89 protein-coding genes, 18 tRNA genes, 3 rRNA genes, 1 other RNA gene and 9 pseudogenes (1 of these 120 running past the window's edge) are annotated in these 115,343 nt (G+C 50.6%); 88 read left to right on the plus strand and 32 right to left on the minus strand.

Annotated elements, in window-relative coordinates; genetic code table 11:
• Positions 1-227: 227 nt before the first annotated feature.
• The 16 genes from LJ046_RS05840 (at position 228) to LJ046_RS05915 (ending at position 14,692) form a co-directional block, all read left to right on the plus strand.
• Positions 228-2,003 (plus strand): DUF2207 domain-containing protein, encoded by a 1,776-nt coding sequence (locus tag LJ046_RS05840; RefSeq protein ID WP_002877479.1) that lies wholly within the window; start codon positions 228-230, stop codon positions 2,001-2,003.
• 75 nt (positions 2,004-2,078) lie between these two features.
• Positions 2,079-3,152, plus strand: a complete 1,074-nt coding sequence (locus LJ046_RS05845; protein WP_002877477.1) for an AI-2E family transporter — start codon at positions 2,079-2,081, stop codon at positions 3,150-3,152.
• Between the two features lie 280 nt (positions 3,153-3,432).
• A complete protein-coding gene (locus LJ046_RS05850) occupies positions 3,433-4,392 on the plus strand; it encodes a beta-ketoacyl-ACP synthase III (protein ID WP_002877476.1) in 960 nt (319 codons plus the stop codon).
• Positions 4,393-4,464: 72 nt separating this feature from the next.
• Positions 4,465-4,710, plus strand: a complete 246-nt coding sequence (locus LJ046_RS05855; protein ID WP_002877474.1) for an acyl carrier protein — start codon at positions 4,465-4,467, stop codon at positions 4,708-4,710.
• Between the two features lie 12 nt (positions 4,711-4,722).
• Positions 4,723-5,667, plus strand: coding sequence for an ACP S-malonyltransferase (locus LJ046_RS05860; RefSeq protein WP_002877472.1), 945 nt, complete (start codon positions 4,723-4,725; stop codon positions 5,665-5,667).
• Positions 5,651-6,373, plus strand: a complete 723-nt coding sequence (locus tag LJ046_RS05865; protein WP_002877464.1) for a 3-oxoacyl-ACP reductase family protein — start codon at positions 5,651-5,653, stop codon at positions 6,371-6,373. Before LJ046_RS05860 ends, LJ046_RS05865 begins: the two co-directional genes overlap by 17 nt.
• Positions 6,374-6,382: 9 nt before the next feature.
• A complete protein-coding gene (gene fabF, locus LJ046_RS05870; RefSeq protein ID WP_035176455.1) occupies positions 6,383-7,603 on the plus strand; it encodes a beta-ketoacyl-ACP synthase II in 1,221 nt (406 codons plus the stop codon).
• Between the two features lie 2 nt (positions 7,604-7,605).
• Positions 7,606-8,076 (plus strand): acetyl-CoA carboxylase biotin carboxyl carrier protein, encoded by a 471-nt coding sequence (gene accB, locus LJ046_RS05875; RefSeq protein WP_002877462.1) that lies wholly within the window; start codon positions 7,606-7,608, stop codon positions 8,074-8,076.
• Position 8,077: 1 nt separating this feature from the next.
• Entirely contained in the window at positions 8,078-8,521 is a 444-nt protein-coding gene (gene fabZ, locus LJ046_RS05880) for a 3-hydroxyacyl-ACP dehydratase FabZ (protein ID WP_002877460.1), read from the plus strand.
• A complete protein-coding gene (gene accC / locus LJ046_RS05885) occupies positions 8,514-9,896 on the plus strand; it encodes an acetyl-CoA carboxylase biotin carboxylase subunit (protein WP_002877457.1) in 1,383 nt (460 codons plus the stop codon). Before fabZ ends, accC begins: the two co-directional genes overlap by 8 nt.
• Positions 9,883-10,731: an acetyl-CoA carboxylase carboxyltransferase subunit beta gene (locus tag LJ046_RS05890; RefSeq protein WP_002877456.1), complete on the plus strand. Its 849-nt coding sequence runs from the start codon at positions 9,883-9,885 to the stop codon at positions 10,729-10,731. The genes accC and LJ046_RS05890 overlap by 14 nt, the downstream gene beginning before the upstream one ends.
• Positions 10,724-11,491 carry an acetyl-CoA carboxylase carboxyltransferase subunit alpha gene (accA, locus tag LJ046_RS05895; protein ID WP_002877455.1) on the plus strand — a complete coding sequence of 256 codons (768 nt, stop codon included), beginning with the start codon at positions 10,724-10,726 and terminating at the stop codon, positions 11,489-11,491. Before LJ046_RS05890 ends, accA begins: the two co-directional genes overlap by 8 nt.
• Before the next feature lie 9 nt (positions 11,492-11,500).
• A complete protein-coding gene (gene fabI / locus LJ046_RS05900; protein ID WP_002877454.1) occupies positions 11,501-12,265 on the plus strand; it encodes an enoyl-ACP reductase FabI in 765 nt (254 codons plus the stop codon).
• A gap of 9 nt (positions 12,266-12,274) precedes the next feature.
• Entirely contained in the window at positions 12,275-12,940 is a 666-nt protein-coding gene (locus LJ046_RS05905) for a biotin--[acetyl-CoA-carboxylase] ligase (RefSeq protein ID WP_002877453.1), read from the plus strand.
• Positions 12,941-12,994: 54 nt separating this feature from the next.
• Positions 12,995-13,078 (plus strand) — tRNA-Leu (locus LJ046_RS05910).
• A 240-nt stretch (positions 13,079-13,318) separates the two neighbouring features.
• Positions 13,319-14,692 (plus strand): IS4 family transposase, encoded by a 1,374-nt coding sequence (locus LJ046_RS05915; protein WP_072557713.1) that lies wholly within the window; start codon positions 13,319-13,321, stop codon positions 14,690-14,692.
• Between the two features lie 148 nt (positions 14,693-14,840).
• Here the strand turns inward: LJ046_RS05915 and LJ046_RS05920 are convergent, their stop codons facing one another.
• Complete coding sequence (locus LJ046_RS05920; protein ID WP_002878944.1) at positions 14,841-15,461, minus strand: DUF3862 domain-containing protein; 621 nt, start codon at positions 15,459-15,461, stop codon at positions 14,841-14,843.
• Between the two features lie 158 nt (positions 15,462-15,619).
• Here LJ046_RS05920 and LJ046_RS05925 point away from each other — a divergent pair, with 158 nt between their 5' ends.
• Together LJ046_RS05925 and LJ046_RS05930 are read left to right on the plus strand one after the other, a co-directional pair.
• Positions 15,620-16,048: a hypothetical protein gene (locus tag LJ046_RS05925; protein ID WP_035176645.1), complete on the plus strand. Its 429-nt coding sequence runs from the start codon at positions 15,620-15,622 to the stop codon at positions 16,046-16,048.
• Between the two features lie 220 nt (positions 16,049-16,268).
• Positions 16,269-17,039, plus strand: coding sequence for a formate/nitrite transporter family protein (locus tag LJ046_RS05930; RefSeq protein ID WP_002878945.1), 771 nt, complete (start codon positions 16,269-16,271; stop codon positions 17,037-17,039).
• 122 nt (positions 17,040-17,161) lie between these two features.
• Here LJ046_RS05930 and LJ046_RS05935 read toward each other — a convergent pair.
• Positions 17,162-17,971 (minus strand): annotated as a pseudogene (locus tag LJ046_RS05935) (iron-containing alcohol dehydrogenase); the annotation flags it as partial.
• 370 nt (positions 17,972-18,341) lie between these two features.
• On the opposite strand from LJ046_RS05935, the gene LJ046_RS05940 reads away from it, so the two are divergent.
• The 6 genes from LJ046_RS05940 to LJ046_RS05965 all read left to right on the plus strand — a co-directional run bounded on the left by LJ046_RS05940 (position 18,342) and on the right by LJ046_RS05965 (position 24,419).
• Positions 18,342-19,905, plus strand: a 16S ribosomal RNA gene (locus LJ046_RS05940).
• Positions 19,906-20,018: 113 nt separating this feature from the next.
• A tRNA-Ile gene (locus tag LJ046_RS05945) sits at positions 20,019-20,092 on the plus strand.
• A gap of 69 nt (positions 20,093-20,161) precedes the next feature.
• Positions 20,162-20,234: transfer RNA gene (locus LJ046_RS05950), tRNA-Ala, on the plus strand.
• Between the two features lie 127 nt (positions 20,235-20,361).
• Positions 20,362-23,269 (plus strand): 23S ribosomal RNA (locus tag LJ046_RS05955).
• Positions 23,270-23,339: 70 nt separating this feature from the next.
• Positions 23,340-23,456 (plus strand): 5S ribosomal RNA (rrf, locus tag LJ046_RS05960).
• The 16S, 23S and 5S rRNA genes sit together here with 2 tRNA genes alongside, the layout of an rRNA operon.
• Before the next feature lie 87 nt (positions 23,457-23,543).
• On the plus strand, positions 23,544-24,419 hold the full coding sequence (locus tag LJ046_RS05965) for a TrmH family RNA methyltransferase (protein ID WP_002877099.1): 876 nt from the start codon (positions 23,544-23,546) through the stop codon (positions 24,417-24,419).
• Between the two features lie 36 nt (positions 24,420-24,455).
• On the opposite strand, the gene asnB is transcribed toward LJ046_RS05965, so the two are convergent.
• Positions 24,456-26,048: an asparagine synthase B gene (gene asnB / locus LJ046_RS05970; RefSeq protein ID WP_002877101.1), complete on the minus strand. Its 1,593-nt coding sequence runs from the start codon at positions 26,046-26,048 to the stop codon at positions 24,456-24,458.
• A 534-nt stretch (positions 26,049-26,582) separates the two neighbouring features.
• Between asnB and LJ046_RS05975 the strand changes: the two genes are divergently transcribed.
• From LJ046_RS05975 to LJ046_RS06060, 17 genes and pseudogenes are all read left to right on the plus strand, one after another.
• Positions 26,583-26,655: transfer RNA gene (locus LJ046_RS05975), tRNA-Asn, on the plus strand.
• 3 nt (positions 26,656-26,658) lie between these two features.
• Positions 26,659-26,732, plus strand: a tRNA-Pro gene (locus LJ046_RS05980).
• A gap of 13 nt (positions 26,733-26,745) precedes the next feature.
• Positions 26,746-26,817 (plus strand) — tRNA-Gly (locus tag LJ046_RS05985).
• Between the two features lie 30 nt (positions 26,818-26,847).
• Positions 26,848-26,921, plus strand: a tRNA-Arg gene (locus LJ046_RS05990).
• 2 nt (positions 26,922-26,923) lie between these two features.
• Positions 26,924-26,996 (plus strand) — tRNA-Val (locus tag LJ046_RS05995).
• 3 nt (positions 26,997-26,999) lie between these two features.
• A tRNA-Glu gene (locus tag LJ046_RS06000) sits at positions 27,000-27,071 on the plus strand.
• Positions 27,072-27,113: 42 nt separating this feature from the next.
• Positions 27,114-27,201, plus strand: a tRNA-Ser gene (locus LJ046_RS06005).
• A 9-nt stretch (positions 27,202-27,210) separates the two neighbouring features.
• A tRNA-Met gene (locus tag LJ046_RS06010) sits at positions 27,211-27,284 on the plus strand.
• 3 nt (positions 27,285-27,287) lie between these two features.
• Positions 27,288-27,361: transfer RNA gene (locus LJ046_RS06015), tRNA-Asp, on the plus strand.
• Between the two features lie 6 nt (positions 27,362-27,367).
• Positions 27,368-27,440: transfer RNA gene (locus LJ046_RS06020), tRNA-Phe, on the plus strand.
• 8 nt (positions 27,441-27,448) lie between these two features.
• Positions 27,449-27,530 (plus strand) — tRNA-Tyr (locus LJ046_RS06025).
• Positions 27,531-27,534: 4 nt separating this feature from the next.
• Positions 27,535-27,605 (plus strand) — tRNA-Trp (locus tag LJ046_RS06030).
• A gap of 13 nt (positions 27,606-27,618) precedes the next feature.
• A tRNA-His gene (locus tag LJ046_RS06035) sits at positions 27,619-27,691 on the plus strand.
• Positions 27,692-27,720: 29 nt separating this feature from the next.
• A tRNA-Cys gene (locus tag LJ046_RS06040) sits at positions 27,721-27,791 on the plus strand.
• Between the two features lie 28 nt (positions 27,792-27,819).
• Positions 27,820-27,904 (plus strand) — tRNA-Leu (locus LJ046_RS06045).
• Between the two features lie 357 nt (positions 27,905-28,261).
• Positions 28,262-29,881: pseudogene (locus LJ046_RS06055) on the plus strand (peptide ABC transporter substrate-binding protein).
• Positions 29,882-29,971: 90 nt separating this feature from the next.
• Positions 29,972-30,214 carry a hypothetical protein gene (locus tag LJ046_RS06060; protein WP_002878518.1) on the plus strand — a complete coding sequence of 81 codons (243 nt, stop codon included), beginning with the start codon at positions 29,972-29,974 and terminating at the stop codon, positions 30,212-30,214.
• A gap of 141 nt (positions 30,215-30,355) precedes the next feature.
• Here LJ046_RS06060 and LJ046_RS06065 read toward each other — a convergent pair whose 3' ends face one another.
• Together LJ046_RS06065 and LJ046_RS06070 are read right to left on the minus strand one after the other, a co-directional pair.
• Positions 30,356-30,784 carry an EAL domain-containing protein gene (locus LJ046_RS06065; RefSeq protein WP_231127984.1) on the minus strand — a complete coding sequence of 143 codons (429 nt, stop codon included), beginning with the start codon at positions 30,782-30,784 and terminating at the stop codon, positions 30,356-30,358.
• Between the two features lie 352 nt (positions 30,785-31,136).
• Complete coding sequence (locus LJ046_RS06070; protein WP_231127986.1) at positions 31,137-31,763, minus strand: hypothetical protein; 627 nt, start codon at positions 31,761-31,763, stop codon at positions 31,137-31,139.
• A 516-nt stretch (positions 31,764-32,279) separates the two neighbouring features.
• Here LJ046_RS06070 and LJ046_RS06075 point away from each other — a divergent pair.
• From LJ046_RS06075 to LJ046_RS06105, 7 genes are all read left to right on the plus strand, one after another.
• Positions 32,280-33,164, plus strand: a complete 885-nt coding sequence (locus LJ046_RS06075; protein ID WP_002878525.1) for a phosphate ABC transporter substrate-binding protein — start codon at positions 32,280-32,282, stop codon at positions 33,162-33,164.
• A 19-nt stretch (positions 33,165-33,183) separates the two neighbouring features.
• The gene (pstC, locus tag LJ046_RS06080; protein WP_002878526.1) at positions 33,184-34,092 is read left to right on the plus strand and encodes a phosphate ABC transporter permease subunit PstC; all 909 of its coding nucleotides are present in this window, start codon (positions 33,184-33,186) and stop codon (positions 34,090-34,092) included.
• Positions 34,093-34,094: 2 nt separating this feature from the next.
• A complete protein-coding gene (gene pstA / locus LJ046_RS06085) occupies positions 34,095-34,970 on the plus strand; it encodes a phosphate ABC transporter permease PstA (RefSeq protein WP_002878528.1) in 876 nt (291 codons plus the stop codon).
• Positions 34,970-35,728: a phosphate ABC transporter ATP-binding protein PstB gene (gene pstB, locus LJ046_RS06090; RefSeq protein WP_002878529.1), complete on the plus strand. Its 759-nt coding sequence runs from the start codon at positions 34,970-34,972 to the stop codon at positions 35,726-35,728. The genes pstA and pstB overlap by 1 nt, the downstream gene beginning before the upstream one ends.
• Positions 35,729-35,746: 18 nt before the next feature.
• Positions 35,747-36,385 carry a phosphate signaling complex protein PhoU gene (gene phoU / locus LJ046_RS06095; RefSeq protein ID WP_002878531.1) on the plus strand — a complete coding sequence of 213 codons (639 nt, stop codon included), beginning with the start codon at positions 35,747-35,749 and terminating at the stop codon, positions 36,383-36,385.
• Between the two features lie 85 nt (positions 36,386-36,470).
• Complete coding sequence (locus LJ046_RS06100) at positions 36,471-37,148, plus strand: response regulator transcription factor (RefSeq protein WP_002878532.1); 678 nt, start codon at positions 36,471-36,473, stop codon at positions 37,146-37,148.
• Positions 37,148-38,806 carry a sensor histidine kinase gene (locus LJ046_RS06105; protein WP_002878534.1) on the plus strand — a complete coding sequence of 553 codons (1,659 nt, stop codon included), beginning with the start codon at positions 37,148-37,150 and terminating at the stop codon, positions 38,804-38,806. The genes LJ046_RS06100 and LJ046_RS06105 overlap by 1 nt, the downstream gene beginning before the upstream one ends.
• A gap of 62 nt (positions 38,807-38,868) precedes the next feature.
• Here the strand turns inward: LJ046_RS06105 and LJ046_RS06110 are convergent.
• Positions 38,869-39,057, minus strand: a pseudogene (locus tag LJ046_RS06110) (linear amide C-N hydrolase); the annotation flags it as partial.
• 28 nt (positions 39,058-39,085) lie between these two features.
• Between LJ046_RS06110 and LJ046_RS06115 the strand changes: the two are divergent.
• Complete coding sequence (locus LJ046_RS06115) at positions 39,086-39,781, plus strand: ATP-binding cassette domain-containing protein (RefSeq protein ID WP_002878546.1); 696 nt, start codon at positions 39,086-39,088, stop codon at positions 39,779-39,781.
• Between the two features lie 333 nt (positions 39,782-40,114).
• On the opposite strand, the gene LJ046_RS06120 is transcribed toward LJ046_RS06115, so the two are convergent.
• Positions 40,115-40,771, minus strand: a complete 657-nt coding sequence (locus LJ046_RS06120) for an NUDIX hydrolase (protein ID WP_002878552.1) — start codon at positions 40,769-40,771, stop codon at positions 40,115-40,117.
• A gap of 54 nt (positions 40,772-40,825) precedes the next feature.
• Here LJ046_RS06120 and LJ046_RS10005 point away from each other — a divergent pair, with 54 nt between their 5' ends.
• The gene (locus LJ046_RS10005) at positions 40,826-40,990 is read left to right on the plus strand and encodes a hypothetical protein (protein WP_002878553.1); all 165 of its coding nucleotides are present in this window, start codon (positions 40,826-40,828) and stop codon (positions 40,988-40,990) included.
• Positions 40,991-41,059: 69 nt separating this feature from the next.
• On the opposite strand, the gene LJ046_RS06125 is transcribed toward LJ046_RS10005, so the two are convergent.
• The 3 genes and pseudogenes from LJ046_RS06125 to LJ046_RS10705 all read right to left on the minus strand — a co-directional run.
• Positions 41,060-41,611 carry an NUDIX hydrolase gene (locus LJ046_RS06125; protein WP_002878555.1) on the minus strand — a complete coding sequence of 184 codons (552 nt, stop codon included), beginning with the start codon at positions 41,609-41,611 and terminating at the stop codon, positions 41,060-41,062.
• Positions 41,612-41,971: 360 nt separating this feature from the next.
• Positions 41,972-42,884 (minus strand): annotated as a pseudogene (locus tag LJ046_RS06130) (YfcC family protein); the annotation flags it as partial.
• Positions 42,885-42,965: 81 nt separating this feature from the next.
• Positions 42,966-43,046, minus strand: a pseudogene (locus LJ046_RS10705) (ECF transporter S component); the annotation flags it as partial.
• A gap of 195 nt (positions 43,047-43,241) precedes the next feature.
• On the opposite strand from LJ046_RS10705, the gene LJ046_RS10395 reads away from it, so the two are divergent.
• From LJ046_RS10395 to LJ046_RS10185, 5 genes and pseudogenes are all read left to right on the plus strand, one after another.
• Positions 43,242-43,544 carry a GGDEF domain-containing protein gene (locus LJ046_RS10395; protein WP_002878563.1) on the plus strand — a complete coding sequence of 101 codons (303 nt, stop codon included), beginning with the start codon at positions 43,242-43,244 and terminating at the stop codon, positions 43,542-43,544.
• A 6-nt stretch (positions 43,545-43,550) separates the two neighbouring features.
• Positions 43,551-44,132, plus strand: coding sequence for a hypothetical protein (locus LJ046_RS06140; RefSeq protein ID WP_002878564.1), 582 nt, complete (start codon positions 43,551-43,553; stop codon positions 44,130-44,132).
• 99 nt (positions 44,133-44,231) lie between these two features.
• Positions 44,232-45,053 (plus strand): Cof-type HAD-IIB family hydrolase, encoded by an 822-nt coding sequence (locus tag LJ046_RS06145; protein ID WP_002878565.1) that lies wholly within the window; start codon positions 44,232-44,234, stop codon positions 45,051-45,053.
• Between the two features lie 120 nt (positions 45,054-45,173).
• The gene (locus LJ046_RS06150; RefSeq protein ID WP_002878567.1) at positions 45,174-45,656 is read left to right on the plus strand and encodes a MarR family winged helix-turn-helix transcriptional regulator; all 483 of its coding nucleotides are present in this window, start codon (positions 45,174-45,176) and stop codon (positions 45,654-45,656) included.
• Between the two features lie 316 nt (positions 45,657-45,972).
• Positions 45,973-46,320, plus strand: a pseudogene (locus LJ046_RS10185) (ATP-binding cassette domain-containing protein); the annotation flags it as partial.
• Between the two features lie 109 nt (positions 46,321-46,429).
• Here LJ046_RS10185 and plsY read toward each other — a convergent pair.
• The gene (plsY, locus tag LJ046_RS06165) at positions 46,430-47,071 is read right to left on the minus strand and encodes a glycerol-3-phosphate 1-O-acyltransferase PlsY (protein WP_002878570.1); all 642 of its coding nucleotides are present in this window, start codon (positions 47,069-47,071) and stop codon (positions 46,430-46,432) included.
• A gap of 92 nt (positions 47,072-47,163) precedes the next feature.
• Between plsY and parE the strand changes: the two genes are divergently transcribed.
• The 3 genes from parE to LJ046_RS06180 all read left to right on the plus strand — a co-directional run bounded on the left by parE (position 47,164) and on the right by LJ046_RS06180 (position 52,646).
• Complete coding sequence (parE, locus tag LJ046_RS06170; protein WP_133281447.1) at positions 47,164-49,098, plus strand: DNA topoisomerase IV subunit B; 1,935 nt, start codon at positions 47,164-47,166, stop codon at positions 49,096-49,098.
• A gap of 14 nt (positions 49,099-49,112) precedes the next feature.
• Positions 49,113-51,596 (plus strand): DNA topoisomerase IV subunit A, encoded by a 2,484-nt coding sequence (gene parC / locus LJ046_RS06175; protein WP_002878572.1) that lies wholly within the window; start codon positions 49,113-49,115, stop codon positions 51,594-51,596.
• A 114-nt stretch (positions 51,597-51,710) separates the two neighbouring features.
• Positions 51,711-52,646 (plus strand): manganese-dependent inorganic pyrophosphatase, encoded by a 936-nt coding sequence (locus LJ046_RS06180; RefSeq protein WP_002878586.1) that lies wholly within the window; start codon positions 51,711-51,713, stop codon positions 52,644-52,646.
• Between the two features lie 204 nt (positions 52,647-52,850).
• Here the strand turns inward: LJ046_RS06180 and fni are convergent, their stop codons facing one another.
• The 4 genes from fni to mvk all read right to left on the minus strand — a co-directional run bounded on the left by fni (position 52,851) and on the right by mvk (position 56,973).
• On the minus strand, positions 52,851-53,876 hold the full coding sequence (fni, locus tag LJ046_RS06185) for a type 2 isopentenyl-diphosphate Delta-isomerase (RefSeq protein WP_072557715.1): 1,026 nt from the start codon (positions 53,874-53,876) through the stop codon (positions 52,851-52,853).
• 10 nt (positions 53,877-53,886) lie between these two features.
• On the minus strand, positions 53,887-54,969 hold the full coding sequence (locus LJ046_RS06190; protein ID WP_002878589.1) for a phosphomevalonate kinase: 1,083 nt from the start codon (positions 54,967-54,969) through the stop codon (positions 53,887-53,889).
• Between the two features lie 77 nt (positions 54,970-55,046).
• Positions 55,047-56,006 carry a diphosphomevalonate decarboxylase gene (gene mvaD, locus LJ046_RS06195; protein WP_002878590.1) on the minus strand — a complete coding sequence of 320 codons (960 nt, stop codon included), beginning with the start codon at positions 56,004-56,006 and terminating at the stop codon, positions 55,047-55,049.
• 55 nt (positions 56,007-56,061) lie between these two features.
• The gene (gene mvk, locus LJ046_RS06200) at positions 56,062-56,973 is read right to left on the minus strand and encodes a mevalonate kinase (protein WP_002878591.1); all 912 of its coding nucleotides are present in this window, start codon (positions 56,971-56,973) and stop codon (positions 56,062-56,064) included.
• A 133-nt stretch (positions 56,974-57,106) separates the two neighbouring features.
• On the opposite strand from mvk, the gene LJ046_RS06205 reads away from it, so the two are divergent.
• The 8 genes from LJ046_RS06205 to LJ046_RS06240 all read left to right on the plus strand — a co-directional run bounded on the left by LJ046_RS06205 (position 57,107) and on the right by LJ046_RS06240 (position 71,251).
• Positions 57,107-60,646: a PD-(D/E)XK nuclease family protein gene (locus LJ046_RS06205; RefSeq protein ID WP_002878594.1), complete on the plus strand. Its 3,540-nt coding sequence runs from the start codon at positions 57,107-57,109 to the stop codon at positions 60,644-60,646.
• A gap of 26 nt (positions 60,647-60,672) precedes the next feature.
• The gene (addA, locus tag LJ046_RS06210) at positions 60,673-64,356 is read left to right on the plus strand and encodes a helicase-exonuclease AddAB subunit AddA (protein ID WP_002878595.1); all 3,684 of its coding nucleotides are present in this window, start codon (positions 60,673-60,675) and stop codon (positions 64,354-64,356) included.
• A 28-nt stretch (positions 64,357-64,384) separates the two neighbouring features.
• Positions 64,385-67,177, plus strand: a complete 2,793-nt coding sequence (locus LJ046_RS06215; RefSeq protein ID WP_035176598.1) for a helicase C-terminal domain-containing protein — start codon at positions 64,385-64,387, stop codon at positions 67,175-67,177.
• Positions 67,170-67,664 (plus strand): hypothetical protein, encoded by a 495-nt coding sequence (locus LJ046_RS06220; protein WP_002878598.1) that lies wholly within the window; start codon positions 67,170-67,172, stop codon positions 67,662-67,664. The genes LJ046_RS06215 and LJ046_RS06220 overlap by 8 nt, the downstream gene beginning before the upstream one ends.
• A gap of 61 nt (positions 67,665-67,725) precedes the next feature.
• Complete coding sequence (gene asnS / locus LJ046_RS06225) at positions 67,726-69,024, plus strand: asparagine--tRNA ligase (protein WP_002878599.1); 1,299 nt, start codon at positions 67,726-67,728, stop codon at positions 69,022-69,024.
• Positions 69,025-69,114: 90 nt separating this feature from the next.
• Positions 69,115-69,762, plus strand: coding sequence for a DnaD domain-containing protein (locus tag LJ046_RS06230; RefSeq protein WP_002878410.1), 648 nt, complete (start codon positions 69,115-69,117; stop codon positions 69,760-69,762).
• 21 nt (positions 69,763-69,783) lie between these two features.
• A complete protein-coding gene (nth, locus tag LJ046_RS06235) occupies positions 69,784-70,413 on the plus strand; it encodes an endonuclease III (protein WP_002878412.1) in 630 nt (209 codons plus the stop codon).
• A gap of 34 nt (positions 70,414-70,447) precedes the next feature.
• A complete protein-coding gene (locus tag LJ046_RS06240) occupies positions 70,448-71,251 on the plus strand; it encodes a Cof-type HAD-IIB family hydrolase (RefSeq protein WP_002878414.1) in 804 nt (267 codons plus the stop codon).
• Between the two features lie 34 nt (positions 71,252-71,285).
• On the opposite strand, the gene LJ046_RS06245 is transcribed toward LJ046_RS06240, so the two are convergent.
• The 6 genes from LJ046_RS06245 to recU form a co-directional block, all read right to left on the minus strand.
• Positions 71,286-72,194 carry an alpha/beta hydrolase gene (locus LJ046_RS06245; RefSeq protein WP_035176567.1) on the minus strand — a complete coding sequence of 303 codons (909 nt, stop codon included), beginning with the start codon at positions 72,192-72,194 and terminating at the stop codon, positions 71,286-71,288.
• A gap of 62 nt (positions 72,195-72,256) precedes the next feature.
• Positions 72,257-73,306, minus strand: coding sequence for an IS30-like element ISL7 family transposase (locus LJ046_RS06250; RefSeq protein WP_072557716.1), 1,050 nt, complete (start codon positions 73,304-73,306; stop codon positions 72,257-72,259).
• A 297-nt stretch (positions 73,307-73,603) separates the two neighbouring features.
• A complete protein-coding gene (locus LJ046_RS06255) occupies positions 73,604-74,605 on the minus strand; it encodes a D-2-hydroxyacid dehydrogenase (RefSeq protein ID WP_002876862.1) in 1,002 nt (333 codons plus the stop codon).
• Between the two features lie 48 nt (positions 74,606-74,653).
• Entirely contained in the window at positions 74,654-76,582 is a 1,929-nt protein-coding gene (locus tag LJ046_RS06260) for an alpha/beta hydrolase family protein (protein ID WP_002876861.1), read from the minus strand.
• A 146-nt stretch (positions 76,583-76,728) separates the two neighbouring features.
• A complete protein-coding gene (locus LJ046_RS06265; protein ID WP_002876860.1) occupies positions 76,729-79,041 on the minus strand; it encodes a transglycosylase domain-containing protein in 2,313 nt (770 codons plus the stop codon).
• A complete protein-coding gene (recU, locus tag LJ046_RS06270) occupies positions 79,028-79,660 on the minus strand; it encodes a Holliday junction resolvase RecU (RefSeq protein WP_002876859.1) in 633 nt (210 codons plus the stop codon). The genes LJ046_RS06265 and recU overlap by 14 nt, the downstream gene beginning before the upstream one ends.
• Positions 79,661-79,820: 160 nt before the next feature.
• On the opposite strand from recU, the gene LJ046_RS06275 reads away from it, so the two are divergent.
• The 13 genes from LJ046_RS06275 (at position 79,821) to LJ046_RS06335 (ending at position 93,334) form a co-directional block, all read left to right on the plus strand.
• On the plus strand, positions 79,821-80,381 hold the full coding sequence (locus LJ046_RS06275) for an SLOG family protein (RefSeq protein WP_002876858.1): 561 nt from the start codon (positions 79,821-79,823) through the stop codon (positions 80,379-80,381).
• Between the two features lie 75 nt (positions 80,382-80,456).
• Positions 80,457-80,921 carry a DivIVA domain-containing protein gene (locus LJ046_RS06280; RefSeq protein ID WP_002876857.1) on the plus strand — a complete coding sequence of 155 codons (465 nt, stop codon included), beginning with the start codon at positions 80,457-80,459 and terminating at the stop codon, positions 80,919-80,921.
• A 29-nt stretch (positions 80,922-80,950) separates the two neighbouring features.
• Positions 80,951-81,311, plus strand: an RNA gene (gene rnpB / locus LJ046_RS06285) — RNase P RNA component class B.
• 127 nt (positions 81,312-81,438) lie between these two features.
• Positions 81,439-82,563: a THUMP domain-containing class I SAM-dependent RNA methyltransferase gene (locus LJ046_RS06290; protein ID WP_002876856.1), complete on the plus strand. Its 1,125-nt coding sequence runs from the start codon at positions 81,439-81,441 to the stop codon at positions 82,561-82,563.
• 15 nt (positions 82,564-82,578) lie between these two features.
• On the plus strand, positions 82,579-83,805 hold the full coding sequence (locus LJ046_RS06295) for a metallophosphoesterase (RefSeq protein WP_002876854.1): 1,227 nt from the start codon (positions 82,579-82,581) through the stop codon (positions 83,803-83,805).
• A 154-nt stretch (positions 83,806-83,959) separates the two neighbouring features.
• Positions 83,960-84,316, plus strand: a complete 357-nt coding sequence (locus LJ046_RS06300; RefSeq protein ID WP_002876851.1) for a hypothetical protein — start codon at positions 83,960-83,962, stop codon at positions 84,314-84,316.
• On the plus strand, positions 84,309-85,988 hold the full coding sequence (locus tag LJ046_RS06305; RefSeq protein ID WP_002876848.1) for a formate--tetrahydrofolate ligase: 1,680 nt from the start codon (positions 84,309-84,311) through the stop codon (positions 85,986-85,988). Before LJ046_RS06300 ends, LJ046_RS06305 begins: the two co-directional genes overlap by 8 nt.
• An 11-nt stretch (positions 85,989-85,999) precedes the next feature.
• The gene (gene lspA / locus LJ046_RS06310; RefSeq protein ID WP_002876847.1) at positions 86,000-86,452 is read left to right on the plus strand and encodes a signal peptidase II; all 453 of its coding nucleotides are present in this window, start codon (positions 86,000-86,002) and stop codon (positions 86,450-86,452) included.
• A 1-nt stretch (position 86,453) separates the two neighbouring features.
• The gene (locus LJ046_RS06315; RefSeq protein WP_002876845.1) at positions 86,454-87,368 is read left to right on the plus strand and encodes an RluA family pseudouridine synthase; all 915 of its coding nucleotides are present in this window, start codon (positions 86,454-86,456) and stop codon (positions 87,366-87,368) included.
• A 1-nt stretch (position 87,369) separates the two neighbouring features.
• Complete coding sequence (locus LJ046_RS06320; protein ID WP_002876844.1) at positions 87,370-88,425, plus strand: carbamoyl phosphate synthase small subunit; 1,056 nt, start codon at positions 87,370-87,372, stop codon at positions 88,423-88,425.
• On the plus strand, positions 88,425-91,616 hold the full coding sequence (locus tag LJ046_RS06325) for a carbamoyl-phosphate synthase large subunit (protein ID WP_002876843.1): 3,192 nt from the start codon (positions 88,425-88,427) through the stop codon (positions 91,614-91,616). Before LJ046_RS06320 ends, LJ046_RS06325 begins: the two co-directional genes overlap by 1 nt.
• 93 nt (positions 91,617-91,709) lie before the next feature.
• Entirely contained in the window at positions 91,710-91,991 is a 282-nt protein-coding gene (locus tag LJ046_RS06330) for an ACT domain-containing protein (RefSeq protein ID WP_002876842.1), read from the plus strand.
• On the plus strand, positions 91,991-93,334 hold the full coding sequence (locus LJ046_RS06335) for a PFL family protein (protein ID WP_002876840.1): 1,344 nt from the start codon (positions 91,991-91,993) through the stop codon (positions 93,332-93,334). Before LJ046_RS06330 ends, LJ046_RS06335 begins: the two co-directional genes overlap by 1 nt.
• A 66-nt stretch (positions 93,335-93,400) precedes the next feature.
• Here the strand turns inward: LJ046_RS06335 and LJ046_RS06340 are convergent, their stop codons facing one another.
• Together LJ046_RS06340 and tnpA are read right to left on the minus strand one after the other, a co-directional pair.
• The gene (locus LJ046_RS06340) at positions 93,401-95,092 is read right to left on the minus strand and encodes an Rqc2 family fibronectin-binding protein (protein WP_002876831.1); all 1,692 of its coding nucleotides are present in this window, start codon (positions 95,090-95,092) and stop codon (positions 93,401-93,403) included.
• 151 nt (positions 95,093-95,243) lie between these two features.
• Positions 95,244-95,705: an IS200/IS605 family transposase gene (gene tnpA / locus LJ046_RS06345; RefSeq protein ID WP_002878426.1), complete on the minus strand. Its 462-nt coding sequence runs from the start codon at positions 95,703-95,705 to the stop codon at positions 95,244-95,246.
• Between the two features lie 66 nt (positions 95,706-95,771).
• Between tnpA and LJ046_RS06350 the strand changes: the two genes are divergently transcribed.
• The 3 genes from LJ046_RS06350 (at position 95,772) to LJ046_RS06360 (ending at position 99,537) form a co-directional block, all read left to right on the plus strand.
• Positions 95,772-97,184: an RNA-guided endonuclease InsQ/TnpB family protein gene (locus tag LJ046_RS06350; RefSeq protein WP_072557717.1), complete on the plus strand. Its 1,413-nt coding sequence runs from the start codon at positions 95,772-95,774 to the stop codon at positions 97,182-97,184.
• A 342-nt stretch (positions 97,185-97,526) separates the two neighbouring features.
• Positions 97,527-98,408 (plus strand): DegV family protein, encoded by an 882-nt coding sequence (locus LJ046_RS06355; protein ID WP_002879161.1) that lies wholly within the window; start codon positions 97,527-97,529, stop codon positions 98,406-98,408.
• Positions 98,409-98,463: 55 nt separating this feature from the next.
• Positions 98,464-99,537 carry a hypothetical protein gene (locus LJ046_RS06360; protein WP_002879162.1) on the plus strand — a complete coding sequence of 358 codons (1,074 nt, stop codon included), beginning with the start codon at positions 98,464-98,466 and terminating at the stop codon, positions 99,535-99,537.
• Between the two features lie 54 nt (positions 99,538-99,591).
• Here LJ046_RS06360 and LJ046_RS06365 read toward each other — a convergent pair whose 3' ends face one another.
• The 3 genes and pseudogenes from LJ046_RS06365 to serC all read right to left on the minus strand — a co-directional run bounded on the left by LJ046_RS06365 (position 99,592) and on the right by serC (position 102,985).
• Complete coding sequence (locus tag LJ046_RS06365; RefSeq protein WP_002879163.1) at positions 99,592-100,503, minus strand: EamA family transporter; 912 nt, start codon at positions 100,501-100,503, stop codon at positions 99,592-99,594.
• Positions 100,504-100,703: 200 nt separating this feature from the next.
• Positions 100,704-101,884, minus strand: a pseudogene (locus tag LJ046_RS06370) (3-phosphoglycerate dehydrogenase family protein).
• Positions 101,885-101,902: 18 nt separating this feature from the next.
• A complete protein-coding gene (serC, locus tag LJ046_RS06375; protein ID WP_002879167.1) occupies positions 101,903-102,985 on the minus strand; it encodes a 3-phosphoserine/phosphohydroxythreonine transaminase in 1,083 nt (360 codons plus the stop codon).
• 343 nt (positions 102,986-103,328) lie between these two features.
• Between serC and LJ046_RS06380 the strand changes: the two genes are divergently transcribed.
• Entirely contained in the window at positions 103,329-103,952 is a 624-nt protein-coding gene (locus LJ046_RS06380) for a histidine phosphatase family protein (RefSeq protein ID WP_002879168.1), read from the plus strand.
• A gap of 58 nt (positions 103,953-104,010) precedes the next feature.
• On the opposite strand, the pseudogene LJ046_RS06385 reads toward LJ046_RS06380, so the two are convergent.
• From LJ046_RS06385 to LJ046_RS06395, 3 genes and pseudogenes are all read right to left on the minus strand, one after another.
• Positions 104,011-104,352, minus strand: a pseudogene (locus LJ046_RS06385) (FtsX-like permease family protein); the annotation flags it as partial.
• Between the two features lies 1 nt (position 104,353).
• Positions 104,354-104,449 (minus strand): annotated as a pseudogene (locus LJ046_RS10400) (ABC transporter ATP-binding protein); the annotation flags it as partial.
• 96 nt (positions 104,450-104,545) lie between these two features.
• Positions 104,546-105,064: a nitroreductase family protein gene (locus tag LJ046_RS06395; RefSeq protein ID WP_002879170.1), complete on the minus strand. Its 519-nt coding sequence runs from the start codon at positions 105,062-105,064 to the stop codon at positions 104,546-104,548.
• Positions 105,065-105,467: 403 nt separating this feature from the next.
• Here LJ046_RS06395 and LJ046_RS06400 point away from each other — a divergent pair, with 403 nt between their 5' ends.
• The gene (locus LJ046_RS06400) at positions 105,468-106,478 is read left to right on the plus strand and encodes an aspartate carbamoyltransferase catalytic subunit (protein ID WP_002879171.1); all 1,011 of its coding nucleotides are present in this window, start codon (positions 105,468-105,470) and stop codon (positions 106,476-106,478) included.
• Complete coding sequence (locus LJ046_RS06405; RefSeq protein WP_002879172.1) at positions 106,478-107,761, plus strand: dihydroorotase; 1,284 nt, start codon at positions 106,478-106,480, stop codon at positions 107,759-107,761. The genes LJ046_RS06400 and LJ046_RS06405 overlap by 1 nt, the downstream gene beginning before the upstream one ends.
• A 75-nt stretch (positions 107,762-107,836) precedes the next feature.
• Here LJ046_RS06405 and LJ046_RS06410 read toward each other — a convergent pair whose 3' ends face one another.
• Positions 107,837-108,886 carry an IS30-like element ISL7 family transposase gene (locus LJ046_RS06410; RefSeq protein ID WP_002878880.1) on the minus strand — a complete coding sequence of 350 codons (1,050 nt, stop codon included), beginning with the start codon at positions 108,884-108,886 and terminating at the stop codon, positions 107,837-107,839.
• Between the two features lie 195 nt (positions 108,887-109,081).
• Positions 109,082-110,158 (minus strand): tyrosine recombinase XerS, encoded by a 1,077-nt coding sequence (gene xerS, locus LJ046_RS06415; protein ID WP_002878488.1) that lies wholly within the window; start codon positions 110,156-110,158, stop codon positions 109,082-109,084.
• A 232-nt stretch (positions 110,159-110,390) separates the two neighbouring features.
• On the opposite strand from xerS, the gene LJ046_RS06420 reads away from it, so the two are divergent.
• The 3 genes from LJ046_RS06420 (at position 110,391) to LJ046_RS06430 (ending at position 113,485) form a co-directional block, all read left to right on the plus strand.
• A complete protein-coding gene (locus tag LJ046_RS06420; protein ID WP_002878489.1) occupies positions 110,391-111,539 on the plus strand; it encodes a glycerate kinase family protein in 1,149 nt (382 codons plus the stop codon).
• A 138-nt stretch (positions 111,540-111,677) separates the two neighbouring features.
• Positions 111,678-112,883 carry a DUF2325 domain-containing protein gene (locus tag LJ046_RS06425; protein ID WP_002878491.1) on the plus strand — a complete coding sequence of 402 codons (1,206 nt, stop codon included), beginning with the start codon at positions 111,678-111,680 and terminating at the stop codon, positions 112,881-112,883.
• A gap of 23 nt (positions 112,884-112,906) precedes the next feature.
• Positions 112,907-113,485 carry a tetratricopeptide repeat protein gene (locus LJ046_RS06430; RefSeq protein ID WP_002878492.1) on the plus strand — a complete coding sequence of 193 codons (579 nt, stop codon included), beginning with the start codon at positions 112,907-112,909 and terminating at the stop codon, positions 113,483-113,485.
• Between the two features lie 551 nt (positions 113,486-114,036).
• Here LJ046_RS06430 and LJ046_RS06435 read toward each other — a convergent pair.
• A protein-coding gene (locus tag LJ046_RS06435) for an RNA-guided endonuclease InsQ/TnpB family protein (protein ID WP_072557718.1) crosses the window boundary here: on the minus strand, positions 114,037-115,343 show its 3' portion. The gene runs 106 nt beyond the window's last position; 1,307 of the gene's 1,413 nt are visible here — the last part of the coding sequence; its start codon lies off the right edge, out of view — the gene reads right to left on this strand; it ends in the stop codon at positions 114,037-114,039.

The raw sequence follows: 115,343 nt of genomic DNA on the forward strand, positions 1-115,343 counted from the left end.
TTTCCTCCCAACACAATTTGGTCGATTAGACCAGGTTAGTAAATACTGTATACCCACGCCTGGCGGCTGTAAGCATAAGAAAGGCTTGTTTTCTATCAATAAATGCTGATGTTTTCCGTGCCAAGCAATTACCGCTTGAATTATAATAATTTTAAGAAAAAATATTCTCAAATTGCGTCAGTCAGCCTAGCTTGCCTGAACAATAGAAAAATGAAAAGGAGAAAAAGATGAAACGGAAGTATCTTTGGGTCCTGGCTTTATTTTTGGCCAGCTTTTCGGCTGCTTTTTTACCGGAAAAAGTTTTTGCCGATTATGACCTGACCAAGATGGATGTCACGGCAATTGTTAATTCTGACGGGTCCTTGTCAATGACCCGGAAGATCGTCTATGACTTTGACGATTCAGCTAACGGGGTTTATTACACTCAGAACTTAGCCAGCGGACAGAAGGTTAGCGGGCAGAGCGTCGAGGTCAAGGACCTGGCCAGCGGAAAGACGGTCAAGCCGGCCTTGAACAACCAGGCGGACAGCGGCAATGTCTACCACTTCAATAAAGACGGCAATTCCTATAAGTTCAAGGTTTACCACCATGTTGACGATGGAAAGGTCCAGGTGGTTTACCGATACAAGATTTCTGGAGCAGTTGACAGCTACGAGGACGCTTCTGAACTGAATTTCAAGATTGTCGGGGACGGCTGGGATAAAGAGATTTCCAATGTCACGGCGACTGTCCGCTTCCAGGACAAAAAGCTGTCCTTCTTGAAAGGCTGGGCCCATGTCAATGCTAACGGCCATTTGACCGTTGACAAGGAAAAGGGCCTGGTTAAAGCGGAAGTAGCCACTTTGCCGGAGGCGACTTTTCTGGAGCTACACCTGCTTTTTCAAAATAGTTTAGTCAGCCAGAATAAAAAGCAGCATTCCGGAGAAATCGCGGCTAAAGTCGTGGACCAGGAAAAAGCGCTGGCTAAGGAAACTGCCGCAAAAAAGGCCCGCCACAACGTTTATGAATTGATCGGCCTGGCTCTTTTTGCTTTATCACCGCTCCTTTATCTGCCGGTCTTTATCAAGAGCAGAAAGTCGGGCAGCCCGGTCAAGACCAAGAAAGAAATTGGCCACAATTTTGAAATTCCCGCCTTCAGCCCGACCACGGCCCAGATCCTGGTGACCAAGAAAGACCCGGACGGCAAGGCTTTGGCCGGAGAAATCGCCCTCCGGGCCGGCCGGGGTGAAATTACCATTAAGGCAGGCAAGAAGGGAAAGAACTTCACTTATGCCAAGACCAGCAAGTACAAGGGCGACCTGCCACTTTTAAATATGCTTTTCAAAAAGGTCGGCAACGGGCAAAGTTTCAGCAACAAGGACTTAAAGCAATATAGCGGCAGCCAGGAGATTACTTCCAGTTACAAAAGCTGGCAGGAGGCCAGCCAAAAGTCCCTAATCAAGGAGGGCTACATTGACCAGAAATTGCAGGACCGGGAGGAGCTTTTGTCCCTCTATACTTTTGGTGTGATGTTTGTGTCAGTGGCAGCTATCGTCGTCTGCTTCTTTCTCTATGACAAATACACCTTCTGGCTCCTGCCCGCCATCCTGTGGGTGCTGGCCGCCTTTGGTCTGGCCTGCCTGCGCCTGCACCACTTCTCCGACTTGACGGAAAAGGGAGCAAGGGCAACTGAAAAGGCTTTAGGCTTTGAAGCCATGCTGGATGACATCGGCCAGTTCAAGCTGCGCGACATCGGGGAACTGACCCTGTGGGAGCAGGTCATGCCTTATGCCATTGCTTTTGGCCTGGCCAAGAAGGTCCTCAAGCAGCTGAAGCTGGAATTCCCGGAAGAGATCGCGGCCGACCCTTACTGGACCTACTACTATGCCGGTGCCAGCTACGGGGCCTTTGCCTCCAGCTTTGATGAGGCGATTTCGTCTTCAGCTGGCTCAGGCGGCAACTTCTCGGCCTCCAGCGCCTCCAGCGGCGGTTTTGGGGGCGGCAGCGGCGGCGGTGCCTTCTGATTTGTTTTTTCTGGTGAAAAAGTTTACAATAAACAAAATAATTTTTCCGGAAATTAATTAGTTGGGGAAGGCACTATGGAAGCCAGTTTATGGAACAGATTTAAAAACAACATTCACTTGCGGCGGACAACGGTCCTGGTCATGATCATTCTGGCCCTGTACTATGTGCGGGCGATGATGAACACGATCCTGCTCTCCTTTATCTTTACCTACTTGATCGTTCACCTGGTCAGGTTCGTCCAGGGGAAATTCAAGCATGTTTCTGACAAATTGATTGTCGCTTTGACCTATCTCTTGATTGTCGTCCTGCTTTACTTTGGCCTGCGCTACTATGTCCCGGTTTTGGTCAAGCAGGTGACCAAGATGACCAAGTCGGTGATCAACTATTACCAGACCAATGACGTGGGCTGGCTGATGACCCAGCTGCACAAGTATGTCTCTGAAAAAACGATTTCCAGCCAGGTCAAGAGCAGCTTAACGGCGCTGACGGCGGCCTTGAAGGGCTTCGGGTCAGTCACCATGTCCTTTGTCATGGCCCTGGTCTTGAGCTTCTTTTACACGATTGAGTTAAAAGAAATGCAGACCTTCAGCCAGTCTTTTTTGAAGTCCGACCTCTTTGGCTGGCTTTTTGAAGACATTGCCTACTTTGGCCGTAAGTTTACCAATACCTTCGGGGTAGTGCTGGAAGCCCAGTTCTTGATTGCCATCTGCAACACGGCTTTGACTATTGTCTGCCTGGCCATCATGAAGATGCCGCAGATTTTTGCCCTGGGCCTCATGGTCTTCATCTGCAGCCTGGTCCCGGTGGCTGGGGTGATCATTTCCCTGATCCCTCTGTCTCTGGTGGCTTATACGGTCGGCGGGATCCAGGACGTGATCTACATTTTGATCATGATCGCTGTCCTGCACACCCTGGAAACCTATATCTTGAATCCGAAATTCATGTCCAGCAAGACGGAATTGCCGATCTTCTACACCTTCGTTGTCCTGCTCTTTGGCGAGCACTTCTTCGGCACCTGGGGCTTGATCGTCAGTGTCCCGATCTTTACTTTCTTTTTGGATATCCTGGGGGTCAAAAACATCAATAGCAAGCAGGAGAAGCTGCAGGAGGCCAGGAAGCGGATAGAGCACAAGCGGCTGGAAAAATAGCATAAGATTTTAAAAATAATAACTTAGTCGACAGACTCGGAGCAAATGCCTCCGGGTCTTTTCTTTTTGCCAGCAAAAAAGCAAAAAAGAAAAAGCTATACATAGGCCAGGGATGCAAAAAAATAAAAGTTTTTTGCTATCTAAAATCCCTTATGAATACTAGCCTTATAAGGGTTTTGTAGACTATACAATACGTAAATAGTATTGACATTTTTTAGGCGAGGACTATACTTTGTACATGTCGATAAAATTATAGTTTTGAACAGGAAAGAGGATTGCCTTGACTTACGCCAGAATTGCAAAAAGCAGCCGTTACCTGCCCGAATTCGCGGTCAGTAATAACGACTTGAGCCAGATCATGGAGACCAGTGACGAGTGGATCAAGACCCGGACCGGGATTTCCAGCCGGCGGATCAGTCAACAGGAAAACACCTCGGACCTGGCCATCCAGGTGGCCAAGCAGCTCCTGGCTGGCGAGGATCCGGCAGGGGTTGACCTGATCATTGTCGCGACCATGTCGCCAGACGCCTACACCCCGGCCACGGCGGCCCTGGTTCAAGCAGCGGTTGGGGCGGAAAACGCGGCCTGCTTTGACCTGTCAGCTGCCTGTTCTGGTTTCGTCTATGCTTTAGACGTGGCGGAAAAAATGCTGCGGCGGCCGGGCGGGATGGCCCTGGTAATCGGGGCAGAAACCCTGTCCAAGCTGGTTGACTGGCAGGATAGAACGACGGCTGTCCTCTTCGGGGATGGCGCCGGCGGGGTCTTGATCAAAAATGACGCGCTTGAGCCGCATTTCTTGGCCAGCCAGCTGAAAAGCTACGGTCACTTGGCCAAATTCCTGTCAGCTGGCCAGACCAGCCCGCAGCCCTTTCCCGGTCCGGTAACGGGCCTGGCTCCCTTTAAGATGAACGGGCGGGAGGTTTACAAGTTTGCCACCCACAAGGTGCCCGAAGTAATCACCGCCTGTTTAGAAGAAGCAGGCGTGGGTTTAGCGGAAGTCGACCTTTTCCTTTTGCATCAGGCCAACTACCGGATCATCAAGCAGGTAGCCAGGAGGCTGGATCTGCCAGAGGAAAAGTTCCCCTGCAATATTGCCGAATACGGCAATACCTCAGCCGCCAGTGAAGCCATTCTCTTGGCCGGGCTGGTAGAAGAGGGGAAGGCACAGGCGGGCGACCTGGTCGTGTTGGCCGGCTTTGGCGGGGGCTTAACCGCGGCTGCCCAGCTGGTCAGACTATAAGAATATTGGCGTTTTAGATAAGTTAGATTTGATTTTAATTTTAGTTTTTATTTTTTAAAAAGGAGCAGACACATGTCAGAAGCAGAAATTTTCGCAACTGTAAAGAAGATCGCCGTTGAAGAACTGGACGTTGAAGAAGATCAAGTGACCATGGAAGCCAACATCAAGGATGACTTGGAAGCGGACAGCCTGGACTTGTTTGAAATCGTCAACGAACTGGAAGACGAATATGACATCGAACTGGACGCTGATGAAAACACCAAGACGGTTGCCGACGTGGTAGCTTTGGTGCAAAAGCAGCTAGCTGAAAAGGACTAACAGGACCAGACCATGAAATTCGGAATTCTCTTTGCCGGCCAAGGGGCCCAGCAGGCCGGGATGGGCCTGGATTTTCTAAGTGACCCCTTGTTTAAGGAAACAATTGACCAGGCCAGCCAGGCATGCGGCTTAGACTTGCCGGAAATCTGGAAAAACGACCGCGGCCAGCTGGATGAAACCAGGTATGTGCAGCCGGCTTTGGTGGCCTTTGAATACGGGATCTGGCAAATGCTGGTCCGGGACACTGACCTGCCAGTATGCGGTCTGGCCGGCCTCTCCTTAGGCGAATACGGGGCCCTTTTAGCCAGCGGCTGTTTAACCTGGCCGGCCGGCCTGGCCCTGGTCGCCGACCGGGGTGAATACATGCAGCTTGATTCAGAAAAGACGGCCAGCGGGATGCTCGCCCTGACCAAGCCGGATCTTCCGGGCCTGGAAGACTTTTTGCGAGCAAAGCAGGCAGCTGGCCAAGCAGTCTACCTGGCCAACTACAATTCAACTAAGCAGGTTGTTCTTGCCGGAGAAAAGCAGCTTTTGCCAGAACTGGGCCAAGAAATTGCTGACCGCAAGCTGGCCAAAAGAGCAATTCCCTTGGATGTTGCCGGAGCTTTCCACACTCCTCTTTACCAGGCAGCCAGCCGGAAAATGGGTCAGCGGCTGAAGGGTGAAGTTTTCAATGCGGGAACTTACCCAGTCATCAGCAATAGCACTTGCCAGCCTTTTGCCGAAAAAGATCTGGCCAAAATCCTGGAAGTTCAGCTGATGGTGCCAACTCACTTTGATGCTTGCGTCAAAGGCCTGCTGGACTTAGGCATGACGGCCAGCCTAGAAATCGGTCCAGGCCACGCCCTGTCAGCTTTTGCCAAGCAGGCGGACAAGAACCTAAAGACCTGGCAGGTCGGGAGTCTGGCTGAATACCAGCAGTTTGTAGAGGAGGAGCAGAATGGATTTACAAAATAAGCGGGTCCTGGTGACCGGGTCAACGCAAGGAATCGGGGCAGAAACTGCCTTGGCTTTTGCGCAAAAGGGCTGCCAGGTGCTCTTAAATGGCCGGCGGCCGGAATTGCCGGAGGAAATCGCTGACCAGCTGGAAAGAATCGGGGCAGACTACCAGTATTTTTCCGCTGACGTCAGCGACGAAGGCGCGGTCAAGCAGCTTTTTAAAGAAATTGGCGAGATTGACATCCTGGTCAACAATGCAGGCATTACCAAAGACCAGATTATGATCGGGATGAAGCTGGCTGACTTTGACCAGGTGATCAAGGTCAACTTGCGGTCAAGCTTTATGCTGACCCAGAAGGCCTTGAAGAAAATGCTGAAAAAGCGGTCCGGAGCCATCATCAATATGGCCAGCATCGTCGGCCAGCACGGCAACGCCGGCCAGGCAAACTACGCGGCTTCAAAGGCCGGCGTAATCGCCTTGACCCAGACCGCGGCTAAGGAAGCTGCCGGACGCGGCGTTCGCGTGAACGCGATCGCGCCGGGGATGATTGCCAGCCAAATGACTGCTGTCCTGCCAGATGAGGTCAAAGAGCAGGCACTTAGCCAAATTCCTTTGGCCCGCTTTGGCAAGGCAGAAGAAGTTGCCCAGGCGGCAGTCTTTTTGGCGGAAAACGACTATGTTACCGGCCAGACCCTGGTTGTTGACGGGGGAATGACCATTTAAGGAGAAGATATGCGAGTAGTAGTTACAGGCATGGGGGCAGTCAGCCCGAACGGCAATGGCTGCCAGGCTTTTGTTGAAAATACTTTAAATGGCGTGGTCGGCATCAAGCCGATCAAGAAGTTTGATGCCAGTGAGACCGGCATCAGCGTGGCCGGGGAAATCGATGATTTTGACGTCAGTCAGATTGTCGGCAAGAAAAACGGCAAGCGGATGGATCTGTATTCCCAATACGCCATCCAGGCCTGCCAGGAAGCCTACGAGATGGCTGGCTTGACTCCGGAAACAGTGAAGGCGGAAGAGCTGGGCGTGATTTTCGGCTCCGGGATCGGGGGCCTGACCACGATTGAAGAGCAGGTCATCAAGATGCATGACAAGGGGCCAAAGCGGATGTCACCTTTCTTTGTCCCGATGGCCATTGCCAACATGGCGGCGGGCAATATTTCCATCCGCTTTAATGCTAAAAATATTTCTACCTCCATTGTTACCGCCTGCGCCAGCGGGACCAACTCCATTGGGGAAGCCTACCGGCAGATCAAGGAAGGCCGGGCTGAGGTCATGATTACCGGGGCCAGCGAAGCCAGCGTCAATGAAACGGCTATTTCCGGTTTCGCGGCCTTGACCGCCCTGTCAACCAGCACTGACCCCCTCAAGGCGTCTTTGCCCTTTGACCAAAACCGGCACGGCTTCGTCTTAGGTGAAGGGGCTGGGGCCTTGATCTTGGAAAGCTTGGACCATGCCCAAAAGCGGGGGGCTAAGATTCTGGCTGAAGTAGTAGGCTACGGGGCAACCAGCGATGCCTACCATATCACCAGTCCTGATCCTAAAGGTGAAGGAGCAGCCAGAGCCATGCGGCTGGCGGTTGAAGAAGCTGGCATCAAGCCGGACCAAGTCGGCTATATCAATGCCCATGGGACGGCGACTAAGGCCAATGACAGCGGGGAAGCCAAGGCAATTAAAGAAGTCTTTGGCGACCAGGTCCTGGTTTCCTCAACCAAGGGGATGACCGGCCACCTCTTAGGGGCCGCCGGAGCGGTTGAAGCCGTCATCACCTGCGCCAGCCTGGAAAAAGGCATCTTGCCGGCCAATGTCGGCTGCTTTGCCCAGGATCCGGAATGCCCGGTCAAATTGGTAAAGGCTGGTAACCAGGAACAAGAAGTTGACTATGCTTTGAGTAATTCCTTCGGCTTTGGCGGTCACAATGCCGTGTTAGCTTTTAGAAAGTGGGCCTAATTTTGGAAATAACAGATGTTGAAAGACTGCTGGACAAGTTTGAAAAGTCCAGCATCCGGGAAATGAAGCTGAATTTGGACGGTTCAGAGCTTTTTCTGAGTAAGAACGAATACACGCAAAAGACAGAGGCAGAAGCAGGCCCGGTTTTGCCAGCCAAAAAAGCTGAAAGTCCGCTTTTGCCAAAAGAAGCAGCTGAAGCCGCGCCGGTTGTTCAAGCAGAAAAAGCTGCATCCGGTCATGCCATCAAGTCGCCCCTGGTTGGGACGATCTACCTGCAGCCGGCCGCGGACAAGCCAGCTTTTGTGAAGGTCGGCGACCAGGTCAAGGCCGGGCAGACCGTCTGCATCGTGGAAGCCATGAAGATGATGACGGAGATCAAGAGTGATGTTTCCGGCACCGTCAAGGAGGTCTGCGTGGAAAACGAAGACCTGGTTGAATGTGAGCAAACGCTCTTTTTGATTGAGGAGGCCTAGCATGACTGTATTGGATTCCAGCCAAATACAAGAAATTATCCCCCACCGCTATCCCATGCTTTTGATTGACAAGGTTATCGACCTGGTTCCCGGCGAAAGCGCCGTGGCCATCCGCAACGTGACCAATAATGAGGCGGTTTTCCAGGGACATTTCCCGGGAAATCCTGTCCTGCCCGGGGTCTTGCTCGTGGAATCCCTGGCCCAAACCGGGGCCGTGGCCCTGTTAAGCGCCGACCGCTTCAAGGGTCAGACGGCCTATTTTGGCGGTATCAAAAACGCTAAGTTCCGCCAGATAGTCAAGCCCGGCGACCAGGTCAAGCTGGAAGTGACTTTGGAAAAGGTCAAGGGCCATATCGGCCTGGGGCAGGGAATTGCCTGGGTCGACGGGAAGAAGGCCTGCACGGCGGAATTGACCTTCATGATTTCAGGTGAGAAAAATGTTTGACAAAGTTTTAGTTGCCAACCGGGGCGAAGCCGCGGTCCGGATCATACGGACCCTTAAGGAAATGGGCATCAAGTCCGTCGCTATCTACTCAGTAGCTGACCGGGACAGCCTGCATGTCCAGCTGGCCGATGAAGCGGTCTGCGTGGGCGCTAGCCGCCCCAGAGACTCCTACTTGAACATTAAAAATATCATCTCAGCGGCCACCGGGACCGGGGCCCAGGCCATCCACCCGGGCTATGGCTTTTTGTCAGAAAGCGCGGAATTTGCCAGTCTTTGCGCGGCCTGCGGTTTGACCTTTATCGGGCCAAAGGCGGAAACCATCGACCAGATGGGCAATAAGGAACACGCCCGCCAGCTGATGATCAAGCACAAGGTGCCGGTTACCCCGGGCAGCCGGGACTTTATCAAGTCACCGGAAGAAGCTAAAAGGGTTGCTGCTGAAGTCGGCTACCCGGTCTTATTGAAGGCCGCGGCCGGCGGGGGCGGGAAGGGGATCCGGCAGGTTAAAGAGCCTGGTGAAATGGCTGACGCTTTCAGCCTGGCCCAAAATGAAGCCCGGCTGGATTTTGGCAATGACCAGATGTATCTGGAAAAGGTCTTGACCAATGTCAAGCACATTGAAGTCCAGGTCATCCGAGACAGCTTTGGCAGCTGCGTCTACTTCCCGGAAAGAGACTGCAGCCTGCAGCGGCGCAAGCAAAAGGTGATCGAAGAGAGCCCTTGTGAACTGATCAGTGAAAGCGATCGGGAAAAACTGGGCCAGATTGCTGTCCGGGCCGCCGAAGCAGCTGATTATCTGAATACGGGGACGATTGAATTTTTGATGGACCAGGACCATAATTTCTACTTTATGGAAATGAACACCCGCCTGCAGGTAGAACACACGGTAACGGAAATGGTTACCGGCGTTGACCTGGTTAAGGCCCAGATCCTGGTCGCGGCCGGGGAAAAGCTGCCTTTTAAGCAGGCAGACTTAGGCTTTAAAGGCAATGCTATCGAATGCCGGATTAACGCTGAAGATTCCAGCCGGGACTTCATGCCGTCAACCGGCCAGGTCGACTACCTCTTTTTGCCAGTCGGCAACCCGGGCATGCGGATTGATTCCGCCCTTTACCAGGGCATGGTGGTTTCGCCATTTTACGATTCCATGCTGGCTAAAATCATCGCCTTGGGCAGCAGCCGGCAAGAAGCAGTTGCCCGGATGCAGCGGCTTTTAAAGGAGCTGGTGATCCGGGGGGTCAAGACCAACCAGGACTTTCACCTGGCTATTCTGGCTGATTCGGAATTTAAGCAGGGGACTTTCACCAATACTTATTTAGAGAGGGAATTTTTGCCCCGCTGGAAGGAGCAGGTAGACAAGCATGAGACTGTTTAAAAAAAGAAACACGATCTCTGAGCGGCATGTTAAGGCTAATAAAAGGGCGGAAAACCTGGTGCCGAGCGGTTTGATGCAGCGGTGCCCGAATTGCGGGCTGGAATTTTTCGCCAGCCGCCTGGACAAGTACAAGACCTGCCCGGACTGCGATTACGGCTTCCGCTTGACCGCCAGGGAACGCCTGGCCTGGCTCTGCGAGGAAAGCGAGGAGTGGTTTAAGGATATTCAGCCCAGTGACCCCCTCCATTTTCCCAATTATGAGGCGAAAGTTGCCGCTGGAAAGAAAAAGACTGGCTTAAATGAAGCGGTTTGGACCGGCCTGGCCAAAATTGGCGGGCAGGAGACAGCCCTGGCCATCATGGATCCCTTTTTTATCATGGGTTCTTTAGGCCAGATGACCGGGGAAAAGCTGACCCGGCTCATTGAGGCAGCTACTGAAAAACGGCTGCCGGTCGTGGTCTTTACAGCCAGCGGCGGGGCCCGGATGCAGGAAGGGATCTACTCTTTGATGCAGATGGCTAAAGTGGTCAACGCGGTTAACCGGCATAAGGCAGCCGGTCTCTTATACCTGGTTGTTTTGACCGACCCGACTACCGGCGGGGTGACGGCCAGCTTTGCCAGTGAAGGTGACATTACTCTGGCTGAAGCTCACGCCATGGTGGCCTTTGCCGGCCGCCGGGTGATTGAGCAGACCATCCATGAGCAGCTGCCAAAAGATGCCCAGCGGGCAGAAAAGGTCTTAAAGCACGGCTTTATCGACCGGATCGTTTTGCGGCAGGAGGAAAAAGAGACCCTGGCCTGGCTGTTAAAGTACGGAGGGATGCAGGATGACTGATGCTATGGAAACGGTCCGGGCCGCCCGGGCCAGTGATAAATTGTCGGCTCACTATCTGCGGGCGCACTTGTTCAGCGACTTTGTGGAGCTGCATGGGGACCGGCAGGGGGCAGATGACCCGGCCATCGTTGGGGGGATCGGCCTGTTTGCCGGTCAGCCAGTGACCGTGATCACCACCAGCCGGGGAAATAAGCTGGAAGAGCGCCTGGCCAAGCACTTTGGCCAGCCGGAACCAGCCGGCTACCGGAAGGCGGCTCGCTTGGTCAAAGACGCGGCCCGCTTTAAGCGGCCGGTTCTCCTTTTTATCGATACGGCCGGGGCCTTTCCCGGTAAAGAGGCCGAATATGCCGGCCAGGGGCAGGCGATTGCCCAGTGCTTGACGGATATTGGCCAGGCCCAAACGCCAATTATCAGCGTGATTTTCGGTGAAGGCGGCTCTGGCGGGGCCCTGGCTTTGGCTTGCGGGGATGAGCTTTGGATGATGGAAAATTCCATGTATTCAGTCCTGTCTCCGGAGGGTTTTGCCTCCATCCTGTGGAAGGACGCCAGCCGGGCGGCTGAAGCAGCAGAGCTTTTGGGCTTGACGCCGGAATCCCTGCTCAAGGGGCAGGTGATCGAAGGCGTGATCAAGCAAGAAGGCAGCAAGTCTGCCCAGTGCCGGGAAATTGCCCGGGTTTTGGAAGAAGAATTAGCAAAATTGCAAAAGCTGCCGGTCAGCAGTCTGCTTAACCGGCGCTATGAACGTTTCAGAAAGTTTTAGGTGAAGAAGATGGCAGGAATTTTAGCTGGAAAAAAGTTTTTGGTAATGGGCGTGGCCAACAAGCGGTCCATTGCCTGGGGCTGCGCTGAGCAAATCAAGGCCCAGGGCGGGGAAGTGGTCTACAGTTACCAAAATGACCGCCTGGAAAAGAGCCTGCTCAAGCTGGGCCTGGCGGAAGAAGAAATGGTTGAATGTGATGTGGCCAGCGATGAGAGCATTGACGCGGCTTTTGACCAAGTGAAGGAAAAGTTCGGCCAGATCGACGGCCTGGTTCACGCGGTAGCTTTTGCCCCGAAAAATGAACTGGAAGGGTCCATCCTCAATTCCAGCCGGGAAGGCTACTTGACTGCCCAAAATATTTCCAGCTACTCCTTGATCGCCGTGGCTAAGGCTGCCCAGGAAAAGGAACTTTTGGCCCCTAAGGCCTCAATCGTTACCTTGACCTTCATCGGGTCGGAAAGAGCCATCGCCAATTACAACACAATGGGGATTGCCAAGGCGGCTTTGGAAAGTTCTGTCCGCTACCTGGCCCGGGATCTGGGCAAGACTGGCAGCCGGGTCAACGCGATTTCTGCCGGGGCCATGAAGACTTTGGCCGTGACGGGGATTGGCGGACACAAGGATCTCTTGGAGCAGTCCCGGTCCTTGACGGTTGATGGGGTCAATGTCAGCCTGGAAGAACTGGGTAACTGCTGCGCCTTCCTGCTCAGTGACCTGTCAACCGGCCTGACTGGCGATATCATCTACGTTGACAAGGGTGTTCACCTCTCCTAGGAGGCCGCGATGGAGATTTACTGCTACCTGGTCCTGCCTTCAACGCAAGATCTGGCTAAAAAACTGCTGGAAAAGAGAAAGCCGCCTTTTGCCGTTAGTGCTTTAGAGCAGACGCAGGGCTACGGCAAGCAGGGGCGGGCCTTTTATTCACCGAAAAATGGCCTTTACCTGTCAGTTTGCCTGGAAAAGCAAGAGAACCCCTTGCTGACCTTGGCGGTTGGGACAGCGGTAGCTGACTTCCTGCGGGCCAGGTACGGCTTAGAGATTGGCCTCAAGTGGGCCAATGATCTCTTTTATCAAGGGAAAAAAGTTGCCGGCATCTTGACCGAGCAGGTGGCAGGCGGGATAGTAGTTGGCCTGGGCCTCAATTTAGGCGCGGAACTTCCAGCCAGCCTGCCCCAAGCTACCCGCTTGCTGGAAGCGGGGGATTTTGATCCGCTTTTGGCAGATGATTTGGCCTGTGTGATCTGCCGGGCTGCCAGCTGGCAGGATTGCCTGCCCCGCTACCGGGAATTGAGCATCTTGACTGGCAGGAGGGTTACTTTGAAAATTGCTGGGCGGAACATCTCCGGCACTTGCGCCGGCTTTGATGAGCAGGGCCGGCTTTTGCTGGAAAAAGGCGGGAAGATCAGTGCCTGGTCCAGCGGGGAAGTAATTAAGACAAGTTTTTTGTAAAAAGCCCTTCCCTTTTCCGAAAACTTTTGCTATTATAAACATTGTCATCGGAAAGCCCACTTGGCGGAATTGGCAGACGCGCAGCGTTCAGGTCGCTGTTCTGGCAACAGAGTGAAGGTTCGACTCCTTTAGTGGGCATGACGCGAGCAAACAGAAATGCTTGCTTTTTTGTTTTATTTTTTATTTTCTATCTCCAGCTTATTTTTCAGGTCAAAAAAGAGCTCCCGGAATCCCAATGTCATTAAGTTAAGACATTGACTCTGAACGGAGAATGTCTTAGAACACTCATCAGAATTTGATGAGTGTTTTTTTGCTTAATTTTTAAAACCGCTTTACGCTATCTTCGATTAGAAATTTTATCAAAGGTGGCGTATTCTCATGACTAAGAAACATCAAGTCTTTAGACAGCTTGATTCTGTAACGGATAAGGCTGCCGAATACATCAATTACTTTGCTTATCACCCAAGTAAAGACTTCACGCGTAAAAGAAAACTGGATGCTAAGACATTCATTAAGACCACTCTTGGCATGCAAGGAAACTGCTTAAATAAGGAGCTAGCTGACGCATTTCCTAAGTTCTCTGAGCGAATGACCGCATCGGCTTACGAACAGCAGAAAGCTAAGGTTAACCCTAGATTGTTCAAGGTAATTCTGTATGAGTTCAATTCAACTCTGAAACAGCCTGCTTTGTATCGTGGCTATCGACTGCTGGCAATCGATGGTAGTGACTTTGCTTTGCCATATGATAAGCATTCACCATTTCTATGCAATATTCAAACAAGAAAAACACCTTCGGCCGATAATAAATTAACGACCAAAGGTGCTTGCTTGATTCATGCCAATATCCTTTACGATATCGCAAATTGTTGTTACCTAGACTGCTTATTGCAATCACGAAAGGGTATGGATGAACGCAGTGCGGCTGTGCACATGCTTCAGAACTTAAGACTTCAGCACCGCTATATCGTACTGATGGATCGTGGCTATGAATCCTTCAATCTTTTCGAGCATGGAAATCGACTGCCTGACTGCAACTATGTTGTTCGCCTCAGAACTAAAGATAAAGGTGCTATTCGGGAAATCAGTGCTCTTCCCGACCAAGAATGTGATCTTGAGATGACGTTTAACATCACCAATAGCGCCAAGCAAAAGAAGCTTCACCCGGAGTATCACAAAATCAATGCCCCAAATCGTCGCTATAAGGACAAATATTCACCCAAGTACCGTACAGCGCACTGGGATTTTGAAAGTTTTTGTCCGGTCCACTGCAGAATCGTTAAGCTTAAGATCAACGACCCACAATCGGGAAGCACCAAGTGGGAAGTACTAGCTACTAATCTAAGCTCGAACGACTTCCCGCTTAGTGAAATGAAAAAACTGTATCATCTGCGCTGGGATATTGAAAGCTCATTTCGCAAGCTAAAGTATGATCTCGGTGCAGTATGTTTTCATTCGAAAAAACCAGCATTTCAAGAAATCGAGTTGTACTCTCAACTGATTATGTTTAACGTGGTCAACAGAATCATATCCCTTTGCCGGGTAGCTGATGCTCACAGGAAATGGCCTCATGAGATAGACTTTAAAGAGGCGGTCAACATAGTTCACCGCTATTATACAACGTCCATGAAAGATGATCCAAAGCAGATGATTGAAGAAATAGAAGCGTATCATCATCCAGTCCGAAAAGGCCGAAAATATCCAAGACCTTTACGGTTTCAAGGTTCTGTTAGTTTAAACTATCGAATTTCGTAAAAAGACAGTCAATTGACTGCTTATTTGTCATGCCCCAAAAACAGAAAAGACACCTATCTAACATAGATAAGTGTCTCAAAACGGCTCCCTGTTCAAAGTAAATGCCTTAACTTAATGACATTGCCCGGAATCCGGGAGCTCTTTTGCTTTAGTTAAAGTTCTGGGCTTTTTTGGCGACCAGCTTGTTCTTCTGGAAGGTAACGTAGAAGTTGGCCTGGCCGTCGCTCTTCAAGCCGCTGGTGTAGAGCCAGAGGACCACGTCAGAATTGGAATAGTCAGATTCTGAGTAGCCGTTGGGCTTGCCGACAATGGCTTCGACTTCCTCTTGGGTCATCCCCTTTTTGAGGGACTTGTAGTCTTTGGGTGTAATTTGCTTGGACCGGTTGACGACCAGGCCGGAAATCTGCTTGGCGATAGCCACCCCGTTGGCGAATTCAACGGCCAGGTTGGCGCCGGCACTGCCGTTTTGGACCCCTTCCCAAGTGTAGATGGTGGCTTTGAGCTTGCTGGTTTTGGCCTTGCTCTTGGCGTCAGCTTCCCGGCCCAGGAGGTCAGTTACCTGGCTGGGAGTAGATCCGGTCTTTTCAACGACCTTGATCTTCTTGTAATTAGTGAGATTGATCTTGTTGCTGGTCTGCTTGACGACATTGGAGCTGGAAATTGAGCTCGCGGCCTTCTTGGCGCTTTCGCTGTCAGTCATGGCCTTTTTGCTGGAGCAGGCAGTCAGAGCCAGGGCCGCAAAAGCAATCAAGAGAACTTTCTTTTTCATGACATCCTCCATTTTTTTCGTTCTAGAATTTTCATCCCTTTTATTTTAGGCATTAAGAGCGGTCTTGTCCACGCCGGCAAGTAATTCTTAAAAGACCTTTTTGATAACTCGAAGGAAATAAATACCTGACCAGCCAAAAGGGGGCTAAGCAAAGGTCAGTGGCTTTAATCTTCGCTGGTTTAACCGACAGCCAGGAAAGCAATGAAAAGATCCTGGGCTACCTCAAAAAAGCTGGCCTTTCTGCATCTTTCGCCCTGCCAGCCGCCCGGGTCCGGGAAAACGACGTGCTGATCAAAGACCTGGTGAAAAGCCGCCAGCAGCTGATCGGAAGCGGCATCTTAGTAACAGAAGGGAGCCGGCTTGACGGCATTGCCCCTGAAAAGGCCCTGATCAAGGCCAAAAGCTCTGCCAGCGGCAGATCAAGGAGCAAGCAGCCGGCGGGGTGGCCCTGGAGAGTGCTTTCGGCGGCTTTCAGCGCAATATCGCTGATGACGTTTATGATGGAGCCTTCAAAGACCTTGTCATCACCAGCACGGCTGGGAACTGGTCTCATACCACTGGAAGCATTTTTGGAACAAGGTCATTGACTGGTTCATTAATAATCTGTAACAAGCTCAATCCCGCATGACTGCTGGGTTTGAGCTTTTTTCTTTGGTACTTTGTTTTGCTTATATTCCTACTGATAATATTTTCGACTGTGAAAATATTTGATTTATATCAAGAAAAGCGTTTACATAGTCCGAAGGAAAGCATATAATAATTTACAGGAATTAGGTGCTTTCATGCAAAAGAATAAGAGGTAACATAATGTATAAGGAATCATTTGCCGCGGCTGCTAGCGCGGCGCAAAAGAAATTTAACCTGCTGAAGACTAATCCAGCCGGCTATGTCGTGCTTTCCATTTTGGCAGGGATGTATATCGGTTTCGGGATCTTGCTGGCCTTCATGGTTGGGGGACAATTAGGAACTAACCCGGCCGCCAACTTGATCAAGGGGCTGATCTTCGGGGTTGCCTTGAGCCTGGTGGTCATTCCCGGAGCTGAACTTTTTACTGGCAACAACTTCGTGATGAGTGCGGGCCTTTTGGAAAAGAAGGTCAAGCTGGGCCAAGCGGGTCTTCTCTGGCTGGTTTGCTGGCTGGGCAACTTGCTGGGGGCTGGAATCTTGGCTTGGATGTTTGTCAAGTCCGGCCTGGATCTGCCGGTTACGGCAACTGTCTTCACCAAGGCGGCGGCTGCTAAGATCGCCCCGCCAGCTGGCCAGCTTTTCTTGCGGGGCATTCTCTGTAACATCTTGGTCTGCCTGGCTGTTTGGTCAGGCTTCCAGACCAAGAGCGACTCAGCTAAGCTGATCATGATCTTCTGGTGCCTTTTGGCCTTCTTCTCAACTGGCTTTGAGCACAGCGTGGCCAACATGACGACCTTCATCGTTGCCTTGCTGAATCCAGTGCAAGGGGCAGGCGCCGTTTCAGCCGGCGGCATGTTCTACAACCTGCTCTGGGTAACCCTGGGCAACATGGCCGGCGGTATTGTCTTTGTAGCCTTGCCATACTGGCTGGCTGCCAAGGACAAGCAATAATTAACTGAAAACTCCTTTCACAAAAAACAAGTCCTGCTTGATAAACTCAAACAGGACTTGTTTTGCTTTATTGGTGGATTACAGATGACTAAAATTTTAGGAAAAATCCAGGGAAGGTATTTTTAATACATGCTGAGCAAGAGCTGCTTGATTTCAGCCATGCTTGGCTGGCGCGGGTTTTGCACCGTGCACTGGTCATCGTAGACCCGGTCGATCATGGCTGGCAAGGCGGCGTCAAAGGCTCCCTTGCTGACCCCGTTGGCTGAAAGGGAGGGTTCAATATCGCAGGCCTTCATCAGTTCCCGGATCCGCTTGCAAAGAGAAGTAACCAGTTCCGCGTCACTCTTACCTGGCAGGCCTAAGCTGCGGGCGATATCAGCATAGTCTTTTTGGGCCCGGTAAACTTCATATCTTGGATAAGGCGTCCGCTTGACATTGCCACTGGCACCGTTGAACTTGATGACCGGCAGCATGGCAATTGAAATGCAGAGGCCGTGCGGGAAGCCGAAGGCCCCGCCCAGCTTGTGGGCAATGGAGTGGTTGAGGCCCAAGAAGGCGTTGGCAAAAGCCATCCCGGCCAAGGTTGCCGCGTAGTGCATGTTTTCCCGGGCTTTTTCTCCTTCATAAGTCGGGTGCTGCGGGTCGTACTTGTAAGAGGCTTCCAGGTTGCTCATGATCAGCTGGATGGCCTTGAGTGACCATGGCCGGGTGAAGTCACTGGCTGCAACAGAGACGTAGCTTTCCAAAGAGTGGGAGAGGCAGTCGAAGCCGGAGAAGGCCACGGTATGCTTTGGCACAGTCATGACGAAGGCCGGGTCAACGATTGCGACTTGCGGAGTCAGTTCGTAGTCAGTCAACGGGTACTTGACATGCTGCTTGTCATCGATGATGACGGCGTAAGGGGTGACTTCTGACCCAGTAGCTGAGTTAGACCCGGGAAAGGTGAGTGGCGAAAAACAGAGTAGGGATGAATTGCAAAAAGCTAGCAAATGAAAGCTAAGAAAAATTAGAAGAAAATTGAAAATAAAGATTGACGAAAACGAAAAAGCTAGTATACTAATATTTGTTGCCGCGTGAGACAAGCAAGTCTCGCGGAGGCAAAAAGAAAATATCAAAAACTTGTTGACAAGAATCAAACAAGAGAGTAAAATATAAAACGTTGCGTCACTAAGACGCAAGTTGGTACTTTGAAAACTGAACAAAGTTTCGCAGTGTGCGGGTCAAACATTGTTTGATCCAAACAAATAAGCGAAGTCAATTCACAAGCAAATAATCTGGAGCAGATTAAAAAAGCTCAATTTTCAAATTGAGAGTTTGATCCTGGCTCAGGACGAACGCTGGCGGCGTGCCTAATACATGCAAGTCGAGCGAGCTGAATTCAAAGATCCCTTCGGGGTGATTTGTTGGACGCTAGCGGCGGATGGGTGAGTAACACGTGGGCAATCTGCCCTAAAGACTGGGATACCACTTGGAAACAGGTGCTAATACCGGATAACAACATGAATCGCATGATTCAAGTTTGAAAGGCGGCGTAAGCTGTCACTTTAGGATGAGCCCGCGGCGCATTAGCTAGTTGGTGGGGTAAAGGCCTACCAAGGCAATGATGCGTAGCCGAGTTGAGAGACTGATCGGCCACATTGGGACTGAGACACGGCCCAAACTCCTACGGGAGGCAGCAGTAGGGAATCTTCCACAATGGACGCAAGTCTGATGGAGCAACGCCGCGTGAGTGAAGAAGGTCTTCGGATCGTAAAGCTCTGTTGTTGGTGAAGAAGGATAGAGGCAGTAACTGGTCTTTATTTGACGGTAATCAACCAGAAAGTCACGGCTAACTACGTGCCAGCAGCCGCGGTAATACGTAGGTGGCAAGCGTTGTCCGGATTTATTGGGCGTAAAGCGAGCGCAGGCGGAATGATAAGTCTGATGTGAAAGCCCACGGCTCAACCGTGGAACTGCATCGGAAACTGTCATTCTTGAGTGCAGAAGAGGAGAGTGGAACTCCATGTGTAGCGGTGGAATGCGTAGATATATGGAAGAACACCAGTGGCGAAGGCGGCTCTCTGGTCTGCAACTGACGCTGAGGCTCGAAAGCATGGGTAGCGAACAGGATTAGATACCCTGGTAGTCCATGCCGTAAACGATGAGCGCTAGGTGTTGGGGACTTTCCGGTCCTCAGTGCCGCAGCAAACGCGTTAAGCGCTCCGCCTGGGGAGTACGACCGCAAGGTTGAAACTCAAAGGAATTGACGGGGGCCCGCACAAGCGGTGGAGCATGTGGTTTAATTCGAAGCAACGCGAAGAACCTTACCAGGTCTTGACATCCTGCGCTACACCTAGAGATAGGTGGTTCCCTTCGGGGACGCAGAGACAGGTGGTGCATGGCTGTCGTCAGCTCGTGTCGTGAGATGTTGGGTTAAGTCCCGCAACGAGCGCAACCCTTGTCTTTAGTTGCCATCATTAAGTTGGGCACTCTAAAGAGACTGCCGGTGACAAACCGGAGGAAGGTGGGGATGACGTCAAGTCATCATGCCCCTTATGACCTGGGCTACACACGTGCTACAATGGGCAGTACAACGAGAAGCGAACCCGCGAGGGTAAGCGGATCTCTTAAAGCTGCTCTCAGTTCGGACTGCAGGCTGCAACTCGCCTGCACGAAGCTGGAATCGCTAGTAATCGCGGATCAGCACGCCGCGGTGAATACGTTCCCGGGCCTTGTACACACCGCCCGTCACACCATGGAAGTCTGCAATGCCCAAAGTCGGTGAGATAACCTTTATAGGAGTCAGCCGCCTAAGGCAGGGCAGATGACTGGGGTGAAGTCGTAACAAGGTAGCCGTAGGAGAACCTGCGGCTGGATCACCTCCTTTCTAAGGAAAACGGATGGATGGAGAGCAGAAATGCTAAAAGAAATCCATCAGTTACGGAAGCACACTGCAAAAGAAACTTTGTTCAGTTTTGAGAGTACCAACAATAAGTACTTGGGCCTGTAGCTCAGCTGGTTAGAGCGCACGCTTGATAAGCGTGAGGTCGATGGTTCAAGTCCATCCAGGCCCATTGAAATGCAAAGAAATCTCTTTACATTTCGGGCAAGATGGAGTAACATCTTAAAAGTTGATATTTTACGGGGGCATAGCTCAGCTGGGAGAGCACCTGCTTTGCAAGCAGGAGGTCATCGGTTCGATCCCGTTTGCCTCCATTGGCCGGAAGGCCAAGTTTGTACGTTGAAAACTGAATATCTTAATTCCAAGAAAAAACCGAGAATCATTGAGAACAATGAAAACATTGCAAAGCGACCGAGAGAGTTCGAAAGAACAAACTTGCAAGGTCAAGTGAAGAAGGGCGCACGGTGAATGCCTTGGCACTGGAAGCCGATGAAGGACGCGACTAACCGCGAAAGTCTTCGGGGAGCCGTAAGTAGGCTTTGATCCGGAGGTCTCCGAATGGGGGAACCCAGCATGTGCAGACATGCTATCCTTAAGTGAATACATAGCTTAAGGAAGGAACACGCAGCGAACTGAAACATCTAAGTAGCTGCAGGAAGAGAAAGAAATATCGATTTCCCAAGTAGCGGCGAGCGAACAGGAAAGAGCCCAAACCGGCAGATTTATCTGCCGGGGTTGTAGGACTGAAACATGGCACTTCAGAGGATAGCAGAAGCGTTTGGGAAAACGCGCCAGAGAGGGTGAGAGCCCCGTAAGCGAAATCCAAAGAAGGCCTATCAGTATCCTGAGTAGGGCGGGACACGTGAAATCCCGTTTGAATCCGCGAGGACCATCTCGCAAGGCTAAATACTAACCAGTGACCGATAGTGAACCAGTACCGTGAGGGAAAGGTGAAAAGAACCCCGGGAGGGGAGTGAAAGAGAACCTGAAACCGTGTGCCTACAAGTAGTCAGAGCCCGTTAACGGGTGATGGCGTGCCTTTTGTAGAATGAACCGGCGAGTTGCGTTAGTCAGCAAGGTTAAGTCAGAAAAGACGGAGCCGCAGCGAAAGCGAGTCTGAAGAGGGCGAGCAGTTGGCTGACGCAGACCCGAAACCAAGTGACCTACCCATGACCAGGTTGAAGGCGCGGTAAAACGCGCTGGAGGACCGAACCCACGTAAGTTGAAAATTGCGGGGATGAGTTGTGGGTAGCGGTGAAATTCCAAACGAACTTGGAGATAGCTGGTTCTCTCCGAAATAGCTTTAGGGCTAGCCTCGCAAAGAGGATGCTGGAGGTAGAGCTCTGTTTGGACTAGGGGCCCGTCAAGGGTTACTGAATTCAGATAAACTACGAATTCCAGACATTTATGTGCGGGAGTCAGACTGCGAGTGATAAGATCCGTAGTCGAAAGGGAAACAGCCCAGATCACCAGTTAAGGTCCCAAAATTCATGCTAAGTGGAAAAGGATGTGGAGTTGCGCAGACAACTAGGACGTTGGCTCAGAAGCAGCCATCATTCAAAGAGTGCGTAATAGCTCACTAGTCGAGTGACGCCGCGCCGAAAATTTACCGGGGCTAAGCATGATACCGAAACTGTGGATGTGCATTTATGCACGTGGTAGGAGAGCGTTCTAGCGGCGGTGAAGCATGACCGAGAGGACATGTGGAGCTTCTAGAAGTGAGAATGCCGGTATGAGTAACGAAAGACAGGTGAGAATCCTGTCCGCCGCAAGACTAAGGTTTCCTGGGGCAGGCTCGTCCGCCCAGGGTAAGTCGGGACCTAAGGCGAGGCCGAGAGGCGTAGTCGATGGACAACAGGTTGAAATTCCTGTACTGCACCGAATCATTATGAGCGATGGAGGGACGCAGGAGGCTAGCAGCGCGTGGTGCTGGATACCACGTTCAAGCGTCAAGTCTGAGAGCGAGTCAAATGCTTGCTTTCATAAGGACAAGGCGTGATGAGGAGCGAAATTAAAGTAGCGAAGGCTGCGACGTCACACTGCCGAGAAAAGCTTCTAGCCAGAAACGGTGCACCCGTACCGCAAACCGACACAGGTAGTCGAGGAGAGTATCCTCAGGTGAGCGAGAGAACTCTCGTTAAGGAACTCGGCAAAATGGCCCCGTAACTTCGGGAGAAGGGGCGCTGGTCGCAAGATCAGCCGCAGTGAAAAGGCCCAAGCAACTGTTTATCAAAAACACAGGCATCTGCAAAATCGTAAGATGAAGTATAGGTGCTGACACCTGCCCGGTGCTGGAAGGTTAAGAGGAGAGCTTAGCGCAAGCGAAGGTTTGAATTGAAGCCCCAGTAAACGGCGGCCGTAACTATAACGGTCCTAAGGTAGCGAAATTCCTTGTCGGGTAAGTTCCGACCTGCACGAAAGGTGTAATGATTTGGGCACTGTCTCAACGAGAGACTCGGTGAAATTATAATACCCGTGAAGATGCGGGTTACCCGCGACAGGACGGAAAGACCCCATGGAGCTTTACTGCAGTTTAATATTGGGTATCTGTCAAGCATGTACAGGATAGGTAGGAGCCGGAGAAGATAGGACGCCAGTCTTATCAGAGGCGCTGTTGGGATACTACCCTTGCTTGACGGATGCTCTAACTCAGGCCTGTGATCCAGGCCGAGGACAGTGTTTGACGGGCAGTTTGACTGGGGCGGTCGCCTCCTAAAGTGTAACGGAGGCGCCCAAAGGTTCCCTCAGAATGGTTGGAAATCATTCGCAGAGTGTAAAGGCAAAAGGGAGCTTGACTGCGAGAGAGACAACTCGAGCAGGTACGAAAGTAGGGCTTAGTGATCTGGTGGTACCGCATGGAAGGGCCATCACTCAACGGATAAAAGCTACCCTGGGGATAACAGGCTTATCTCCCCCAAGAGTTCACATCGACGGGGAGGTTTGGCACCTCGATGTCGGCTCGTCGCATCCTGGGGCTGAAGTCGGTCCCAAGGGTTGGGCTGTTCGCCCATTAAAGCGGCACGCGAGCTGGGTTCAGAACGTCGTGAGACAGTTCGGTCCCTATCCGTCGTGGGCGCAGGAAATTTGAGAGGAGCTGTCCTTAGTACGAGAGGACCGGGATGGACGCACCGCTGGTGTACCAGTTGTCTTGCCAAAGGCATCGCTGGGTAGCTATGTGCGGACGGGATAAGCGCTGAAAGCATCTAAGTGCGAAGCCCCCCTCAAGATGAGATTTCCCATTTCTTCAAGAAAGTAAGACACCTCAGAGACGATGAGGTAGATAGGCCGGGAGTGGAAGAGCCGTGAGGCTTGGAGCGGACCGGTACTAATCAGTCGAGGACTTGACCAAAAGAGCAAAGCAATGAGGTTTTGACTTGGAAGAGATATTCAGTTTTGAGCGTGCAAGCTCAAGCAAAGAGTGCGGTGGCAATGGCAAGAAGGATACACCTGTTCCCATGCCGAACACAGTAGTTAAGCTTCTTAACGCCGAAAGTAGTTGGTGGGAAACTGCCTGCGAGGATAGGAAGCTGCCGCGCGAATCAAGAGCCAGACGGAAGTCTGGCTCTTTTTGTTTACTATAATAAAATAGGTAAGAGTCTAGAGAATAAGAAAGATATAAAGACATGGACAGAATTGACAGAGAAAACAATCTGATCAGAATTAACGCTTTCGATGATCCCAGACTAAAGCTGTTTACTGATTACAATGAAGCTCAGCTCTTTCATTACTATGAGCCAGAAGCCGGTATTTTCATCGCTGAGAGTCCGAAAGTAATCGAGCGGGCAATTAGGGCCGGCTATGAGCCAATCGCCATGCTGGTGGAGGAAAAGGCCTTAGAACGTGATTTAGCGGACTTTGACCGGGAGCTGGCTGCTAACCACGATCGCTTGCTTGATTTTCCGATCTTTGTCGCTCAGTCTGACCTTTTGCGCCAGCTGCCAGGCTATAATCTGCTTCGGGGCGCCATTTGTGCCTTTCGAAGAAAAAAGCGGCCAAGTCTGCGTGAATTTGCGGCTGCCTTGCCCAAGCATGCCAGAGTCGGGGTCTTAGAGAGCGTCGTCAATCCAACCAATGTTGGCGCTATTTTCCGCTCAGCCGCGGCCTTAGGCATGGACGGGGTCTTGATTACAACCGACTCCAGTGATCCCTTATACCGGAGAAGCGGCCGAGTCAGCATGGGGACGGTTTTCCAGGTGCCTTGGACTTATCTGGATCAAAAACTTTGGCGGGAAAAAGGCGTGGCCAGCCTGCAGAAATTGGGCTTTAAGACCGCGGCCATGGCTTTAAGGGACAACACGGTTGACATCGACGACCCGGTCTTAAAAGAAGCAGACCGTCTGGCTGTCATTTTAGGTTCTGAAGGACCAGGCCTGTTGCCGCAAACGATCGCGGAGAGCGACTATACGATCAAGATACCGATGGCTGAAGGAGTGGACTCCTTGAATGTTGCCGCCGCTAGCGCTTTAGCCTTTTGGGAAGTCAAAAAAGGACTGGATTAAGTTCCGGTCCTTTTAATTTTGTATTTTCTTTTTTACTTATTCACCGCTAGACCCGTAGTTGCTCAATACCCGGGCACTTGGGTCGGTGACGCTTTCCAGGCTCTTCCAGCTTCTGTTTGGCATCCAGTAGTCCTTGATCCAGTCAGCCTTGCCAGGGTAGAATTCTTCAAAAATATCCCGGTAAAGAAGTGATTCCTTGGTAAATGGCGTCCGGTATGGGTACTTTTCGCCTGCTTTAGCCAGGTCTTCATCGCTGTACTTGCTTTCAGCGTATTCCTTAAGGTCATCAACCATGGAGTGGCCCACGGCGTCGCTGAAGGCTGCTTTTTCCCGCATAAGGATGTCGCGGGGCAGCCAGTCGCCTTCTTCAAAGGCCTTCCGGAGCAAATACTTGCCCTTGTGGTAGTGGTTCATCTTCAAGTCCGGATCCACGCTCATGACGTAGTCGACGAATTCCCGGTCAGCGAAAGGCACTCTGCCTTCCAAAGAGTTGGCGGAAATGCAGCGGTCTGCCCGCAAGACGTCGTACATGTAGAGCTCTCTGAGCCGCTTGGCTGCTTCTTTTTGGAATTCTTCCAGGCTTGGAGCGAAGTCGGTGTATTTGTAGCCAAATAGCTCATCAGAGCATTCACCAGTCAAGATGACCTTCAAGTCAGTTGTTTCATGGATCTTCTTGCAGAGAATGTACATCCCGATTGAAGCCCGGATAGTCGTGATGTCCCAGGTTTCCAAAGTATAGATGACTTCTCTTAAAACGCCCAGCACGTCTTCTCTGGTCATGATGAACTCGGTGTGGTCAGTTCCCAGGTAGTCAGCCACTTCCCGGGCATATTTAAGGTCGATCGGGTTTTGATCCATCCCAATGGCAAAAGTTCTGATCTTTGTATCTGGCTGCAGGCGGGCGGCGATCGAGCAGACTAGGGAAGAGTCAAGGCCGCCTGAAAGGAGGTAGCCGACCGGGGCGTCTGAGGCCAGGCGCTGGTCAACTGATTCAACCAGAAGGTCATGAATCTTGTGAGTCGCAGTCTCAAAATCGTCAGTACTCATCTTGGGGGTGAGGTCTGGTTCATGGTAGGCCACGATCTTTTCCCCGTCATAGTAGTGGCCAGGCAGGAAGGGGTGGATTTCGCGGCAGAGGTCAAGCAGGTTCTTGCCAGTTGAGGCAAAAGCAATCTTGCCGTCTTTTTTGGTAAAGCCGTAGAACATTGGCCGGATACCGATGATGTCTCTAGCCGCGTAAATCGTCTTTGAGAGGTGATCATAGAGGACAAAGGAAAATTCCCCATCCAGCATCTTAACCATCGTCTCAATCCCGTATTTGCGGTAAAGGGGGATCAGAACTTCACAGTCACTGCTGGAAGTAAATTCGTAGTCGGTTTCCAGGTTCTTTTTCAGTTCCGGGTAGTTGTAGATTTCCCCGTTGCAGACCAGGGTGCAGTCTAGGGTTTCAAAAGGCTGCATCCCGCTGTCCGTCAAGTCCATGATGGCCAAGCGGTTGAAGCCAAAAGTAACTTCCCGCTCGTCAAAGACCCTGGTCATGTCCGGTCCCCGGTCCTGGCATTTGGCCAGGGCTTCGTTAAAGGTCTTCAAGTCAAATTCTTTGGAGTCGATCGCTAAAAATCCGCACATATTCGCTGCCTCTTTCTTTTTTAAGCAAAAAATAATTTAAGTGAGTAAAAATTGCTATTTAATAAAAAAAGGGTCGCCAAGCAAAGAAAAAGCCCTTCGCTCCCCGGTAAGGGACGAAAGGCTTTGTTCCGCGGTACCACCCAAATTGCTCTGATAATAGAGCCTGCTTCTTGAGCACAAATATGCTCATCCGGTGGTAACGGACCAGAATCGGCCAAGCCTACTGGAGCTAAGTCTTTCGGTTGGCAGCTGAAAAAGTGTTTTTCAAGGGGGGCAGAGCCTGCTGAATTTCCACTCTCATCAGCTCACTGGAGGTTGCCCGCCTTTACTCGTCTTTTTATGGCTTACTTTTTTAATTAAGAACTATTGTAATCCAAATGAGAAATAAATAAAGGCTAAGTTAAAATAAATTTAAAAAGAAAAGCAGAGAAGGCTTGCCAATAAAGTTTTTTATTTTTTCGCTGAAAAGTGTTGACATTTTCCCTAAACCCTGTAGAATACTAGTTGTTGCGTCGCCGAGGCGCGGCAGAAAATTCCGCCTTAGCTCAGTTGGTAGAGCGCTTGACTGTTAATCAGGATGTCGTCAGTTCGAGTCTGACAGGCGGAGTATCGGGAAGTGGCTCAGTTTGGTAGAGCACCTGGTTTGGGACCAGGGGGTCGCAGGTTCAAATCCTGTCTTCCCGATCAAACGAAATATGCGGAAGTAGTTCAGTGGTAGAACATCACCTTGCCATGGTGGGGGTCGCGGGTTCGAATCCCGTCTTCCGCTTAGCATCAAGCGATGCTTAATTGAACAGATGCACCCATAGCGCAACTGGATAGAGTGTCTGACTACGAATCAGAAGGTTGTAGGTTCAAGTCCTACTGGGTGCATTGGAGGATTAGCTCAGCTGGGAGAGCATCTGCCTTACAAGCAGAGGGTCACAGGTTCGAGCCCTGTATCCTCCATCTGGCCCGTTGGTCAAGTGGTTAAGACACCGCCCTTTCACGGCGGTAACATGGGTTCAAATCCCGTACGGGTCATTGCCGGAAGGCAAGAATTGAATATTTTTCTATCCATCAAATGGAGGATTACCCAAGTGGCTTAAGGGGACGGTTTTGAAAACCGTTAGACGGGGTGACTCGTGCGTGGGTTCAAATCCCACATCCTCCTTTTTATTATCGCGGGATGGAGCAGTCTGGTAGCTCGTCGGGCTCATAACCCGAAGGTCGTTGGTTCAAATCCAGCTCCCGCAATATGGTCCATTGGAGCAGTGGTTTATCTCGCCTCCCTGTCACGGAGGAGATCGCGGGTTCAAATCCCGCATGGACCGTTTGATGGCTCGGTAGCTCAGTTGGTAGAGCAATGGATTGAAGCTCCATGTGTCGGCGGTTCGATTCCGTCCCGCGCCATTGAAAATGGAGGAATAGCGAAGTGGCTAAACGCGGCGGTCTGTAAAACCGCTCTCTCTGAGTTCAGTGGTTCGAATCCACTTTCCTCCATAATAGGGATATAGTTTAAAGGTAGAACTACGGTCTCCAAAACCGTCGGTGTGGGTTCAATTCCTACTATCCCTGTTAACAGAATATGGCGGTATTGGTGAAGTGGTTAACACACTGGTTTGTGGATCCAGCATTCGTGGGTTCGATTCCCACATACCGCCCTAGCCGAAGGGCAGAAAAGAATAATCGTGGCGGTGTAGCCAAGTGGTAAGGCAGAGGTCTGCAAAACCTTAATCGTCGGTTCGACTCCGATCGCCGCCTTAGGCTTAACGGCCAAGTAGAATAGCATGGCGGTGTGGCGGAATTGGCAGACGCGTCAGACTCAAAATCTGGTGTCCATTACGGACGTATCGGTTCGACCCCGATCACCGCTATAATTTAGAGCGACTCTGAGGAGCCGCTCTTTTTTGCTTTCATTTGCAGGAAAGTAATGAAAAAAGCTGCCTTTTATCCTTCTTTTGCCAAAAAGGCTTGCATAAAGGTGAAAGCGTGCTAGCATAGTAAGCATATTAGGAAGAACGATTTAATTAGAAAGGAACAAAGAGCATGACTCAAGCTAGAGTAAATACTTGCAGGCTTGGCGGTGTCGTTGGTAAGGCGAGCCGATATTTGTCATGCTTTTGCTCTTAAGCAAAATTCTTGAATAATCTGTAAGCAGCACGGCTGTAAGATTTTTCTGTTCGCGCCAATGGCATCGTTAACTGGAAACTGTTAATTGTTTATGCGAGGTATTGGAATTGAACAAGGGAAAATCTTTATTGGCTGGTGCTGCTGTTTTGTTTTCTGGGGCACTTTTGACGGCTTGCGGGCAAAGCAAGGGGGCAAGTGAGAAGCAGGTATTGAACTGGATGACATCGGCAGAAATCATCACTATGGATCCATCGAAGGCGACGGACGCGACTTCTTTCACCCAGATGGAAAACACCATGGAAGGCCTGTATCAATTAGACAAGGACAACCAGGCCAAGGAAGCCCTGGCGACTAAGGCTGCCCAAAGCAAGGACGGTCTGACCTGGACTTTTGATTTACGGAAAGACGGCAAGTGGTCCAACGGACAGGCAGTTACTGCTAAAGACTTCGTCTACTCCTGACAGCGGACAGTTAACCCCAAGACCGCGTCTCAATATAGCTATATCTTCTCCGGCATTAAGAACGCGGACGCGATCGTGGCAGGCGAAAAAGCCCCGTCCAGCCTGGGCGTCAAAGATCTTGGCAAGTACAAGCTGCAGGTTAAATTAGACCACAAGCTGCCTTATTTCAAGCTCTTGCTGGCCTTCCCGGTCTTTTTCCCGGAAGACCAAACTGCAGTCGAAAAATATGGCAGCAAGTTCGGTACTTCTTCTAAGACCACGGTCTTCAATGGGCCCTTTGTCCAAAAAGGCTGGACCGGAGCCAACCTGTCCTGGAAGATGGTCAAGAACAAGAACTACTGGAACAAATCAGCCGTCAAACTGGCCCAGATTAATTTCATGGTTGAAAAGTCACCGTCAACGGCCTACAACCTTTACCAGGACGGCAAGCTGGATACGGCAATTTTGAGTGCCCAGGCAGCTAAGAACCTACAAAAGCAGGCCGGCTACGTGATCAGAAAGAACAACGGCACGACTTACATGCAGTTCAACACCAAGCTGGCTAAATTTAAGAGCACTAAGCTCCGTCAAGCAGTTTCCATGGCTTTGGACCGGAAGGCCCTGGCCAAGACCCTGGGCGGTGGCTTTACCGGCGCGACGACCTTTACCGCGGCTGATATGACCAAGGTGGACGGGCAGGACTTTACCCAGCTGGCCCAGGACAAGACGACCAAGCAAATTACCAGCTACCACAAGACATTGGCTCAGAAGACCTTTAAGGAAGCCCTCAAGGACTTGCAGCTGAAGAAATTATCCTTTACTTTGCTGACGGCTGATGACGACAGCTCAAAGGCGATTGGTGAATACATCCAGAGTGCCTTGGAAACGGCTTTTGGCAAGCAAGTCTCCGTCAAGGTGCAGAGCCTGCCGACCAAGTCCCAGTTTGCCAAGATGGACAGCGGCAATTTTGAAGCCTGCGTCAGCGGCTGGAATGCTGACTTCGCTGACCCGATTTCATTCCTGGACTGCATGACCTCAACTAACGGCTACAACTCCGGTAAGTGGTCAAACAAGCATTATGACCAGCTGATCGCCAAATCCAAGACCGTTACTTCATCTAGTCGGCGGATGCAGCTTTTGGCCAAGGCAGAAAACATCTTGATGACCGACCAGGGGGTAACGCCGCTGGTTCAGTCCGGCAGTGCCTGGATGCTGAACACAAAGGTCAAGGGCTTGATCTACAACGGCAGCTACTACTTCGAATATGCCTACTTACAGTAAAAGAACAAGTAGAACGATTGTCAAAAGGGCTCGCTTTTGCTAAACTGAAGGCAGATTTAAGAGCTTTTTGCAAAGAGGGGGGAGCAAAAAATGAAGGACTCAAATTCTTTTGTCTACAATGTCTGGCTGATCATTCTGCTGGTTGCTGCCTACATTTGGCCAATCTTCGGTCTGGTGCCGGCAATTTACCTTTTTATCAAGCGTAAAGATGAACAGTTAGAGAAGATGCAAGGCTGGATTACTCTGGCCTTGATCTGGCAGATCGTGCTCTGGCTCCTAATGATCATTTTCTTAATCTGCTTTGTAGCTCTTGCTGGCTCGGCTGGCAAGTAAAAATTGACAAACTAAAACCGCTAGCCGTGTGACTAGCGGTTTTCTTCTGCCTATAAATAAGGTGCCATTTTTTTGTAAAGTTCGTCTAAAGGAACGGGAGGACTGAAGAGGGAGCCCTGGGCCAGGTTGTAGCCGGCTTCTTTAAGGAAAATAGCCGCTGCCAAAGTCATCCATCCAGACCTGGTAGCCCAGGTCATGGAAGTGCTGGACGGCTTCGACCATGGCCTGGCTGCTGTCATTAAGGGCACTTTCCGTAATCTCAATATGAACTTGATCGCGGCTGAGCCCGTAGCGGGCGACGGTGTCTTCGATCTTTTGGTAAATATCGCAGGCTTCCAGGTCTGTTCTGGAAATGTTAAAGCTGATGGGGAAGATTTCTTTTTTCTTTTCCCGTAAAAACTCAGCGTCTTGCCCATAACCCTCTAAAACGTGGCAGTCAACCTTGTAGACTTCCCGGTTGCCCTCCAGGGCAGGGATAAACTTGTCTGGAGACAGGAAGCCGTATCTAGGGTCGATCCAGCGCGACAGGGCCTCACATTCAGCAAGCTTCATGTTTTGGATGTCGATCAAGGGCTGGTAGTAGATCTTGAACCAGTTGTCGCGGCAGGCTTGGTCGATCTTGCTCAGAACATGGACCCGGATTTCATCTGCCTTGGCCAGCTGGTCATCATAGTAGCCGATAGGGGCATTTTTCAGCTTGATTGAGTTAAGGGAACGTCGAGTCCATGCATCAGCTCAGTATTGCGCTTGCGGCGCAAAATATGCCGGCTGGACTTAAAGGGAGCTAAGCCAGCCTTGAAGAGTAAAGTTTCACCAGTGCTGCGGGCCGCAACTGTTTTAAGAGATTGCTGCCGTCCTGGTAGCCGTTAGTTAAGTTGTAGTCATGCAGGTTGACTAGGGAGCTGTAAAAAATACTTAAACTTTAGCTTTTGCCGAACTGCTTGAGGCTCTCTTCATAATGCTCCATGAAATAGTGGAGGCTTTTGGCCCCAGTCAGCTGATCATCATCATATTTCTTCAAGTAGCTTTCATAGCGGTTAATGCTGAAGATATTGAATTTCATGAAGAAAATGTACATGATGCAGGAAATAATAGCTAAAAAGCTGACCACGTAGGCGATTGGCGTTGGGACCGCCGAATTGTTGCCATCAGGGAACATGCGGGGAAATTCTGCCTGGGCTACGACCAGGATCATGCAGAGTATGATGGACCAGAAGAAGCGGCTGTCTTCCGTGATGACGGTCTGCTCCTGGCTGATGTAGCGGATTTCTTTTTTAAAAATAAAGTAGAGACAGGGGGTTAAGATAGTGGTGAAAAAGTCCCATTGCCAGGTTTGATTGGCCAAGAGGGATGAAATTTCAGCGGCGATGACAAATTGACAGTAAGTGAAGGCGGCTACGGACGGATTCTTGTTAATTAGGCACTGATAAAGGAAAATGACTGGGATCAGGGTCAAGAGGATCAATCCAGTTGCCATAAAAAAGGCGCTTAAGGCATTAAGGCTGACCAGGGGGCTTAGCTTCTGGTAAAGGAAGACGGTCATGATCATGGATGTGCTTAAAGAGAGCAGGAAGGCTCCCAGGCTTTTGCCAATCCGTTTTGGGATGCTTTCCTCTAAAAAATAACTGATCAGTAATTAACGCGATAAAGAATACCTGCAGGAGAAAAGTGTGGTTGCGGGCATAAAAGGTTGTAAACTAGGTTATCATGTGTCCTTCCTCGATATAATCTCGTTATTAACAGAACTGCTTATATATAGAATTAAGCATATATTTCTGTCCAAAGCGGATGTTAAATTGGCATTTTCCGGTAAGGTAAAATTAGCGTAAAGAAGACTGAACAAAGAGTGAAAGTGTTACATTTTACAAATGAAAAAAACAGATAAATTAAGCAAAATAAACTGAAAAAGTAAAGGGGAGCCTTGCGAAAACTTTGTAATTCTGTTCAGAAAGCGGCTTGTCTTAAACAAAATTAAGCATTTTACATTGATTTAACAATTATCACTGAATGCATTTAACTTGCCTCCATTAAGATTGAATCAGTAAGAATTCAAGGAGGAATTAACATGTCACGCAAAAAAAACAAAGTCGCCATCGTTGCGCTTGTTTTGCTGGCAATCGTCATCGGCTGCGTCGTTGGCAGCTCTGAAGCCGATACCAAGGGAGTTTCCGGGACAGTTAACATCGCCGGGTCATCTGCCCTTCTGCCTTTAGCGCAGAACGCGGCCAAGACTTTCATGGACAAGAACCCGGACAGTGTCATCAACACTAACGGGGGTGGGTCAGGCCAAGGCCTGCAGCAGGTTTCTGACGGCACCATCGACATCGGGGACTCAGACTTGCTCGCGGATGAAAAGCTGGACAAGAAGTCAGCCAGCAAGCTGGTTGACCACCAAGTGGCCATTACCGTCATCGCTCCGATCATCAACAAGGATGCCGGGATTAAGAGCCTGACCACTGAACAATTGATCAAAGTTTTCACCGGCAAGGTGACCAACTGGAAGCAGGTTGGCGGCAATGACTGCCAGATCGTCCTGGTTTCCAGACCATCTTCATCAGGTACCCGGGTAACTTTTGAGCAATACGCTTTGAAGAAGCACGCTAGCCAGTCAAACCAGTCTCTGGAAACTGACGACTCAGGTACTTTGATCCAAATGATCCAAAGTGTTTCCGGCTCAATCGGCTACGTTGCCCTATCCTACTTGACTGGTGACCCGCAAGTCGGCATCGTGTCAATCAACGGTGTTAAGCCAAGCCTGAAGAATGTCTACAATGGCAAGTATACGGTTTGGAGCTATGAGCACATGTACACTAAAGGCCAGCCAAAGGGTGCGGCCAAGGCATTCTTGCAGCAGATGCTCAGCGAGGAATATGGCAAGAAGATCGAAGCCATGGGCTACGGCATAGCCTCCAAGCTGACGGCTGCCGCTAAAGCCACCCATACTAAGTAAGAAGGAGAAATAAGGCATTATGGACAAAGTAGTTCAAAAAGCAATTGCCAAAGACAAGCGCTGGCGCGCGGTCTACATCGCCTGCGGCCTCTTGATCATTGCTTTGACCCTTTTGATGGGGGCCTTCCTGCTCTACCAAGGCAGCCAGACCTTCCTTAAGGCGCACCACAGCGTTTGGGAGTTCCTGTTTACCAGTGACTGGGCACCGCTTGACAAGACCGGCATGTTTGGGGGAAAAGTCGGGGCTGCCATTTACATCGTTGGTTCCTTGGAAACCTGCTTGCTGGGTTTGCTCATCTGCTTGCCGTTTGCGATCGGCTCAGCCGTTTTCATGACGGAAATTTCACCAAAAATCGGTGAAAAGTTCTTCCGGCCGGCAACGGAAATCTACGTCAGCATCCCATCCGTTGTTTACGGCTGGTTTGGCTTGACCAAGCTGGTTCCTATAATTAGAAACGCCTTCCACCCAAAGATGGGCGGTTTCTCAGTCCTGGCCGCCTCAATCGTTCTGGCCATCATGATTTTCCCAACGATCACTACTGTCGCCGCCGACGCCATCAAGTCAGTCCCGAATAGCTACAGAGAAGGGGCTTACGGTTTAGGGGCGACCCGCTGGCAAGTTATCGGCAAGGTTGTTTTGCCAGCCGCTTCCGGCGGTATCTTGACCGGGGTGGTCTTGGGTCTGGCCCGGGCCATCGGTGAAGCTTTAGCCGTAGCCATGGTTATCGGTAAGACCCGGTCCTTCGCGACCAGTCTCTTGTCACCAACCAGCAACTTGACCAGTGCAATTGCCGCTGACATGGGTAACACGGCCCAGGGCGGGGAATACAATCTGGCTTTGTGGTCAATGGCCCTCTTACTCTTCATCATCTCAATCGTTTTGATCGTCTTGATTCACAAGCTTGGCAATGGAAAGAAGGAAAAATAAATATGAGCCGTGCTAAAAGAAAAGACCGGCTGATGACGGGAATCTTCTACGCCATCGGCTGGATTATGCTGGCCTTCCTGCTCTACTTAACGCTGACCATCATCTTTGACGGCTTGAAAGGCTTCCAGTGGGACTTCTTGGGAGCAGCCGGCAACGGGATTTTCAACCAGTTTTTCAACACTATATACTTAGTTTTCCTCTCACTGCTGGTCTCAGTGCCAATCGGCATCGGGGCCGGGGTTTACCTGGCTGAATACGCTAAGGAAGGCAAGTTCCTGACAATCTTCGAAATCAGTATCGAATCCTTGTCATCCCTGCCATCTATCGTTATCGGCCTGTTTGGCTATTTGGTCTTCATCATGTGGACCGGGATGTCCTGGAATATCCTGGCCGGTGCCTTGACGATTTCAATTCTTTCAATTCCTCTGATCACTACTGAAACCAACAACGCCATCCGAGCCTTGCCGGTGGAATACAAGGAAGGTTCCCTGGGCCTGGGCGCGACCAAGTCAGAAACCATTCGCAAGGTCTTGATTCCGGCGGCCATGCCGCAGATCTTGACCGGGGTAATCATGGCTACCGGGCGCGGTTTCGGTGAAGCCGCTGCGCTTTTGTATACTTCCGGCCAGTCAACTTACATCAACTGGCAGAACTTCTGGAAGGTTACCTCACCAACTTCACCGCTGAACCCGTTCCGAAGCGGTGAAACCCTGTCCCTGCACATCTGGGTCATGAGAACTGAAGGGGCCTTGAACCCGTCAGCCACTCAGATCGCCAACTTTACTTCAGCAGTCCTGGTCGTTTTGGCCCTGCTCTTCACTTTGGTTACGCGCCGTATATCTGACAGAATGCGCAAGCGCAATAACGGAGGAAATTAATGATGGAAGACAAAATTACAATTGAAAAGCTGAACCTGTACTACGGTGATTTTCATGCCTTGCATGACATCAATATGCACATCCAAAAGAACGAAATCACTGCCTTCATCGGCCCGTCAGGCTGCGGGAAATCAACTCTTTTGCGGTCACTTAACAGAATGAACGACCTGGTTGAAGGCTGCCGGATTGATGGCTCGATCAAGCTAGACGGCACTGACATCTATAATGGTGACCTGGATGTGACCGTCCTGCGGCAAAGAGTCGGCATGGTCTTTCAAAGACCAAACCCGTTCCCGATGAGCGTTTACGACAATGTTGCCTACGGCCCGCGGATTCACGGGATTACTGACAAGAAGGAACTGGACGAAATCGTGGAAACTTCCCTCAAGCAGGCAGCTATCTGGGACGACTTGAAGGACCGGCTGAAGAAATCAGCCCTGGGCCTGTCCGGCGGTCAGCAGCAAAGGCTCTGCATCGCCCGGGCCCTGGCTGTCAAGCCGGAAGTATTGTTGATGGACGAACCGACCAGTGCCCTGGACCCGATTTCAACCTCTAAAATTGAAGAATTAGCTTTGGAACTGAAGAAGAACTATACGATCGTCATCGTTACGCACAACATGCAGCAAGCCGTGCGGATCTCTGACAAGACTGGCTTCTTCCTCTTGGGTGACCTGGTTGAATTCGGTGAAACTGACCAGCTCTTCTCCATGCCGAAGGATGAAAGAACTGAAAAATACATCACCGGCCGGTTCGGTTAAGGCTAGAGGAGGCCAAAAATGAGAACAAGATTTGACAAGGAACTGGATCACTTGCATGATGCAATGGAAGAAATTGGCCAGCTATGCAAGGAAAGCATTTCTGAATCAACCGACACCCTGTTTACGGGCAACTACCATGAAGCAGAGGACACGATTAACCTGCACCACCGGATTCACAAGGCAGAGCGTGACATTGAAGAAACCTGCCTGCGCCTTTTGATGGAGCAGCAGCCGGTTGCCACTGACCTGCGGATAATCAGTGCATCTTTGAAGGCGGTCTACGATCTTGAAAGAATCGGTGAAATTGGCGCAGACATTGCCGACCTGGTCCTTAACGAACACCTCACAGTCGCAAATGACATGCTGAACTTGAAGAGCATGTCCCAAATTGCTACGGGCATGGTCAACGACGCGGTAACGGCTTTGGCCAACCAGAATGTAGAACTGGCCAAGGCCGTAATCGACCGCGATGACCAGGTCGACGAAGGCTTTGACAAAGCGAAGGCATTTTTGATCAATAACTTTAACAAGGATGGTAATCCGGAATATTTGATCAATTTGATGATGGTCGCAAAGTACTTTGAAAAAATTGGCGATCACGCCGTCAATATTGCTAAATGGTCCTTATTTGTAACTACCGGCAAGACTGGCAGATAAGTCCATGAAATTCCCCTTACCACTCTTGTGCATGATTATGGTTGTAAACTATAATTAAGTTTAAGAAAGGTTAAGGGGATTTTTTATGACTGAAATTTGGTGCGTGGAAGACGACGAAAGCATCCGCGAAATCGAAATGTACACGCTGGAATCAATGAACTTCAAGGTCCGCGGCTTTGACGACGGACAATCTTTTTTCAAGGCCCTGGACAATAGCCGGCCGGATTTAGTGATTTTGGACTTGATGCTGCCTGATGAAGACGGTAGCGAAATTCTCCACCGGCTCAGGTCTACTTCCGCGACCGAGGACTTGCCGGTGATTGTCGCCAGTGCTAAGACGGCAGAATATGACAAGGTCAAGAACCTGGATTCCGGGGCGGATGACTACTTAACCAAGCCATTTGGAATGATGGAAATGGTTTCCCGGGTCAAGGCTGTTTTGCGCCGGACCAACCGTAAGAAGGAGGACAAGATCGAAAAAGACGGGATCAAGATTCTCTTGAAGCGGCATGAAGTTTTCGAAAACGGCCATCAGGTCGATTTGACTTTGAAAGAATATGGACTCCTGAAGCTCTTGATTACTCATCCGGGAACTGTCTTTTCCCGGGAAGAAATCATGGATCAGATCTGGGAGACTGGTTTTTATGGGGAAACGCGCACAGTAGACGTTCACGTGAGAACCTTGAGACAGAAGTTGGGTGAGGCTGGTAAGCATATCGAAACGGTGCGCGGTGTCGGTTATCGCTACCATGAAGCAGACTAATGTTTAAGAAGATATTTCGGGCAAGTTTTTTACTGACTTCTCTGATTCTCTTATTTGCCGTACTCTTAAGCGCGATTGTCTTGAGCATTGACTTCGACCATACAGAAATGTCCGCCCTGGCTTCCCAGGCTGACCTGGCAGCCAGCGGGGTAAATACCAGCGGCAAGAAGTACATCAAGAACTTAAAAGGGGAGAACTACCGGATTACTTGGATCAATTCCAAGGGCAAGGTTCTCTACGACAATGAAGAGAATCCCAAAAAGATGGGCAACCACTCCCGCCGCAAGGAAGTCGCCGAAGCCATGAAAAAGGGGACAGGGACCAGCGAGCGCTACAGCACGACCTTGTCGACCGTAACCATGTATTATGCCGAGCGGCTCAATGACGGCGGGGTCATCCGCATCGCGATCACCAGAAACTCCTTCTGGCGGATTCTGGTCAGATTTTTGTCGCCGCTTTTGTTAATCATGCTTTTATCGGTCCTGGTGTCCTGGTTCCTGGCCAAGACAATCTCGCAAACGATCGTCAAGCCGCTGAATGAAATGGACCTGGACAAACCCCTGGAAAGCAATGCCTATGACGAAATCAAGCCGCTTTTGACCAGACTGGACAGCCAGAACAAGCAGATTGCTGACCAGATGGAGCAGCTCCACCACCGGGAAAAAGAATTAAAGACGGTGACAGATGCCATGCTGGAAGGCTTGATCTTGATTGACCTGGATGACCAGATCCTCTTGTCCAACCCGGCGGTTGTCTCCCTTTTGGGCTTGCATGATACTGACCCCTTGCCAGATGATGTTAAGGAAATCATCGATAAGAACAGCCGCTTGGCCCATGCTGAGGGGATTGTGGAAAGAAACGGCCGCAATATTCAAATCAGTGCCAGCCCGATTACCAGCCGCAAGATTCTGAAGGGGACTTCGATCCTGGTGGTTGACGTGACGGAAGAATACCATGAAGAGCAGGTCCGGCGGGAATTCACGGCCAATGTGTCGCATGAACTTAAGACGCCCCTGCAGTCCATCATGGGGTCAGCTGAACTTTTGGAAAACCACCTGGTTAAAGAAGAGGACCGGGACAGCTTTTACAAGAAGATCCACGAATCTTCTGCCCAGCTTTTGACCTTGATTGACGACATCATCCGTTTGTCCCACCTGGATGAAAATCAACGCTTTGAAGAAATCAAGCTGAACTTGAAGAGTCCGGTGACTGAGGCCCTGGAAGCCCTGCAGAGTTCGGCTGACCGGCATGGAATCAAGCTGGAGACTAATTTGTCAGACACTATGATCCTGGCCAACTTCCGCCTGGTTTACGAAATTGCCTACAACTTGATTGATAACAGCATCCGCTACAACAAGGAAAAGGGCAAGACCAAGATTACGGTCAAAGAGCACCGGGGCCAGGCGATCCTGCAGGTGGCGGATACTGGCATCGGGATTCCCCAGGAAGCCCAGAACCGGATTTTTGAACGCTTCTACCGGGTGGATAAGAGCCACAGCCGCAAGACCGGGGGGACTGGCCTGGGCCTGTCCATTGTCAAGCATGCTGTTCAGCAGTGTCACGGGACCATCCGCCTGGAAAGCGAATTAGGCAAGGGGTCAACCTTCACGGTTATTTTCCCGGCCCTGCCAGCAGGAGCAGATGATGATAGCAAATAAAGTAAAAATGACGAATGAAAACCAGTTCACTTTAAACAGTGAACTGGTTTTGCTGTATATTAAAGCGGATAGTCGCCGACAACCGTTGCCATCCCGATGATGGCGTAGTGGCTGTTTAAGTCCGGCACTTTCCGCATTGGGAAAACATAGTTTCTTGGAGTGATAGTGACTGTTTCATTGTAAGAAAAGTCCAGGTCCAAATTACGGCCAAAGTAGTGGTCGTTAGTTGCAAAAGTAATAGCTGTACACATGATTTAAAGCAAGCGGGCGGCCAAAGTGATGAAGCGGGCTAAAAATGTGGCCCGCCGGCAGGAAAAAGAAGAGGCAGCCAAGCAGGGCCTTTTGTCCAACATTGAAGAAGCCCCGCCCCTGGACTTGAACTTTAAGGCCGACTATCACCAGACTCTCTTTACTGGCCGCGATCTTAGCCTGGAGATTGCCGGCCGGACCTTGTTTCAAGGGCTGAATTTAGTAATCGCCAGCCGCGGGATTGTGGCTTTGACCGGGCCAAACGGCAGCGGCAAGAGCAGTTTTTTGGCCTGGCTCTTGGGTAATAAAGATTTTACCTGCCAGGGAGACTGGGACTTGCAGACTGGGATAAAAATCAGCTACCTGCCCCAAGATTTGTCAAGTTACCATGGCTATCTGCCCGCTTTTGCCAAAGAGCATGACCTGGACTACGAGCACTTTTTGAATCAGCTGAAAAAATTAGGCCTGGAGCGGGAGGCCTTTAAGCAAAAGATTGAGGAGATGAGCCAGGGGCAAAAGAAGCGGGTAGCCCTGGCCAAGTCTCTGACTGAAGAAGCCAGCCTCTACCTTTGGGATGAACCGGCCAACTACCTGGATCTTTTCAACCAGGACCAGCTGATCAAGCTGCTGGCAAAAGAGCAGCCGGCCATGCTTTTAGTTGATCACGACCAGGCCTTTATCGAAGCAGTCGCCAAAGAAAGAGTCAACTTGCGGCCGGTCTTATAATTTGCAAAAGCGACCGTCTTGCCCTAAAATTTACATAAAATTAATGTCAGCCTTTTACTTGATTTTACTTCTTTAGCTTATTCCAATAACTAAAGGGGGGCGGAAAAGGATGGCACGGTACGTCTTTTGCAAGCCGGACAAGCCCAAATTGACCTACTGGAGCATTATTGCTTTTATTGTGCTGGGGATCATCGCCACGGCATACTTAGGCTTGACGGCATAGCTTACTTATTGATAAACCCTTCTTAAAAAATACAACTGCGCTAAAAAGCCACGGCATTTTCTGCCGCGGCTTTTGTCTTGTAATATCTATGTAACATCCGCTTGCTACAATTATTTCCAGAGGTCACTGACAAAGTAGCACAGGGCTGCCCAGGCAACCAGGGGCAGGTAGTGGCCATAGTCGTCTCTGCCTTCATTGAGCAGGCGGCGGGCCTCTTCCTTGTCAACTAATTTGAAGTCGCCAAAAACTTCGGTGCCTTCAGCTCCTTTGTGGTTAAGGGCGGACAAGTCATCAACGTGGATGACGGCTTTGACAATGGCGTTGCTTTCGTCGCTGAAGCCGGAAGCCGTGAAGACCAGGGGGTTGATGACTTCAACCGTGTCCTTTTCGCCGATGCTGAGTCCGGTTTCTTCCTTGATTTCACGGATCATAGCTGTTTTGATTGGATCCGGGCTGGCCAGGTCAGCCGGGGCAATCAAGCCTGCCGGCAGGCCGAGCAGGTAGCTGCCAGCCGGGTACCGGTACTCGTAAAAGAGCAGGAGCTTGTCTTTCTGACCGGCTTCCTTAACGATGATGACCGCGCAGACGGCATCAGGCAGGGCGCTTCCCAGCTCTGGATCCTGCTTGAAGGCAAAGAGCTGGTCTTTGTCCCGCCTTGAAGCATCATAGTAGTGGACCCCGTTTTCATAAGCCAGGTCGTAGAGTTTGACATATTTGGTAGCAGCCAGGGTTTTGCTCTGGTCAGGTAAAATTTTAGGTTCTTGCATTTATTGTCAGTCCTCCTTGTATCATCTTTATTGTACGATAAGAATGGAGCAGTCATGAGGAAAATCAGCAAATTTTTGAGTATTGTGGCCCTGGGCCTGTTAGTCGGGGGATGCAGCCAGGGGCAAAAGGCCAAGCAGACTAAGACGAAAACTGAGACCAAGACCAGCCAGAAGGCAAGCGGGAAAAAGGTTGGCATCAGCATTTGGCGGATGGAATAAAGGCAAATAGCAAAGAAAAAACTAGCTGAAAAATCAGCTAGTTTTTTCTTTTTTCTTTCTTTTTCCCGTCTATAATTTTTGCAGGTATTCCCGCAAAAGCTTTAATCCGCCCACTGGGGTGCAGAAGTCCGGGTCTTTGGCCTGGGCCTTCTCCCAGACCTCATCAAGGTCAAACCAGGCAACGGCTGAAACTTCTTCTTCCTGCAGGACGAATTTATTTTCGTCTACGGGCTTAGAGTAGACATGCACAAAGGAGACCTCCCGGTTTTTGAATTCTGCCTGGTGGAAGACCTTGTCGTAGCAGTTGTGGAAGGTGCCGATAAAGGTAAAGTCAGCGGCCTGGCTCTTGATGCCCAGTTCTTCTTCCAGCTCTCTGATGATGGTTGCCAGGGGCTCATCTCCGGCAGCGATGTGGCCGGCAGAAGAGGTGTCAAAGCAACCTGGGTAGGAGTCCTTATTGGCGGACCTTTCCTGCAGGAGGACTTGCCATTTGCCGGCTTTTTGCCGGATAATCCAAACTGAGGCGCAGCGGTGCCAGGCCCCAATCCGGTGGGCTTCATTCCGCTCAATGGTCTGCCCGATGGGCCGGCCCTCTTTATCCACAATATCAAGAATTTCCATAATTTACCTCGAATTTTCAACGCTTTTAGGGCGATTTTACCAGCAAAAAGTCTTTTTGTCATGGCCCCGTGAAACTAAAACGCCATTTTAACCGGTTACAAGGCAAAGGAGCGTAATCCCTTAATAACAAGCTTTTTCTCTTAAAAGATGGTCAAAAAGCATTTGTGCACCAAGGCTATTAAATACATAAAATTAACGACAAAGCTAGATATACCAAGCAATTAAAGGGCCTTAAAAAAGAAAGATTAAAAAAACGCGACAACGTGAAACGGTAAAAGTGGAAAAAGGCAAATATTGACCAAAAAAGTAAGGTAAAAGGAAGTTCCTTTACCTTGCTTCTTTAAGGAGCGATAAATGTGTTTAGTAGACCAGGAGGCCGATTCCCAGGAATATCAGGCAGATCACGAACTGGATGACCAGTTGCTTCCATATAAACTTAAACCAGCGGTCAAAGCCGATATTGACCATAGCCAGGGACATCAAGATCAGGCCAACTGGGGCGATCAAGCCGATGTAGCCCTGCCCCCAGTTATAGGCATCGATCACGCTGGCCCGGTCGACGCCGACAATATTGGCCAGCGGCGCCATGATCGGCATGGACAGGACGGCCAGACCAGATGATGACTGGATGAAGAAGCCGAGGACGATGTAGATCAAGAAGAGGACCCAGACGAAAGCCAGCTTGTTCATGCCGGTGATCTGCTTGCTGAAGAAGTACATGATCGTGTCGCTGGTGTGGCTTTCATCCATCACGATGGAGACCGCCGACCGTCAAGGCAACCCCTAAAAGGTCAGCCGCGCCGCTGACAAAGCTTTCCATGAAGCGGTGTTCACTTAAGCCGGAAACCAGGAAGAGAAGGTAGGAAACGGCCAGGAAGACAACCGCGATTTCTGTGAAGTACCAGCCCCGGTTCTGGACACCCCAGATCATGACTAAAAAGCCAGCCACGAAGGTGAGCAGAGTCAGTTTTTGCCGCCAGGTGAAGTCGCCCTTGTCAGCTTGTGAGTCAAAAGCAAGAAACTTCTTCTTGTTTTCTTCATATTGGTCGTAGACCAGGGACTTGCTTGGGTCCTTGCGGACTTTTTCAGCATAGATGATGGTGTAGAGCATCCCGGCCCCCAGGGAAACCAGGAGCATGATGATTCTCAAAGGCAGGGCCCGGGCAAAGTTGACCCCGGCCGTGTTTGAAGCAATAACCGTTGAGAAGGGGTTGATGGTTGCACCCAAAGTCCCTAAAGTGGTGCCCAGGAAGATGGTGGCGACCACGGTCATCTCTCATTTTTCAGTCCCCTTGAAAAAGTAGACCAGGCGCTTTGGCAGCTGCTTGTAGATCATAAAGGCTAGGTAGGCGACGACTGTGATGCTGGTCAAAGCGTAAACGGTGGAAACAGGTGACAGGGTCAAACCGTAGATGACATTGTTGATAAAGCCGCTTTTACGTTATCGGCCAGGCCTGTATTGTCCTGCGCCGGTACTGGTTTAGGCAGAGCTCTTGGTACAATTACATCCTGCACCAGGCCAACGGGACGCTTTTTGTCGCAGCCGGACCGATGAATTGACCGGCCTGTATAACCGCCTGGCCTTGCGGAATACTTCCCCAACTACAGCAAGCAGGAGGTTGGCGTGGCCATGATTGATTTAGACGACTTCAAGCGCTTTAATGACAATTACGGCCATGGCGGGGATGAAATCTTGATTATTGCTTCTGGCTTAGAAGATGGTGATTTTGTTAAAAAATTGCAGATTTTTCAAGCTGAATATGCTAAACTAAACCAGCAATTAGAAGAGCCAGTCACCTTGAGCATCGGCTATGCTACCGGCGCGGCTGCCAATGAAGAAGAGTTGCGGAAAATGATTCAGCTGGTTGATAACTATCTTTACCAAGCCGAAATACAAGGCAAGAACCAGGTGGTTGGCGCAGAGAAGAAATGAGGCATTATGTACAGCTATATCCAGAAAGAACAAATCAAGATCTACCGCTACTTGACGGTTGACGCGGTCAACGCCGCTTTGGCGGACTTGCGGCAAAAAGGCATCAGCCTGGAACTGGAGAGCACGGTCGGGACGGCAGGCAACTTCGTGACCCAAAACGACGGGGTGGTGGACCTGGACTACCAGTTAAAGCTGGTCAAGGCGGCCGAAGAAGATCCGGCGGCCCTTCTGGCTAAAATCAGCGCCGGCTTAACTGCCGGTCTGGCCAGCAAGTTCGAAGGCGGCCGGGAAAACAGCCAGGCTTTAACCTTCCTGCACCGGGCTAAGAAGAGCGGCAAGATCAACTTTAAGTTAGACTTGACCATCATCAAGGAAGAAGACGGGGATGAATACCGCCTGGTCAAAACTGACGGTGGCAAGTGGAGTGAAGCTTTTAATACCCGCTTTTTGACCATCCAGGAAGAAACGATTAAGGACTGGGACCAGTGGGAAGACTTGCGCGAGGATTATCTTCGCCTTAAGAACGCAGATCCGGCTGGTCTGTCAGTCGACCTCTACCGGCAGGCAGTCAACCAGATCTACGGTTAAGAGGTGTGAAGCAAAGCAGGCATTTGCCTGCTTTTTTCATGCAGAAAGCTTTGAGATCTCTTACAAAAAATGAAATAATGGTCTAAGAAGCTAGCAAAAATGAGTTTGGAGAAAAAGATGGAAGAAAAGAAAAAAATCAAATTAATCGCGACTGACATGGATGGCACCCTGGTCAATGACGCCAAAGAGGTGCCCGCTTCATTTGCCCCTTGGGTCTTAAGCCACCCGGACCAGCAGATGGTGATCGCCAGTGGTCGGCCATATTACACCAATGAAGAGCTTTTCAAGGAGATCAAAGACCACTTGATCTTCATTGGCGACAATGGAGGCTTGATCTACCAGCAGGGGCAGGTCTTGGCCAAGGCCGGCATTACAGCGGAAGAAGCAAAATTCTGCTTGGACCTCTTTAAAGATGAGCCCCTGGCCAATCCGATTCTCTGCGGGGCCAGCCAGGCAATCTGCCACGACCCTAAAGGTGACCGGAACTTTTTAAAGCAGCTGGATACTTACTATATCAAGCGCCGCTATGTTGAAGACCTTGAAGCTGAAGTAAACAGCGATGAAATTATCAAATTCACTGTTTATATCGAAGGCGGGGCCGCTGAAAGCATCTACCGGCAACTGCCGGAAATGCCGGGCAACTTAAGCGCGGTTTTGGCCGGGCCGGAATGGATCGACATCGTTAACAAGGACGCCAATAAGGGAGCAGCGGTAAAGAAGATCGCTGACCTTAAAGGAATCAAGCAAGATGAAATTCTGGCTTTTGGCGACTACTTAAATGACCTGACCATGTTAGAAGCGGCCGGGACCAGCTACGCCATGGTCAACGGCCACCCGGACTTGAAAAAGATCGCTGACCACATTGCCCCAAGCAACAATGATGAAGGAGTAATGCAAATCCTGCGAAAATTGTTTGATTAATTGCTGACAGCTGCCTTTTGGCGGCTGTTTTGCTTTACATTGTGCATGATCCAGGTATGCTAGATAGGTAGGTATTGAATCTTAATTTCTTGATTATTTTTTGCAGAAAAGACAAGCAGGATGGCAGAAGAAGAACTTAATGAAGAATTGTTTTACCGGAGCATGCGTTTGCAGCGGCAACTGGCCCAAATGGGAATGCGGTATGAGAAGCTGCACGGCGGCGTCCGGGGGCAGAACCGAACTTTGGTCCTGCTCAGCAAGAATGAGGGGATGAAGCAGGTGGAACTGGCCTGCTTTGCCAGAGTAAGGCCATCCTCAATCAGTAAAGTCGTGGACCGTTTGGAGCGGCATGGCTTGATTGAACGGCGCCGGGATAACAGCGACCACCGGGTTTTCCGCCTCTACTTGACTGAAAAGGGCAGAGAGCAAAACAAATGCAACCACTCCAGCTGGCTGGGCTTTGTTGGCGACTTGATGAGTCCTTTAAGTGACGATGAAAAGGCGGAATACCTGAACATCTTGAAGAAACCGGACAAACAGGCATTATTCTTAGAAGAACGCATGGAAGAAGATGCCAAAAAAGAGGGTGAAAACCATGCTTAAAATTGCTAGAAAAACATTGACTTGCTGGGCGACTTGCCTGGCAAGTCTTTTTTTATTAGTACAAGTTGCATGTGATTTGTACTTGCCGGCGGTGACGGCCAACCTGGTTGACAAGGGGATCGTTGGCAAGAACCTGCCCTATATCTGGCAAACCGGGGGCAAGATGCTTTTGGTTTCTGCCTTGGGCCTGCTGGTGGCTTTTGGCAACATTTACTTTGCCTCCCACCAGGCCATGCAGGTCGGCCAGCGGCTTAGAACCATGCTCTTTGCTAAGGTCTTGACCTTCTCTGATGACATTTCTCTCATGCAGCCCGCCGAGACCCTGTTAAACGAAGAAGGGACAAATATTTCCCAGGGGTAAAGGCAGCTCTTGACGATTGCCCGGGCCTTTTTAGCTGATCCGGAAATTCTAATCCTGGATGAGGCGACCAGCTCGGTTGACACCCGGACGGAAAGCTTGATCCAGAAGGCGATGGCCGATGTGAAGCAGGAAAGAGCCAGCTTCGTGATTGCCCACCGCCTGTCAACCATCCAGGATGCCGACAAGATCATCGTGATCAACCACGGCCAAATCGTCGAAAGCGGCAACCACCAAAGTCTCTTGGCCAAGGGAGGCTTTTACGCTGACCTCTATCAGAGCCAGTTTTTGGGCCAGGAAATCTGAAAAAAGCCATGATTCTCGCGAATTATGGCTTTTGCTTTAGCAATATTTAAAAAATAGCCCTTTGCATTTTGAACGTGTGTTCCGTATAATAGGATTGGTTCAAAAATTACTACTCCTTCTTGTCCTTGTCCTGCTTTTGCTTAATATGATAGTAAAGGCCGAAGGAAACCAGGTTCTCATTTCCGGCGATAATCCGCTTGATGTTGGCCCGGTGGCTCCACCAGATGAGGACAACCAGGACTCCTGACATGACTGTCAAGAAGGTATCATGGAAGAAGAAGCTGGAAATAAAGATCAAGACGACTGAAATCAAGCTGCTCAAGGACACCATGCTGGTGATTAAGAGCAGGGGGATGAAGAAGCAGGCGCAGAGGCCGAAGAACTGGACATTGTAGCCCAGAAGAAAGCCCGCCGTGGTGGCCACGGCTTTGCCGCCCTTGAACTTGAGGAATATTGAGAAGGCGTGGCCGAAAATAGCCGCTGCCCCGAAAATCAGGCACAAGTGGTGGCCACCCAAGTGGAAGATCCGGGGCAGGCAGGTGGCCAGGGTCCCCTTGAAGAAGTCAACCAGGAAGACCAGGGTGCCGGCCTTGGGGCCCAGGACCCGGAAGGTGTTGGTGGTCCCGATATTGTGCGACCCGTAATCCCGGATATCCTTGTGGTAGAAGAGCTTGCCGACCAAAACACCGGTCGGAAAAGAACCAATTAAGTATGCTAAAATTAATAGTAATGCAAATTTCATTGCAAACATCAAATCAACTCCGTTTATCATGTACCTGCTATTTTAACAAATAACGGACTGAATTGATACGAAGTTTATAATCTAAAGCTTGGAGATGTTTTATTTTGCCAAAGAACACCTATGATGATTCTTCAATTCAAATTCTGCACGGGCTGGAGGCAGTCCGCAAGCGGCCGGGGATGTATATCGGGTCAACCGACATCCACGGCTTGAACCAGCTGGTCTACGAAATCGTCGACAACTCCGTCGACGAAGCCATGGCTGGTTTTGGCCAGGAAATCAACGTGACCATCCACGAGGACAATTCCGTGACCGTGCAGGACTTCGGCCGAGGAATGCCAACAGGGATGCATGCCTCAGGCCGGCCAACCATTGAAGTCATCCTTACTGTCCTGCATGCCGGCGGCAAGTTCACGGAGCAGAACTACAAGACATCCGGCGGTCTGCACGGGGTCGGCTCTTCCGTGGTCAACGCCCTGTCCAGCTACATGAAGGTCCACGTGGTGCGTGACGGCAAGGCCTACGAGGAAGAATTCAAAAATGGCGGTCACCCAATCGGCACCCTCCGCTGCCTGGGGGCGACCAAGGAAAAGACCGGGACCACGATCACTTTCAAGCCGGACCCGATGATTTTTTCAACGACTAAGTACAACTACGAGACCATCCAGGAAAGAATCCGGGAATCGGCCTTCCTGCTTAAAGGAGTCAAGTTTACTTTGACGGACGAGCGGACGCCAAACCACCACGACGTCTTCCAGTATGACGACGGGATTGAAAGTTTCGTTTCCTACCTCAACGAAGGCAAGGGGACGATCGGCAAGGTCTTCTACTTTGAAGGCAGCCAGGACGGGATGGAAATCGAATTTGCCGGCCAGTACAGCGATTCATACTCAGAGAACTTTGTTTCCTTCGTCAACAATGTCCGGACTGCTGACGGCGGCTCCCACGAAGTCGGGGCCAGAAGCGGCTTTACCCGGGCCTTTAACGACTATGCCAAGAAGCAGGGGCTTTTGGGCAAGAAGGACAAGAACCTGGAAGGGTCCGACTACCGGGAAGGGCTCAGCGCCGTTTTGAGCGTCAAGATCCCGGAAGAACTGCTGGAATTTGAAGGGCAGACCAAGGGTAAGCTGGGGACTCCCCAGGCCAGAAGCGCGGTCGACAGCATCGTTTACGAGAAATTGTCTTACTACCTGCTGGAAAACGGGGAATGGGCTCAGGACCTGGTCAAGAAGGCCCTAAGGGCCCGGGATGCCAGAGAGGCGGCCAAGAAGGCCAGAGATGAGTCCAGAAACGGGAAAAAACGGCACAAGAAGGAAGTCCTGTCCGGGAAATTAACCCCGGCCCAGTCCAGAAACCCTAAGAAAAACGAGCTTTTCTTAGTCGAAGGGGACTCAGCCGGCGGCAGCGCCAAGCAAGGCCGGGACCGCCGCTTCCAGGCTATCCTGCCTTTGCGGGGGAAGGTTTTGAATACCCAGCGGGCCAAGCTGGCGGATATTTTCAAGAACGAAGAAATCAACACGATGATCCATACGATCGGAGCCGGGGTCGGGACTGAATTCAAGATTGAAGACTCCAACTACGACAAGATCATCATTATGACTGACGCCGACGACGACGGGGCCCACATTCAGATCCTGCTTTTGACCTTCTTCTACCGCTACATGCGGCCGATGATTGAAGCAGGCAAGGTCTACATTGCCCTGCCGCCGCTTTACAAAATCAGCAAGAAGCAGACCAACCTTTACGCCTGGACCGATGAAGAACGGGATGAGGATGTAAAGAAGGTGGGTAAGGGCTATGCTCTGCAGCGCTTCAAGGGGCTGGGGGAAATGAATGCTGACCAGCTCTGGGAGACGACCATGAATCCAGAAAGCCGGATGCTGATCCGGGTCAGAATTGACGATGCCCAGTTGGCTGAACGCCGGGTAGCCACCTTGATGGGTGACCAGGCTTCCGCCAGAAGAAAGTGGATTGAAGAAAACGTCAAATTCCGCCTGGGCGAGGAAGAGTCGATCTTAGACAAGGTAAATGATTAGGAAGGAAGCAGTATATGCCAGAAACTCACGAGCGGATTCGTGAAATGCCTTTGGAACAGGTCATGGGCGAACGCTTTGGCCGCTATTCCAAATATATTATTCAAGAACGGGCCTTGCCGGACATTCGCGACGGGCTCAAGCCTGTGCAAAGACGGATTCTTTACGCTATGTACCGGGACGGCAATACGGCTGACAAGCCTTTTAAGAAGGCAGCCAAGGCCGTCGGTAATATCATGGGTAACTATCACCCGCACGGCGACAGCTCTATCTACGGGGCCCTGGTCTTCCTGTCTCAAGACTGGAAGATGAGAGAGCCATTGATCGAAATGCACGGCAACAACGGGTCCATGGACGGCGACAGTCCCGCCGCCATGCGTTATACGGAATCCCGCCTGGCCAAGATTTCCAATGTCCTGTTGGAGGATATCGACAAGGAAACCGTGCCAATGGTGCTCAACTTCGACGACACCGCCTATGAACCAACGGTTTTGCCAGCCCGCTTCCCTAATCTTCTGGTCAATGGGTCAACTGGGATTTCTTCTGGTTACGCCACGGAAATTCCGCCCCACAACCTGGGCGAGGTTTTAGACGCCACTATCCACTTGCTCAAGCACCGGGATGCCAGCCTGGAAGACCTGATGACCTTTGTCAAAGGGCCAGACTTCCCGACTGGCGGGATCGTCATGGGCAAAAAAGGCTTGCGGGATGCCTACAAGACCGGTAAGGGCCGGATCCAGGTCCGGGCTAAGACCCATATTGAAGAGATCCGGGGCCACCGCCAGCAGATCGTGGTGACGGAAATTCCTTACCTGGTCAACAAGGCCCAGCTGGTTAAGAAGATCGATGAAATCCGGGTCAGCCGGGAACTGGACGGAATCAGCGAAGTCAGAGATGAAACTGACCGCCACGGTCTCTCTATTGTCATCGAACTTAAGAAAGACGCTGACGCCCAGAACATCCTCAACTATCTCTTGAAGAATACTGACCTCCAGGTTTCCTACAACTTCAACATGGTGGCCATTGCCCACATGACTCCAGTCCAAGTGGGCCTTAAGCAGATCCTGGCCGCCTACCTGGAGCACGAAGAAGAAGTCGTAACCAAGCGGACCCAGTTTGACTTGAAGAAGGCCTCAGACCGGCTGGAAATCATCCAGGGTTTGATCAAGGCCATGAGTATCTTGGACCAGGTGATCAAGGTCATCCGGGCTTCTAAGAACAAGGCTGACGCCAAGAAGAACCTGGTAGCGGAATTTGCCTTCACTGACCGGCAAGCCGAAGCCATCGTCTCCTTGCAGCTTTACCGCTTGACCAATACTGACGTTTTGGCCCTGCAGGCTGAAGAAGAAGAACTGACGAGCAAGATAGCAGCTTACGAGAAGATTTTGGCGGACCCGAAAGTTTTGCAAAAGGAAATCATCAAGGAACTCCGGGCCGTCAAGAAGGAATTTGGCTCAGACCGGCGCAGTGAAATCAGCGATGAAACGGCCAGAGTCGAAGTTGATGAAAAGGCCTTGATCACGGAAGAATCAGTCCGGGTCTTGATCAGCCGCGACGGCTACATCAAACGGTCCTCAATGCGGTCCTTCCAGTCAACTGAAGCCGGCGACAATGGCTTGCCGGAAACTGACCGGGTGGTTTATGAAGGGAGCCTGTCGACTTTGACCAACCTCTACCTCTTCACCAACCACGGCAATTTGATCTACCGGCCGGTGCATGAGCTGGTTGAAAGCAAGTGGAAGGATGTTGGCCAGCACTTGTCCCAGGAACTGGGCCTGGCGGCTGACGAGAGCATCATCCGGGTCTTTGCCTTGGAAGCTTTGGATGATCCAAACCTGGCCTTCCTGCTGGCCACAAACGACGGCTTTATCAAGCAGGTGGCCCTGGCTGACCTGCAGCCAACTAGAACCTACAAGTCTCGGGCAACTATGGCCATGAAGATGAAGGGGGAAGACTCCCGCGTCATTACTGTGGACATGGTCAAGACAAGTGAAAAGCGGGAAATCACCCTCTTTACCAACCAGGCCTTTGCCCTTAAATATGACATTGGTGAAGTTCCGCAAGTCGGGGCCCGGGCAGCTGGGGTCAAGTCAATCAACTTGAAGGAAGACGATTATGTCGTTGCCTGCCTGGTCACTGACCCGCAATATGAAGACCTGCTCAAGGTGGGTCTGGTAACCCAAAGAGGGGCCTTCAAGCAGATGCCGCTGAAGCTGATCGGCAAGACCAGCCGGGCCAAGCGGGGCGTATTGGTTTTGCGGAACCTGAAGACCAAGCCGCACCGGATCGTGGACTTGAAGGCTTACGGGCAAAACCATGAGCTGATCTTGATCACTTCCAGCCTGCGCAAGCAGGTCATCCGGACCAGCGACTACCCAGTCGGCGACCGGCAGAGTAACGGTTCCTTCGTCATTGATGTTAAGACAGACGGAGAGGCTAAGGAACTGCTCATGGGCCGGCCTTTACCGGACCAGGCCAGGGATGTTGGCCGCTTGCTCTAAAAAAATCAAAAAGATTACGAAAAGATCGCGAAAAGATTGAACAAAGCGCTGATTTTCTAGTAGACTTAATTAGAAAGAATAATTTTAGCTAAATCTAGAAGGGAAAATTCCAAGATGGAAAAAGAACTGATTTTTGGTCACAGAAACCCAGATACTGACGCAATTGGCACGGCGATTGCCTACTCATACTTCCAAAACCAACATGGCTACAACACTGAAGCCGTTGCTTTGGGTGAAGCCAACGACGAAACTTCTTTTGCCTTGAAGAAGTTCGGCTTTGAAGCACCACGCGTGGTTAAGACTGTCGCAAATGAAGTCAAGGCCATCATGCTGGTTGACCACAACGAACCGCAACAAAGCGTTGAAGACCGGGACCAAGTCAAGGTTACCCACGTCATTGACCACCACCGGATCAGCAACTTCGCGACGATCGACCCCTTGTTCTACCGGGCTGAACCAGTAGGCTGCACTTCCACTGTTTTGTGGGAAATGTTCAAGGAACAAAACATGGAAATTCCAGCCAACATTGCCGGTATCATGCTCAGTGCCATTATTTCTGACACCTTGCTTTTGAAGTCACCAACCACTACTGACATCGACAAGAAAGCAGTTGAAGACCTGGCTAAGATTGCGGGCGTTGACTACAAGGAATACGGTTTGGAACTGCTTAAGGCCGGCACCAACATCGCCGCTAAGTCAGTTGAAGAACTGATCGACCTGGACGCCAAGAGCTTCGAACTGGGCTCAAAGACTGCCCGGATCGCTCAAGTAAATGTTGTTGACGTCCCAGAAGCCCTGGAACGCAAGGATGCCTTCCTGGCAGCCATGGAAAAGGATGCTAAGGCTAACGGCTACGACTTGTTCATGCTGGTAATTACCAACGTTTTGGATTCTGACTCAGAAGTTCTATTCATCGGGGATGACGAAAGCAAGTCTGTCTTTGCCAAGGCCTTCGGCAAGGAACTGGTTGACTCAGAAGCCCACCTGCCAGGCGTTGTTTCCCGGAAGAAGCAAATCGTTCCGCCATTGACCCGGGCATTTGAAGCTTAATCAGTTAAATAACAAGGAAAAAGAATCCAGGTTTCCTGGATTCTTTTTTTACTGCTTTTTAAGTATCCTGCTTGTTACTACAATTTTTCTTAAAAAAGAAAAAGCGCGGCTTAGCCGCGCCAAAAAATACTGTTAACAAATAAATCCAAGGGAAAATTTTGTCAACAGTTATTTCTTTAGCTCTTTATTTTTTACTCGCTTGCTTTATTTGCCAGCATATTGCTTAAGCTGGTCAAACTGATTCTTCAGTTCCAAGTCTAAGTAATATGGCTGCTTGACTGGCAGACTGCCTTGCCCATATAAGGCAAAAAGGTAGGTAAGTTCTTCCTTCCAGCGGCCGATTTCTTCATCCAGGCCATCCAGGCCCTCATTTAAAAGGGTGTGGAGGAAGTGGTTGGCCACGCCTACAAATTTGCCGCCCAGGGCCAGGCCCTTGAAGACGTCCAGCGGATTTCTGACCCCGCCAGAGACGATCAGCTGCTTGGTCAAAGGCGCTGCCAAAAGGGCAGCCATGGCCGTTGGCAGGCCACAGTCGTTCAAATACGCCATGGGGTGAGGGTTGCGGGAATTTTCGATTTGGGAAAAATTGGTGCCGCCAGCTCCCCCGATATCGAACCAGCTAAAGCCAGCTGCCTGCAATTTTTGCAGGCTGACTGGATCCAAGCCGCTGCCGACTTCCTTGACGATGACTGGTACGCCAGCTGCTTCTTTAATCTCCAGCATCCGGTCCAGCCAGACAAAGTCCCGGTCGCCTTCAGGCATGGCGATCTCCTGGGCCACGTTAAGGTGGATCTGCAGGGCATCTGCTTGCAGATCCTTGACGATCTTGGCAGCCGCTTTAGCTGGAGTTAAAGGATTAACATTAGCAAACAAGAGGCCGTCTGGATTAGCTTCTCTAGCTACGTAAAAAGACTCCAGCTGGTCTTCTTCCTTGGTCAAGATGCTGGCTGAACCCAAGGCCAAGGCAATTTGCTGCTTATTGGCAATTTCACCCAGCTGCCGGTTGATCTGCCTGGATTTTTCCGACCCGCCAGTCATCGCGTTGATGAAGAAGGGGGCGGCTAACTCTTTGCCAAACCAGGTCGTCTTGACGGCGTTCAGGTTAACCTGGCTTTCAGGCAGGGCCGGGCGGAGCAGGTGGACCTGGTCAAAGGAATTCGTTTTTTGGGCATTAAAAAACATCTGTGTCAAAGCCAGATGTTCTTCTTTTCTTATAGATCTTTGTGACATCGCAATGCTCTTAGTAAGTTAATTCAGACTGGTGAATGTGAAATTCCAGGGGCAGGATGTTGTTCTTGACCCATTCCTTGCGGAGGCGGTCAATATCGGTGTCCTTGTTGACGATGACGATGCCGCAGTCGCCGTTGCCCGCGCCGCTGGTCTTAGCCGCGCCGCCAAACTTGTTGGCGATTTCGATCAGCTCAGTCAAGCGGGGAATTTCGATAGCAATATTGTTGATAGCGGCAAAATGCTGCAGCAAGCGGCGGTTGATGCCGATCTGCTTTTGAATCAAAGCGATGTTGGCTTCTTCAAAGCCGCGGATCATCTGCAAAACGCACTTGCGTGAGTCTGCCAAAAACTTGGCGTACTCAGCCCGCAGGTTGTTCTTGTTGGCGTTAGTCTTGTCAACCAGGCGGGAAGTTGAAGCTGGCTGCTGGCTCCAGCCAATCAAGAGCTTCATGCCCTTCGGCGGAACCAGCTGCTGGATCTTCAGACCTGGCCAGGCTTCACCGACCACTGCTGACAGGGACTTGCTTGCCAGTTCTTCTTTCAGCCAGAGTTTGTTGAAGGTCTGGTAGGCGATCCAGCCGCCGTAGACGCTGGCCGCGATATCGCCGGCGCTGCCGTTGCCTTGGACTGAGTAGTGAGAAATTGCGGAGAGCTTGTAAATCAGGTCCTTGCTTGCCTGGACACCGTAAAAGCGCAAGATTGCCTTGACCGTCGCGACCGTGACCGCGGCTGAAGAACCCAGGCCATACTTCTTGCCATCTGCGGAATCCAGGTCAGAATTGACAAACAAGTCGTAAACGTCCATCTTGACCTTCTGTTCCAGGCAGTATCTTTCAGTGAAAGAAATTGCGGACAGAATGTATTCAAATGGATTGTCCCGGTTGTCGATCACTATCTTTGACCCCCGTCTGACCCAGTGAATGGAGTCCTGGGAGTATTGCTTGGAGTGAATCAAACCGGTGTCGCTGCTGCTTGGCTTGATTGAGACCCTGACGTATTGGTCAAGGGCGACCAGAATGGCTGGACAATCTTGTTCCAAGACAGCGTATTCCCCGGCAATGTAAAGTTTGCCTGGCGCTTTTTCAGTAATCACAAAAACTCTTCCTCTTATTCTTTTAATTTTTTCTTTTTATATTACGTCCTAAGACATTATAGACAATTAAATAAGCTTTAGTCCAACAGAGTGACTGCTGGACCAAAACCTGCCTCAATAATCTTAACACGATCAAAGGAGGACTCAAAGCAATTAATAATGTCTTTAGAATTTTGTCCCTGGCAGAGGACCTTGACGTTCGGGCCGGCGTCAATGGTGTAGTAGCACTCCAGCCCTTGCTGGCGCAGGTCCTGGACCAGCTTGATGGCCTTGATGGTATTCGGTTCAAAATAGGTGAAGCCGGGGACAGCGGTGAAGGTTAAAGCATGCATCTCACTAGCATTTAATTCAGCCAGAGAACCCAATTTGCTAAAGTCAGCCTGCTTAATCGCTTCTTCCATCTCCTTGATCTCACTGTCATTTCTGTCCAGCCAGACCTGGTAGAAGGGGGAGCTCTTGCTCATTTCCATCCCCTTGGTTGAAGAAATCTTCTTTTCCTGGTCGTTGATTTCAACAGCCAAAAGGCGCAGGTCCATGTCCGGCTCTTCATCCAACGGGTAGGCGTAAGAAGTCTGGTCACTATCGCCTTTTTGCCAGACGGAAAAACCGCCGAAAACAGATCTTGAAGCTGAGCCCGATCCCATCCTGGCCATTCTGGACAATTCTTGCCGGTCAACGCCTAACTGGTAGTGGTCGGCAAAAGCCGCTGCCATGGAGGCGAAGGCAGAGCTGGAAGAGGCCAGGCCAGCCGCGGTTGGCACCTGGTTGACCGATTCAACCGCCAAATTTCCCTTGACTCCGAAGCGGTCCTGCATGGCCCGGAGGTAGGCGAAAACGCGGTCAGCGGCTGGACCGGAAACGGCTTGGCCGTTTAATTTAAAAGACATTTGCTCGCTGTCTGAGATTTTGGTGTCGCTATAGAAGGCATCCAGGGTCATGGACAGGCTGGACATGAGCGGCAGGCGCAATTTGGCGTCCTTCTTGCCCCAGTACTTGATCAAGGCGATATTGGTATGGGCGCGGGCAGTTTTACTCATCTGTTTCACATTCCTTTACTGTGTAATTCTGTTTTTAATAATTTTTGGGCAAAAATTAAATCTCTTCAATCCAGTAGTTACTGATTTCTGCTTGGCAAGCTTGGGCAATCTCTTTGCAGGAAGCGGCATCCTTGCAAAGGGCGATGACGATTCCGCCCAGGCCGCCGCCAGACAGCTTGCAGCCTAAAGCTCCGCCTTTATCAGCAATCTGGCAGATCCGGTCGATCTTGCTTGTCGACAAGTTAAAGGAAGCTAAAAGCTCCTGGGCCTCATTGAAGAATTTACCAACGGTCTCCGGGTCTTGCTCAAGCCAGGCAGTTTTGACATCGTCAGCCAGTTGTCCCAGCTTGCGCAGTCTAACTTGCGCGTCAGGTGACTCATTTAAAAGCTTGGCGACCATAGTGACGGCTTCTCTGGTATTGCCCAAATCACCCGTGTCCATGATCAAAAGGCTGGCACCTAATTTTGAGGAGAGCTTTTTTACGCCCTTTTGCTTATTAAAAAAGACCAGGTAATCGGAATTGACTGTCGCCGCGTCCAGGCCGGAAGCCTTGCCGTGGTTGATCGCTTCTGCCTGGTTGGTGATGTCCATAACTTCACTTGCACTTAACTTCAAGCCCAGGTATTGGCTCAAGGCCACGGTAGTACCGTAAGCGACGGTAGCTGAGGAGCCAAGTCCGCGCTCCATGGGAATTTCCCCGGTATAGGTAAGCTTGATCTGGGGATTTTTCCCGCTTCTAGTCAAAAGCTCCTTGACGACATACTTAAGGCCGTTATAGTCAGCAGGCGCGTCAAAAAAAGGACCCTGGTAGAGCTTGGTGTCCATCCAGACCGGGCCGGGATAATCACTGACGGTCGTCTTGATGTGCAGGGCCTGAATTGGCATAGCCAGGGCGTCATAGCCGTAAACAACGGAATGCTCGCCGATCAAAATTACTTTTCCATGAGCAGTACATGAAGTCTGCAAAAAGAATCACCTCAAAAAATTAATTTGTTAGTTCGGTTAACGTTTGCTTAGAATCAATGGCAATCAGTTCCCAAAAAGGAAAGAGATTGATAAAATTTAGATTGACCGATCAGTCAACAAAGGAGTGGAAGCAATGATCAAAATTATAACCGGCAGACAGTCCGATCCCCTGCAAACTGAGATCATCGGCCGGGCTGCCCGCAATTATCTGGCCCAGCCCGGCAAAGATACCTTTATTATTGTTCCAAACCATATCAAGTTTAACACAGAAGTTGCCGCAATAGGCAAAGTCGCCCAACTTCAAGGGCGGGAAGAGACCAGCGTCAAGAACCTGCACGTCCTGTCCTTCTCCCGTCTGGCCTGGTTTTTCTTTAAAAAGGCCGACCTGCTCATGCCTGAAAGCCTGGATGACGCTGCTGCGACCATGATTTTGGAGCAGATCATCGACAAGCGCAGAGATGAACTGCTGCTTTTCAAAAATTCCCACGCCAATTCCGGCATGATTAAGCAGGTCTACAGCACGATCCTGCAGGTTCATACCGGCCAGCTAGACCTGGGCAATCTTTTGGAGCGGGCAGCCGACCCGGCGGTGGCCTTGGACCTGGATAATGAGACCAGGGACAAGCTGCACGACCTGGACTTGATCTACCAGGACTTTTTAGAAATCGTCAGTGAAAAGCACTTCGCCACCAAGGATGAACTGAACATCCAGCTGAACCAGCTTTTGGCCAGCCGGCCGGACCTGGTCAGCCAGGCCAGCTTCTACGTGACTGATTTCTCCCATTTTTCCATTCAGGAAAAAATGACTATGCAGCTGCTGGCAGCTTTTGCCAGCGAGATGACCTTCGCCTTCAAGACGGCTGACGGCAGCGTGATTGAGCCGGCCGCCGGGGAATACGACTATGTGGTTCAGAAGACGATCAAGGACTTGACCGGCTACTTTTCCGCCCATGACTTTGCCTGGGAGAGAGAAAAAATCGCCAGTCCAGTCAGTCCGGCCAGGGACTTGAACCAGGCCTGGCAGGGACAGGGACAGCCGGATTTAGATAACCTCCAGCTGGTTAAGGCAGATTCCCGCTACGCTGAAGCATATTTCGTGGCCCGGACCATCTATGACGAGGTGGCTTTAAAGGGCTGCCAGTACCGGGACTTTTTAGTCCTGGCCCCGAATTTGCAGGAGTATGAAACTTACCTGGCTCCGATTTTGCGGCAAAACCAGATTCCCTTCTTTGACGACCTGCAGCAGCAGATGAAGTACCACCCCTTGGTGCTTTTGCTGGAAAATTTGGGCAAGCTCCTCCAGCAGGCAGGAGACACGCCAGCTCTTTTGAGCATCATGAAGACCCGCCTCTTGATCCCTGACTGGTATTTAGAAGGGGATGCAGAAGCCGGGGAAGCCGCGTATTTGCGCGACGTCGACCAGCTGGAAAACTTTGCTCTGGCCCACGGAATTAAGTACAGCCTTTGGCAAAAGCCGCTCAAGGACTTTACCAAAGCCCAGGTCATCGCCCTGGACCAAGAACAGTACCAAAAGTGGCTGGACCGCTTGGACAAGCTGCGGGACTTCTTTGTCAGCAAGATCTCCCGGCTTGCCCGCCAGCTGAAGAGTGAAAAAGACAGTATGACCGCCGTCAAGCTCTTTTTTGACTTCTTGGTCAAAAACGGGGTAAGCGCCCGCCTGGAAGCCTGGCGCTTAAAGGCCAGCGAGAGCGGAGACCTGCAGCAGGCCCAGCAGCCGGAGCAGTGCTGGAATCTGCTTTTGTCTTTGCTCAAAGACTACCTCTTGGTCAACCCGGAAAACTTTGCCTGGGCTGACTTCTTTAAGATGCTGACGGCAGCCTTTTCCCAGGCCAATTTCGCGACGATTCCGGCCAGCCTGGACGCCGTCACCTTGTCAGAATACGGGATGGTGCAGACCAGCGGCTACAAGCAGGTCTTCATCATCGGAGCAGCCAATGGCAGCCTGCCGCAAATCAACGACCAGCCCAACTTTTTGACTACGGAAAACCTGGCCAGCCTGGCAGACTTTTTTGACCAGGAGGCCTACCTGGAAGACAGTCAGCAGCTGCGCAACCTGGACCAGGAATACCAATTTGGCAATGCCCTGGCCCTGGCCTCTGACCGGGTCTACATCTCCTATCCGGTGATCAATTCCAATAATGACCTGCTGGATCCTTCCATTTACTACAAGCGCCTGCTGAAGCTGGTTAACGGCCGGGAATACCGGCAAAGGGACCTACCAGATACTGCTGAAAAAGACCGGACTGAATTTGCCCGCCAGCTTTTGCTCTTTTTGACCAGTCCAAGGGCCAGCTTAGGCTACCTGGCCTATGCTGAGGAAAATTCCGCCCAAAGCCCGCTGGTGGCCAAGCTGGTCGAACTCAGCCGGCAGTATGAGGAAGAAAAGGCTGAGGAAATTGCGGAAGGGATGGCCTATGACAATAACCCGCAAGACATCTCAGAAGACCTGGCTGAGCGCCTGTACGGCAAGGACCTGTTGTCTTCAGTCTCCCAGCTAGAAAGCTACTACCAGAATTCTTTTGAATACTTCCTTAACTATGGCCTCCGCCTGCGGCCCCGGGCAGAAAATGAGCTGAATGCCATCCAGTCCGGTAACTACTTCCACCGGACCTTTGAGCTTTTGCTCAAGGAAATGCAAAAGAAAAATATCGAAATTGACAAGCTCAGCGAGCTGGACCTGGAGCTTTTGCTCAAGCAAGTCAGAAGCAAGATCCTGCAAGAACCACTCTACCAGCAGTTCTTGCGTGATCCTTTCAATGAATATCTTTTCAAGGCCTTTGACAAGACGACCAGTAAGGTGGCCCAAAGCTACCGGCGCAAGCAGCAGGAAAACAAGATGCGGGCTACTTACGGGGAACTGGCCTTTGGCCCGGCTGAAAAGCTGGCCGGCCTGGTCTTGCCTTTGAAGAAGTTTGCCGGCCAGCGGAAGATCAGCCTCCGGGGCAAGATCGACCGGGTCGACCTCTTTAATGGGGACCAGCACGTTTTAGGCCAGCTGATCGACTACAAGTCTTCCGATCACAGCTTCAACCTGGCTCGTTTTGCCAGCGGGGTGGACCTGCAGATGATCGCCTATTTGGACGTTCTGGAGAAGAACCGGGACCTCCTGGCCGGCGGGCGGCAGTTTGACCTCCTGGGGGCCTTTTACCAATATGTCACCCGGAAGCTGAATTCCATCAACTCCTCATCAACTGGCGCCTTGTTTGACAGCAAGCTGCAGCTGAAAGAGAACCTTTTGGGCGGGGAAGACAAGTTGAAATTGTCCGGGGTCTTTGTCAGTGAGCCAGCCTGGTACCAGGAAGTCGACAAAGCCCTTGAGAAAAAGGCAAGCAGTCCGGTTTACCGGGGCCTCAAACTGAACAAGAGCGGCGGCTTTGGCAAAAAAGACAACTTCTTCAGCCAAGATGAGATGCAGGAGCTGCTGGAATACGTCGAAGCCTTGATTGAGGACGCGGCCAGCGAGATTTTAAGTGGGAAGATTGCCTTGAATCCTTTCCGGCAAGGCAACAATACCGGCCTGGCATTTAGCGACTACAAGGATATCTTCTACTTTGACCAGCAGCTGCCAACTAACTCTTACCGGGACCTGCCAAGCCTTAAAAAGGCAGATCTGCTGGCTTTGGTAGAAAAGCGGCTGCGGCAGAGGAGATAAGGAATGGTACATAGAAAGGAAATAGCATGGCTGTAAAATATACACCAGACCAGGCCAGGGCCATTGAAAGCCGGGGGCAGGACATTTTGGTTTCATCCTCTGCCGGCTCAGGCAAAACCAGTGTTTTGGTTGAACGGGTCATCCGGGAAATCATGGACGACCACTTGGAGGTTAACCAGCTCCTGGTCATTACCTTTACCCGGGCGGCCGCCAGTGAAATGAAGCAGCGGATCAAGCAGCGCCTGCAGGACCGCCTGCAAGAAGAAACAGATGCCAGCCAGGCCGACTTTTTGCGCCGGCAGCTGGCTGAAATCGATACCGCGATTATTTCCACGATCGACTCTTTCTGTTTGGACGTCATCCGCCGCTTTTACTTCGCGATCGACATCGACCCGGACTTCAGCATTTTGACTGACGCCACCCAGATTGAGCTTTTAAAGGAAAGAGCCTTGAGGGATGTCGAAAACGACTACCTGCAAAATGAGAACCAAGCGAAAAAAGACCGTTTCCTGGCCCTCTATGATGCCTTTGCCGGCGACAGCGACGCCAATTCAGCCAGAGACTTGATTTTGGATTTATACCAGTTTGCCATGGCCCGGCCCAACTACCGGGCTTGGCTGCAAAAGCTGGCTGCCCCTTACCAGCTGGAGACCAGCGACGTCGTTGACAGCGCCCTATGGCAGGAGAAAATCAAGCCTTACCTGGAGGAAGAATTTTCCAACCTGGCGGACAAGCTGACGGCTTTGATGGCCGAAGCCGACTTTGACCATGAAAAGTTTGCCAAGTACCAGCCAGCTTTTACGGCTTTTGCCACCAGTCTGGCCAGCTACCGGGAGAGCTTGGCCACAGATGATCCCTTTGACCGGCAAAGAGAGCTGCTAGCGGCCTGCCAGTTTGACGGGACCCTGCGGACTAACAAGGAGATCGCCGACTTTGTCGAGGAGGCAAAGGAGGTTAAAGAAGCTGGCAAGCAGCTGGTCTTTAATGTCTATACCAGTTTTTACGCAAGCAGCAATGCTGACCAGCAGGCCCTCTTAGCCAAGGGGGCAGAAATCGCCTCCGCGGCAGCAGAAGTTGAACTGGCCTTTATTGACCGCTTTAACGAATTGAAGCGGGCTGACCGGGTCCTGGACTTCAGCGACATGGAGCAGTTGGCCTATGAAATTCTGACCCAGGACAGTTCAAACTCTGACCTGGCCCGGACCTACTACCAAAGCCGCTTCAAGGAAATCATGGTCGATGAATACCAGGACACCAACGCCCTGCAAGACGGCTTGATCCAGCGGCTGAAAAAAGCGGGGAAGAACAACCTCTTCATGGTCGGGGACGTCAAGCAGTCAATCTACGGATTCCGCCAGGCGGAACCCAGCCTGTTTATCGCCAAATACGATGAATATGGCCAGGAAAATTCGGCTGGCAAGCAGCGGATTATTTTTGCCGAAAACTTCCGCTCCAGCCAGCCGGTCACCCAAGTTGTTAACTTGATCTTTGACAGCCTCTTAACCAAGGACTTCGGGGGGATTGACTACCAAAAAGAAGGGCAGCTGAAATTCGCGGCTGGCTATGACCCAGAGGCGGCCCTGCCGACTGAAACAGAAGTCCTCTACCAGGAAGATTCATCTGCAACAGATGATGACGGGGAATTGAACCAGGGCGATTTAGCCATGGTCATCAGCCGGATTCAGAAGCTGATTGATGACCAGACGCCAATTTTTGACCCGAAGACCGGGCAGACCCGGCCGGTCAGCTATGGGGACATCGCCATCTTAACCCGGTCCAAGACCAGCAACCTGGACATCAAGCAGGAATTTGACCGCTACGGGATCCCGCTCTTTGTCATGGATGTCCAGAACTACTTCCAGACCTTTGAATTGACGGTCATCATGTCCTACTTGAAGATCATCGACAACCCGGACCAGGATATTCCCCTGGTGGCGGTTTTGCGGTCTCCGATTTTTAACTTCTCCAGTTCAGATCTGGCTGAAATCCGACTGGTCAACAAGAGCGTCAGCTTCTACGCGGCTTTAAGAATTTATGCTAAAAAAGATACAGATCTGGCTGCCCGCTGCCGGGACTTTTTGGCCCAATTGCAGGACCTTCGCGACTTTTCCTTGAGCCACCGGATTTCAGAACTGCTCTGGACCATTTACGAGCGGACCAGCTTTTTGGAAATCGTGACGGCCATGACCAACGGCCAGCAGCGCCGGCTCAACTTGACTGCCTTGTACGAAAGAGCTAGCGCCTACGAAAGTTCGGGCTTCAAGGACCTTTACCAGTTCATCAACTTTATTGCCAGAATGCGGAAGAGCCAGAAGGACCTGGCCCAGCCGATCCTGAGCGAAAATGCCGGCAACTCAGTCAAGCTGATGACCATCCATGCCTCAAAAGGGCTGGAATTCCCGGTCGTCTTTGTCTTGGGCCTGGAGCACCGCTACAATTACCAGCAAGACATTACCGGCAGCTATGTCTTAGATGCCAGCGGCCTGGGCCTGTCCTTTGCCTATCCCTTTGATGAAGCGGAATACCGGGCAGATACTTTGGTTAATGCCTGGCTGAAGATTGCCAAAAAGCAGAAGTTGCTGGAAGAAGAAGCCCGCCTGCTTTACGTAGCTTTGACCCGGGCCAAGCAGAAGCTGATTTTGGCGACAAATATCAAGCTGCCAGCCGGAACCGACCTGGCGGGCTTGGAAGAGAAGTGGGCCAAGAAAATTTCTACTGGCCGCCTGCCCCTTTTGGATAAGATGAAGGTAGCCAAGCCCCTGGACTTTTTGGCCCCGGCTTTAGCCCGCGCCAAGCAGGTGAAGCGGCTGGGTGAAAAAGCCGTCAGCGACCTGGCGACAGGCCAAGAAGGCAGTCTGGTCTTTGTCCACTTTGACCCCAAGAAAGACCAGGCCCGATTGCCGGATAGTGAGGCCGTGGCGGCCAGCGGGGCAGACTTGACGGAAGATGAAGCAGCCGTCTTTAAGCAGGTAGAAAAGCTCTATGCCTTCAGCCAGGGCGGCTATCCTTACTTGGATGCCAGCCGGACCACGGCCTACCAGGCGGTGTCTGAAATCAAGAAGGCTTTTGGCGACCCGATCGAAGACGAACTGGCTGACTCCCACATTTCGGAACTGCAGTCAGCCAACCGCTACCTGCAGCCGATCGATACTGAACCTGACTTCCTCTTCCAAAATACGGTCAGCTCAGCTGAACTGGGGACAGCCAGCCACCTGGTCTTGCAGTATTATGACTATGCCAAAGGCGACAAGGATGCCATTGACAGCTGCATTGCCGGCCTGGTGGAAAAGGGCCGGCTGAGCCAGACCTTGGCCAGCAAGCTGGACCGGGAAGCCTTGTCCTGGTTTGTCAAGAGCGACTTTGCCAAAGACTTTTACAGGCAGCCTGACCGCCTCCACCGGGAGGAAAATTTTGCCACCATCCTGTCGCCGAAGACTTTATTTAAGGATTTTAGCGATTTCCCAGGAAAAATTTTGGTTCACGGGACAATCGATGGCTATTATGAAGCGGAGAATGGTATCATTTTATTTGACTACAAGACTGACCACGTGAACCCGCGTAAGCAGGAGGAAGCAATTCAGAAGCTGAAAGAGAAGTACCAGGGCCAGTTGCGCCTTTATGAGCGGGCCTTGAATGAATCTGGCCGGCTGCCTGTTTTGAAAAAGTACCTGGTGCTTTTGAGCTGCCGGGAAATTGTTGAAGTTGATTAGAAGTTTTTAGGAGTGAAAGGAGCGGAAAATAGTGGATTTTTTTGCCGGCGAAAGCTTCGCGGTCGTTGACTTGGAAACGACCGGGACACGCAAGGAAGAGGGGGACCGGATCATCCAGTTTGGCTGCGCCATAGTCAAAAATGGTGAAGTGGTTAAAACTTATTCCTTCATGATGAACCCCCACCGGAAAATTCCCCTGGCCGTGACCAATTTGACCGGTATCGACCAGAAGATGGTGGCCGGCCAGGCTGATTTCAAGCACTATGCCCCGAAGATCCGCGAGATCCTGCAGGATACGGTTTTCGTGGCCCATAACGTCAATTTCGACTTTCCTTTCTTGAACTACGAATTGACCAATGCCGGCTTTGAGGCCTTGACCTGCAAGGCGGTTGACACGGTTGAACTGGCCAAGATCGCCTTTCCGACCCTGCCTTCTTACAAGTTGCGGGACTTGACGGCCAGTCTGGAGATCAAGCACGCCAACCCCCACAAGGCGGATTCTGACGCCTATGGGACAGCCGTCTTGCTCTTGAAGATCATCGACAAGCTGGCTTCTTTGCCCCAGGCAACTTTGAATGTTCTGGGCTCTTTGGCCAGTGGCCTTATCCGGGACACGGGGGACGTGATCAAGGTGATTGCTGACCAGTCCCGGCAAAGCAGGCGCAAACTACCCAAAGACAAGATGCAGGTCCGCAACCTGGTCTTAAAGAGGCAGGAGATTCCGGCGGTTGAACATGGGGAAAATGGGCATTTTCCAGTTAAAGACACGGACAAACGCAAGCTTTTTAAAGGCAAGATCAATTACCGGCAAGCCCAAGTGGACCTAATCGACCGCTTGCACGACTTTGTCGAAGATGCCGGGCAAAGGGTCATGCTGGCTGAAGCGCCAAACGGGACAGGGAAGACTTTTGCCTACCTTTTCGCCTACGCCTACCAGCTCTATTCCGGTAAAAAATTAGTAATTGCTACACCGACCAAGGTCCTCCAGCAGCAGCTCCTAGACCAGGAAATTCCCCAGCTCCTGCGGGTTACGGGTCTTGGCTTAAACGCGGAAATGGTCAAGTCCAGCAGCCACTACCTGGATTTAGACGGTTTTGCCCAGACTCTCTACCAGAATTCGCCCAACAAGGCGACCTTGCTCTTGCAGATGCAGATCCTGGTCTGGTTGACAGAAACGACAACTGGAGACATGGATGAATTGCAGCTGACCAGCCAGCAGCTGCCGATTTTTAACCAGCTCAAGCACCCGGGGGATGCCCGGGTGGCCAGCCAGTTTGCCAGCGTTGACTTCTGGAACCTGGCCCGCCGCCGGCAGGAGCAGGCCAACATTTTGGTGACTAACCACGCCTACCTGGTCAACCACTACATGGACTCCATCTGGGGGCAGAATCCTTACCTGGTAATTGACGAAGCCCACCGCTTCAGCGAAAACCTGCAGACGGCCCGGATGGACTCCCTGCGCCTGGAAGCAATTTGGGGCAGCATCAGCCACCTACGCAATTTGCTCTACTTTACGGACAATAACCTGCTCAGACAAAGCGAGGAAAATGTCCAGCTGCAGTTCATGCTGGACCTCTTGGACCGGGAAAGCCTGGACTTGATTCACAGCTTGAACCGGATGCAAAAGTACCTCTACCAGCACAAGGAGCAGGCGATCAGCCAGGTTGTTTTGCCCAACAAGAGCCTGCAGCTGACCATCCAGGGCCAGGATCTCTTCCCGGAAAACTCTCAGTTCCGGCCACTTCTTAGACAGTTCCAGCAGCAATTGGAGCAGGTCCGGATCCATACCAACCAGATCCGCTACTTGCTGGAGCAGGAAAAGGACCGCTTTTTAACTGATGAGGAATCTTTGCTGGAAGAATTGAATGACCAGGTCGACCTGCTGGAATTCTACACGGGAAAGAGCTACCAGCTGTCTGACCTCTTGAACCAGCCGCTCTTGGATCATTTGGGCTTCGTGGTCAACGTGACCAACCCTGAAGATGCTCTCAGCAGCAACCTCCATTGGCTCAGCCTGGACAGTTCTGAAGAATTGCATAAAATTTACGACCGCTTTGACCATATCAGCATGATCAGTGCGACAATAACTAATGACGGCAATTTTGCCTTTGCCAAGCAGTTCCTGGCTCTGCCAAATTTGGGTGTCTCCTGCTACAAGGGCAAGGCCAGCTTCCCCATGGCTGACCATCTGGAGATTCTGGCCATGGACGAGAGGCAGCCGGAACCAGACAGCCCGCGTTTTTTGGAAGAATTGAAAAATATCCTGACCAAGGACTTAAGCGGGCAAAAGCACGTTTTGTGCCTGTTTACCAATCTGGACTTGATCAAGCAGCTCTACTTTGAACTGCTGAATGATCCCCGGGTTAAGGACTATGAGCTCCTGGCCCAGGGCTTGACGGGGTCAAATGAGCGGATCACCCGCCGCTTTGTCATCGCTGAACGGTCAATCTTGCTGGGGGCAGATAGCTTCTGGGAAGGGGTGGACTTCCACAATTGCGGGATTGACCTGGTTATCGCGACCCGCCTGCCATTTGAGTCCCCGGACCTGCCGGAGGTTAGCCTCAGGCAGCACTACCTGGCCCAAAGAGGCTGGGATGTCTTTCAAGAGGACTCTTTGCCCCGGGCGGTTCTCCGCCTGCGGCAGGGATGCGGCCGCTTGATCCGGGGTGAGGATGATCATGGGCAGTTTTTGATCCTGGATCCCCGGATCTGGACCAAGAGCTATGGCCCGACCTTTAGGTCCAGCCTGCCGGCTCCGGTGCAAAGGGTTAAAGCGAGTGAGTTAAAAAAGAAGTTGAAGTTCGAGAGGAAAAATGCTTAACGAAAGAGTCAAAAATTTCTTGCAGTATCTGGCCTGGCTGTTCTTCTTCCTGTTTTTGCTTTACGCGGGAACAGTGGCGGTTGTTGCTAGGGCAGCCAAGCCGTACAGTCAGCAGAAAGAGAAAGTCGCCAAGCTGGTCAAGCAGACTTCCATGAAGCAAATTGACAAGTACTACCATTTGAGCCGGGGCGTCAAGTCATATTCAGCCAGCGGGAAAACCAGTAAGGGTAAGGCGGCTTACTTCATCTACCTGCCGGGTAAACATAAGGCCTACTATTATTCAGCTAGTGACGGCGTCAGCGAAAGCACGGTCAAATCTAGCTTTCAGAAGTCTTACCCAAAAAAGGCCATCAAGGAAGTCAACCTAGGCTGGTATCAAAAGCAGGCCGTCTGGGAAGTCACGGCAGTCAACGCAGACGGCAGCTACTGCTATGCCATCTACAAGTTCAAGGATGGCCAGCTCCTGTCTCTGGTCGATAAGTTATAGAAGATCAGGCAAAAATCTGCTATCATGGATAGAGTTATAAAAATAAGGTGGAATTAAAAGAATGACAGAATTGATTTCAATCAGAGAATCAGCCAAGCACGTTGGCGAAGAAGTCAGAATGCACGTCTGGCTGACCGACAAGCGGTCCAGCGGGAAGATCGTCTTCCTGCAATTAAGAGACGGCACGGCCTTCTTCCAAGGCGTTGTCCGCAAGAACGATGTCAGTGAGGAAGTTTTTGAAGCAGCCAAGGGCCTGCGCCAGGAAGCAAGCTTCTACCTCACCGGGACCATCCATGAAGACGCCCGGTCCCACTTTGGCTACGAAATCCAGATCAGCGACCTGGAAGTCGTCTCAAACAACGAAGGCTACCCGATCACCAACAAGGAACACGGGATCGACTTCCTTTTGGACCACCGTCACCTCTGGCTGAGAAGCCGGCGGCCATTCGCCATCATGCAGATCAGAAACCGGATCTTCAAGGCTACGGTCGACTTCTTTGAAAACGAAGGCTTCGTGAAGTTTGACGCCCCGCTTCTGATGCACTCAGCGCCAGAAGGGACCACGGAACTCTTCCATATCGACTACTTCGACCACGACGCTTACCTGTCACAATCCGGCCAGCTTTACGGGGAAGTCGGGGCAGAAGCCTTCGGCAAGATCTTTACCTTCGGGCCAACCTTCCGGGCGGAAGCTTCCAAGACCCGCCGGCACTTGACTGAATTCTGGATGATGGAACCGGAAATGGCCTGGATGCACCAAGATGAATCCCTGGACCTGCAGGAACGCTTCCTGTCTTACGTGGTTGGCCAGGTTTTGGAACACTGCGAATACGAATTAAGCATCCTGGGCCGGGACTTAGACAAATTGCGTCCAGCCGCTGAAGGCAATTATACCCGCCTGTCCTACGATGACGCGGTTAAGATGCTGCAAGAAGCTGGCAAGGACTTCAAGTGGGGCGACGACTTTGGCGCGCCAGATGAAGCCTTCTTGTCAGAGCAATTTGACCGGCCATTCTTCATCGTTAACTACCCAGTAGCAATCAAGCCATTCTACATGAAGAAGAACCCGGAAAACCCATTGACTTACCTCTGCGCCGACGTGGAAGCGCCAGAAGGCTACGGGGAAATCATGGGCGGGTCAGAACGTGAAGCTGACTACGACACCTTGAAGGCGCAAATCGAAGAAGCGGGCCTCAACCTGGACGACTACTCCTGGTACCTGGACCTGAGAAAGTACGGCAGCGTGCCACACTCCGGCTTCGGGATGGGCTTTGAACGGGTTATTGCCTGGATCTGCAAGCTGGACCACGTTCGTGAAGCTGTTCCATTCCCAAGAATGATCAATAGAATGCAGCCATAAGCGCATTAGTTGTTTTTTAACAAGAATAAAAGCTAAAATAAAAGAGTGAGTTAGCTCACTCTTTTATTTTTTGTGAAAGAACGTGAGAAAATGGCAAGTTACAATTTTTACCGGCAGCTGGGGGTGACCAGCATCAGCAATGGCCTGATTGCCTACTATGCCCGCCTGGGCTTGACTGAAGCGGAACTGGCCCTGGTCTTGCAGCTGGAAGCTTTCTTTCAAAGGGGAAATTACTTCCCCAGCAATGAAAAAATCGCGGCCAATACCAACTTCAGCGTCAGTGACGTCACTCTCTTGATCCAAAGCCTGCTGGACAAGGGCTGCCTGTCTCTTAGGCAGGCCAAGGACGCCAGCGGGAAGATCAGCAGCTGCTACAGTCTGGATGAGCTCTATGACAAGCTGGACCAGTATTTAGACCAGCATGTCCAGGTCAAGGACATGAACGGGGAAGTGCTAGAAGAAGCTAAAGACAGCTTGAATAACGATCCAATGAGTGACCTGGCCCGGGAGTTTGAGATTGAATTTGGCCGCTACCTGACCCCGATTGAGCGGGAGGAAATCCAAGACTGGCTGAATTTGGACCACTACGCCCCGGAGATTATCAAGTTGGCCCTGCGGGAAGCAGTCTTGTCCCGGGCGATGAGCTTCAAGTATGTTGACCGGATCCTGCTGAACTGGCAAAGAATGAATTTGAAGACCGCCAGCGAGGTCCATCAGTATCTGGAGAGAAACCGTTAATAAATTTTTGGGAGGATTTTAATGGAAAAAGACGAAAAGCTCTTGAGTGATGAAGAAGCAAGAAATGTTTTGAAGCAGATTGACGCCATGTTTCCGGAAGCAAAAGGGGAGCTGAACTGGGACAACCGCTTCCAGCTTTTGTGCGCGGTCCTGCTCAGCGCGCAGACAACAGACAAGATGGTCAACAAAGTGACCCCCCAGCTCTTCGCGGATTTCCCGACCCCGGAAGCTATGGCGGCGGCCAGCCAGGAGGAGATCGAGGCAGATATTTCCCACCTGGGCCTCTATCATTCTAAAGCCAAGCACCTCAAGGAAATGGCCCAGACCCTGGTCGCTGAATATGGCGGCCAGGTGCCGGGCAAGAAGGAAGACCTAGTCAAATTAGCCGGGGTTGGCAACAAGACGGCCAATGTCGTTCTGGCTGAAGGCTGGGGAGTTCCGGCAATCGCGGTCGACACCCACGTGTCCCGGATCGCCAAGAAGTTCAAGATCGTGCCGGAGAAGGCAACGCCTTTGCAGGTGGAAAAGCGGCTGGAGGAGCTGCTGCCAAAGGATGAGTGGATCCATACCCACCATGCCATGATCTTCTTTGGCCGCTACAAGATGCCTGCCCGGGCCAAGAACCCGGATCCCTACAGTTATTTAGATTAAGCTGAGAAAAGCAAAAATTTTGCGGGAGATAGCCATGATAAAATTGATTGCCTTTGATATGGATGAAAGCTTCATGCCGCGGAAGGGATTTTATGAACGTGAGCGCTGGGCACGCGATTTTGACCTGTTGCGCGCAAAAGGCATCCGCGTCTTGCCTATTTCGGGAGACCAGTACCAGCAAGTAGCGGACTTATTCCCGATGAAGGATGAAATGACGATTGGCGGCTTGAATGGTTCGGTGATTTTTGAAAAGGGCCAGCTGATTAAAGCAGACGAGATTGACCGGTCCATGGTTCAAAAAATAATGCAAATAATTGCGGAAAACGGCCTGGCACAACGGACCATGCTCTGCGGGATCAACTATTGTTATTTCTTGGAACAGGCTGATCCGGCTTTTCGCGAAAGAATGAATTTTTATTTCTCGCATAATCAGAATGTATCTAGCTTCCTGCCTTTGCCTGATGACAAATTCACAGAAATCATGATAGTGCCAGGCACTGGCCGCATGGACGAAACTGAGGAGAAGCTTAAGGCAGTCTGCGCGGAAAAACTGCAGATTTTTAACTCGGGAGTAGCCAGCATCGACATTCTGCAGCCCGAAGTGTCAAAAGGTAATTCGCTTAAATGGCTGGCAAGCCGCTATGATCTTTCGCCTGAGGAAATCATGGCTTTTGGTGATGGCCTTAACGACATTGAAATGCTGAAATTCGCGGGCCATTCCTACGCGATGAAAAATGCCCGCGAAGAGGTCAAGGAAGCAGCCAAGTTCGTAACAAAACTGCCGGCTGCGGAGAATGGCGTCCTGGACACGATTGAAAAAGAAGTTTTGGGAATGTAAAAAGACCGCCGGAGAAGGCGGTCTTTTTTATATACTAGGCTAAAACATGTTTAATGAAAGCATCCAGTTCCTTTAAAACAGCTGGGGAGGTGAATTCTCCGCCGCCGTGGTCAGCACCCTTGATCAAGATGTAGGAGGCTTCTTTGCCGCACTCCTTTAATTTCAAATAAAGGTCAGTGCTGCCGATTGTGTTGACCGTCCGGTCTTTCGTGCCGTGAATGATCAATACTGGCGGAATGTCGGTATCCTTGCTGATATTGCACTCAACTGACAGTTTCCGGCGCAGGTCAGAATTCTCTCTTAAGTCAACATGGCCCATTTCCATCCCTTCCGGACTGTCAGCCTGCAAGTGGTTGATAGTTGTTGGGTTGCTGTCTTCACGCATGACGGAGACGGAGCCGTAAAAGTCGACCACGCCACTTACTTTGGCGTTAACATCTGGGTAGAGATTGTCTTCACCTTCCGGGAAAAAGCTGGCGTAAACGGCAGTGTGACCGCCAGAAGAATTGCCCGCTAAAATAACCCGCTTTGGGTCGCCCTGGTATTCGGGCCCGTGCAGCTTCATGAAGCGTACGGCGTTTTGGGCATCAAGAATCGGCTTCGGGAAGGAAGCCACGTCGCTGCCCCGGTATTCAACAACCGCAACAACATAGCCAAGAGCGGCGATTTTTGCCATCTGGGGCAGGTCGCGGTAAACATTTTGCTTCATCCATGCTGAGCCTTGGACGTAAACAAAGATCGGGTAAGTCAAGTCATCCGGATGGTTCCGTGTAGATGGCTCCAAGATCTGCAAGGTCAGTTTCTGTCCGCCATAATCTGCGTATTCAACGTTTGGGTGGTAGAGGACTCTGACTTCATCACCGGTACTGTCGATACATTTTACGTCTGGCAAGTCGGTTTGGTATTCCGGGAAATCCGGATAAGACCATTTCTTAATTTCCATAATTTTTTCCGCCAATTGCAAAAATAAATTGAACACTTACCATAACATCTGGTAAATTTTGACTATCTACGCCGGTAAATGCGGTCAAGTTCGGTGTCAAAGTACTCTTCTGGAGTCTTGTAGTTTAAGATCTTCCGAGGAAGAGAGTTGCACCATACCTCGATCTTAGCAATATCTTCCACACTGTACTTATCCATACGGTCTCCCTTGGGAATATAGCGTCTGATAAGCCCGTTGTGCCGTTCTACGCTGCCTTTATCACAGGATGTATAAGGGTGAGCGTAGTACACAAGAGTCTTGGAAACTTGCTCAAGATCGGATAGATCTGCGAACTCAGATCCGTTGTCGGTTGTGATAGACTTAAAGATTTGATTCCATTTGGATCCGTAGTACTCTCGAAGCTTATCAAATGCCTTCATAACGCTAGCTGAGGTTTTATCCTCGATCTTGATCATGAAGAACTGACGCGTCTTTCGTTCGCACAGAGTAAGCAACACATCATCGTCCTTAGTCTTGTGTCCAAGAACCAGATCGCATTCCCAGTGACCAAAGTCCTTACGACTTTCGATTCTAGGACTACGTTCATCGATGCTTCGTCCCAGGATACGCTTGTTTACACGGGCACGACGAGTCTTAGTATTGCGCTTGACCTTCTCTGGAAGATCACCGTTCTTGATGTCCATTAGGCCCAAGTCAACGTAGTTATACAGAGTTTTGGTTGATACGACCTGATCCTTCTGGAAGATTCCCTTGGCCAAAGCATAACCCACGCAAGCATCAAGAGACCAGCCTCGATTATGGAAGCAGTGGGAAACATAGTCGATGAACTTATGTCTGCGAAGAAACAAGCTCTTGCGGCCGCATTTGCTTCTATGTAGTTCGTAAGTGCTTTGCCCTTCGACAGCTTTATACCGCTTCACATTGCCGGTATACACGGATACTGTGCCTCTTTTGAGCTCATATCCGACCGTGCTTGGCGAGCAGTTAAGCTCTCTGGCTATAGCACGGTTGGAGTAGCCCTTAGAGTGCAGCTCCTGGATTGTAGTCCGGTCGTTTAGCTTAAGGTGCTTGCCCTTTTGGTGTGGTTTAGTGTTAGAATATGAATGATCCATTTTAACCTCTCTAGAAATGTTTGTGGTAATTCATATTCTACCAGATGGTTGAAATGGATTTTTTGTGCTCTAATCCAGTGAAAACGATTTTTCTTACTGGATCGAAACAGTGTTCAGTTTAATTTTACAATCGGCGCCATAATTTTTTCTCCTTTTCACATGCTAATTCCATTGTATGGTAGAAAAAAGATTATTCCAGCAAAAAAAGTTAGCGTTTTCAATAAGAATTGCAATATACCAAAAAAACCGGCAGAAATTAAACTGCCGGTGTTTTCGCGTTGATCAATTCAGTAAAAATTACAGGTTAACGATGCTTCTTGGCCGGCCGCCTTTGGCGATGGTCAATTGGTCAGTCAAGCAGATCTGCACCATGTTGCGGATGGAAGTTTCCGTGTAGAAGGCTGAGTGCGGAGTAATGACAACGTTTGGCATCTTGGCCAGGGTCTTGTAGTCTTCTGGGATTTCGCTGTCCGTCAGGCCAGTGTGGCCAAAGTAGCTGGATTCCCCAGCCAAAGTATCCAGGCCGGCACCGGCGATTTCGCCATCCTGCAAGGCCTTGATCAAGGCTCCAGTGTCGACTAATTCGCCCCGGGCACAGTTGATCAAGTAGGCAGACTTCTTCATTTCCTTCAGCTGCTTTTCCCCGATCATGTTTTCCGTTGATGGGAGGAGGGGAGTGTGGAGGGAGACGATGTCAGCTTCTTTCAAGACCGTGTCAAAGTCGGTGTAGGTCAAAAATGGTTCAAATTCCGGGTTGTAAGCCACGTCATAGGCGATGACCTTGGCCCCCATGGCTGAGAAGATTTCTGCCACGGCGCTGCCGATGTGACCGACCCCGATCAAGCCGACAGTCAAGTTGTAGATTTCATTGCTGATCAAGTTACTTGGCCAGGTAAAGTCATGGTCATGGTCCATCCGGTAGCGGAATTCCCCGATCTTGCGCAGGAGGTACATGGCCTGGGTAACCGTCATTTCAGCGATCGCCCGCGGGGAGTAGACCGGAACGTTGGTGACCAGCAAGTTGTACTTCTTGGTCCAGTCGAAGTTGATGGTGTTGAAGCCAACGATTCTGAGGCCGATGCACTTGACTCCGTATTCGCTCAATTTTTGGTAAACAACTTCTTCGTCAACCGGGCCAAGTGGCTTAAGGGAAACGCTGCTGCACCCTTCAGCTAAATCTACAGTCGCGCTGGTCAAGGCCTGGTCGGTCGTCTTAATTTCGACATCGTTTTTCTTAGCCCAGTCTTCAATGTAAGGCACTTCGATCGGGCTGACATTATACATGGCAATTTTAGTCATAAAAAACTCCTTTGTTGCATAATCTTTTGTTTTCTTGCCTCTTATATTTTACCGCAAATGCTGGTCAAACCAGGCAGTAATTTCTTTTAAGCGGCGGATCCGGTGTTTTGGCTGCCCGCTTCTGGAGAGCTCGTGGTTTTCGCCTTTAAAGAGGCACATTCTGCTTTCCACCCCGTAGTAGAGCAGGGCCCGGAACATCTGCATTCCTTCCGGCAAAGGACATCTGTAGTCTTCCAAAGAGTGGATGAACAAGGTCGGCGTGGTCACGTTTTTGGCATATTTCAAAGGAGACTGCTGCCAGGCATAGTCCAGCTTCTCGTCCAAGTTATTTGCGTCAATGGAGTAAAGGTCATCCCAAGGACCCACGTCTGACATAAAGGCATCGCTCAGCCAGTTGGACATGGACCGCTGGCTGGCGGCAGCCTTGAAGCGGTCAGTATGGCCGATCACCCAGTTGGTCATGTAGCCGCCATATGAACCGCCAGTGATGCCCAGACGGCCGGCGTCAATTTGCGGGATTTTTGCCAAAACAGCGTCCGTGAACTTCAGCAAGTCCTCGTAGTCTTCCCGGCCCCAGTGCCCCCGCATGTTGGCGTAGTCGTTGCCCTGGCCGTCAGAGCCGTAGATGTTGGCAAAGAAGACAAAGTAGCTCCGGCTTGCCCAGACCTGCATCTCGTGGAAAAAGGGGGTCCCGTAAACTGTCTTTGGCCCGCCGTGGACATCGAGGATGGCCGGATATTTTTGCTTTTCAGCAAAGTCTTTCGGGTAAAGAACCCAGCCATGCTGGGTATTGCCGGCATAGTCTTGATAGTCAACTTGAACGGCGGAAGCGACATAGCGGCCCTTTAAGGCATCTTCGTTATAGCTAGAGTGCTTGGTCAGCTGGCCGTCCTTGTAGCTGTAAAGTTGCTGGGTCTCGTTGGCATTTGGACCAGTAAACCAGCAAGTGCCGTCACTGGTAAAGTCAAAGAATTCGATGGAAGGAAATTCAAAGACAGGAGTAATTTTTTCGCCGTCAAAGCATTCCAATACCGTGTGGTCGACCTTAGTCGTGGTGAAGTAGAGGCAGTCCTCAAAGACCCGGCTGGTCCGCACGTCCAACAGGCAAAGGTCGGTGTCTACGCAGTCGCCCCAGCAGTCTTCCCAAGCCGCGGCCAAAGAAAGAGTTTTGAATTCCGGGTCATACTTGTAAAACTGGGGATTTTCTTCCGAGCCATAGCGCTTTTCATCAGTGGCCACCAGGTAGAGCTGGCCCTTTAAGACGCAGATGTCAAAAATTGACCACTCTTCTTTTGGCAAAAGCTGAGAATATTCCAGGCTATTTAAGTCCAGCTGGTAGAGGGCGGACTTGCGGGCCTTGGATTGAGTGTAAGAATCCCCGGTGAAGTAGAGGTCAGTGCCATCGACATAGTGGAAGTCAAAGGTGAAGTATGGGTCATCTTTTAAGAGTTCGGTCAACTCCTTTTTGGCGGGGTCAAAAAGAAAGAGGCGGTCGCGGAACTTGGAAATAATGCCGTCGCCATTGAAGTAGGCCGGGAACTCATCTAAGACCACATAGTCTTTTTCATCCGGATCCTGCTTTTTCTCAGCTTCGCGCAAGTCAACCCGCCGGCTGAGGAGCAGGCGGCCGTCTACTAAGACATTTTCAACCGCGAAATCTTCTCCCTCTAAAGCAGCGATTTCCCTTGCTTCACCGCCCTTTAAAGAAAGCTGGTAGATAAAGGTCTTGTCCTTTTCCTTGGTCCGGTTGCCGGCAAAGCAAACCGTGTTTTCATCGAGAAAGACGAAGTCTCTTTCCTGGCCAAAGGAGCTAAGGGGGCTGACTTGCCCGTCTTGCAAGGTCTCTAATGTGTAGAGGTATTTGTCTTTTTTGCTGGCATCTGGCAGGCCCTTGACCCAGACAAGGTTCTGACCCTTGGCCTTGAGTTTGCCCAGGTTGGCATAGTGCAAAAAGTCCTCAATTTTAATTGCGTCCATGATTTCCTCTTTTCTATTTCTGTAAGTCTTGTTGACAGATATTCTTGCTTTTTATCCTGTTGCTATATATTTTAGCAGAGAAAAAAGCCAGGGCCTTGAAGAAATCAGTTGCTCTGGCTTTTTCGATAAATTATTAATTCAGCAGCTTAGTTATCCTGCTTGTCATCATTATTGTTGTCTTGCTTATTTTCTTCAGTCTTCGGCGCTTTGCTGCTCTGGCTGGAAGAAGATGCCGAGCTTGATGAAGCCGCGCTTGAACTTGAAGAGCTGGATGAAGACGAGGACTTCTCGCTTGAACTGGAACTCGAGCTGCTCTTCGAGGAGCTGGAACTTGAGCTTGATTTGACGCTGGAAGTCACGGCTGAACTGGAAGCAGTAGAAGTATCGCTGCTTGAGCAGACATAGTCAGCGTCAGTCGGCGCATGCCCCTTGACAAAGAGTTCCCAAGTGTAGGGCTGGCCAGGGGAGGCTACTTTGTCTTCAGTATTCTTGACAATCCGCATCTTGACGACCGTTGCTGGCATTTCCCAGTCTGTGCTGTCTTCGTCAGCCATCAAGTAGGACATCATGTACTTGTAGATCAGCTGGGCTGAGTACTGGCCGACTCCAGAGATCGTCCCGTCCTTCAAATTGTCATAGCCTGTCCAGATTCCGATTGAATACTGCTTGGTGTAGCCAACGAACCAGGAATCCTTTGGCGTTGAGCTGTAGCTTGGGTACTTAACCAGGTCGGAGTCAGAGTACTTAACCGTACCGGTCTTACCGGCCTCGTAGATCCCGCTGACCTTGGCCGTGGTCCCGGTCCCGCTGGTGAAGACGCCCTTGAGCATGTCGGTGATCATGTAGGCAGTTGACTTCTTCATGACCCGCTTGCCAGCAGAGTTATACTTGCGGACCTGCCCGTCAGCCGTTTCGATCTTGGAGACGAATTGTGGCTTTCTGTAAACGCCCATCGTCGCGAATGCCCCATAAGCAGCCGCCATCTGCAAGCTGGAGGCGTCAACCCCGATCGCTGTTGAAAGACCAGCATTGGGACTGACGTTAACACCTAATTTTCTGGCAAAAAGCGAGGCCCGGGAAATCCCGACTTCATTCAAGGTTCTGACGGCCGGCACGTTTCTGGACTGAACCAGGGCATAGCGCATGCTCATTGGCCCCTGGTAAGTGTTGTCCCAGTCATAAAGCTGGATATTAGTGCCCGGGTAGGTGTACTTGGTATCCTGCAGGATGTGGCTGGTTCCCCAGTTGAGGTATTGAATTGCCGGAGCGTAGTCTAAGACCGGCTTGATCGTTGACCCGGTTGACCGGCCTGTCTGTACTGCCCGGTCAAGACCCAGCTGGACTGACGGCAACTTCCGGCCCCCGAGGATGGCGATAACATGTCCGTTCTTCGGGTTGATGACCGTGGCCCCGATCTGCATCTTCTTGCTGGTAAAAGCAACGCTGCCGCTGTTAGCCAGGGAGTAAAGTTTGTTTTGGGCAGCCTGGTTGATATTGATGGTGATCTTCAGGTTGTCATTGTATGGGTCGAAGCCGTCAGCCTGCACTTCAGCAATTGCTTCCTTGATGTAGGCGTCGTCGACCTTGCGCAGCTTGGATTCAGTGCTGGTCGTGTGCTTCTTAAGGCCCTTCTGTACGTCTTCAGCCTTGGCTGCCAGGTACTGCTTCTTAGTAATCTTCTTGTTGTCATACATGGCCTTAAGAACCAGGTCCCGCCGGTACTTAGCCTTCTTTGGGTAAAGGTAAGGGTTGTAGGCCACCGGGGCGTTAGGCATCCCGGCCAAAAGGGCCAGCTGGGCCAGGTCCAGCTGCTTGAGGGACTTGCCATAGTAGTAGTTGGCTGCAGTCCCCATCCCGTAGGTCCCATAGTTCATGTAAACCTTGTTGATGTAAAATTCCAGGATCTGGTCCTTGCTGTATTCTCTTTCCACCTTCATGGCCAGCCAGGCTTCCTGGGCCTTTCTGGACAGGGTCCGCTGGGAGCTGGCGGTTGAGAAGCAGGTCAATTTGACCAGCTGCTGGGTGATGGTTGACCCGCCGGCCACGGTGCTGGAGCTCTTGACGTTGGTCAAGAAAGACGACACGATCCGGAGGGGGTCGATCCCCAGGCTTTCAGAGTAGAAGCGCTTGTCTTCGATAGAGACGACCGCGTCTTTCAAAGTCTGGGGGATGGCCGAGTCTTTAGCATAGACCCGGGTCTGTGAACCCAGTGACATTAAAAATTTGCCGTCGGTAGTGTAAAAACTTGATGTGCCGCCGCTTTGCAGCTTGGAGGTGCTGATGCTCGGGGCGTCTTTGGCGTAGTAGGCGAAGACGCCGACGCCGGAGATGATCAGCAAGAAAAAGAGCAGAAAAAGCCATTTAATTACCCGCAGAACGGGCCGGGCCTTCTTGGCGCCGTCATTGGCGTGCAAGCGGGCCATCCGCGTGTTCTTTTGCTCTGGACTATTTGTTGCCATGTTCTTGTTTCCTATCCGCAATGATCCGGTCGACTGCCTCTAAATAGGGCAGGGCTGGCCAGAATCCGCTTTTAATTTCAAAGGAGTTAGCTTCGATTTCAGCAAGAGTCATGGAACTCTTGCCGGCAGCCTTCCAGTTTTGCCAAGCTTGAATCAAAAAAGATGCCGGGGTGACAAAGTAGCGCTCCAGGGTCATGAAGCCGATAAGGGCAAAGCAAATCCCCTCCTGGTCCAAACACTGCTCAAGGTGCAGGATCTGGTGCGCATGAAAGTTCTTTAAAGGAAAAGAAGTTTTGTTGCGCGTCTCCTTGGCTTCAAAATCAAGGTAGTAGCCTTGATAGACGCCGTTGTAGTCAGTCGTTGAGGCCTGACGAAAGTAGGCCTCGCGGATGACAGCCCGCGATCTTTTTGGGTAGTCGACCTTGACGATCTGAATCGGGGTCGGCTTCTTGTGAACGACCGCGATGCCCGCGTCAAGGTAGTACTGGTTTGATTCATTGATCTGCTGCTCCAGGGTCATCCCGCGGCCAGAAAAGCTGGCCTTTTTAAGCAGGGCCTTTTCTCCTTGCCGCTGAGCTGCCCTGAGGGGCATGACAGATCCAGTTGGGTATTTGACCATAAAGTTCACTCCTGGAAGTCATTATAACAATAAAAACTTGAGAAACCTAATCAGATTATTTGCAAACTGACTCTGAAGCTAGATCATTCCTGCTTTTGCGGTTAATGTTACAATGTTTTTAAGAAACTGGCAAAGCAAAAAGATTAAGGGAGGAATTTGCATGCAGCGAATTTGGATCAGCGGCTACCGGGGCTATGAACTGGGAACTTTTGGCGACAAGGATCCAAAAATCACGGTGATCAAGTATGCCATCAAGCAGCGCCTGACCAACCTGCTGGAAGAAGGGCAATTGGACTGGGTCATCACTGGCGCTAACCTGGGCGTTGAGCAGTGGAGCGCGGAAGTGGCCCTGGAGCTAAGGCAGGACTATAACCTGCGCCTGGCAGTGATGCTGCCTTATCTTGACTTTGGCAGCCGCTGGAGCGAAAACAACCAGCTTAAGCTGCAGAATTTGAAAAATCAAGCTGACTTCTGCTCCGCAACTTCAAAAGGACCCTACCAGGGCGGCCGGCAATTCCGGGAATACCAGCAGTTTATGTTCCAGCACACCGACCGGGCCCTTCTGGTCTATGACCCGGAATACCCGGGCAAGAGCAAGTATGACTACGAGATGATCGAAAAATACCTGGAAAAGCGGGATGACTACCAGCTGGACCTGGTCGATTATTATGACCTGGAACAGGCCGCCAGGGATTATGAAGAAAATCAAAGGAAATGGTAAATTTTAACTCTTTCTTTCTTTTTTATAAGGGCGCTTTTTGATAAAATGACTTTAGTATAAAGGAGTCAAGAGTTAATGGCAGATTTAAACGATATTAAGTTGTCCGCGCAGGACATTTTGAAGAAGCAGTTCAGAAGCAAGGTCAAGGGCTATGATCCGGATGAAGTTGATTCTTACCTGGACCAAATCATTTCCGACTATGAAACCTTCCAGGACATCATTGAAGACCTTTACGGCCGGATTGGTGAACTGCAGGGGCAGGTAATCGCCGCTGAGAAGCAGGTCAAGCAGGAAGAACAGGCCGTCAAGGAAATTCCGGCAGCCGGCCCGGCACCAGCAACTACTGAAAGTAAGGAAGAAGACGTTAAGACCTACGTGCCAAGCTCACAAAGGCAGCGGGCCAACTTCAGCCTGGATAACAGCAGCACTAGCGGCGAAATCTCAACTAACATGGCAATCATTCAAAGACTTTCAACCTTGGAGCGGAAGGTCTACAATCTGGAACAAAGAGTTTACGGAATTCAGGATTTACAAAAGTAAAGAAAGTTTGCTATAATAGCAATGTTGCAAGTTTTGAGCAGTCGCGGCCGGCCTTGAGCCGGCTGAGGAAAGTCCACGCACGCACGGGCTGCGATGCCCGTAGTGATCGTATTCAGCCCAATAAGCTGGAGGAGGCCCCAGGCCTCACGGCAGAGAAAGCGCTAAAGCCTAGCCATGCGTGAATATCTTGAAAGTGCCACAGTGACGGAGCAAGCCGGGAAACCGGCTTGGTGGAACGAGGTAAACCCTGCGAGCGTGTAACCCGAAATTTGGTAGGGGCGTCTCAACTTAGGTAAATGAACCAAAAGTTGGACTACATCATGTAGAGATAGATGGCTGCTGAAACCAGCCGCGGCCGGCGGTTGGTGGAACAGAACGTGGCTTATAGAAACTTGCAAGGCAGAGAGTTGGACTTCGTTTGAAGCCCAACTTTTTCTTTTTTTAGGAATAAGCCTGCAAATATAAAATCAGAACAGCAATTAGAATAAGGCTCAGAAGGAAAAGAACGGAGATAGCGATGGAAGAATACCAATTGTACACGACCATGGGGGCGGGTTTTGAAAGCGTCGTGGCCAAGGAACTGCAGTCCTTGGGCTATGAAACGACGACGGAAAACGGCAGGGTCTTTTTTAAAGGCGGCCAGAAAGACATCGTCAGATGCAATTTGTGGCTCAGAACAGCTGACCGGGTCAAGATCCTGTTAAAGGAATTTACGGCTAAAGATTTCTCAACCTTGTATGATGAAACTTACGCTTATGACTGGGCCATGCTTTTGCCAGTCGACGCGGCCTTCCCAGTCAAGGGGCGCAGTGTCCGCTCAAAGCTGCACTCTGAACCGGATGTGCAGTCCATTGTGAAAAAAGCCATCGTTGACAAGATGGCGGCCCAATACCACCGGCGGGGCAAGCTGCCGGAAAGCGGCAGCCTCTACCAGCTGGACGTGCACATTTACAAGGACACTGTCCGCCTGTCGCTGGACACGACCGGGGAAAGTCTTTTCAAGCGGGGCTACCGGATTGAGCACGGGGGAGCGCCTTTAAAGGAAAACTTCGCGGCATCTTTGATCAAGCTGACGCCATATGACGGGACCCATCCATTTATTGACCCGATGTGCGGGTCAGGGACCCTGCCAATTGAAGCAGCCTTGATTGCCCGCAATATTGCCCCGGGCACTTGGCGGAAGTTTGCCTTTGACGACTTTGACTGGTTTGACCCGCGCCTGCACGAAGAGCTGCTGAAAGAAGCCAAGAGCCAGGTTAAGCCAGCTGAAGCGCCAATTTGGGCCAGCGATATCGACCAGTCGATTCTGGAAGTAGCCAAGCTGAATGCCCACAATGCCGGGGTCTTGCAGGACATCCGCTTTAAGCAGGTCGCGGTCAAGGACTTTAGCACCGATCTGGAAAACGGGGTCATCGTTTCCAACCCGCCATACGGCAAGCGTTTGAAAGACAAGCAAGGGGCAGAAGAGCTTTACCGGCAGATGGGGGAAGTCTTGCGGCCGCTGACTTCTTTCAGCCAGTACTACTTGACGGCGGACCCGGATTTTGAAAAGTGCTTCGGGCAAAAGGCCAGCAAGAAGCGCAAGCTCTACAATGGTAACCTCCGGGCTGACTACTACCAGTTCTGGGCCAAGCGCAAGTAAAGAAGAGATATGCTGATGAAGGCGATTACGGATAGTGAACGGCCAGACTTCTGGCTGATCTCAGATCCCCACTTAATTGCCGATGACCTGCATGACTTTGGCGCCAGGTTTAAAAAGATGCGGCAAACCAGCGCTGGCAAGGACATTGCCTACCAGGACCTGGCTCTCAGGGCTTTTGTCAGAAAAGTTGTCAGGGCCAAGCCGGCAGCCTTGATCATTACCGGGGACTTGACCTTTAATGGAGCCAGGCGGTCAGCTGAAAGGCTGGGGGAGATTTTTGCTCCCTTAAAAGAAGCGGGGATTGCCTTGCTGGTTATTCCGGGCAACCATGACATTTATGACGGCTGGGCCAGAAGTTTTAGTGGCAGTGAGGAAAGACGGGTTGCGCAAATCTCACCGGCTGACTGGAAGGAAATTTTTTCCGCCAGCTATGACTTAGCCGCAAGCCAGGAGCCAGGCTCTTTATCATATTCAGTCAACTTGAACCCGCACTGGCGGCTGCTTTTGCTGGACTCCAACCTGTACAGCAGTAAGTTTTCCTACACCCATCCTATGACCAGCGGGGCCATCGATGATGGGGAAAGGCGGTGGCTGAGCCAGGAATTGGTTGAGGCCAAAAGACTGGGACAAGACGTCCTCTTTTTCATGCACCATAACCTCTACAGTCATAATTCAGTGGTTCATGACGGCTTTAAACTGAATAATGCCGGTGAAATTGTCCAGCTGCTCAGTCAGTACCCGGTCCGCTGCGCTTTTTCCGGCCATATCCATGCCCAGCACATCATGTCCGGCTGGGTTCCGGTTCCCGAGGTTGTTTCATCCTGCTTCGCGGAAAGCGACCAGGGCTATGGGATAGTTGAGCTGACTGCTAATTCCCTCAGCTACCGGCGCCACGCTTTTGACATTGACAATTTTTTAACGGCTGAAGAGAAAAAGCTGCCGCCTTTTGCGGATTTTCACGCTTATCTGAAGGAAGTTTTTGACCAGAGCAATAACCTGCTTCTGCGCCAGCACCTGCTCAAGGGAGCAGCAAAGGACCTGCCGGAAGCCGCGGAAATGCTCAAAAAGATGCACTGGGACTTTTTCACCGGGCAAAGCTATAAGAGTGAAGCCGAGATCGCGGCAATTTATGAATCAATCGCCTACCGAACTTTGTTGGCAGCCATGCCCAGCATGAAAAGTTATATCAGCTCCCTTTACGAGAGCACCCAGTCAAGTCAAAAGTTAGATTTGACCTGGTGAAAAGCCGATTATTTTTTAAGTTTCTTTGCTTAAAGTCCTAACTATAACTTGATTACCGAATATTAAAAACAATATTTAAAAATATTTTTCGTATTTTTCGGTATTTTCCTGCTTTTTTGCTATAATCTAGATATCTAGTGACAAGGAGTTTTTCATGAAAAAACATTTGATCTTTTTAGGAGACCTTGGCGTCATTTATTACAGCTGGCTCTTGCTGGTGCTTTTCCTGACTGTGATCTTCTGTCTGGAGGGCAACCAGTTCATCAACCTGCCGACTGTGATAACGGGCATCATCTTCCTGCTTCTGCTTGTTTTTACATGGAAAAAGTCCTACATTTCTTTTGACGGTCAGACGCGCTTGCGTTTGCCTTACCGGAAGGAGTTCGTCCTGGAGGAAAAACCAGAATTGGTGACTAGTTGGCGTGGCTTTGAGGTCTACCGGGTGCGGGTTTCCAGGCAGCAAAGCACTGATTATCTTGTTTTTAAGAGAAAGCGTGACAGAAATGGTTAAATCAGATATCGAAATTGCGCAAGCAGCAGAAGAATTGCCTATTACTGACGTTGCGGCCAAGCTGGGCTTGACCAGCCAAGACCTTGAACCATACGGCTACGACAAGGCCAAGGTCAACTGGCAGGCAATCAAGCGTAGTGAAGAAAACGGCCACCTGGGCAAGCTGATCTTGGTGACTTCAATTTCACCAACTCCAGCCGGGGAAGGCAAGTCCACGATGACGATCGGGATCGGGGATGCCATCAACAACCAATTAGGCAAGAAGACGGTGATTGCCTTAAGAGAACCATCCATGGGACCAGTCTTCGGGATGAAGGGCGGGGCTGCCGGCGGCGGCTATGCCCAAGTCATTCCAATGGAAGACATCAACCTCCACTTTACCGGAGACATGCACGCCTTGACCTCAGCCATCGACAACCTGTCAGCCCTGGTTGACAACTACATCTACCAAGGCAACGAACTGGGCCTGGACCCGGAAAAGATCGTCATTAAGCGCGGCCTGGACGTTAACGACCGGACCTTGCGAAAGATAACGATTGGCCAAGGATCCAAGTTCAACGGGGTTGAACGCCCGGCCAGCTTCCAGTTGACTGTGGGTCACGAACTCATGGCTATTCTCTGCCTGTCCAAGGACATTGCTGACTTAAAGGAAAGAGTCGGCAAGGTTCTGGTCGGCTACACTTACGAGGATGAACCAGTCTTTGTCAAGGACCTGGGCTTCCAAGGCGCCATCGCTGCCCTTTTGTCAACGGCCCTGAAGCCAAACCTGGTTCAAACTTTGGAACACACTCCAGCCTTCGTACACGGCGGACCTTTCGCCAACATTGCCCACGGCAACAACTCCATCCTGTCAACCAACCTGGCTCTGCACCTCGGCGACTACGTTTTAAGTGAAGCCGGCTTTGGTTCAGACCTTGGCGGGCAAAAGTTCCTGGACTTCGTTTCCACCAAGCTGGAAAAGAAGCCAGATGCCGCCGTTGTTGTTGCGACTGTCCGGGCCTTGAAGTACCAGGCTGAAAAGTCAACTGACCATTTGAAGGAAGAAAACCTGGACTCATTAAAGGAAGGTTTTGCTAACCTGGACCGGCACATGAACAATGTCCGTTCATACAATATTCCAGTTTTGGTGGTTATCAACAAGTTCCCAACTGACACTGAAGCAGAGCTTGACCTGCTCAAGTCATTGATTGAAGAACAAGGCTTCCCATGCGAAATCGTGACTGCCCATGATGAAGGCTCCAAGGGGGCTAAGGCAGCAGCTGAAAAGATCGTTGAACTGGCCGACAAGAGCGACTACGAAATCAAGCGCAGCTACGACCTGGATGACGACCTGGAAACCAAGATTGAAAAGGTAGCCAAGCGGATCTACCACGCGTCTGACGTGGAATACACGGACAAGGCCAAGGACCAGCTTGTAAAATTGAAGAAGATGGGCAAGGACAAGCTGCCAGTCATCATTGCCAAGACCCAGTACAGCTTTACTGACAATGTCAAGGAATTGGGAGCTCCTACCGGCTTTACTTTGCATGTCAAGGGCTTGAGCCTCCGCAACGGGGCCGGCTTCGTGGTAGTTTCAACTGGCCACATTCTGGACATGCCAGGCCTGCCAAAGCACCCGGCCGCCTTGGATATTGATGTGGACGAAACCGGCAAGATCAGCGGTTTGTTCTAGAAAAGAGGATTATGCAGATAGTTGGATTAGTGATCGCTGCCTTGATCGCGGCAGCTGATCAAGCTTTGAAGTATTATATTGTCACAAATTACCGTTTGGGCGAAGTCCACGACGTGATGCCGGGGCTGTTCTCCTTTACCTATATTCAGAATAACGGGGCGGCCTGGAATATCTTGTCCGGCAAAATGTGGTTCTTTTACGTAGTCAGCTCTGTTGCCATTGCCGTAGTGCTTTACTACTACTTCAATAAGAAGTACAGCCACTGGATGTTCAAGTCGGGCCTGGTTCTGGTTTTGGGCGGGATCATCGGCAACTTGATTGACCGCCTGCATTTGAAGTATGTCATCGACATGATTCAGCTGGACTTTGTGCAGTTCAATATCTTCAACCTGGCTGATGCTGCCATTACCGTTGGCGTGATTCTGATCTTCAGCTATCTGTTATTCATTGAAAGGGAGGACTAGGATGAACCGTGAGTATGAACTGACCGCGGAAGAAAGCGGCCAGCGGCTGGACAAGTATCTGGCAGGGGAAATGACTGACCTGTCCAGAAGCCGGATCAAGGAATTGGTCCAAGCCGGGGAAGTCCTGGTCAATGGCAAAAAGAGCAAAGTTTCATATAAAGTGCAGAAAGGTGACCTGATCCAGGTCACCGTTTTGCCGCTAGAGCCATTAAAGCTGGAAGCGGAAAATATTCCACTGGACATTGTCTATGAAGACGAAGACATCATCGTGGTCAACAAGCCGCAGGGGATGGTGGTCCACCCGGCCGCCGGCCACCCCAGCCACACTCTGGTTAACGCCTTGCTCTACCACACCAGGGATCTGGCCGACAGTCCGGAAGGCTTCAGACCCGGGATCGTTCACCGGATCGACAAGGACACCTCGGGCCTCTTGATGGTGGCGAAAAACGCGGCTGCCCGGGAATCACTGGAAAAGCAGCTGGCCGCCAAATCCAACAAGCGCCAGTACCTGGCCATCGTCCATGGCAATTTTGCGGAAGAAGAAGGGATAATTGACGCCCCGATCGGCCGCAATCCCAAGGACCGCAAGCAAATGGCGGTGGTGGAAAAGGGCAAGAGCGCGGTAACCCACTTTAAGGTCCTGGAGCAATACCAGGGCTACAGCTTGGTTGAGTGCCAGCTGGAAACCGGCCGGACCCACCAGATCCGGGTCCATATGGCTTATATCGGCCACCCTTTAGCAGGCGACCCCTTGTATGGACCGAGAAAGACCCTGCCCGGCCATGGCCAGTTCCTGCATGCCAAGACCCTGGGCTTTGAGCAGCCATCAACAGGTGAGTGGCTGGAGTTCTCCGCCGAGCCGCCGGAAATTTTCCAGCAGACGGTTGCAGACTTGCGAAAGAAGCGGGTGAAATAGGATGAAACGCTACCTTATTCTTGAAGATGGCAGCTCTTATGCCGGTGACGGCATCGGGGCCATGATCACCGCCACGGGCGAATTGGCCATCCAGACCAGCAATTACGGCTATCAAGAGGTTTTAACTGATCCGTCAAACGCGGGCAAGATTATCGTCTTTACTACTCCGATGATCGGCAGCAACGGGATCAACGCGGTTGACTACGAAAGCATCCAGCCCAGTGTCCGCGGCGTTATTGCCAACGACATTGCCTTGAACATTACCGACAATGACACCTTCCAGTCTTTGGGCGACTTTTTGCAGGAAAAAAAGGTGCCGGCAATTTTTAACGTTGATACTCGGGCACTGGTCAGAAAACTGCAGAATCTGGGCCCTTTAAAGGCCTCGATCATGGATACCAATGATGAACACGCCTTTGACCAGATCAGAGCCCTGGTTTTACCGAAAAACAAGAGCTCCTTGGTTTCCACCAAGAACGCCTATGCTGCTCCTAACGTCGGCAAGACGATTGCCATTATCGACCTGGGCCTCAAGCACTCCATGCTGCGGGAACTGTCATTAAGACAGGTCAATGCCAATGTTCTGCCATATAACGCGACTGTCCGCGATATCAAGACCCTGCGGCCAGACGGGATTATTATCTCTAACGGCCCCAGCCAGGCCAAAGAGGTTTTGCCATACTTGCGGCAGATTTTGGATGAATATCTGGGCAAGCTGCCGATCCTGGGGGTCGGCCTGGGCTTTTTGGCGATTTCAGCCTACCTGGACCTCAGCCTGGTTGACCTGCCCCAGTACCAGAACGGGACCAATTTCCCGGTGATCGGGCAGAGCAGCGGACAGATCTGGCAGACGGCCATGAATATTGCCCAGCTGGTTTTGCCGGATGACACGGCCATGACCTTTAATGAAGAGTATTTCGACCTGCACAATGAGCTTTTAGCCGGCTTCAGCAATGATAAGCTGCAGCTGCTGGCGGTGGCCTTCAACCCGGAAGGAGCCCCGGGGACGGAAGATGCCCAGGTGATTTTTGACGACTTTTTGAAACTGGTGAAATAATGCCACGCGAAAATGATTTAAACAAAATCTTGATTATTGGTGCCGGCTCAGCCCTGGTGGGCAATGTGGCCAATACGGACCTCTTGACCAAGAGCGCCATCGAGGCCCTCTTAGAAGAGAATATTCAGGTGGTCCTGGTCAACCCCAATCCAGCCAGCGTCTCAACCGACCCCTTACCGGGCTTGACCGTGTACCTGGAACCGATGACCTTGGACTTCTTGAAGCGGATCCTCCGGATGGAAGAACCTGATGCGATCATGACGGCTTTTGGTTCCTTGATGGCCCTGGACGTGACCAAGAAGCTGCAGGCTGACGGAATCCTCCACCAGATGGGGATCAAGCTGCTAACGATCAATGAGAGGGCCATTTCCATGTCCAACCCGCAAAAGCGGACCCGTTTCTTGGAAGCCAATCATCTGCCAGTCGGGCAGACCTGGTTTTTAGACAGCCTGGGTTTAAAATACGACGAGCACCTGCAAGAGCAGCTGGAAAACAAGCTCTCTTTCCCGATTCTTTTGATCAAAAAGTACTACTTTGAGCGCGATGACCACATCTCCTTTAAGAGTAGCCGGGATTTAGCACAGTACCTGCGCCAGGAGAGCCAGGACCGGGACTTCCGCCCGGCCAGCTACCGGATGACGGAAGACTTGTCTAATTGTGAAGAGGTCATCTTGGACCTGCTCCGTGATGAAGACGGCAACCTCTGTTTTGTCGGAGCGACTGGGTCTTTGGAACCGGTCGGGATTGACTCAGGCGACTCAGTCTTGATTAAGCCGCTTTTGACCATGAACAATGACCAAATTCAAGTCCTGCGGGCAGAAGCTGGCAAGATAGCAGACAAATTGCAGCTGGTCGGCTTTTTAAGCGTCCACTTCGCCATCAGCCACCGGGGTACGGAAATGGTCTACAAGCTCTTGGCCGTTAAGCCACGCTTGACCAGAACCGCCGTCTTGGACCAAAAGACCAGCCTGTATTCAATCGGCTATGTTTTAGCCAAGCTGGCGATCGGGCTGCGGCTGAATGAAGTCACTGACCCGGCCACTGGCCTGTGTGCGGCCATTGAACCGGTCTCTGACACCGTCAGCATCAAGATCCCTTACTGGTCCTTTGCCAAGACTGGCTACAACCACTACCAGCTGGGCAAGCACACCCAGTCAACCGGGGAAGCGGTCGGGATCGGGCGGAATTTTGAAAGTGCCTTTTTCAAGGCCTTGATTTCCAGCAATGATCTGGAAGTCTTGTGGTCAGCTTTTATCAAGGAAAGGGGCAAGAGCGATGAGGTGATCCTGGATGATCTTCTCCACCCTAACGAAATGCACCTGGTCCAGCTGCTGGCTGCCCTTAGCCAGGGTATCGACTACCGGTCCATAAGCAGCGTCTTGAATATTCATCCGGTCTATTACCAGAAGCTGCGCTACCTGGTCAAGATTGGCAGGGACATTGCCCATGCGGGTGAATTAGACCATGACCTCCTTTTAAAGGCCAAGATCCGGGGCTTCTCCAGCGACCTTTTGGCCAAATTGACTAAGACGGACGTCCATGACATATTTCCTTTGCTGAATGAAAAAGACGTCCGGCCATCATTCTCAGCGATTGATGACAGCGCCGGGGTCTACCAGCCCAAAGTCAAGGTCTACTACCAGAGCTACGGGGTGGAAAGCGAATTGGAATTTTCCAAGGATCCGGAGAAGAAAAAGGTTCTTTTGCTGGGGATGCCGCCCTTCCAGGTGTCAGTAACCAGTGAATTTGACTACATGCTCTACCATGCCCTGGCGGCCTTGAAAAAAGAGGGCTATGAGACGGTCCTTTTGTCCAACAACGCGGAATCTGCCTCGATGGACTACCACTTGGCTGACCGGGTCTATTTTGAATCGATCAACCTGGACAGCATCATCACCATCTGCGAAGAAGAAGGGATCACGGACGTGGTCACCCAGTTCTCCGGCAAGCAGGTTTCCGCCTTGCGCCTGCCTTTGGTGAACCACGGTTTGAAGATTTTTGGCCAGCACGAGATCGACCGCCTTTTGCCGATCAGCCACTTAGACACGGCCAAGATTTCTGAGGTCAAACGGGTGCCATATTTGGCAACGACCGACTACCAGGCAGTTTTAGCCTTTGTGGCCCGTGTGGGCTATCCGGTCTTGGTCGGGGGCTATCACCAAAAGAGCAAGCAAAAGTCAGCCGTGGTCTATGACCAGCCGGCCCTGGAGAAATACTTTCGGGAAAACCAGGTTGATGATTATACGATTTCCCAGTTTATCTCGGGGATGAAGTATGAGATTACGGCGATCACGGATGGGGAAGACGTGACTATCCCGGGGATCGTGGAGCACTTGGAGCAGTCCGGGTCCCACGCCTCAGACTCCATCGCGGTTTTTGGCCCCCAGTATTTAAGCAAGGAGCAAGCGGAAAAGCTGCGGGTAGAAACAATCAAGCTGATCCGTAGCTTCAAGATCAGAGGGATTTTCAACCTGCACTTTTTGCTCAAGGGCAGGGAAATCTACCTGCTTCAGATCAAGACTTATGCCGGTCATAATCTGGCCTTCTTGTCCAAGTCCATGAACAAGGACCTGGTTGAATACGCGGTTAAGGTCTTAGCGGGCAGAAAGATTGCTGATTTAGGCTACCCGAACGAGGTCTGGCCGGTTGACGAGTTCATCCACGTGAAGATGCCAGTCTTCTCCTACCTCAATTACAGTTCAGACAATACTTTTGACTCCAGGATGAAGTCCTCTGATGCCGTGATGGGCAGAGACAGCCGCCTGGCCAAGGCCCTTTACAAGGGCTATGAAGCCAGCGACCTGCATATACCAAGTTATGGGACGATTTTCTTCTCAGTCAGCGATGAGGAAAAGCAGGAAGTAGCCAACCTGGCCAAGCGCTTTGCCCGCCTGGGCTTCAAGATCACGGCCACGGAAGGGACGGCCAATATTCTGGCTGAGGCGGGGATTACGACCGGGGTTATCGCCAAGATCCAGGATGGGTCTAGAAACCTTTTGGAAAGAATCCAGACCCACCGGATCGTGATGGTTGTTAATGTCGTCAACCTGTCGGACTCGGCGGTCGAAGACTCGATCAAGATCAAGGACCAGGCCCTGAATACCCATATTCCGGTTTTCTCCAGCCTGGAAACAGTCCAGTTGATCCTAGATGTTCTGGAATCGCTGGCCTTGACTACCCAGCCAATTTAAAAGATGCTATTCTAAAACAGAACTTTTTAATCCAAATTATATTTATTTCTTATCCTGATCAGGATATAAGCTTCGCAAGCAGGAGAGCAAGCAATGAGAGCAATTTTGACAACTGTCGGCCAAGACAAGACCGGGATTATTGCCGGCGTAAGCAGCTTTTTAGCTGAAAAAGACATTAACATTCTGGACCTGTCCCAGACGATCATGAACGGCTACTTCACGATGATGATGGTCGTTGATGTCAGCGATGAGGCAGATTTCTCCGCCTTGAGCACGGAATTGAAGGAACTGGGTAAGAAACTGGGCGTGGAAATCAACATCCGGAATGAAAAGATGTACGCGGCCATGCATGAACTGGGCGGAGGTCTGGAATAATGGACTTGCGGCGGATTATGGAAACGGTCAATATGATCGACAACGAGAACCTGGACTTGCGGACGACGACCATGGGGATCTCACTTTTAGACTGTATTGACTCAGACAGTGACCGGGCCTGCCAGAAGATCTACGACAAGATCACGACTAAGGCGGAAAACCTGGTCAAGGTAGCTAGAGAACTGGAAACTGAATACGGGATTCCGATTGCCAACAAGCGGATTACTGTAACCCCGATTTCTTTGATCGCGGCAGCTTCAGGGGACAGCGACTACGTTAAGTACGCGGTTACCTTGGACAAGGCAGCCAAAGCAGTCGGCGTGGACCTGATCGGTGGCTTCTCAGCTTTGGTGCACAAGGGCTACCAAAACGGCGACCGGGTCTTGATCAAGTCAATTCCCCAAGCTTTAAAGGAAACTGAAAGAGTCTGCTCCAGTGTCAATGTCGGCTCAACCAGAAGCGGGATCAACATGGATGCCGTCAAGGAAATGGGCCAGATCGTCATTGAGAACGAAAAGATCAACCCGCTGAACAACGGCAACCTGGTCATCTTCTGCAATGCGGTTGAAGACAACCCGTTTATGGCCGGGGGCTTCCATGGGGTCGGCGAAAGCGATGTGGCTTTGAATGTCGGCGTATCCGGCCCTGGCGTGGTTAAGACGGCCCTGGAAAAGGTTAAGGGCGAATCTATGGACGTGGTTGCTGAGACCATCAAACAGACGGCCTTCAAGGTTACCAGAATGGGCCAATTGGTGGGCCAGGAAGCTTCTAAGCGCCTGGGCGTCGACTTTGGGATCGTGGACTTGTCTTTGGCGCCAACTCCTGCCCAAGGCGACTCGGTAGCCAATATTTTGGAAGAAATCGGCCTGGAAAGCGTGGGGACCCACGGGACCACGGCCGCTTTAGCCATGTTAAACGATGCTGTCAAGAAGGGCGGCATTATGGCCTGCAGCCATGTCGGCGGTCTGTCTGGTGCCTTCATTCCTGAATCAGAAGATGCCGGGATGATCGCGGCAGCTGAAAAGGGGATTTTGACGGTCGACAAATTGGAAGCCATGACCGCTGTTTGCTCAGTTGGTCTGGACATGATTGCCGTACCAGGCGACACGCCAGCTGAAACCATCAGTGCCATGATTGCTGACGAAGCGGCGATCGGGATGATTAACAACAAGACCACGGCTGTCCGGGTTATTCCAGTACCGGGCAAGGACGTGGGCGACTCAATTGAATTTGGCGGCCTCTTCGGCTATGCCCCGATTATGCCTGTTCACAAGGAATCAAGCGCGGCGATGATCAACCGCGGCGGCCGGATTCCAGCCCCAGTGCACAGCTTTAAGAACTAATTTTTTAGAATATATAGAAAAAGAACCGTACTACCATTTTGGGATAATACGGTTCTTTTTTCCATCTTAGTCAATCCGCTTAGCTAAAATCTCGTCAGCTTCCGGGGTAACTTCAATGGACTTCTGCCCGGTGTAGATGACGAAGCCAGGCTTGGCCCCGTTAGGTTTCTTGATCCGCTTGACCTGGATATAGTCAACCGGCACGTGGGCGGAATTTTTGGCCTTGGAGAAGTAGGCAGCGATCTCCGCGCTTTCCTGGATGTCGCTGTCACTTGGCTGGCTGTCAGTCAAGATAACGTGGGAGCCGGGGATGTTCTTGACGTGGAACCAGTAGTGGTTCTTGTCGGCCTTTTTCAGGGTCAGCCAGTCGTTTTGCAGGTTGTTCTTGCCGACTAAAACAGTTTTGCCGGAGCTGAGCTTGAACTTGTTTAGGCTCTTTTCGGTCAGCTTCGGCTTCCGGCGCTTCTTTTGTTCAGCTCTAAGGTAACCTTGGTTGATTAGCTCTTCCTTGATGGCTTCGACGTCTTCTGGGTCAGCGTTGTCGATTTCCGTTTGAACGGAATCAAGGTAGCGGAGGTTTTCTTCCGTGATCTCAATCTGTTCGGTCACGTGTTTGATGGAATCCCGCATCTTTTTGTAGCGCTTGAAGTATTTCTGGGCATTGCGCTGAGGGGAGAGGGCAGGGTCAAGTTTGATGGTCATGGGCTGGTTGCCTTCATAGTAGTTAGGCAGGTCGATTTTTTCCATGCCGGGCTTAACCTGGCTTAAGTAGGCGGTTAAAAGTTCCCCGGAGACTCTGAGATTTTCGGAGTTTTCAGCACTGTCCAGCTGCTTTTCCAGCTTCTTCAGCTTCTTTTGGAGCTTTTTGGTCTCATTAGTGACGACCCGGGTCACCTGCTGGGACCGCTGCTTGACCCAGTCCCGGTTGGCCTGGTAGGCGTAAAACTCGTCTAAGGCTTCATTTAAGTTAGTGGAGGAGCTTTCCTTGGTCATCTCCAAATGATATGGCAGGTAAGGGTAGATCCGCCGCTTGTGCTTTGGCGTCACGAGAACGTAGGCCTTAGGGGAGGAGAACTGGTTGTAGAAGGTCTTCAGAGAAGAGAAGGAGTAGTCGTCTTCCAAGTAGCCGGTCAGTTCTTGCCGGTCATCGCCATCTAGACCGTCCATTTGCTTGGCCAGGTCAGCTGGGGTTGGGTATTCTTTTTTCAAAGAAGAAAATTCTGATTCCGTTAAAGTAAAGCCGTTGATGCCGGGAGTCAGCGGGGGCAGTTCGTACTTGGCTTTAGGCAAGAGGAGGCGGGCCCGGTTTTCGTCAGGGTTGATCCGCTTTAGCAAGTCGATGATCTTGCCGCTTTGCTTGTCATAGAGGATGACGTTGCTGTGCCGGCCCATCAGTTCAACGGAGAGGATTAGCTGTATTTCGTCACCGAGTTCGTTACGGTTGCTGAAGGAGAAGTTGACGATCCGGCTAAGGCCAACCTGGCTGATTTCCTGGAGGACTGACCCTTCCAGGTATTTACGCAGGACCATGACGAAGAGAGGAGCCACGTTAGGGTTGGAGAAGGACTCCTTGCTCAGGTAGAGGCGGGGATATTCAGGATTAGCAGAAATTAAAAGCTGCTTGTTTTTGCGGTCCTTCCTGAAGACCAGGACCAGGTCGTTGTTAAAAGGCTGGTAGATCTTGTGTAAGCGGCCAGCAGTAATCTCATCTTGTAATTCATTAAGCAGGCTATGAATAAATAAACCGTCAAAAGCCATTGAGCACACCTCATTCGTAAATTGAAAATTGTTTAGTAACCTATTTTATCATAAAGTGGTGGCTTTATCGGATATCTTGATTAAAAAGCGTGCTTGACTCGTGTCTTTAGACATGAGTCAAGCACGCAAAAACGCCCCAATGGGGCGTTTTTTAGTTTCTCTTTCTTCTCTTTCTTTCCAACTCGCCATACTTGCCATTCTGCTGTTTTTTCATGGCTGCCGTGTACTGAGATGCAATGTAATTTTTAACGACTTCTTTGCTCATGTCACCTAAGGTGCTCATAAAATAGCTTGGTGACCAGAGGTGGCCGCCCCACAGCATCTGCTTAGTTTTCGGGTGCAGCTCGAACCATTTCCGGGCTGTCCAGCCTTTCAGCCCTTTAACTACGTCTACGGGCCTCTGTTTTGGCGAAAATGAAATAAGCATGTGAACGTGATCGGGCATTACTTCCATTTCCTGGATCTGGATGTCCGACATATCCGCTCTTTTTTGGAGCAGCCCTTTCATTTCTTCAACCTTTTCTGGGCTATCAAAGACTTCTTTCCGGTACTTGGTCACGAAAACTAGATGGAAATTGAAGTTATAAACGCAGCCTCTTTCATGGACGATCATAGTGTATGCCACCTTTCTTTGTTGTATAATTATAGCATAAAGTAGGACGAAAGAAGGTGTGCATCTGTGTCTAATGAAGAAAAGTATGGATTTACCAGACAATACCATGTGTTGCTGACTGACAAGCAAAAAATCCAGCATGAGAAAGCGTTGAAAACTCAGAATGCTTTGTTTCAGTACGCTTTAAAGTATCTCTTTAAGACTTATAGCATTAAGCATATCGGACGCCCTATGCCATTTAGCCAAAAGCCCATTCAGTACCTACTTAACAAAATTAAAACTGGCTTCATCAAGGACAAGTACGGCTTGGCACGTTGGAAGAAGTCAGTGCTGTTTTTGTCGTCTCATTCAGCCGATGAGTTTCTCAAGACCGTCTACACCAACTTCTCACAGTATCGCAAGCGCTTGGTGAAAGCAGACAAGAGCATGGACGAGAAGGCTCGCTATAACTTCAAGATGAACGTAACTAAAGATAAGTACGGCAAGCACAAGAACCAGCTCCACAAATCTTGGTACCGCAAGGGATCGATCAACTTTTTGAGAAACAGCGCAAGCTTTAGAACCATTACCTCACAAAAGCTTCCAGAAGATTCTAAAGGAGGCATCAGAATTGAGGACAAGCATACAGACAACCACACCTTCTTAACAATAGCCGACTTTGGTACTGTCGAAGTCATTGAAGACTTGTCCGAATTAAACTTGAAGGACATTGCTTTGACAAAGATAAAGAAGCTTCCAGATGGTTCTTACAGACTGCAGCTGACCTTTTCTCTGCCCCGCAAGAAGCAGAAGTCAAAAACTATTCAAGGCTTTGACTGGAACATGGCTGGTAATGAGGCTTTTTGCTCATCAGACGGCAAGCGGATCAAGGTATCAGACGCCGCAATCAAGCGAGCTGACGAGTATGAGCAGAAGATCAATGCAATTAAGTCAGCGCGTGATCTGGAAGGAAATGCCCACGGGCAAAGCAAGCTGTATCGCAAGCTTGACCGCAGACAGCAGAAGCTGAATGCAAAGCGCTCGAACATGCTTACCAACGAATACCGCCATCTGGTACACGAAGTAGTCGATGACTGCGACACGATCGTCGTTGAGAAATTGGATGCCTATGAGATGCGCAAGCGTGGAAAAGGCTCTGCTCAAAGCAAAGGCATCAATCGCAGACTGGCGGTCCTTAAGCCATATGAGCTGATGACTATTTTAGAGTCGCTTGTAAAGAAGCAGAACAAGAGGCTTGTCAAAGTGGATTCATTTTGGACAAGCAAGGCATGCCACGACTGCGGATACATCAACAAAGATCTCAAAGTTGGTCAGAAAGAATGGCAGTGTCCAAGCTGCAAGAAGACGGTAGACAGGGATTTAAACGCGGCAAGAAACATATTAGATTGGGGGATTCATCCAGAGCATCACGCAAAGCTGAAGAAAGCGGCCGAAGAAGGGAAAAATCTTAGCCCTTCGTCACTGGTGACGGAAGTCTAAGATTAAAGCACTAAAAACAGCCCGGGCGAAACGGAACAATCGTCCTTAGCACTAGACGGTGTTATCTGCGTAATCTTCTGAGCGAGTCAAAACGAAGACGAGATGACATTGGGCAGTTGTGAAACTAACCTAAACACTCTGAGTACTTCTAAGAGTTGTCGATCTTACGTGTAATGTGCTGGGTGGCCCCCAGATTCCTGCGACTTTAGTCGTAGGAGGTTCAATATAGGGATGCAGATAATTATTCTATATGCAAACAGGCATGATCAAGATTCTTCTAGTTTAGCTGGGGCAAGTATGCTATAATTTTCATGTTAAAACGTTAAATACGGAAGGTTTAATATGAAGATCGCATTAGTTACCGACAGTACGGCCAATTTGTCCGCAGCCGAAATTGAAAAGTATAATATCAAGGTCATTCCTATTCCGATTTACATCGATGACAAGGAATACCTGGAAGGAATCAACATCACTTCTGAAGAGCTTTTTGAATCGCAGCGGAGTGGCTCCAGCTTCCCGACCACTTCCCAGCCGAAGATGGGGGACCTCATCACGACTTTTGACAACTTCAAGGATGAGGGTTACGACGCGATCATCTACATTTGCCTCTCCAGCGGGATTTCAGGTTCCTACAGCACCTTGATGGGGATCGCGCAAAGCAACCCGGACTACCACCTGTACCCGTTTGACTCACAAATTACTGTTCGCCTGCAGGGTTACCAAGTTCTGGCAGCAGCTAAGATGATCGAAAAGGATAGCTACAGTCCGGAAGAGATCATCGCCAAGCTGGCTGAAATCAGGTCAACTGTCGACGAACTCTTTATCGTTGATGACTTGAACAACTTGTGCCGGGGCGGCCGTTTGAGCAATGCCAGCGCCTTTATCGGGTCACTCTTGAACATCAAGCCTTTGCTGACTTTCAACGATGAAGCTAAGATCGTGGCTTACGACAAGGTGCGGTCAATGAAGCGGGCAGTTAAGAAGATCGAACAAGAAGCCCTGGAAAAGATCAAGTCATTGGACATCCCAGAAGACAAGCTGCGGATCTTGATCATTCAGTCAAATGACGCCGCGCAAGCTGAAGAAGTCATGAACTACCTCAAGGCTGAAGTGCCAAAGGCTGTCTTTGAAATGGACGAATTTAGCCCGGTTATCGCGACTTACCTGGGGGAAAAGTCAATCGGCATCACTTGGATGATTGACGTTGAACAGATGGAATTCTAGTTTTTTAGAATTCAGAATTTGCTGTGTTCAGTAAAAGAAGAAAGAAATTTGGAAAATGAGAATCAAAAAGTGGGCCGTTATGGCCCTTTTTTGCGGTATTTTTTTGACGGGCTGCAGCAAGCAGACCGCTTCAAAAGAGGCAAGCAATAGTTCAAATAAAAGCAGTCAGAGCAGCAAGTCTAGCGTTAAAAAGGCCAGCAAAGCTTCGTCAAGTTCAGCTAAAGCAGTAAAACTTGATGCGGCAAAACTGACGCCGCAGGAAAGCGGCAGCTTGATTACGCTCTACTGTGCTGACCGCTTTGGCGGAGAATGGTCTAATTTGCTTCAAGCAGGGCAGAATGGCTCTTTGACTATTACCCTGCACAAGACCAGCGACTACGAATTTAAGCAGCCGGGCAGCGGCTATGCTTATGAAGCCGCGGCGTCCGGACAAACAGGGACGACCTATTATACTCTTAGCGGAAGCACTTTTTACTTCTACCAAGGAGTAAAAGTAGCAGGCAGTGGCAGCTTTTTGGGCCAGGCAACTAAGCAGGAAATGGCTGACTATATCGTTAAAAAAGGCCAGCTGGCTGAATTCAAGCAGCTGGCCAAGAAGGTCGAGATCGTGGATAAATCTGGACAAACTCAGCGCCTGTCTGAAGGGCGGAGCGGCTACTTTACCATCCCCGCGGAAATGCAGGGAACCTGGTATTCTGCAAGCAACTATGATGGTGAGACAACGCATTCTAAGTACGTCTTTGGCCAAAGTACAATTTTCATTCAAGACGACAAGCATAATAGAAAGGGGCACACTACTACCCTGTACACTCGGGCAGCTAATTATAAAGCACCAGATTATCCATCCGAAGAACAAATAAAAAAGGCAGAAGGCTGGGGCTTGCCGAAAATAGTTCAGTATAAAGGAATTAACTACCTAAACGTCATGGGCTGGTACCAAGGCGCCGGTGATGGTGAATATTTTGCCGTGCATACTGAAAATATTGACGGAAATGATGTCCAAGTTTTGATATGTGCAGGCGGTGCTGGCATCTGGGTTGATGGGATTGCCTACCGCAGCCAAGCGATGGCAGAAAAGATGCAAGATCATCAATTCGATGATTTGAATTACTCTGATTCGGACAATTAAATATAACCGAAAACTAAAGCAAAACAGCGCCAGCAGGAAAATCTGCTGACGCTGTTATTTTTCAACCCGGGCTTTGATTTTGCTCCGCGGGGTCCAATTGAGGGCGAGTACGGCAAAAATAATCATCACAGATGCCGCATAATCCATCATTTGCGGCTGAAAGTGAAAGACGATGATGGAGCCAATCATGGAGGCCAGCGGTTCAAAGGCATCCATAAAGGCGACCGTCATCCCTGAAATATGGCCTAAAGCATGGTTTTGCCAAAGCGTCGGGATGATCGTGCCCATAACGATGACGACTGACAGGTTGAGATAGACGGTCGGTGAACTCGGCAGGCTGGGCCAGACTGGATGAATTGCCGTCAAAATCAAACCGGAGATAAGCAGGCCCCAGCCAGTAACTGAAATAGTGGACTGCCTGGTCACCAGGGCTTGGGGAAGCAAGCTGTTGGCCGCTGCCCCAACCGCTGACATAATGCCAAAAAGAAGGGTAAGAGGCGCGATCCTAAGGTCATGGATATTGCCATGCGTTGACAGGAGAAAGACTCCGCCAAAAGCAAGCAGGCTGGCCGCGACATCAAACGGCCGCAGAGCCTCTTGCTTAGTCAAAGTCAGATAGGCCAAAATAAAGAAGGGACCGATAAACTGAATGACCGTCGCGATTGCCGCGTTAGCCTGGGCTACTACCAAAAAGAAGCAGTACTGGAAGGGCAGAACGCCGATAACTGCATATGCCAGAAGCTGAACCGCGCTCTTCTTGTCTTTCCATACCTGCCAGGGATGCTTGCCTGTCAGCTGGGCCACAGTTAACAGGATCAAGCCTGAGCAAACCTGCCGCATTTGCGTAACCCAAATCGGCGTGATGCGGGGGTCCAAGTTAAAGAGGCCCTTGGCAAAGAGGCCAGAAATACCCCATAGGATGCAGGCAGCAGCTGCCAGGCCAGCCCACTTGCTGTTTGATTTCATCTTTTCTTTCTAACTTTCTTTCTCTCTAGATATAGATTTCATCATTATTCGCATATTTTCAGAAAACAACCTTGTCTATTTTACCACACTGCTGGCAGGACTCTTCAACAAAGTAAAAAAATGCCCTGGAAGTCGCGATCAACAACTTCCAGGGTTTGTTTCAAATGGTAAGGATAGAGAGTCAAAGTTTAAAAAATCAGCTATTTCTTGTGAGTCAAGATTCTGACGCGGGTAACAGCCGGGATCTGTTCCAGGTTGAGCACCACCTCGTCTTGGGTCGCCTGGTCGATCTCATCGATGTCGATCATGGTGTAGGCGTACTTGTCCTTGGCCTTGTTGACCAAGTTTTCAATGTTGATGCCACGGCCAGCCAGGTGGGTTGAGATCTGCACGATCATGTTTGGAATGTTCTTGTGAATCAAAGTGATCCGGTGGTCGCTTTCAAACGGTGCTGACACGTTCGGCAGGTTGACTGAGTTGATAATGTTCCCAGTTTCCAAAAATTCGATGGTTTGCTTTGCTTTGCCGCCATCCGGGCACAGTTGATTTCCGCTTCAATCGTTGATCCGCCGATGTGGGGCATGATGACGATGTCATTGTTGTGCAAAATCGTGGCATCACTGAAGTCGGTGTAGTACTTGCCCAAGCGGTGTTCTGCCAAGGCTTCAACGACAGCCTTGTTGTCAACGATCCCCAAGCGGGCAAAATTGAGCAAGATAGTGTTTGGCTTCATCTGCGCGATCTTGGCGTCAGCAATCAAACCGGTCGTCTCCTCGTTCTTTGGCACGTGGACGGTCACAAAGTCCGCGTCCTTAACGGCGTCAGCGATGCTGGTGGCTCGCTTGATATGGTCTGACAAGCGCCATGCGGCTTCAACCGTCAAGTATGGGTCATAGCCGACAACCTTCATCCCTAAATCAAGGCAGGCATTGGCTACCAGTGAGCCGATGTGGCCCAAACCAATCACGGCCACCGTCTTGCCCAGCAATTCTGTTCCGTTGAAGCTGGTCTTTTCCTTTTCCGTCCGCAGGGTGATGTCCGCGCCCGGCTTGGCGTTAGCTGACCAGTTGGCGGCAGCCACGATGTTCCGGCTGGCGATGATCATAGAAGCCAGTACCAATTCCTTAACGGCGTTGGCGTTGCCGCCTGGAGTGTTGAAGACCACAGTCCCATTTTCCAGAGCCTTGTCCAAAGGCACGTTGTTGTAGCCGGCCCCGCAGCGGGCTATGGCCTTCAAATTCTTGGGAAATTCATGGTCATGGAGGTCAACTGATCTGATTAGGTAGGCATCTGGATTGTCAGTTTGGTTGATCCGGTAGTTGTCGCCGAATTCGGCTAAACCTTCTTTAGCAATGGCATTGTAAGTTTTAATTTGGTACATGGGGAATCCTTTCAAAAATTAGTGCTTGGCGTCAAAATCCTTAATAAAGTCACAGAGGGCCTGAACCCCTTCCAGCGGCATGGCGTTGTAGATGCTTGCCCGCATCCCACCAACCAGGCGGTGGCCTTTCAAGTTGAGCAGCTGGTGGGCGGTTGCCTCTTTGACAAACTCCGCGTCTAGGTCCGGGTCGCCGCTGACAAAAGGCACGTTCATAATTGACCGGCTGTCTGGATCAACCTTGCTCTCAAAATTCTTGGATTCAGCCAGGCAGTCATAAAGGAGGTTGGCCTTTTCTTGGTTGATGGCTTCAATACCGGCCACGCCGCCTTTTTCCTTAAGCCACTTAAGGGCCAGGCCAGCCACGTAAACCTGGAAGACTGGCGGGGTGTTCAAGGCTGATTCCTTCTTGGCTTCAGTAGCAAAGTCAAAGAGGCCAGGCAGGTCGTCATGCTTGACCAATAGGTCCTTTCTGATGACCAAAACAGTCAATCCGGCAGGGGCCAGGTTCTTCTGTGCCCCGGCGTAGATAACAGCGAATTTGCTGTAGTCGTATTCCTGGCCCAGGAAATTGGAGGACATGTCAGCTACCAGAGGGATGTCGGTCTTAGGAATTTGGTCGTCTCTGTAGGCCGTCCCCATAATAGTGTTGTTGGTCGTGATGTGGAGGTAGTCGTAGTCTTGATCAAATTCAGTCGGGATTTCCGGAACAGCAGTGTAATTGTTGTCCTTGGAGCTAGCGATGATGTCAACGGTTAGGCCTGGTACTTTATCCGCGTCTTCTGCTGCTCTTTGGGCCCAGTGACCACTGTCCACGACCGCAATCCGGTGGTACTTGCGGGCCAGGTTCAAAGGAATTGTGGTGAATTGCTGGGTTGCCCCGCCGGTCAAGAAGAGGACGTCGTATTCTGCCTGGTCCAGCTTCATAAGTTCCAAGAGGTTGGCCTTGGTTTCCGCGTAGAGCTCCTTGTAAAGGGCTGACCGGTGGGAGATTTCCATGACGCTCATGCCGCTGTGGGCATAATCTGGCAAGTCTTGTTTGATTTGGGCAATGACTTCGACCGGCAGCATGGCTAGACCAGCCGCGAAGTTGTGGCATGTCATAAGTAAAGAATTCCTTTCCGAAAAAACAAAGGGCACCCACCTTGCGTGAGTGCCCTTTGCCATGAGATGTTATGTTGGAGTTGTTGTTTCGGCCTCACTGTTTTAAACTGTGCTGAAGGCCATCACAAATCGCAGCCTTCTTAAGTGGAAGAAGACTGGGAGGAGGAAAAAAGTTTGTTTTGCATTTGAATTGTCTGTAAAGTAAACATTTTTTCGCTCCTTTCGTGTGATTAATTTTATTATAAGTACAAAATTAGAAATGTCAACACAATTTTAATTTCGGTATAATATTTCTTAGCAAAGAAAAGAGAAAAAGAAAGTCTAGAAACAATGGAGGACCAGCATGACTACATTCTACTTTATCCGGCACGGGCAAACCTTTGCCAACAAGGCGGGCTTGAAGCAGGGGACCATCAATACCCCCAACACCTACTTGACCGACCTGGGCAAGGAGCAGGCGCAAAAACTGGCTGACCAGTTCGATATCAGCAATTTCGACCGCTTTTTCGTTTCCCCCTTGGTCAGAACCAAGCAGACAGCCGAAATTTTGAACAAGAAGGCCGGCCTGCCGGTTGAAACGGACGACCGCCTGCTGGAGATTTCCTACGGGGACTGGGATGGGCAAAAGAACAGCGAATTGATGGCTGAATACCCGAATTACTTTTCTCCCCTGGTCAATGACGTGACGGAAGACTACGTGCAGGCAGCCCCAAAGGCGGAAAGCTTTGCCCATGTGGAAATGCGGACCGCTGAATTCGTGGAGGAAATCAGCCAAAAGTATCCAGAAGACCAGATCGTGGTAGTGACCCACGGCTTCACGGTCAGATCTTTTGCCATTAATGCCACGGGCGGCCAGGGCCTGCAGATCCTGGAACCAGACAACTGCTCCGTCACCAAGATCCTCGTTGACCCCCTGTCATTTAAGCAGCACCTGGTCTACTACAACCGGACAGTGACTGCTTTTTAGCAATATTTATTAGATATAGAAAAACGGAACCGCTTGGTTCCGTTCTTTTATTTGCTCTTTAATCGACGGACTTTAAAGCATCCAGCATGTTGACGGACTTGATCTTCTTGTGCATGATCAAGGCGACTAAAGCAGTGATCGCGGCCGGAATTAAGGCTGAATAGAGCAAGTTGCTGATCTTCATCGCCGGGTCAAACATGGCGTTGTCTGGCGGCAGGCTGGTGATGATGAAGGTGTGCAGGCCGATCCCGGCCAGGTAGCCGCAGAGGATACCGATAATGGAGAGGATAATCGTTCCCCGGTAAATGTAGAGGGTGGTTTCCTGGTCAAAGAAGCCGAGCACGCCGAACACCTTGATGGTCGACAGCTCTCTGATCCTTTCCTCAACATTGATGTTGGACTTTTTCAATCATGAAGTTGATGTCCCGGTTGGCGTAAACTGTCGTGTCACCGGACTGGTAAATTTTTGTATTATGCTTCACTTCAATAAGTGCCATGATAGCTTACTTTAGCCATAAAAAAGAGCGTGCCGGAAAATGGCCACGCTCTTACAAGTTGCTGACAAATTTAATGATGAGAGCAACTCTTGCCTGTTAAATTTCGTTGATGCCGATCCGGTCCAGCTTCTGGTCGCGGATAGTCAGTTCTTCTTCAGTTTCGCCGATACCAACTCCGCAGACCGGCATGAAGCCGGCTGGCAGGTCCAGCTTCATAACTGTTTCTGGGTGAGCGGCCAGAGCAGCTGCCGCGCCAAAGAGGTAGCAAGCCCCCAGGCCCTTGTTTTCAGCAGCCAGAACCATGTTGTGGGCAATAATCCCGGCACTGGCATAGGCCATCTCGTCCTGCTTCTTGGCAGAGACCAAAATCAAGGTCGGCACACCGTACAGGGGATGTGATTCCAGATCGCCAAACATCATGGCTGCTTCTTGGTCGATCTCCTTTAAAAGCTTTGGGTCATTAATGATCGTCAGCTGGTAGTTCTCGTATAAGCCGCGGGCTACTGGAGCCAGTTCAGCTGCTTCGATGATCTTCTTGACCTGCTTCTTGTCAGCCGGCTTGCCAGTATAAGTCCGGATTGACTTACGTGATTTCAACAATTTCGCAAACTTCATGGATGATTTTCCCTCCTGTCAATCTAACAAAACACATGTCTGTCGATTCCTTAGCTCAATTATACCGCAATCACTTCAGTAAGCGGTTGAAAATGGTTTTAAACTTTTTCTACAAAAATTCCCTGCTTTTTCGATAAAAAAGCTTGACTTAAAGGGCAAAAGTCTTTATAGTTAAGAAAACATATGAATGACCTTTAAATTTAGTCCCGTGAGGCTAAGAAGGCAGCTCAAAATCCATATATAAACAAGAAATTCTTGGCAAACATTCGAATTGACAGGAAGACCGGGGAGGAAGCTTTCCGGGCAGTTTAAGCAGACTTTGAGAGACCATTTTAGACACGGAGACTGAGTGTATAAAATGGTCTTTTTGCTTAAGTTATTTTCGAAAGGATGCCAAATCATCATGACCACTGTTAGCCAAAACCAAGTCGTTGTCGAAACTGAAGACAAGCAAGACAACTTGCTCCGTCTGCCTTACTTTGTCAGCGTTGAACAACTGAGCGCCGACGACGTGCTGCACCTGCTGCAAAGAGCCCAATACTTCAAGAACGGCGGGGAAGTACCAGCCTTGAGCCGGCCAATCTTCTGCACCAACATGTTCTTTGAAAACTCAACCCGGACCCACACCAGCTTTGAAGTTGCTGAAAGAAGGTTGGGCTTGACTGTAATCCCATTTGACCCATCCCACTCTTCAGTCAACAAGGGGGAAAACCTCTACGACACTGAACTGACCATGGCATCTCTAGGCATCGAACTCAGCGTGATCAGACACCCGGAAAACGCCTACTACAACGAAATCATCCACCCAAAGGAAGGCCAGCACCTGCAAATGGGCCTGGTTAACGCTGGTGACGGTTCCGGTCAGCACCCATCCCAAAGCATGCTGGACATGATGACCATCTACAACGAATTCGGCCACTTCGACGGCTTGAAGATCATGATCGTCGGTGACTTGACCAACTCCCGGGTTGCCCGGTCAAATATGGAAATCTTGAATACCCTGGGCGCGGACGTCTACTTCTCAGGTCCGGAATACTGGTACAACGCTGAGGAATTCAGCAAGTACGGCACTTATGTCAAGAACATTGACGATGAAATCCCAGAACTGGACGTCTTGATGCTGCTCAGAGTTCAGCACGAACGCCACAACGGGGCAGAAGCCAAGACTGAACAGCTCTTTGATGCCAAGGACTACAACGCTGCCTACGGCCTTAACCAACGCCGCTACGACATGCTTAAGGATGACGCCATCATCATGCACCCGGGCCCAATCAACCGCGGGGTTGAATGGGACGGTGACCTGGTTGAAGCACCTAAGTCCCGCTACGCTGTCCAAATGCACAACGGGGTCTTTGTCAGAATGGCCATGATTGAAGCTGTTCTGCGCGGACGTAAGTTGGGAGGCCTTGAATAATGGCCATTTTGCTGAAAAACGGCCTGGTTTACCAGGAAGGCGAATTCATCAACGAAGACGTCTTGATCTCCGGCAGCAAGATCCAGGCCATCGGCCTGGATCTGCCAGAAGAGGGTGCTGAAGTCTACGACTTAAAGGGCAAGCTCCTGGCACCTGGCTTAGTGGACATCCACGAACACTACAGAGAGCCGGGCTTTACCTACAAGGAAACCATCAAGACGGGGTCTGAAGCAGCGTCCCGGGGCGGTTTCACCACGGTATGCACCATGCCTAATGTTGACCCGGTCCCAGATGACCTGGAAACTTTTGAAAAGCAGGTTGCTTTAAACGAAGCCAACAGCTGCGTCCATCTCAAGCAATACGGGGCCATCACTGAAGACCTGACCAGTGACCAGGTGGTTGACATGGCGGCCTTGAAAGAAGCGGGGGCTTTTGCCTTCAGCAATGACGGCCACGGCATCCAGCAAGCCGGCACTATGTATGAAGCTATGCAGGAAGCTGCTAAGGTAGGCCTGGCCATCTGTGAGCACATCCAGGATGACTCTCTTTACCATCATGGGGTGATGAATGCCGGCAAGAAGGCGGAAGAACTCGGCCTGCCAGGCATCCTGGGGGTCAGTGAATCTGCACAATTGGCCAGAGACCTGGTTTTGGCCCAGGCTACCGGGGTTCACTACCATGCCTGCCATGTTTCTACCAAGGAAAGCGTGGAACTGATCCGGATCGCCAAGGAATACGGAATCAATGTAACCGCCGAAGCCGCACCTCACCACCTGCTTTTGAGCGAAGAAGAGATTGACGGCAACAACGGCTACTACAAGATGAACCCGCCGCTTAGATCAAAGGAAGACCAGTTTGCCTTGATTGAAGGAATGCTGGACGGGACGATCGACTTGATCGCGACTGACCATGCTCCGCACAGCCGGGAAGAAAAGGCCGGTGATATGCGGAAGGCTGCTTTTGGGATCATTGGCAATGAAACTGCTTTTGCCAGCCTTTACACCAAGTTCGTCAAGAGCGGGCAAATGGACCTGAGCCTGCTTTTGGACCTCATGAGCTACCAGCCAGCCAAGCTCTTTGGCCTGGATGCTGGTGTTCTGGCTCCAGGCAAGGAAGCCGACCTGGCCGTCTTTGACCTGGACCAGGCCGAAAAGCTTGCCGAAGAAGACTACTTGTCCAAGGGGGTTAACACACCTTTCACCGGCCAGGAAGTCTACGGCATGACCGCCTTGACTTTTGTCAGCGGCAAGCTGGTTTACAAGAGCAAGCACTTTGCCGACTAGGCAAATGGCAAAATAAAATTTTCGCCAATTGCAAGAATAAATTGAACACTTACCATAACATCTGGTAGATTTTGACTATCTACGCCGGTAAATGCGGTCAAGTTCGGTGTCAAAGTACTCTTCTGGAGTCTTGTAGTTTAAGATCTTCCGAGGAAGAGAGTTGCACCATACCTCGATCTTAGCAATATCTTCCACACTGTACTTATCCATACGGTCTCCCTTGGGAATATAGCGTCTGATAAGCCCGTTGTGCCGTTCTACGCTGCCTTTATCACAAGATGTATAAGGATGAGCGTAGTACACAAGAGTCTTGGAAACTTGCTCAAGATTGGATAGATCTGCGAACTCAGATCCGTTGTCAGTTGTGATAGACTTAAAGATTTGATTCCATTTGGATCCGTAGTACTCTCGAAGCTTATCAAATGCCTTCATAACGCTAGCTGAGGTCTTATCCTCAATCTTGATCATGAAGAACTGACGCGTCTTTCGTTCGCACAGAGTAAGCAACACATCGTCGTCCTTAGTCTTGTGTCCAAGAACCAGATCGCATTCCCAGTGGCCAAAGTCCTTACGGCTTTCGATTCTAGGACTACGTTCATCGATGCTTCGTCCCAGGATACGCTTGTTTACACGGGCACGACGAGTCTTAGTATTGCGCTTGACCTTCTCTGGAAGATCACCGTTCTTGATGTCCATTAGGCCCAAGTCAACGTAGTTATACAGAGTTTTGGTTGATACGACCTGATCTTTCTGGAAGATTCCCTTGGCCAAAGCATAACCCACGCAAGCATCAAGAGACCAGCCTTGATTATGAAAGCAGTGGGAAACATAGTCGATGAACTTATGTCTGCGAAGAAACAAGCTCTTGCGGCCGCATTCGCTTCTATGTAGTTCGTAAGTGCTTTGCCCTTCGACAGCTTTATACCGCCTCACATTGCCGGTATACAGGGATACTGTGCCTCTTTTGAGCTCATATCCGACCGTGCTTGGTGAGCAGTTAAGTTCTCTAGCTATAGCACGATTAGAGTAGCCCTTAGAGTGCAGCTCCTGGATTGTAGTCCGGTCGTTTAGCGTAAGGTGCTTGCCCTTTTGGTGTGGTTTAGTGTTAGAATAAGAATGATCCATTTTAACCTCTCTAGAAATGTTTGTGGTAATTCATATTCTACCAGATGGTTGAAATGGATTTTTTGTGCTCTAATCCAGTGAAAACGATTTTTCTTACTGGATCGGAACAGTGTTCAGTTTAATTTTACAATCGGCGAAAATAAAATTTTTACCACAGAAGAAAATAACTAGCAAAAGACGAAAATAAGTCCTTCTCTAATCAGAGGAGGACTTATTTTGTTTGGCGCTGGCATTGAGGGCGGCCCGTTGCTCTCTTTGGTCAACGTGGGTGTATAGGTCGGTGGCTGAGGTGCCTTTTTGCCCCAGTTGCTGGGCGACCATGACCTGGTCCTTGGTCGCCTGATAGAGTTCAGAAGCGACCGTGTGGCGGAGCTTGTGGGGGGTGAGCGGGTGGCCGAAGGCAGCAGAATACTTGCCAACCATTTTTTCGATGGCATTGGTCGTCATCCGCCGGCATTCCTGGTGGTAGCTGGTTAAGAAAAAGGCCTTGTTAGTGGCTGGGGCCTTGTAGCGGTCTGCCCGGATTGCCAGGTACTTTTCCAGGTAGGGGAGGGTCCAGTCAGCAACTGGCACTGAGTCTCTCTGTCCGCCCTTCCGGGTGATATCTAAAGTTGCCTCTTTTAAGTTGAGGTCCTTCATGTCAACCCCGGCGCATTCAGAAACCCGGATTCCCGTGCCTAAGATCAAAGCGATGACAGCCATGTCCCGTTCCTTGTTTTGCTTAAAAGAAGAAAGGGCGCGTCCACTGCAGAGGCCGGCAAATTTTTGGTCCAAAAAGTCCATGAACTGGTATTTCAAGTTGCCGGTGTACATGTGAGCTTCTAAGGCATGAGCCCGGTAGTTCAAGGTGCTTGTATAAGGAAGGGAATTGATCTTGAGCATGACATTGCGGTCAAAATAAGGCTCGCCATTGTTCTTGTCAGCCGTGATCGTCAAGTACTTGTACAAGGAGCGCAGGGCGTTGAGCGACCGGTTGACGGTCGTCGGGGAGTTGAGGTGGCCCTGCTTGTTCCTGCTGTGCTCCAGTTTATCCAGATAGAGCATGACATCGCTCCGGCTCAATTTTTCCAGGTCGCTTGGCAGCACTTGGCTGGGACTTTTCGCCTGGGTCAAATTTTCAGCGATCAGCCAGGAGAAAAAGCGGCGGATTTCCGTTAAGTACTGGTAGCTGGTGGTCAGAGAGTGCCTTGTTTCCAGCTGGTATTCCTTGACAAAGTCCGGCATCTGGGCCATTTCCCGGTCGATGAGGGAGAGGTATTTCTTGGTTTCCATATGACTCCTTATCCTTTCTCCAAAAAGTGGTTCTTGTACTCGTCTTCAATGATGGTCAGCATTTCTTCTAAGATGCTATAATTACCAATATTTTTCCGTTAGCTTAATTATACTAGAAAGAAGGCGAACCGACAGCTAGTTGATCAGTTGACTGTCTTTCAGCCAGGCGGCTTTTTGCTTGGAAAAGCGTTAAAATAGAGCTGACTATTGAAAAAATGAAAGAGGCAGAAAAATGCTCAAGTTTATTACAGCCAGCGACAGTTTCAAGGAAAGCTTGTCAGCCAAAGCGGCCTGCCAGGCTATGACCGATGGGATCAAGCGGGTCTTTCCCGAGGCCGAAGTCATCCAGGTTCCCATGGCCGATGGCGGGGAAGGGACGGTCGATGCAATCTTGTCCTGCATCCCCGGGGAAAAAGTGGAAAAGATGGGTACCGGTCCCGATGGCAAAAGGCTCTTGGCCAGCTATGGTCTGATCAATGACGGAGAATGCGCGGTGATCGAGACGGCAGCAGCCAGCGGCCTGGGCTTGCTTGCGAAAAAGGACCTCGATCCAATGACGGCAACTACTTTTGGGACCGGGGAGCTGCTGCTTGACGCGTTGAAGCGGGGCGTTAAAAAGATTATCGTGGGCTTAGGCGGCAGCGCGACTAACGATGGCGGTGCCGGCCTGGCTCAGGCTTTAGGGGTTAGGTTTTTAGATAAAAATGGCCAAGAGCTGCCTTTTGGCGGAGGAAGTTTAGACCAATTAGCCAGAATTGATACCAGCGGCTTGGCTTCCCGCTTAAAAGAAGTTGAAATCATTTTAGCTAGTGACGTGACCAATCCTTTGACCGGACCCAATGGAGCATCTGCGGTTTTCGGCCCGCAAAAAGGGGCGGACAAGGAGATGGTCCAGAAGCTTGACGCTAGACTTCACCATTATGCAGCCGTGATCAAGGAGCAAGTTGGGAAAGACGTAGAGAACGTTCCTGGTAGCGGGGCGGCTGGCGGCCTGGGAGCGGGCTTTTTGGCCTTCAGCAATTGCCAGATGCAGGCGGGCGCCCAGATCGTGATCGAGGAGAGCCATTTGGCGGAAAAGATGCGGGATGCTGACTATGTCTTTACGGGCGAAGGCGGGATTGACTTCCAGACTAAGTTCGGCAAGACACCCTATGCCGTGGCCCAAGTTGCCAAAAAGCTTGGCATACCGGTTTTTGCCCTGGCTGGCCAGGTCGGAGATGGAATTGACAGCTTATATGAAGCAGGCTTTACGGGGATTTTTGGCATCCTGCCAGGCATCTGCAGCTTGCCGGAAGCTTTAGCAGGCGGAGGAGATAATTTAGCCCGGACCAGTGAAAACGTAGCCCGGGTGCTTAAGGCCGCCAGAGTAAATTTACAGTAAAGGCTTACTATTAAGGAAAAATAGCATTTTTTGTCTTTCAGCTGATTATTTTCGCATATGCTCTGTAATTTTTTTAAAAGATTGTGATAATAAGAATAGACGCGGAAAGAGAATTCAAAAATTAAAGGGTGCAAAAAGATGAAAGAATACTATTTAGACTATCGTGAGCAAGTGCGGAACATCTTGGATGCTTTGGACGACAGCAGTACATACTTGCGCCTGGGAGCAGTCGCGATTGAAAACCTCTTGACCCTGGCCAGAGTTGACCTGGATGATGAAGACGAAGAAGCTGAAACAGGCGATGAGGAGGACGAAGGCGAAGAAGATTCTGATGACTCAGACGCCATTGAAGAGGTAGATAGCGGCGGGGACCTAGCAGCTGCGGAAACAGAGGACAAGAAGCAAGTTAAAATCATCCGTCATGAAGAACTAACTGCCAGCATCCATTACCAGCTCTGCCGCTTTTCCCGGGCCTTGAAGGGCGGGAGCTTTTACACCGAGCAGGGGGACCTGGTCAGCGAGATCAATGAGCTGGCCGTCAGAAATCTGAACGTGGAAAACGGCTATTTAGTCGAGCTGGACCCCAGCAGCCAGCCGCCCCGGGTGGTCCGGATAGTGGAAGCCGGAAACCTGCCTTCTAATATCGCAACTATGTCATATGGGGTGGTAGAAAGGGATCCTGCCGGCGACTTGTATGTCAGCCGCAGCGCCATGGGCGAGAGCTTGAGTGAGTGCGCGGGCATTGATCGCTATGAGGTGCCGGCGATCATTGATGCTCGGCAAACCGAGACAGGTTTTGTCCATGAAGGCGACATTGTTGACTTGGCCTGGTATAAGAACAGCCCCAGCAATATGATCGTCCGCTGGGTCAGCCAGACTAAGGGAGAAGAAGCTCCAAAGAAGGAAAAGCCGGCTGAAAAGAAGGTAAAAAGCGAAAAGGAAGACAAGGATAAAGAAGAGAGCGTAACGACCTTGAATTTCGACTTGCATGGCCGCAGCGTGGCGGTGGTCATCGGCAATGAGCTCCGCAGCCAGGAGATTCAGAAGATGGTAGGTGAGCACCACGGCCGTTGCAAGGTGATTGACGCCTTCAAGTTTTCCGATACGGAATCTTTTTACAAGCACGCTCTCAAGCGGGCTGACGTAACGGTCATGGTGCAGAATTTGAACAAGCACTCAACCAGTAAGGCTCTGCGCAAGTATGCCAAGCGGCTGGCCATAGCGGACTCGGCGGGCCTGTCTTCAATTGAGCGGGCGATCTACCGGGCTATGCACGGCCTGCCGGCTTATGAGACATCTACCCAGCCGATCGCGTATCCGGTCAAGGAGCTGGCACTTAGTTAATTCTTAGAAAGGTTGGCGATAAAGTGGCATTTTTGGACAAAGATAAATTCGTTGAGATGGATAAAATTGGCGCAACCTGGCTGGACCGGGGGGCGGAAGCCTACAGGCAGGGGGACTATGAACTGGCACTGCAGTGCTATAAAAAGGCAGCTGACTACGGCAATTCCCAGGCTATGTGCAATTTAGGCTACATCTATGCATTTGGCCGGGTTGGTGAAGCCGACCAGGAGAAGGCTTTTTACTACTTTACTCAAGCATCTTTGGCCGGCAACCCGAATGCCTTCTATAAGCTGGGGGATGCTTTCCGTTTTGGCAATTTTGTAAAGAAAAACGACGAGATTGCCTTTCAATATTACAGCATGGCGGAAAGCGTCCTGCAGGAAGGCGACGAAGACATGATCGCTGAGATCGACTACCGCCTGGCCCTTTGCTACGCCAGAGGCTGGGGGACTGACCAGCGCTGGGACCTGGCCTTGAAGTATATCAATGAGGCTCAGCTTTATGCCTACCGGAACAAGCAGCATGGCGAGTACAACTGGCAAAAGACCAGCCAGCGGATCAAAAAGCTGCATGATGAGATAGTACGCGAAATGTTTTCATAAGTTTTAAGCAGCTGCCTGGGGCGAACCGGGCAGCTGCTTTTTTCTGATTTATCCAAAATAGCTATTTTCTTTGGCCTCGCAATCAGCTTGGCTTATAATTATATATGCAAAGGCAATAATAACTTAAAATCTATAGATTTGGATAGATGTAAAAGTGATAGATAGATTATGCGTGTTTAACCAGCATGCTGCTGTCAACCTGCTAGACTACTATATAACTATTGAGATAATTATTTCATTATTTATTGCTGGCTTGCTTACCTTGGTCTACAAGAACATCCACTACAGCAACGCAACAGCTACTGGTCTTTAGGCCTCTTGCTAATCTTGAACCTCCTACGACTAAAGTCGCAGGAATCTGGGGGCCACCCAGCACATTACACGTAAGATCGACAACTCTTAGAAGTACTCAGAGTGTTTAGGTTAGTTTCACAACTGCCCAATGTCATCTCGTCTTCGTTTTGACTCGCTCAGAAGATTACGCAGATAACACCGTCTAGTGCTAAGGACGATTGTTCCGTTTCGCCCAGGCTGTTTTTAGTGCTTTAATCTTAGACTTCCGTCACCAGTGACGAAGGGCTAAGATTTTTTCCTTCTTCGGCCGTTTTCTTCAGCTTTGCGTGATGCTCTGGATGAATCCCCCAATCTAATATGTTTCTTGCTGCGTTTAAATCCCTGTCTACCGTCTTCTTGCAGCTTGGACACTGCCATTCTTTCTGACCAACTTTGAGATCTTTGTTGATGTATCCGCAGTCGTGGCATGCCTTGCTTGTCCAAAATGAATCCACTTTGACAAGCCTCTTGTTCTGCTTCTTTACAAGCGACTCTAAAATAGTCATCAGCTCATATGGCTTAAGGACCGCCAGTCTGCGATTGATGCCTTTGCTTTGAGCAGAGCCTTTTCCACGCTTGCGCATCTCATAGGCATCCAATTTCTCAACGACGATCGTGTCGCAGTCATCGACTACTTCGTGTACCAGATGGCGGTATTCGTTGGTAAGCATGTTCGAGCGCTTTGCATTCAGCTTCTGCTGTCTGCGGTCAAGCTTGCGATACAGCTTGCTTTGCCCGTGGGCATTTCCTTCCAGATCACGCGCTGACTTAATTGCATTGATCTTCTGCTCATATTCGTCAGCTCGCTTGATTGCGGCGTCTGATACCTTGATCCGCTTGCCGTCTGATGAGCAAAAAGCCTCATTACCAGCCATGTTCCAGTCAAAGCCTTGAATAGTTTTTGACTTCTGCTTCTTGCGGGGCAGAGAAAAGGTCAGCTGCAGTCTGTAAGAACCATCTGGAAGCTTCTTTATCTTTGTCAAAGCAATGTCCTTCAAGTTTAATTCGGACAAGTCTTCAATGACTTCGACAGTACCAAAGTCGGCTACTGTTAAGAAGGTGTGGTTGTCTGTATGCTTGTCCTCAATTCTGATGCCTCCTTTAGAATCTTCTGGAAGCTTTTGTGAGGTAATGGTTCTAAAGCTTGCGCTGTTTCTCAAAAAGTTGATCGATCCCTTGCGGTACCAAGATTTGTGGAGCTGGTTCTTGTGCTTGCCGTACTTATCTTTAGTTACGTTCATCTTGAAGTTATAGCGAGCCTTCTCGTCCATGCTCTTGTCTGCTTTCACCAAGCGCTTGCGATACTGTGAGAAGTTGGTGTAGACGGTCTTGAGAAACTCATCGGCTGAATGAGACGACAAAAACAGCACTGACTTCTTCCAACGTGCCAAGCCGTACTTGTCCTTGATGAAGCCAGTTTTAATTTTGTTAAGTAGGTACTGAATGGGCTTTTGGCTAAATGGCATAGGGCGTCCGATATGCTTAATGCTATAAGTCTTAAAGAGATACTTTAAAGCGTACTGAA

This window comes from Lactobacillus delbrueckii subsp. jakobsenii ZN7a-9 = DSM 26046, assembly GCF_001888925.1.
Lineage (GTDB): Bacteria > Bacillota > Bacilli > Lactobacillales > Lactobacillaceae > Lactobacillus > Lactobacillus delbrueckii.

What these genes read in the sequence shown, in the direction of transcription:
- LJ046_RS05855 (WP_002877474.1), top strand. Translation starts at nt 4,465, where the DNA reads ATGTCAGAAGCAGAAATTTTCGCAACTGTAAAGAAGATCGCCGTTGAA.
- LJ046_RS10395 (WP_002878563.1), top strand. Translation starts at nt 43,242, where the DNA reads ATGATTGATTTAGACGACTTCAAGCGCTTTAATGACAATTACGGCCAT.
- LJ046_RS06150 (WP_002878567.1), top strand. Translation starts at nt 45,174, where the DNA reads ATGGCAGAAGAAGAACTTAATGAAGAATTGTTTTACCGGAGCATGCGT.
- LJ046_RS06120 (WP_002878552.1), bottom strand. Translation starts at nt 40,771, where the DNA reads ATGCAAGAACCTAAAATTTTACCTGACCAGAGCAAAACCCTGGCTGCT.
- addA (WP_002878595.1), top strand. Translation starts at nt 60,673, where the DNA reads ATGGCTGTAAAATATACACCAGACCAGGCCAGGGCCATTGAAAGCCGG.
- LJ046_RS06280 (WP_002876857.1), top strand. Translation starts at nt 80,457, where the DNA reads ATGGCAGATTTAAACGATATTAAGTTGTCCGCGCAGGACATTTTGAAG.
- serC (WP_002879167.1), bottom strand. Translation starts at nt 102,985, where the DNA reads ATGACATGCCACAACTTCGCGGCTGGTCTAGCCATGCTGCCGGTCGAA.
- LJ046_RS06230 (WP_002878410.1), top strand. Translation starts at nt 69,115, where the DNA reads ATGGCAAGTTACAATTTTTACCGGCAGCTGGGGGTGACCAGCATCAGC.
- parC (WP_002878572.1), top strand. Translation starts at nt 49,113, where the DNA reads ATGCCAGAAACTCACGAGCGGATTCGTGAAATGCCTTTGGAACAGGTC.
- plsY (WP_002878570.1), bottom strand. Translation starts at nt 47,071, where the DNA reads ATGTTTGCAATGAAATTTGCATTACTATTAATTTTAGCATACTTAATT.
- accA (WP_002877455.1), top strand. Translation starts at nt 10,724, where the DNA reads ATGACTGATGCTATGGAAACGGTCCGGGCCGCCCGGGCCAGTGATAAA.
- fabZ (WP_002877460.1), top strand. Translation starts at nt 8,078, where the DNA reads ATGACTGTATTGGATTCCAGCCAAATACAAGAAATTATCCCCCACCGC.
- LJ046_RS06360 (WP_002879162.1), top strand. Translation starts at nt 98,464, where the DNA reads ATGAGAATCAAAAAGTGGGCCGTTATGGCCCTTTTTTGCGGTATTTTT.
- LJ046_RS06315 (WP_002876845.1), top strand. Translation starts at nt 86,454, where the DNA reads ATGAACCGTGAGTATGAACTGACCGCGGAAGAAAGCGGCCAGCGGCTG.
- LJ046_RS06205 (WP_002878594.1), top strand. Translation starts at nt 57,107, where the DNA reads ATGATCAAAATTATAACCGGCAGACAGTCCGATCCCCTGCAAACTGAG.
- fabI (WP_002877454.1), top strand. Translation starts at nt 11,501, where the DNA reads ATGGCAGGAATTTTAGCTGGAAAAAAGTTTTTGGTAATGGGCGTGGCC.
- LJ046_RS05845 (WP_002877477.1), top strand. Translation starts at nt 2,079, where the DNA reads ATGGAAGCCAGTTTATGGAACAGATTTAAAAACAACATTCACTTGCGG.
- LJ046_RS06340 (WP_002876831.1), bottom strand. Translation starts at nt 95,092, where the DNA reads ATGGCTTTTGACGGTTTATTTATTCATAGCCTGCTTAATGAATTACAA.
- LJ046_RS06380 (WP_002879168.1), top strand. Translation starts at nt 103,329, where the DNA reads ATGACTACATTCTACTTTATCCGGCACGGGCAAACCTTTGCCAACAAG.
- LJ046_RS06250 (WP_072557716.1), bottom strand. Translation starts at nt 73,306, where the DNA reads ATGGATCATTCATATTCTAACACTAAACCACACCAAAAGGGCAAGCAC.
- fni (WP_072557715.1), bottom strand. Translation starts at nt 53,876, where the DNA reads ATGTCACAAAGATCTATAAGAAAAGAAGAACATCTGGCTTTGACACAG.
- LJ046_RS06255 (WP_002876862.1), bottom strand. Translation starts at nt 74,605, where the DNA reads ATGACTAAAATTGCCATGTATAATGTCAGCCCGATCGAAGTGCCTTAC.
- LJ046_RS05930 (WP_002878945.1), top strand. Translation starts at nt 16,269, where the DNA reads ATGTATAAGGAATCATTTGCCGCGGCTGCTAGCGCGGCGCAAAAGAAA.
- tnpA (WP_002878426.1), bottom strand. Translation starts at nt 95,705, where the DNA reads ATGATCGTCCATGAAAGAGGCTGCGTTTATAACTTCAATTTCCATCTA.
- LJ046_RS06365 (WP_002879163.1), bottom strand. Translation starts at nt 100,503, where the DNA reads ATGAAATCAAACAGCAAGTGGGCTGGCCTGGCAGCTGCTGCCTGCATC.
- LJ046_RS06320 (WP_002876844.1), top strand. Translation starts at nt 87,370, where the DNA reads ATGAAACGCTACCTTATTCTTGAAGATGGCAGCTCTTATGCCGGTGAC.
- LJ046_RS06075 (WP_002878525.1), top strand. Translation starts at nt 32,280, where the DNA reads ATGTCACGCAAAAAAAACAAAGTCGCCATCGTTGCGCTTGTTTTGCTG.
- LJ046_RS06410 (WP_002878880.1), bottom strand. Translation starts at nt 108,886, where the DNA reads ATGGATCATTCTTATTCTAACACTAAACCACACCAAAAGGGCAAGCAC.
- LJ046_RS06140 (WP_002878564.1), top strand. Translation starts at nt 43,551, where the DNA reads ATGTACAGCTATATCCAGAAAGAACAAATCAAGATCTACCGCTACTTG.
- phoU (WP_002878531.1), top strand. Translation starts at nt 35,747, where the DNA reads ATGAGAACAAGATTTGACAAGGAACTGGATCACTTGCATGATGCAATG.
- LJ046_RS06305 (WP_002876848.1), top strand. Translation starts at nt 84,309, where the DNA reads ATGGTTAAATCAGATATCGAAATTGCGCAAGCAGCAGAAGAATTGCCT.
- pstA (WP_002878528.1), top strand. Translation starts at nt 34,095, where the DNA reads ATGAGCCGTGCTAAAAGAAAAGACCGGCTGATGACGGGAATCTTCTAC.
- LJ046_RS06145 (WP_002878565.1), top strand. Translation starts at nt 44,232, where the DNA reads ATGAGTTTGGAGAAAAAGATGGAAGAAAAGAAAAAAATCAAATTAATC.
- asnB (WP_002877101.1), bottom strand. Translation starts at nt 26,048, where the DNA reads ATGTGCGGATTTTTAGCGATCGACTCCAAAGAATTTGACTTGAAGACC.
- nth (WP_002878412.1), top strand. Translation starts at nt 69,784, where the DNA reads ATGGAAAAAGACGAAAAGCTCTTGAGTGATGAAGAAGCAAGAAATGTT.
- LJ046_RS06060 (WP_002878518.1), top strand. Translation starts at nt 29,972, where the DNA reads ATGAAGGACTCAAATTCTTTTGTCTACAATGTCTGGCTGATCATTCTG.
- LJ046_RS06100 (WP_002878532.1), top strand. Translation starts at nt 36,471, where the DNA reads ATGACTGAAATTTGGTGCGTGGAAGACGACGAAAGCATCCGCGAAATC.
- LJ046_RS05915 (WP_072557713.1), top strand. Translation starts at nt 13,319, where the DNA reads ATGACTAAGAAACATCAAGTCTTTAGACAGCTTGATTCTGTAACGGAT.
- LJ046_RS05840 (WP_002877479.1), top strand. Translation starts at nt 228, where the DNA reads ATGAAACGGAAGTATCTTTGGGTCCTGGCTTTATTTTTGGCCAGCTTT.
- LJ046_RS06180 (WP_002878586.1), top strand. Translation starts at nt 51,711, where the DNA reads ATGGAAAAAGAACTGATTTTTGGTCACAGAAACCCAGATACTGACGCA.
- LJ046_RS06240 (WP_002878414.1), top strand. Translation starts at nt 70,448, where the DNA reads ATGATAAAATTGATTGCCTTTGATATGGATGAAAGCTTCATGCCGCGG.
- LJ046_RS05860 (WP_002877472.1), top strand. Translation starts at nt 4,723, where the DNA reads ATGAAATTCGGAATTCTCTTTGCCGGCCAAGGGGCCCAGCAGGCCGGG.
- LJ046_RS06330 (WP_002876842.1), top strand. Translation starts at nt 91,710, where the DNA reads ATGAGAGCAATTTTGACAACTGTCGGCCAAGACAAGACCGGGATTATT.
- pstB (WP_002878529.1), top strand. Translation starts at nt 34,970, where the DNA reads ATGATGGAAGACAAAATTACAATTGAAAAGCTGAACCTGTACTACGGT.
- lspA (WP_002876847.1), top strand. Translation starts at nt 86,000, where the DNA reads ATGCAGATAGTTGGATTAGTGATCGCTGCCTTGATCGCGGCAGCTGAT.
- LJ046_RS05890 (WP_002877456.1), top strand. Translation starts at nt 9,883, where the DNA reads ATGAGACTGTTTAAAAAAAGAAACACGATCTCTGAGCGGCATGTTAAG.
- LJ046_RS05920 (WP_002878944.1), bottom strand. Translation starts at nt 15,461, where the DNA reads ATGAAAAAGAAAGTTCTCTTGATTGCTTTTGCGGCCCTGGCTCTGACT.
- LJ046_RS06290 (WP_002876856.1), top strand. Translation starts at nt 81,439, where the DNA reads ATGGAAGAATACCAATTGTACACGACCATGGGGGCGGGTTTTGAAAGC.
- LJ046_RS05865 (WP_002877464.1), top strand. Translation starts at nt 5,651, where the DNA reads ATGGATTTACAAAATAAGCGGGTCCTGGTGACCGGGTCAACGCAAGGA.
- LJ046_RS06300 (WP_002876851.1), top strand. Translation starts at nt 83,960, where the DNA reads ATGAAAAAACATTTGATCTTTTTAGGAGACCTTGGCGTCATTTATTAC.
- accC (WP_002877457.1), top strand. Translation starts at nt 8,514, where the DNA reads ATGTTTGACAAAGTTTTAGTTGCCAACCGGGGCGAAGCCGCGGTCCGG.
- LJ046_RS06260 (WP_002876861.1), bottom strand. Translation starts at nt 76,582, where the DNA reads ATGGACGCAATTAAAATTGAGGACTTTTTGCACTATGCCAACCTGGGC.
- LJ046_RS06070 (WP_231127986.1), bottom strand. Translation starts at nt 31,763, where the DNA reads ATGATCATGACCGTCTTCCTTTACCAGAAGCTAAGCCCCCTGGTCAGC.
- LJ046_RS06405 (WP_002879172.1), top strand. Translation starts at nt 106,478, where the DNA reads ATGGCCATTTTGCTGAAAAACGGCCTGGTTTACCAGGAAGGCGAATTC.
- LJ046_RS06125 (WP_002878555.1), bottom strand. Translation starts at nt 41,611, where the DNA reads ATGGAAATTCTTGATATTGTGGATAAAGAGGGCCGGCCCATCGGGCAG.
- LJ046_RS05905 (WP_002877453.1), top strand. Translation starts at nt 12,275, where the DNA reads ATGGAGATTTACTGCTACCTGGTCCTGCCTTCAACGCAAGATCTGGCT.
- recU (WP_002876859.1), bottom strand. Translation starts at nt 79,660, where the DNA reads ATGGTCAAATACCCAACTGGATCTGTCATGCCCCTCAGGGCAGCTCAG.
- pstC (WP_002878526.1), top strand. Translation starts at nt 33,184, where the DNA reads ATGGACAAAGTAGTTCAAAAAGCAATTGCCAAAGACAAGCGCTGGCGC.
- mvaD (WP_002878590.1), bottom strand. Translation starts at nt 56,006, where the DNA reads ATGAGTAAAACTGCCCGCGCCCATACCAATATCGCCTTGATCAAGTAC.
- LJ046_RS06425 (WP_002878491.1), top strand. Translation starts at nt 111,678, where the DNA reads ATGAAAGAATACTATTTAGACTATCGTGAGCAAGTGCGGAACATCTTG.
- LJ046_RS06395 (WP_002879170.1), bottom strand. Translation starts at nt 105,064, where the DNA reads ATGAAGTTTGCGAAATTGTTGAAATCACGTAAGTCAATCCGGACTTAT.
- asnS (WP_002878599.1), top strand. Translation starts at nt 67,726, where the DNA reads ATGACAGAATTGATTTCAATCAGAGAATCAGCCAAGCACGTTGGCGAA.
- xerS (WP_002878488.1), bottom strand. Translation starts at nt 110,158, where the DNA reads ATGGAAACCAAGAAATACCTCTCCCTCATCGACCGGGAAATGGCCCAG.
- LJ046_RS05965 (WP_002877099.1), top strand. Translation starts at nt 23,544, where the DNA reads ATGGACAGAATTGACAGAGAAAACAATCTGATCAGAATTAACGCTTTC.
- fabF (WP_035176455.1), top strand. Translation starts at nt 6,383, where the DNA reads ATGCGAGTAGTAGTTACAGGCATGGGGGCAGTCAGCCCGAACGGCAAT.
- LJ046_RS06335 (WP_002876840.1), top strand. Translation starts at nt 91,991, where the DNA reads ATGGACTTGCGGCGGATTATGGAAACGGTCAATATGATCGACAACGAG.
- LJ046_RS06265 (WP_002876860.1), bottom strand. Translation starts at nt 79,041, where the DNA reads ATGGCAACAAATAGTCCAGAGCAAAAGAACACGCGGATGGCCCGCTTG.
- LJ046_RS10005 (WP_002878553.1), top strand. Translation starts at nt 40,826, where the DNA reads ATGAGGAAAATCAGCAAATTTTTGAGTATTGTGGCCCTGGGCCTGTTA.
- LJ046_RS06220 (WP_002878598.1), top strand. Translation starts at nt 67,170, where the DNA reads ATGCTTAACGAAAGAGTCAAAAATTTCTTGCAGTATCTGGCCTGGCTG.
- LJ046_RS06355 (WP_002879161.1), top strand. Translation starts at nt 97,527, where the DNA reads ATGAAGATCGCATTAGTTACCGACAGTACGGCCAATTTGTCCGCAGCC.
- LJ046_RS06400 (WP_002879171.1), top strand. Translation starts at nt 105,468, where the DNA reads ATGACCACTGTTAGCCAAAACCAAGTCGTTGTCGAAACTGAAGACAAG.
- LJ046_RS06275 (WP_002876858.1), top strand. Translation starts at nt 79,821, where the DNA reads ATGCAGCGAATTTGGATCAGCGGCTACCGGGGCTATGAACTGGGAACT.
- LJ046_RS06325 (WP_002876843.1), top strand. Translation starts at nt 88,425, where the DNA reads ATGCCACGCGAAAATGATTTAAACAAAATCTTGATTATTGGTGCCGGC.
- LJ046_RS06295 (WP_002876854.1), top strand. Translation starts at nt 82,579, where the DNA reads ATGAAGGCGATTACGGATAGTGAACGGCCAGACTTCTGGCTGATCTCA.
- LJ046_RS06245 (WP_035176567.1), bottom strand. Translation starts at nt 72,194, where the DNA reads ATGGAAATTAAGAAATGGTCTTATCCGGATTTCCCGGAATACCAAACC.
- LJ046_RS06115 (WP_002878546.1), top strand. Translation starts at nt 39,086, where the DNA reads ATGAAGCGGGCTAAAAATGTGGCCCGCCGGCAGGAAAAAGAAGAGGCA.
- LJ046_RS06105 (WP_002878534.1), top strand. Translation starts at nt 37,148, where the DNA reads ATGTTTAAGAAGATATTTCGGGCAAGTTTTTTACTGACTTCTCTGATT.
- LJ046_RS06420 (WP_002878489.1), top strand. Translation starts at nt 110,391, where the DNA reads ATGCTCAAGTTTATTACAGCCAGCGACAGTTTCAAGGAAAGCTTGTCA.